Source organism: Lysinibacillus sp. NPDC097195 (assembly GCF_044762075.1).
Lineage (GTDB): Bacteria > Bacillota > Bacilli > Bacillales_A > Planococcaceae > Lysinibacillus.
The window spans coordinates 2017385-2131312 of record NZ_JBIWDP010000001.1 but is presented as its reverse complement, the minus strand read 5'-3'; the positions used below and the strand labels follow the sequence as shown (position 1 = coordinate 2131312).

The following is a 113928-nucleotide window of genomic DNA, read 5'->3' as shown; positions in this document are numbered from 1 at the left end:
GAAAATTATTAGAGTCGATTCTTAGAATTAAAGCTTTGTTGACATTTTAGTACGACTGTACTAAAATTAGTTCATGCGTACAAATAATAAATTGAATAAGCCAGAAAATCGCTCATTTATTGAAGATGCCAGACGTGCTCAAATTGTGGATTGTGCAATTGAGGTAATTGCCACAAAAGGATTTGTGAATACTTCTATATCACGGATTGCTGAGGAAGCTGGAATTAGTAAAGGAGTGATTTCGTATCATTTTTTGAGTAAGGAAGAACTAATACAGCAGGTGGTAATGGAAGTTTATCAAGCAGGTGCAATTTATATGGATTCTCATATGAAAGGAAAAGTCAAGGCAAAGGATATTTTAAAAGCCTATATCGAATCTAATTTAGCTTTTATGGGCGATAATCCGAAAAAAATTATTGCTGTGACAGAAATTCTGGCAAATGCCCGTACGAAAGAGGGAAAGCGCCTATTTGATGTGACTGCAAATGATCAATTCTTAGCCCCAATTATTCAGCTTTTGGAGCTAGGACAACAAGACGGCAGTTTTAGAGCTTTGAGTACTTTTTCTGCAAAAGTGTTAGCAACTACAATTCGCGACACAATTGACGGGGTTGGTTTTCAATTAGCATTGGATCCTAATTTGGACCTTGAGTCCTATTCAAAGGAATTAAAAATCTTATTTGATTTAGCAACCCGGAAAGAGGAGATTATATAACCTTTATTCAACAAAATAGTATAGAAAGAAGTTTTTTTATGAACAGTAATAACAAATCATCTGCTCAACCTGTTGGGCAGGTTATTAAAATACAAATTGTTTTCTTAGTGATGAGTCTATTTCTATTAATTTTAGTTACTGTCTTCCATGACAGCGTTAATGGATTTGTATGGCTCCGTTCAGGAGGACTTGCCATCTTGTCCCTTATTTTTTTAGGATTTGGATTTAAGCTAAAAGAAAAGAAGCGTTCAGCTTATGTACGTATTATGATCATCTCTATAGCAGGTGCTTTAGGAATTTTTGCATTGGCTATAGGTGGCGGGGATGTATACCCATTATGGATGCGTATAGAACAAGGAATACAAGGTATACTGCTAATCATGATAATCATTATCCTAATCCGACCGCAAAATCGAATTATTTTTTATACAGGTAGAGGGAAAAATAAGAAATGAATAACTCATTCCTTAATCCAGTTAGTAGAATTAATTTTCTACTATAAAATATTTCTGAAAAGAAATGGTTCTTAAAATAGAGATTTTTCAAATAAAGTAAGTAGTTTGGAAAATTAACCTAATAACCAGGAGGTTAAATTAGATGAATACAAAATTTGATCCAAACAACATCGTTATTAAACTTTGTATGAGTGGGATGAACAAGGAAGATGCAGGTGACGATGAAGGTGCAACCAAAATGTTTCACCAAGCATGGAACGAAGCACAAGACGACTACGAAAGGTTTATCGTAGGTTATCATTTAGCTCGTAAACAAAACAGTATTTCAGACCAATTGAAATGGATGGAAACCTCTTTACAGTGTGCAATAAATATAAATGATGATGATGTAAGGAGTGCGTATGTAACGTTATATTCATACATTGCCAAATGCTATGAGGAGATGGGTGATTCTGCTAATGCGGCAAAAAATTATGAATTGTCAAACGCTCATAACGGTGTGCCTTCTGATGAAGGACCTTTCTATCATGGAACAAAGGCAGCTTTACAGGTTGGTGATTTACTGATAGCAGGTGAAAATTCGAATTACCAACCTGGGCTTAAAATGAATCACATTTACTTCACTGCTAACGCCAATGGCGCAGGACTAGCAGCGGCATTGGCAAAAGGAGAAGGAAAAGAACATGTATATATAGTAGAACCAACAGGTGAATTTGAAGACGACCCAAATGTTACGGACAAAAAATTCCCTGGTAACTTAACACGTTCTTATCGATCATCAGAGCCTTTAAGGATTATCGGTGAAGAAACCGACTGGAGGAAACTTACAAATCCTGAACGACATAGATGGCGCAAAAATTTAGCAGAGAACAAGGGAGAAATTATTAACTGACATACAGTATTTTATTATAAAATTTATTCTAATTAATTCAACTGAATCAAGATTTCTTTTGATAGCTGGAGGTTAAGGTAAAACGATATTCAACAATCGGGCGCGATTCTGCAACAAGAATCAGCGCTTTTTTTTTCGTTAAAGGGCCAAATTGTTGAATAAGGGGTCTAGCCAGATTTATACAGATTCAGGACGGTAAGCAAAGAAATATCCCCAACGACGCTTTGGGTGCATTATTCAATAAACTTCAATGCTATAATCAGTAAAATAAAGATACAGGTTTTGGAGGTTTGAATGAAAGCTAGAAAAGATATGAGACAAAAATGTCCTAAGTGTGGTTATGAAAAATGTATAACAAAGGTTGTAGTTGATAATCCAAGGTATCCATCAGGTGTTATTATAAGATGTAAACAATGCAAATCTATATTTTCATTGGACAATGATGAATGGGTATTCTTTAAAGAATGGTATTAGAGTGTAATGACTTTTCTCTAACGGGTAGTGTTAGTACATTATTAATTTCTAAAAAAAATGCTCCAAAGAAACTTCATATCGTTAATTTTAAATTTCTTTCTTTTTTATTTGAAGTAATCTTTTTAGGCTTTACCGTTCTATTATGGATATTTTTCTTTTAATATATTTCCGTAACTAAGTTGCTTTAGTGAATATCAATGTTCAACAATCGGGCGCGATTCTGTAATAAGAATCAGCGTTCGTTTTTATTCAAGGACCATATAATGGAACACCACTTTTATAAGATCTGGATATTTAAGTTAACATATAGGTCAGATTGTGAAGAATTACACTTTAATTAACGGTGCAGGTTAGTACAATAAGGAAAAAATTACTTATATAAATCAAGGGAATATATTGTTAAAATTTGAGAAGTCAAAAATTCTAAAGATTTGCTTCATTATAATTTTTCTTAACGGAGGATTGAAGTGTGAATAAGAATTTTATGGTTAAATATTACATAATGGGAGTTTGGAGGTATTTTATAGAATCACTCATTTATGCTTTGTTTATATTTGTATTGGTTCGATACTTAATATACTGCTTAAGACGATTCAAAAACGAGATTGTCTTATCACATTCTTTGTAAAGTAATGAACAAACGAAAACAATTTTAAATAGTAATATTTAAAAATTGATGAAGAAACATCCGAGTGAAACAGCAATGAAAATTATGGCAAATACTAAACTATTCCAAAGGCCTAGCATAATAAAAGGAGACGTACTTTTATCTCCGTCTTTCTTGAGACCCATGAATGTTCGCCAGGTTATTATTATTTGCCAAATACCTATTAATAAAAAAATGAATCCAAATAAATATCCCGTATAATTACCTCCTTTATATAAAAATATCACTTTTGTAAATAATTGTCAATAAAATATAAATATAATGAAAAAACGCTTTTTATTGTAAGTCGTGAATTAAGTTTAGGTTTAGCAATAATAGTAGCACACTATTAAATTTATCCACTGTAACTTTTTTTGATGAAGACTAACAGATGTTTATTAAGCTAACGGGTACTTATCTTCAATAAGGTATTGAACAATTGGTTGCAGTACCCAGTGTAATAAGGATCAGCGCTCGTTTTCATTAAAGGGCCAGATTGCGGAATAACAATTTTTTGAAGGTTTACTAAATGACGATTGGATACTTTTTTTAACTAAAAAAGTAATTATTTTAAAATCAGGAAGAACTTTGTAGTGAATGATAACGTCGTAATATTAAGTTATAAAGGGAGGGGAAATATGGGATTTTGGTATTTCTTGATATTATTTGTAGGATTATTTTTAGTGATTAAGGGGCTACTTGGGAAAAAAAGATTAAGCTCAGTACTTATTGGATTATTATGTATTTCGTTCTCAATATTTATGTTTTCTCCAGGAAGTGATGAAATCATTTCGAAATTATTCAATTTGAATTAGAGTGTAGGTGATGTCATTCAAAGTTTACTGGGTCATGAAAAGAGTGAGACTACAAAGATATACGCTCAACTAAGCGGAAAGCTAAGACAAGATTTATACAGTAAATACTTTTAAAAAACTTTCATTCAATCAAGACACGCATGTAGTATTACAATACTTTCAAAAAGGAGGATATATAATGAAAGCAACGAAACTCGTATCATTAGCAATACCTATTCTATTATTAGTAGGTTGTGCGATAGAAAATAAAGAGTCTACTCCTAAGACTGAGCAGTTAAGCAAATCAACAATGAAAACAGTCTTATCAGAGAAACAGTATCCCGATTATATTTGTGAACAATTAGTAGAGTTTCAATACTTGAAGGATTTATTAATAGTAAACTCGTTCGAAGCTATGGAAGACAAAGACAAAGAAAAAGATATTTTAAAAACAGCAAACAAGATGGATAAGATTTTAGACAATATGGAATATGTAAAAGTTCCTGATAAATATAAAGACATTCACAAAGACATAGAAGTAGGGGTAACAGATGCAAGAAAAGCAATAAAGCTTATTAAAGACGCTAGTAAAGAGGATAAGCCGAATATGCAAGAAGCTGTACTAAAAAGTACTCCACATTTATCAGGAGTGGATGGAGATAATTGGAAAAATGCGCTTTATGAGTTAAGTAAGGAAAACAAAGATGCTTATGGTAAAGCACTTGATAAATTTATGAAAGAACATGCGGAATAATATAGTACCATACAACAAATATAAAGGAGTCATGCGTAAAATTAGTTCTTCAACTAACGAGCAGCTTTAGTTTAACATGAATTATGGTTATAATCTTCCACAATCGGGCGCTTTCCTGGAACAAGGATCGGCGCTCGTTTTCATTAAAGGGCCAGATTGTTATTAGTGATGTTATTTAGAATATTCATTAAGAGTGATGGAATACTCAATATATTTATTAAGGTTTACTACATAATTTCCTCATATTGTTCAGTAAAGAATTATCTAATATTTAGATGTCTAATATAACCATGGTCTTTTGTTAAATAAATCCCTATACTAGTAACATCTTATATACTGAGGTGGATAATATTGAATATATTCAAAACATCGAAAACAAAGGAAACTGTTTTATCAAATGGCTGGACACTAGTAGCACACGAATCTTTATCTGTATACGTTAGCATTGATAATCCAAACAAATTTTGTGTACACGATTGGGATGATGACCAAACATTAACCCTTATAACAGAGGAAGATTCATTTGAAGTACCATGCACTAGATATAATTCAAAATATAAAGTAAACCTTTCTAACCGTACTTTTACCCTTCTTTGTGAACCCGATGAAGAATAAGAATACTGATATTAAAGCATCAAATTTGATGCTCTTTTACTTCTCTAAGTAATTAAATGCTTTTCCACTACTACACAATATCTTTCAATTGTTTTGAGAAATATAATTAAGGGCCTATTGTCGAAAAACAATCTTCATAAACAGGCGCGATTCTGTACAAGGATCGGCGCTCGATTTCATTAAAGGGCCTTTTAATTGAATAAAATACCCGAATCAAATTGGATTTCGATATTGTGAAAAAAAGTACTTAAACTAACGGAGCGAGCATTTGAGTTTAATAAGGAAAAATTACATATATGGAAAAGTATTGCATTATTAAGAAGTTTGATAGGTTAAATATTCTATGGGGAATCCTTTAGAACGATGGGAAGTATCTTAATGACAAATGTTGCGATAAAACCTGAAAGAATTTCTCCCCATCCACTTAAAGTATTCTTCATTTAATAGGAATTTTTATATTGGTTTGTATTGTCATATCGAAAATGTAAAGGACAGCAAGAATGCAATCAAGTATTAAATTGATGGAGATTGAATTGTGTGAACTGAACATCTTTAAGTTTGGTGATTTTTACATACTTAATTAATTACTAATCAAATAAAAGAGGAGCGGAATTTAAATGCTAGATACAGTATACGTCCATATACGTCATACGAATTTTTGGTTTGGAGAATATGGACTTTGTGATAAAAGCTGCAATGATGAGATAACAATTTATTCCGATGCTAATAGGACCAATAAAATGGGTTATTTTGATATTATCACTCATATTAGTCTAGCTTATTTATATAACAATGAATTAGACCTTGAAGAAGATTATGAATACAAGAAGGAAATTGAAGAATTTCTCAAAGGAGATTCTCAAATAGTTTATGATTATAGATATCCGAGAGATGATGAAGGCTTATTGTATCAAGTTAATCATTTTGCACCTTTAAACAAAAACAATCATAAACCAACTTATATCTATATGTGGACTAAACTATCAGATGAGTTAGACATAAATGAAATTAAGAAATGTGTAAAAATATTAATTAAAGAATTCTTCTTCGAAGATGTCTCAAATGTTCAATTTCTTGATATTCCAACATACGATGAAACTAAAAATGCATATGATGAGATTATAGATATATTTAAAGATTAAAAGAAAAGTAAGAACAAACATATAAGAATGTGAAGAAATAAACTTAAAGTAACGGGGCTTTACATTGAGTTACTTTCTTAGTATTCAACAATTTGGCGCGATTCTGTAACAAGGATCGACGCTCGTTTTCATTACAAGGCCCTATTCGTAAATAACTGATTAGACTATATACCAAAGAGATTGTGAACAATTGTACTTAAGTTAACAAGGTAGGATAGTAGTTTTCATTATAAAAGCAAGAAAACCCACTATTTGAAGTGGGCTGAATTATTATTAAAAAGTTTCAACTATAAAGCTTAATAGACCATTCAAGGTGTTAATCGATGATTGTGGAAAATCACTTGCCTCCCGAACTTCGTTAATCCAAGGAGTTTTGCTGTTAAACGTTCTAGTCCTATAGCAAAACCTCCATGCGGTGGAACACCATAATTAAATGATGGTCATTTCACCTGTAGTTTTATATTGTTCTCTTTCAAAATTATCTTCAAGCTCTCCTGTTACCGCGTTGAACTCTAAATAAATCATATTTTTCTTATTCTGATCCCAACCAATAACATTTACAATCGGAATGTTTTTTTGAGGATCTTTACTGAAACTAAAATTATATCCTTTAGCAAAAGTGTCGCCTGGATATATATTGGTGATTTTTTCTCCCTTTTTTAATAATTCAGGCGTGTCATACTTAAATTCCTCAACACTAGCGATAAAATAATTTTTAGGCATTACTTCAAATCCAGCAGCCACATGCGCTTTTTCATCTGCCATTCCATCTCGTATAGTCACTAGATAAAAATCTGTTTTACCTGGTATTCCAAATTCAATGTTCCAATGTTTTCTTTTGCCATCCATTCCTGTAGGAGTATCATCTTTATCAACGCTGTTTCCGCTATATAACAACGCTTCTTTACTCCACTTAAGTGCCTCTTCTTGGGCAATCTCAATAGCTTCTTTTAATGTTAAGCTCATTTCATTGTCAGGGAAAAAAGCTACTTCAGCTTCGGATTCTATTTTTGAATCCTTCGTGGTATTTTGGTCTGTACTTTGTTGACAACTAACTAAAAAAACACAAATGAAGAGAAGTAAAAGATTTTTTTTCATTAATTCCTCTCTCCAAGGGAAAGTATAAAATGATTTAACTTCTTTTTAATTTTCATCAATACACCTCTTACGACTTTATCGAATTAATTGTATTTTTACCTTTTCTGAATAAAGTATGTGCTTTTCAACTAATGAGGGCTTTAGTGTAACAAGGTACGTTCCCAAATGATAGTTTGGAAATACTCAAAAAAGCCGTGAGTGCTGTTAGGTCAATGTTTCGCGGCTTTTTCTATGATTTTTATTTATACAGCTTTTTATGAAGGCATCGTAAACAATTGATACATCAATATTTACATGATTATGACGTACTGTTTAGTGTATCTAGTATAATTCTCACCGTTGTAATTTTATTAGTACCTTCGTAGGTACAAAAGTACAATTTTTTAAAACAGCAGAAATAGTGATACGTTTATATTCGAATTTTAGAAAAAACATCTTTTTTAAGATGCTTTTATTTTTTCATTATGTTTGTTATAGATGTATATTTCGATAGTACTTTCACTTACAAGTTTATTAGAAAATAACTCTGTCTCTAACGTTGTATATACTATGTTTTTTATTTCTTCTCCAATAGTTTCTTGGTTTTTTCCCTCTAATAGTGTATTTATTTCAATAGTTAACACTTGGGGGGAATCTGGAGGGGGAATATTCATATTTATTCCATTAATTTGATTTGTATGAGTCGTAGACAGTTTTTTATCTATAGCTTTAGCTATTTTATTTATTGAACTATGCCTATCTAATAGTTCATCCTCATTTATCATTTGAATAGTTTCATTTTTATTCACATTAACATTGTATGCTTCAAATTCAGTTGATTTAATCAAACTTTTCAAAATAGCCTTCATTAAAAGAGCATTTAATTAAAATAACATCTCTAAATTAAATATAGGATTTTAATATCTTGATGTGAGTTTATTTTAAGCTAACGGGGGATTTTTTATTAACAAGGAGTGAAAATTTTGACAATTTCTTTCTGAATAAAGGGAATGGGTGTTATGATTAAAATTGGTAACTGTAGTTTGGATGGAATGGAGGAAGGTGTCTCATGAAAAAAAGAATACATCATATAGCACAAATTTTATTAATGGGATTTTTCACTTTAATAGTAGTAATAGACTTCTTCCCCGAGATAGGTATAAATATTTCAATAGTGATTATGGGAGCTGTAACCTGTATTGCATTAGCTTTTATTACTCGTCAAAAAGGTGAACCGATATTTAAATCAAGCAAACAAAAACTTAATTTCTCTTTTTTTTCTGGGATATACATTTTCTCATTACTAATAATTTTAAGCTTACTTGGTGGTGTTTCTCAGGTGGGTATTGAATGGACTAATCCAATACTATGGGGCTTATATTTGATAGAAGTACTTGTTTCCTATACTAAATATAAGAGGGAATTAAAGCAAACTTGCGAAAATGGTAGTGGAACTTTCCAATAAATCTTCAATAAGCTTGTTAAGCTAATTAGATAGGAAGTAAGACCTTTTTCTACTTTGAGAAATGATTAGAATAAATATAAGATTATTGGTAATATATAGTAAATAAGAAGAGGGATTAGTGCTCTAATTCAACAACGATCTACAACAATCCGGCGCGATTCTGTAATAAGAATCAGCGCTTTTTTTATTAAAGGGCCAGATTGTTGAATAGGGGGTCTACCCGGATTTATATGGATTCACAACGGTACGCAAAGAAATATCCCCGAATGAAACTTTGGGAAGGTTATACTTCGATTAAAGACGAGGTTTAATAAAATAAAGAAACAAGATGAAACAGTTTGATAAATATTTACACCTTTATATAAAGGAGGCTGTTTATGCGATTATTATTTACTGTTCTTATAATATTCCTAATACCTTGTATATTAATTGGCTGTTCAGGAAGTCCTGGTCTGAATGAAGGGGGAGTCTTAAGTAAGGAACAAGTATTAAAACTTAATCCAAATGCAGACATCTTTGAATTTGATGGGAAAGTTTATAAAACGGGTATAGATTGGATTGAAGAGGAAAAATTAATAAAAGATAAACAAATAGGTGAAATATTAGAAGGGATGGCAAATAAATTACCAGTTAGTGCAAAGATATTTTCCCTAAAGGAAAGAAGAGATATTTTGATTGTGGAGTATAACGGGAAAGAAAAAAGGTACTTGCTTCAAGTTGGCGAATAGGGTTAAATCTCGATGGCATTTTGTAAAACAGTGTACTTAAAATGTATTTTATTGTTGGATGGTTAAAATATTACTTGAAAAAGTGCAAAATACCTCCTGAAGCAACCCATCCTAGATAAGGACGGGTTAGCTTTACTATTACTTCATCGAGTAGCTAGGTGGAGTCTTTCTCCAGCCATAAAATTGCATGACGTCTTTTGTTTTTGTAAAGCATTTCAATTCCCACCTTTCATGTTTTTAAATTAATATTGACGATTACGAAGAGTATTATCTACTTTTCTTCGGTTCTCTTCATAGATTTTTTTTACTTTTTCATTATGAAGAGCTTTCTCAAGAGAGATTTCACGTTTAGAAATAGTGATCGTGAGAGCAAAAATGTTTAATATCATTTATTATCACCTCCTTAAATTTCCAATAAAAAAAAAAAAACCGTAGAGAGACTCCCTACGGTGAAAAAAAGGCATAAAAATACCGCAGGGCACAATTCTCCCTGCGGCATGGGTATGCAAAATTATAAAAAAATTAAGCGATCCATTCCGATTTGGTCGAATGTGTGAATTTGATTTTTACTGAAGTTGTAACTAACAAAGACATTAAATTAACGATAATGATCATTTCATTCGACCTCCTTAAGAATTTTTTGTTTACTTTGTAAGTATATCCATCTTTAAGTTGTTTGTAAACATCTTTTGATAAAAATTCCTTATTGTGTAAATAGTTAAGAACAATAAAGAATTAAAAACCACTTTTATTTTTCTTTCATTTACTTTACTATCAACAAGGGCACCCTAAAAAATAGCGTTAGAGGTGCTAAAATGTACGGCATAATTAATTTTGAAGTATTTTTATTAACTGGAATTTTAATGAATTTAATCCCTGGTGCGGACACCATGTATATTGTTGGTAGAAGTATCTCACAAGGTAGACGAGCTGGTATTTATTCTGTGTTTGGTATTATAACGGGGTCCTTAGTTCATACGTTATTAGTTTCATTTGGCTTATCGCTTATACTGACAAAATCTATTGTATTATTTAATACTATAAAAATAATTGGTGTTATTTATCTTGTTTATCTAGGAATTAAAATGATACTTGATAAATCGAACATAGGTTTCGAACCATCTTCAAAAAAAATAAACTTAAGAAAAATTTATATTCAGGGACTTTTAACTAGTCTAACGAATCCAAAAGTATCTTTATTTTTTATTGCGTTTCTTCCGCAATTTATAGATGTTAAGGCATCTGGACCTATCCCTTTTTTAATTTTAGGACTTACTTTTACTGCAACTGGACTACTATGGTGTTTATTTGTTGCTTATTTCTCTTCGTACGTTACGAATAAGCTAAGAGGAAACCAAAAGTTAGGAATAATCCTAAATAGACTAACAGGAATGATATTTATTTGTATGGGGTTAAAACTGCTACAAACGAAAGCTCCCCAATAAACTTGTAAAATAGAGTAGTGCCCCCTAATGAACAGTCCTTTCTAATTTGAAAGGGCTGTTTTCTACCTAATAACGCCCCAATGCTAGTTTGGTACACTGAAAAATGAACTTCAATAATCGTGCACAATTTCTCCACTCTTTTAACTCAAAGTATTTTCTTTGAAACTTAGTTAGATTATTAATCGTAGATGTAATATTAATTAAAAGTGAGGTGGATTTTGAACTGAAAATTACACTGTGGATAATAGTGAGTATTGTAATTTTGTTTAGTCTGGTGATAGGAATTGGAATTTATATGTTTAAAAAGGAAGTTACTGAGGAAGATCCTGAATACATTTTACAGTTTATTAAGGAGAATTTAGAAAGCGAAAAAGTTTCGCTTTCAATCAATTATAATGAGCAAAAGTGGGTAGAAGTTAATCAAACTAAACTGCTACCTTTAGCAAGCACGGCTAAAATTATCATCGCAATTGAATATGCACGTCAGGCAGCAAATGGTAAAATTGATCCACAACAAGAAGTTAGTTTAGAGGAACTGAACGCCTTTTATGTTCCAAAAACGGACGGTGGAGCACATGATGCTTGGATTGCTAATCTAAACAATGGCAAAGAGGTAGGTAAAGTTCATTTAAGTGAAGTCGCAAAAGGAATGATTGCTTTTAGCTCAAATGCGAATACCGAATACTTGATGAATGTGCTAGGGCTTCAAAATATCAACAATATTCCAGAAAGCTTAGGGATTTTTAATCATGAACCATTATATCCAATAGTAAGTGCCCTTTTTATACCTAGCCAGCTAATGAATCAGCAGAACTTAACTAAACAGGAAATGCTAGAAGCAATGGAAAGTATGGATATTACTGAATATCGAAAAAGAGCAATGGATATTCACAATAAGTGGCTGAACTCCCCACCGACTGCGCAAGAAAAAAAACAATTAGTGAAAAGTTTAGACATGGATATTCAAAAGGTTTGGTCCGATCGTTTACCACGATCAACTTCAGAGGACTACGTATATATTATGAATATACTAAACAACAAAACACACTTTAACGAAGATATCTATAAATATCTTGATCCCGTAATGGAACAATTAATGGAAAATCCAAAGAATCGTGACTGGCTTGTTCATGCGGGGCAAAAGGGAGGGTCTACTAGATTTATTGTTACAACGGCTATGTATGCTACAGATAAAGAGGGGAATCAGACTGAAATAGCCTTTTTTGCGAATGATTTAACTACACTTGTACAAACAAAACTATCTCATAATATGAATGCTTTTAAGCTGAAATTTTTACAAGATGCTGAATTTCGCACATTAATAAAAAATGAATTATCTATGCCTTGAAAAAGGGAAATAGTGTGGATAGGCAAAGAAAAAATAAAAGTATGTGCATAATTTCGAGCATGGATTATACATTTTGTAGTAATTTTCCGCATTAGGTGTTTTATTGGAAAATATAGTAGATAAAGTTATTCCGCAAGCGGGCACGATTCTATATCAAAAATCAGTGCTCGTTTTCATTAAAGGGTCAATTAATTGAATAAGATACTTAAACCAGAAGCAACAATCTTTGAGAAATCAGCCTTATTCTAATTTGGTTGAAAGGCCATCTGGAATATAGAGTCCAAGCAAGACGAGGAGGACTTGAAAAAGAAAAACAAACCCGGGATTGGATTCCCGGGTTTGTTTTTACTTATTGGCAATGATGACCAATTTACCTGTATCGAGTACCTCTTCGAATTGAGCAGCTTCCGCTTTACTTAATCCGACAGAAGCTAACTTATTGCGGAGTTCATCTCCACGAGAATTCACCAAGTTCTTCATAGAAGTTAGGAACCCTTGCTCGCTAATACCAGGTTCTTCAGTCCCCAGTGCATCGTTAATATCATCTTCACGTTCTTCATAGTGAGCAAAGATGTAAATGTTGTCTCGAAGATATCCTTGCGCTTCTAATTTCTCCACTTCTTGTTTCGCCTGTACTACGTTTTCTACTGTTAATTTGACTGTCATTATTTATCCCTCCAATATATGTTCACATTTAATCTATACCACTAAACTGAATGAATAAAACATACGGAGAAAGTCACCTCCCATATGTTGTGAGGTTTTATGCTTTTAAAAAAACTACTAGGTAGTCAACACCATAATGTTTCATCATTGTCAAAAGGAAGAACCGCTTGAGGCAAATGAATGCCCACAAGCTGTAATTCATTCACTGCTGCTAACGGTTCCATGTTCAAAAATTCGTCAAGCTATTGTTGTTCCTTTTCGGTGATAGGTCCAGATTGTGGATTAACTACATACTCTTTAATTAGTAATTAATGTTAAAATATATAAAGTTATAAATGAATTGAAAATAAAGTCTGTCTTCAATGGAGGGGAACTAACTTGAAGATTATTAAAGGAATGATTACTTTAATTGTAGTAGCCATTTCATTGTACGGATTAATGACAAAGGATTTTTCATATGCTCCACTATCTTCTTTATTGCTTGGCGCTCTCTTTGCAATTATGGGAATTGAAGAATATAAAATGAAAGGAAAAAATGGTTGGGGACTGATTCTTATAATAGGATCTTTGTTAATTATTGTGATGGCTCTTTTTAGTGTTGGAGTGGCATTAACAACTAATGGAATGTTGGCTAGTATTGATGTGATTTTGATTATTACAGTAAAAGGATTAAATCAAATAGGATATTGAAAGGAGTGTATACGTGGGAAACTGGAGAATAAAACTTGTCCTGTTATTTACAATATTAAATATATTAGGGATATTCGCTATAATTCCATATTCGATAACTTTAATGGGCAATCAATCTGTACCGGGTGATATACCAACTTCATTAATAGTTATGATAAATTCAACTTTTCAAGTTTTATATATGTTTGTATTGATATTGGTTGGTTTAAGGCTTCAAAATCGTACAGGGTTAAACGCTTCACTTCTAAATGGTCTTGTTTATCCTAAAACACGAGTACATATATCAAAAAAGTGGTTAATCAATAGTGTTGTTGTAGCATTAATTGGAAGCGTTATTATAATTTTACTAGATTTATTCGTTTTTAGCGCTTTGATAGGAGTACCAAAGGTTCAACTCCCCATGCCAAATTGGTGGCAAGGTTTACTTGCTTCAATATACGGAGGAATTACAGAAGAAATAATGCTTCGATTGTTTGGCATGACGTTCATAGTATGGTTATTGGCTTGGATAACAAAAAAAGAAAAGGATAATATCCCAAATAGTTTTTACTACGTTGCAATTTTTCTGATAGCAATAATATTTGGATTAGGGCATTTGCCAGCGACAATACAAGTATTCGGAGATATATCTACAATTATTGTAATACGGGCATTGGTGCTAAATGGGCTCTTAGGCTTGTGGTTTGGTTACTTGTACTGGAGGAAGGGCTTAGAATATGCAATGATTGCACATATGTCAGCAGATATCTTTCTTCACGTTTTAATTGCTTCAATACTCTATTAAGCAATCGGGCGCTTTCCTGGAATATGGAAAGTGCTTTTTTTCATTTAAGGGCCATATTGCAGAATAACATTCTTTTAAGAAATGTTTGCAAACGACGGTTAGAGAACCTTATAATTCCAATTTATGTCTATATTGAAAATTGGATTTATCATGGAGGTATCAGTATATGTGGATATTATTGGGGCTTGCCGCAATAGTAGCAACTTTAATTAACCTTTATATTTATATAGCTGGGAAGGATTATAAGCTTGCTATGGCGTTAGGATTATCATTCACAGCATTGACTCTCTGTGCAGAACATAGCCTTGCTACTGTGATATTAAAAAAATTAATAATATTTATCACGTTTTACTTTTGAAAAGAAATTCCCAGCACTTAAATAATACTTGGTGTTATCTCGGCGGAAGGATTGAGGCTGGGCATTATAATACGAACGATGCAGTTTAGTTGAAGAAGAAGGGTTCTTTGCGATTGTGTTGAATAAGTTAATATATATAAATTGTTGAACAAAAAGGGGTGCTTTACTATAAGTCTTGGGGTACGTTTTTCTTGAACTAAAGATGGAGAAGAGTTGAATAAGCATACCTTAGAAAAAAAGCCAAACTATTTCGGTTGGAGTTGATAATAATGATAGTAATGATAAATGGTGCTTTTGGAGTTGGAAAGACTACTATATCTAATAAACTTCTTAAAGTTATTGAAAATAGTATGTTATATGACCCTGAAGAAGTAGGTTATATGTTAAGAAATGTTTTACCTGAAGAAATAAAACGATTTGAAGCAGAAACAGGAGATTTTCAAGACTTACAATTATGGAGAGAGTTAACAGTTGAGGTTGCGAAGCTGTTAATATCAAAATATAATGTCAATTTAATTGTACCTATGACTATTAGAAATCCTAAATATTTTAGCTATATTTTCAATGGGTTTAACAACATTGACGGCAATACATACCATTTCTGTTTAACAGCAAGTAAGGAGACTATATATGATAGGTTGCGGGAACGTGGAGAAGTTGAAGGAGATTGGTGTTTTAAACAAACTGATAAATGTTTAAAAGCATATAATGATTACAATTTTGGAGAGTACATAGAGACAGAGAATGTTAGTGTTAATGCGATTGTCAATACTGTAAGGGAGAAGTTAAATCTTCTTTAAAAATATATATGTTATTCAACTAACGGGTGCGATTCTGTAATAAGGATCAGCGCTCGTTTACATTAAAGGGCCAGATTGTTGAATAACAATTTTTAAAGATGTGCTACCCAACGTGGGTTTGGGGAGATTTTGTAAAATGATACAATGAAGACATTATATTAAAAGGTGGTCAGTAGAAGAGTAAACACTTAATGTCTGTATCTATTATTTTCTTAGGAATATGCATTCTTTTAGGCTCTTTCTTTATTTCGCAATTTTTAATATCAAATCCGACAATAAAACATTGGATGAACAATTTAGATATGAGTTAATCTCACTAAATGATAGCAATATTATTATTTTTGATAAGAAAAGCGGAGAGTATTGGAGAAAGTATATTGAATCTGATGAGGGACCAACTGATTGGGAAAAACTAACTTCACCCATTTCTACATCATCAAAGTAATCAATAATATAGTACCCAAACGTCGCTTTGGGAAGGTATCTTCTTCGACTAACGGTGTGGTTCCGGAAGAAGGTTTTTTTCGAATGCGTTGAATATGTTGATATATGTAAATTTCTGAACGAAAGGGTGCTTTACTTTAAGTCTGGAGGGCACTTTTTTTTAACTAACGCAGCGCGCTAGCTGACGAAACAAGTTTTTTTTACGGTTTATAGAAAGTCTTATTAAGGAGGAATTTATAGATGTCAAAACAGGAGAACGAAGAAATTTTAACAGGAGGGAATGTCTCTACTGTTTGTCTTTCAGGAGATACTGTGCGACGAGAATTAAAGCCAGATAGTCCTAAAATTCATAAGTTATTAATGCATTTGGAGAACAAAGGTTTCAGTTATGCACCAAAGTTTTTAGGTATTGATGAAAAGGGAAGAGAGATATTATCATTTATTGAAGGGGAAGCTGGTAATTATCCTGCAAAAGAATTCATGTGGTCTGATGATGTCTTATCAGAAATAGGGAAAATGCTCCGTCTTTATCATGATTCTGTGAGTGATTTTTCTTTTGACGATAGCTGGAAATCGATAGATAACACCCCACAACAATATGAGGTATTATGCCATAATGATTTTGCGATATACAACATTATTTTTAATTATGAAAGACCAGTAGGTATTATTGATTTTGATGTTGCTGGACCTGGTCCTAGACTTTGGGACATAGCCTATACTCTTTATACTTGCATCCCCTTAAGTAGATTTTATTTTACTGAAACAGGTGAGAAAGTTTATTATAATTCAGTACTGCATGCTAACCATATAAAACGAAGAGTTAGATTGTTTTTTGAATCTTACGGTGAGGGAATAAAAGACGATTATTTGGAGATGGTATTGCTACGATTAGAAGGGTTATGTAAAACCATTAAAAGAAAAGCCAGTGAAGGTGACAGTGCTTTTCAAAAGATGAAAGATGAAGGGCACGTTGAACATTATCAACAAGATATTAAATTTATTTGTGAACATAGTAAAGATTGGATTTAAGGATAGGTTTTTTACTAACTTTAGTTCAACAAAGATTTATAGAGTATGCAAAATGAACCTAATAAGCTTTCTTGAACATAAGTTTGGGCGCACTGAATGTAGAAAATCACTATAGTAGGGAATAAGGGATGTCATTAATATCGATACTAAATGCAACACAAAAAAGCTGAACGAAAAATGACAATTTTTCGTTCAGTAGTCTTACATTTCTGGACTTATTGGACAGCCACATACTAAGTAAAAAGATATTATATTAGCCTTCTTAATAATCACTTTTGTAGTTCCTTTGCTTTCTAAAATACTATTCAATTATTGATGATTTCTCTTGATCTTCGTTTAATTTTTCTGTATCTGTGGGACGAATTTTTTGCTCTACTAGACTATTAGTTAACCCTTCGTTCTGGTACTTACTTTGCAATTCAAAATATTTATCCAGTACTTTACGAGCGATAATATTATTATAATAAGTATCAGGATTTAAATTAGTTGACGCCCATGGAATTACTACAGCATAAGCTACCTCTGGCTTATCAAATGGCGCAAATCCCACATGAACCAAGTTAATAGTATTTGTATTCCAGCGATTTTCCTGTGGTCCATAGTAAACTACTTCTGCAGTACCTGTTTTACCAGCTGCTGTATATGGTGTATCGGAAAAATAAGAACGGGCCGAACCTTTTGTCCCGTAATATACACGACGGAATCCTTCTTTTACCCGATTAATTTCAGTTTGTGTATTCTCAATTTGATTAAGTATTTTCGGTTCAACCTCAGAAATTAAAGGACCTAAGGTTGCACCATTTTTTGAAGGTTTACGTATTTGTTTTAAGAATCTCGGTTGTACACGGTAACCGTTATTGGCAATCGTTGAAACATATTGTGCTAGTTGTAGCGGTGTATACGTATCAAACTGGCCAATTGTAATATCAAGTACTTTACCCGGCGAATCTGGTTTATTTATTACCCCGTTTGTTTCTCCAGGTACATCGATCCCCGTTAGTACACCTAACCCCACCTGTGCATAGCCGTTACGTAAACGCTGTAAAGTATCATCCTTTAATAACGAAGCTGTCGCCATATATGGATGGTAGGTTAATCCACCCATGCTCAAGGCCGTTTTAAACATATAAACGTTTGAGGATTGTTCTAAAGCCATTAAATCATCCATCACCATTCTACCATTAGGATTAAAAATCGACTTTTTCACCAACCCTCTTCCTAATACAATCGGTTCATCAACTTGTCTTTCTCCAACTGAAATGGCTCCTTCACGATAACCTGTTAAGACTGTTGCTCCTTTGATTGTAGATCCCATCTCATATGCAGTCGTAAATGTCCCATAAGCATAATCCGCTAGATACATCTTACCAGCCTCGTCATATTCCACCTTTTTACCAACCATCGATAAAATCTCACCCGTATGAGGATTCATCATGATATAGAAAGCACGGTCTAATAAGCTCCCAGCACCGCCAGACTTCATTTTCAATAAAGCATCCTCCACGATACGTTCTGCCTCTAGTTGTAGTTCAATATCAAGTGTTGTTACTAAATCCTTGCCAGGTTCTCCTTCATCAGTCACTAACGTTTCAATAATAGTACCTGATCTATCAGTAACGTTTTTCATTACTGACTTCTCACCTTGTAAAAGATCCTCGTATTGAGCCTCAAAAAAACTTTCTCCCACACGGTCATTTCGCGAATAGCCACGTGCTAAATAATAGTCTTTCTTACTTTTTGGTATTCCTTTACTTGGTGTTGTAGTTCTACCTAAAACACTTAAAGGTACATGGCGTACACGCTTCCAGTCTGTTGTAGTATTTACACCAGGTAGCTCCGATAATCGTTCAGAAACCAATGCAAACTCTTTATCAGTCACATTTTCACTTTTAATAATTTGTGGCGATAAAAGATAGCCAGATGTCATTTCACGATAAATCGCTAACACTTCTAAATCTTGTGGTGATAATTGTGCTAATTCTTCTTCCGAAATGCGTTCTAGCATACGACGATTATATTCTTTATCCACCTCTTTTTCGGATATGTTTTCCTTGGATAATCGGAATTTGTCCATCTCTTCAGTTTTGACTTTCTTCATTGCTTCTTCGCTATTTTTAATAATCCAAAAATCTTGTTTATCACGAAATGTCACACGGTTAATTGGCATATCAATTAACGCGGCTAACTGCTCTGCAATCGTAAGTATTTCATTATTTTTTGTTTTCGGCATTCTCGTGTATGTAATGGCATTTTCAGGTTGGTTATCAATTAAGACACGCCCATAACGATCATAAATACGTCCTCTAGGAACACTCGTATTCACTTGTATTTCCTCTTTACTTTCTACTTTACCAACGTAATAATTTCCTTTAACTATTTGTATATAACCAAGACGGAAAATAAGCAAAGTGAACACAATAAAGATTAATAGAAATAGAATATTCATTCGTAAAGGCAACATTAATTGTTGCTTCTCTTTTTCTTTTGAATTTCGTTGACTTAATACGCGTTTACTCAAGTATTTCCCACTTCCTTTATAAATGTAATAACTATTAACGGTAACATCATCCGAAACAGAATGGCTGTATTATCAAAGATTGTTGCTTCTCATTTTGCTAATTTCTGATCCTGAAAATATATTTGTTTCAGTTAACTATATGTAAGTTCGACGCAAAAAATAGGAATAAGTTCCAAAATAATACTTATTCTTTTTCAATTATTCTACGACGTTCTTGTGTTCATTAAAGGGCCATTTAATTAGATAACGCCTTTTTTTAAATTAGTTAATTTGTGTTAAAATTCAGGTTAAATTATAAGCTGATGTACAAAAACTAAGGGACACAATTTAGTGGAGGAGGGTTTATATGTATGAGTGAAATAGCTTTTAATGAGTTAGAGAAGAAAGTGAAGAGGAGGAGGACTTGTAAAATGAAAAACAAACCCGGGATTGGATTCCCGGGTTTGTTTTTACTTATTGGCAATGATGACCAATTTACCTGTATCGAGTACCTCTTCGAATTGAGCAGCTTCCGCTTTACTTAATCCGACAGAAGCTAACTTATTGCGGAGTTCATCTCCACGAGAATTCACCAAGTTCTTCATAGAAGTCAGGAACCCTTGCTCGCTAATACCAGGTTCTTCAGTCCCCAGTGCATCGTTAATATCATCTTCACGTTCTTCATAGTGAGCAAAGATGTAAATGTTGTCTCGAAGATATCCTTGCGCTTCTAATTTCTCCACTTCTTGTTTCGCCTGTACTACGTTTTCTACTGTTAATTTGACTGTCATTATTTATCCCTCCAATATATATTCACATTTAATCTATTCCACAAAATTGAATGAATAAACATCTTTTTAGTTTTTCATTATGTTCAATTGGCTTTAACAACTAATGGAATACTAATGAACAACTCGAAAACATTGTATGTTGTTATTCTATAATTGGGCACTAATCTATTTAGGGTTTTTACCATATTCAAGAATAGGGTGCAATTCTGCAACAAGAATCAGCGCTCGTTTTCGTTAAAGAGCCATATTGTGGAGAGTTATGTTATTAATAGAATTAGATTGTGAAGATTAATACTTAAATTCATAATGAAATCGTATTTTATTGGAAATAAGTTAAATTCTCATAATAAATAAAGTCACATTTACTTATTATTAATTTAGTACAATAGAACATATATGATAGATAGTAAGTTCCTAATAAAGGTGGGTTTACATGCCTAAAATTGATAATATGTTAGCAATTCTATGGATGCTTCGTTCAGATGAAAAAATTACTGCAAAACAAATTGCTGAAAAGTTAGAAATAAATATAAGGACTGTGTATCGTTATATTGACACAATTTCAACAAGTGGCGTACCTATAATCTCAGAACCAGGACATAACGGTGGATACTCTTTAATGAACAATTTTATTGAAGCTCCTCTTTTTTTTGATTTTGAGGAGCAAACTTCACTATTTCACGCTGCTGTTTTTGCAGAAGAAGCGGGATATTATGGAGGTGAGGCACTAAATAGAGCCATTTCAAAACTAAGTAAATATTCAAATCAAGAGCAGGAAACAAAGATAAACCAACATTTAACTAGTCTCGAAGTAATAAGTCGATGCAGTTCACTCTCTATTGAACCATTTTTGAAGGAGTTGGAGCAGGCCGTAGCTGACGGGAACTCAGTAAAATTTCTTTACCTTAAAAGTGCCGAAAAGCAATTAAAGTATAGAATTATCGACCCGTATAAAATTATTTACTGGAATAATAAGTGGTATGTGATAGGATTTTGTCATCTCAGAAATGGTATCCGTAGTTTTAGAGTAGATCGAATTGAAAATCTAATGCTAACCGAAAATAAGTTTAACTTGCCAGAAAATTTTTCAGCACGTGATATTTTTATAAACAATCTCCTTCCAACTATAGAAGACAAGAATAGAATTCCTTTGGTTATTCAGGGGGAAAAAAGTGTATTGGCTGATATTTGCCAACATTGGTTTTTAGGGCATTATTTACAAACACAGACTGAAAATCAAGCAGTTTTTCTTCTAGAAAAAGATATGATGCATACATATGTACCTTATTTACTTTTACCGTACAATAAATCTATTAAAGTTATCGAGCCAATAAGTCTAAAGAAAAGTATTATTGAAGCTCTAACAGAATTAATAAAATTTCATCAAGTATGATAACTTCCCTGACGTTAGCTGTCAGGGAAGTTATTTTATAATAGCTACATCAATTGTGATTGGAGTGTTATTGAATGAAAACAAAAAAAGTTTTTTTATATGTATTTAATTCAATGTCGGACTGGGAATATGGGTATTTAATAGCTGAACTAAACTCAGGAAGATATTTCAAAAAAGATTTAGCAGCTTTAAAAGTAATTACAGTAGGAGCTAATAAAGAAATTATTACTACAATGGGAGGACTTAGTATAAAACCAGATATTTCACTTGATGAATGTAATCTTGGGAGTAAAGATCTTTTAATTTTACCAGGAGGGACGACATGGAGTGAAGAAATCCATCAACCTATCTTGGAGAGAATTGGCCAAGCTTTAAAGATTGGCACTAATGTTGCTGCAATTTGTGGCGCAACTGAGGCCCTTGCGAATATGGGATACTTAGATACTAGAAAACATACTAGCAATGACTTAGAATATATTAAAATGGTCTGTCCAAATTATAAAGGCGAAAATTTTTATGAAATGAGGCCTGCTGTATCTGGTGATAATTTGATTACTGCTTCCGGACTAGCACCTCTAGAATTTGCAATGGAAGTACTCAAAAAATTAGATGTATTTTCGAGTGACACATTACATTCATGGTATAACCTAAATAAGACGCATAAACCTGAATACTTCTTCCAGTTAATGAATTCAATTAATAGCTGAGACTAATAAATCTTAGTAGTTTTTATTCGTTCAAATAATAATCATGCTTTATAGCATAAATGTTTTCCACAATAGGGCTCAATTCTTGAATTGGAATTGTGCCTTTTCAGCAATAGGTCCAGATTGTTGAATAAGGAGACCAGCCAGATTTAAGCGATTATAAAACGGTAAGCAATTCAAGTTCCCAAACGACGCTGTAGGTGCATGAAAAAGGATAAAATAATCTTATAGTAAAATACAGGTTAGGAATCGTTTTTTTTTATCCAATAGGTTGGGGTGGTGATTATCATTAAGAAGTTTGGCATGATTTCGCTTGTCTTGGCATTTTTTTTTATATCAGCTTGTTCTGGAACAGAGGCCGAACATTACTCTTCTAAAGAAGAATCCCTGAATTCTTTTATTGAAAAGGAAGATATTAAAGGGGATATTGATTTAATTTTAACAAAAAGTGGGGAAGAGTTATTAGTAGTACAGTCGAAAGAGGATGTATTTTTTGTTGCAGAACTAATCGAAAATAAAGAAGGGTATTATGCAGAGAGAATATCAGACAGTGTTGTATTAGGCATAGGAGCCAGTTGGGAATTAAATACCGTGGGTAAAAATAAGTACACTATTTATTTTGATAAGAACAAAAAAGATTTGAATTTTATATCATTATCAAATGGAGAACATAAAATGTCACTTGTAGAGGGGCATACCATTACTAAAAACTCAACGGAATTGACAAATGCTATAAAAGAGGTTGAAGTAATTAAAGATTAAAAATCATACTGTCCATCTCCTAATTTGTATTTTAAATATTGCATACTAGTGTTTTATATCCTTTATTTGACCACTTCGAACTATAAAGAGGAAAAATTGATAAAAGATAACGAATATTGTATGGCGCTTTTTCATGATATTTATATGAACTGACAATTTGGCCAGAAGATAAATTTACCCTTTGCTACTAACAAGATAATAGTTTCGATGAACCTCCGCGTAATATAAAAAAGTCATTCCCTCCACATGCGGAGAGAATGACTTGCCTTCATAAATAGCAAAGCTACTGATTATAGTTTTGCCCAACGTTCCTCTAACCAGTCCATAAATTCTGCACCTTTGTTGCCTTCATAAGCATCATAGACATCTAAACGCATACGTTTAAGTTTATCCGCAAAGTCTTCCACTATATGGTCCTTTGGCAAGCTTTTTTTAACGCGTAGGAAAATTTTGTCTGTTCCTTTAATAATATCAAAACGTGCAGGCGATGGCTTCTCTATGTCCTCGCCTAGCGCCACAAGTGCTTCATAGGCTGCTAATTGGACCTTATTAACAGTATCATGCTCCATCCGATTTCTTAATATATCTTTAATTTTGTCATGTTGATAAGCCGATAATATTTCAACTGCGGCTAAACGCTCTCGCCAGCTAGATGTATAATTGGCTTGTTTTTTTAATGTTTCATACTGCTCAGGTAATGCTGTTTCAAATTGTTTCAAATTAGTGCACCTCTTTTTTTCACTAGAGGAAAAATGAATTCTTCTTCTGCTCTTCTTATTATACGTTGTCTTGGTGAAAATAGCGAAGACGATACTTATATTAAGGGCTTTTTAATAAATCAGATGCGACTCTGTAACAAAGATTCAGCAATTCTAAATTTAAATTAGGATTCTATGTTAATCTTGGTGTTAGTTTAGGAAACAGGGTACTCAAGCTAACGGTGCAGTATAGTTAAATAATGGAGGAGGAAGGTAGGTTGGCGAATACTATTATTGAACAAGCAAAACGGGGTTTGGAAGGTTTTGCTATTGGCGGTTATCATACTAGTTGTGATTATTCTAGGTATCGAGAGCACTATTATAAATATTTTGGCGACCCCGATTTTGAAACTAGAAAATATGCGATTGCTGCATTTACTTGTATGTTGGGGGCTTGGGAAACAGGTGCTCTCTTTATATTTCAGCCCGTTAAAGAATGGGAAGAAAATAAACAACGGAGTTCGAATCCTTTAAAGCAAAAGCGTTTTTACCGCTTTAAAGATTATCTTCATGCATTTTTAGACCATCACGAACAGATAGAAAAAGAATTTCCATATATGTTTGAAGATATAATCCATTTTTTAATAAAAATTGAGCAGAATAAAGGGATCAGTTATGAAGAATGGTTTCCTGAACATAACCCTAATGTGTTTAAACGTTTAAGAGAAGAAATTTTGATTCCTAAAAAACATTTAGCGGAAAAGCATAGCCCTCACAAATACTTATTAAAAGAAATAGGTATTGAACCGTATTTTGAATCTGATAAATTTTAACCTGATATAGAAACTGATGGGATTTCAGCTTCCATAATTGCCAATTTATAAAATCAATTAAGTATAATAAAAACGTTCTGCTACAAAATAAAACGATGAATTTAATTGATTTTATTATTTCAGCTGAAAAAAATTCTTGTATAAGTTATAAAAATGATCTTTCATAGTAAACTGCGGTGTTTTTGTATTCCATCCTCTCCATCATCCTTATTTTGAAATTTTATGTTTTGAGATACGTTGTAGGGGTATATTTATAGAGAGTAACATTTAAAATTTAGGAGGAATCGAATATGTCACATGAACAACACCAAGAATTAATCCAGACTTTACACCAATGTATGGCTGCCTGCAATCATTGCTTTGACGCTTGTCTAAAGGAAGACGATGTAAAGATGATGGCCGAATGCATCAGATTAGACAGGGAATGTGCAGATATCTGTAACTTTTTAGAGCAAGCGTTAGCGCGGAATACACCATTTGCTTCAGAGCTTGCATCCGTATGTGCGACAATATGCGAGGCGTGCGGCAATGAGTGTAAGAAACATGATCATGAACATTGCCAGCAATGTGCGGAAGCTTGCTTCAAATGTGCAGAAGCTTGCAGAAAGCTAGCTGCTTAATTTCTTTTCTTGCTTGAAAAATATTATAACCAACATGATGTACTTTTTCACGAGTAGGGACGTCCAATTATTTGGCGTCTCTTTTTTTGATACAAAACAATTATTAAGGTAAATCTTGCTGAAAAGCAAATTGTAAAAGGAATTGATTTAATCGCTACCCCTTTATATTTAGAAAAAAGGATAGGTTTCTTTATGAATTAAAGAAACGATAAATTTGATATTAGGATAATAGGTGAGTGTATTAATAATCCCTTTGTATGCAATTTCATTACATAACAATTATTATTAAGCTAGGTTGTAAATTATAGTATTACAAGATAAGGAAATATTCGATTAAATATGATGGAGGGATAAAAAATGAAAAAACTAGGGACTTTATACTTTTTCTGTGGAAAAATGGGGGCAGGAAAAACGACTAAATCAAAACAAGTGGCTTTAGAGAAGCAAGCAGTATTGTTATCTGAGGATGAATGGCTTGCATCTCTTTACCCTAATCAGATTACAACATTTGAGGACTACCTTCAATTCTCAGCGCAACTCAAGCCGATGATGAAAAAGCATGTCCAAAACATATTAAGTGTTGGTACAGATGTAGTTATGGATTTTCCAGGCAATACTCAACAACAGCGTAAATGGTTTTTGGATATTGCATCAGAGGTAAATGCAAACCATCAACTAATTTTTCTTAATTTAAATAATGAGCAATGCTTACGTCAAATCGCACAAAGGTGTATTGAACAACCCGAAAGAGCAACTTTTGACACAGAAGAGACGTTTACTCATGTTACTAATTTTTTTGAAGAACCAGAAGTATCCGAGGGTTTAAATATTTTAGAGTTTAGTGGGGAAGAACAATAAGGTTTGCAACATATCCTTGAAGATTCATAAAATATGTAAATAGTGCCAGAAAAGACCGACAATAGTTACTATTAATGGTAATAGGTTTGTTCGGATTTAGATAATTACATTAAAGGCGATTGGCATGCTAGTAATTCACCCTACCTTGAAAGGTATAGAGGGTGATTTACTTTTTTTTTGAAAAAGTAAATGACAACGCAAGAATCGTTACAATAAGTGTAGCGAAACTAAACATGAGCGTTATAGACTCATAAACTGTCATTGGGACCATCTCCTTTATTTTCGTTTAAAACGAATTTTTGGAATAAAAGATGACCAATCACCCTTAATATTTCGACCTACTACATGTAAGGAATTAGTGTTTTTTAATTTGTTACGATACATTCTGCAATCTCTGGAAAATCAATAAATGGATTTCGATTGCCTTGAAGTTCATGGATAGCTAGGTTGCGATGCTTTTCATAGATAGATACTGGAAAAGATTGATGCCATTTTAACAATAAGGAGACATTCTCTAATTCTTTTTTTATTATGTTTGGATAGCGAATTAGGAAATAGAGTGTTGCTCTAGCAACGATTCCTTTGCCGTATTCTGGTTCAAATTTACTTTCTTCAGCTTTGCCGCAACCATCTTTGATTCCTAAAATGAATCGTTCAGGGATATAATCATGGAAATCGTAGTAAGGGTAGTTGCTTCGACTGCTATTGCAGGTAGGATTGCAGGCGAATAAATGATGCAAGTCTCCTCTCATCGGTTCTTTTTTATCGAACCATGATTGAGGCACTACATGTTCACAGTTAAATAGATTATCCGATAAGATGCTTATTAACCCTTTTGCCTGCATTTCGTGGAGCCGAACGTCCTCCTCTATGACAGAAAGGGGATCCATCCTTTTTCCAGAATAAAGACTTTTCAATGAACCGTTTTCCTGTAAATCAACCCAGGGGTACACATAACGGTGCGGGCTGTAGTTTAACTGATCTGTATGTGTTTTTTCAAGCAATGTGTGAAGGCTGTCTAAAAGACTAGAATTCGTGAATGAAATGCTATGATAATATTGATTTCTGACTTCCTTATCTTTCTTTTCGTCATAATAGGGTCGATTTTCCTGATAGTTTAAAAAGTCTGCCTTGGCCGTTTCCCATTCACAGTATAACAAATCTAGTTTTTCCATTATATTTTCAACGCCTGTCCAGATAATTTTTGGTTGAACACATCCGATAAGTATTCCTCTGTTGTTAAGTACAGCATGCCGTTGCCTTCGAGTTTTGGCGAGTTTCCTAAAGGAATCGTTCTTTTTATTAATTGTGCATACAGCTCAGCCTCTGTCAGTTTTCGCTCAAAGTTTCTGTTGGCATTGTCTTTTATGAGTGCAAGTGCACCAGATATATGCGGTGTTGCCATAGAAGTTCCGCTTAGTTTTGCATAAGTTCCGTTTAAATACGTTGAAAGGATTTCTTCACCAGGGGCTACTAAGTCGACTTCATTATTCGAATTTGAAAAATAAGAAGATCTGCGTTGCAGGTTAATGGAACCGACGCTGATGACTTCATTGTAGCAGGCAGGATAGGCCAATTCATTTGAAGAACTCAGTCCATCTCCCTCATTACCAGCAGCACAAACGACTAGTATTTGATGAGTGATTGCGTTTTGAATAGCTTGGTGTAACTCAGGTACATCGACAGAGCCTCCGAGGCTCATAGAGATGATATCTACCCTTTGTTCAACTGCATAGTTAATACCATTTATAATCCAGTCATATTGCCCTGATCCATTTTTATCAAGCACTTTTAAAATCAATAAACTTGCCTCAGGTGCAACACCAACTACTCCTGTGTAGTTATTGATTGCAGCAATTGTGCCAGCCACATGGGTTCCATGGCCATTATAATCGATGTATCGATCAGGTTGTCCATCATCATCATGAGTGAAATTCCGCCCGCCGATAATACGCCCACTTAAATCAGGATGGGTGATGTCGCAGCCTGTGTCCAATATCGCAACTGTGATCCCCTTCCCTTTAGAATTCTCCCAAACTTTTGGTGCTGCAATAAGTTCAATACCCTCTGGCACAACTTCGACCACTTCGACCACTTCATTCACTTGAAACGGAATTAAATGTAACTTTTGCTTCATTCGTATCCCTCCTGAAAGAAATTAGGTTTTAAGTGCATTATTGGTAACTAATAATATTCTAACAATTCTGAATATTGAATAACAGTTACAATAGATGTATTTTTATCTAAAATATCAGAATTTTAATAGTGTAAATAGTATTGGTTTCTATTAGTCAATATCGCATGATAACATCTTGAAGGTTTTGGATGTACTTAAAATAAACTGCATTAGAGAAGTTGAAGTCATGGAACAGAAGATGCTTACTAATGTAATACGTGTACATAAACTTTCTAAAGATACAATGTTAGCTGAAGGAGAAAATCTATTCTCTACGCTATTTAGCGAAGGTGAAAAGAACTATAAAAATCCAAAACAATGCGTGGGTAACGTTACAATTCGAGCAAATAAGAAAATGGTGAATTTGTATTTGGGATACAGAAATTTTGTTGAAAGACAATCGAGGGGAAAAATAGAATTTTAAATTTTCAACAAACGGGCGCGATTTTGAATAAGTAATAGCGCTCGTTTTCAATAAAGGCTTTTAAATCAAGCAACATTAAATTTGAAAAAATGGGGGAGAGTGAGAAATAGATGAAGAATATTTACTTTAATAATAAAGTGTTTTAAAATCCTATAAATACTTAAATTTACAAGGGGGCATATTATGGAACAAAACATTCCGAATCAATTGATGAATATATTTTACAATATCCTCAAGAGATTCAAGAAATATTAAAAACTATAAGAAAGGTTATAAAGGAATCAGCGCCAAATGCCGAGGAAAAAATAAGTTACAGAATGCCTACTTTTGTATTACACGGAAATTTGGTACATTTTGCTGCATACAAAAACCATATAGGCTTCTACCCAACTTCAAGCGGCATTAATAATTTTCAGCATGAATTATCGGGATATAAAACCTCTAAAGGAGCAGTTCAATTCCCACTTGGAAAACCTATCCCTTATGGAATAATTAGTAAAATAGTAAAATTTAGAGTTGCTGAAAACCAAAGTAAAGTGGAAGGTAAAATAAAAAAGAAATAATTTGTAGATGGCAAATTTCCCTTTGTTTATGAACTGTAACAAAATTTATAATAACAGGACTTTTCAACAATCGGCGCGATTCTGCAATATGGATGAGCGCTCGTTTTCATTAGAGGGTCAGATTATTGAATAACATGCTTTTGTAACGATTCTTTGGATGCTTTTTTCACCTAATATTGTAGTATAGTTAAATATAAAAGGGGGGACTGATGATGGATAACCAATATTTTGTAGGTTGGGGAACATTGGCACTGATTAATGCTGCACTTGCACAAGGAAAAAATAGAACGGGGTTAAATTGGTTCTTACTTTCACTTGTATTAGGACCATTGGCAACACTAATTTTGTTATTTGTTGAAAAGAGACAGTAATACTTCATATTAGTGCAGCAAGGATCTATAACGAATACATAATAACGGTCCCAATTGGGCGTTCCTTTTCATTAAAGGACCAGATTGTGAAGGATGAGTTCAAGAAGGTGAGCATAAAGCCATGTAGCCGAGTGTCAATAAGCAGTTTATTATATATACTTTTGTTTTTTGAAAGCGGCGTGAAGTCATTTGATTTGTAAGAAATAACACTCTTTAAGGTAACTGGCAAAGGATGACGCTTAGATGCTTGACCTGTTAATCTGCTCACATTAACTAAGATTTTAAGAAATTATAAAAGAGCCTCGCTTGCCCTTAAACTAAAGGATTGCGTAGCTCTTCCTAAGATTTTTGTAGAAAAGCTACAATTGGGCAACACTGCTTCTACAACAATTTTATTTTTCTAATACTATACAATATTGTTCTTTATAGTTTTCATTGTTCCAATTATACATTTGTAACAGATGATTAAGAGATAATTCGTTATGATTAAACCTACTATACGGGATATTTAGTTCATTATCATCATGACCAATCCATACTCGCCATAGCTCTATTATCTGTCCTTCTCTAATATTGTCTTTTAAGTAATCCAATAATTGCTTTACTTTTAATTCTGTATAGCTGAAATTTACTTCATATATAAATGGATAACCAGTATATTCACTTACATTATAGTAACAGTCTTTATTAATGACTAACTCATTTAAATCCTCTTCATCTTCAACAAATAATACTTGGGTATTCGGATCCATCTTTTCCCAAGGTACCAATTCATGCGGTTTTATTTTTAATTCAATAGCTTCTTTGACCGTTATATACTTTGCTTTGGATTCTATTTCAGGCATTTCAAAATTTGTTGCTATAAATGAACAATAGCTCATTTAAATACCTCCAAAATTTTAATTTTATAACATTCATTTGCTTTTCGTTAAGTATAACATTCCCAACCCGTCGCTTAGTAACATCATTTTACTTATCCTTTGTAAACTGATACCACCCTTGTGTAATAATCCTGCTTACAACGCTAATGGCCATATTCACGAAATAAATGTACTAAAATGGATATTTTCTATTTCACTCTCTATACCAAAGCCGCACATATTTGTTTCATTGTCATTCAACAATCCTGCCAGATTGTTGAATAAAGGACTTTATGATGAAATGTTACATAACGATGCATTGCAAGAATTTCTCCTCCAACTAATTCAATGTTCAGTTCTATGTATTTACCAAATTAGAACATAAAAAGAGGGAATTGTAATCTTGTGTCGAAAGAAAATTACAATGGCGAATAGATTTTATAGCCGGAACTTACGGAAGGGGTGACTTATTGAAAATGAAAGAATTTCAAAATAGGATGCTAATGAGAGGAATTACTTCTTAATTAAGATTTAATCCTCCTATTAGCAATGGGAGGAAAATTAAAGATGATGGATTTAGGGAATATGTTAAGAGGAGTTGCAAACAATGCATTTGCACAAAGTCTTCTTCAATTTTGGGAATATGACGAGGGAACTTTGGGACTTTGGCGTGCAAGTTCAAACTATGTTTATGCTTTTCAATGTAATCAAGTTCAATATTTTTTAAGAATTAGTTTTGAACAGGATAATTCGATTGAACAAATAAGAGCAGAATTAGAGTTTATGCAATATTTACAATCAAATGGATTTCCAACAGTAACACCAATTCAATCAAAAAATAAAAAATTAATTGAAACACTAAAAACTCCAGAAGGTACGTACTTTGCCGTTGTCTTTAATGTTGCTAACGGAATCAATTTAGATGACGATACAATTAATGAAAAACAGATGGAGGAATGGGGGAAATCACTTGCCTCACTTCATTGTTTATCAAAAACGTATGAGCCAGTATGTAATAAAAGAAAGAGTTGGCTAGATACAGTACAGTTTATGGAAAGTGTGTTTAAAAAATATCCAGGAGAAGAGTTAGCGCTAGAAGAGCTTAGTGAGATAACGAATTGGCTTCAATCATTATCGACTGACAAGGATGTATTCGGATTGATACATTATGATTTTCAATTAGATAATCTGTTTTTTGAAGAGGATAATTACCCACATTTCAATGTTATTGACTTTGATGATGCCGTTTATCACTGGTATGTGCTTGATATTGTAACAGCACTTGATGATTTTATTGGCAATGATGATCCTCAATCAAAATTATTGACTCATTCATTTTTGAATGGCTATCGTACCAAAATGATTTTAGAAAATGATGTAGTGGCGCAATTTCAGCAGTTTCAAAGATATGCAAACTTATATAAGTATGCCCGATTATTGAAAACCTTGGATTACGGAGAAATTAATGAAACTCCACTTTGGTTTGATGAGTTAAAGAAAAAGTTGGTTAGCGTCGCAGACAAATTAAGAAATAAATTTCAAAAATCATAGTAACAAGAATTTTAAATGTTCCTGAATGAAGTTTAGGAAGTTACAAATGCCCAAGAAATGCTGTGACATTTCTTGGGTTTTCATTTGAATAATATATTTAACAATCGGGCGCTTTTGTCGCATAGCAATGCACCATAATCTGGCCATTTTGCCGCATAACGATTTCACATAATATTATTTGAAGGTGAAGGGATGAGAGATATGTCATATCAAGTTTTAACAGATTCAGACGTTTTAAAGTTCACACAAATGGAGTCTATTATCAACGCAATTGAACGTGTTTTTTATGAGAAGGCAAATGGCAGCCTTGTTTCCCCTCCACGTTTTAGTCTAGAAACAGAGAATGGAAGCTTGGTTTTCACTGCGGGAGCTGCTACAGGTATTTCAAAAGTAACAGGATTTCGAGTTTACGATACCTACTCAAATGATGATCCAGGACATGAACAATTAGTTTCTGTATTCGATTCCGAAACGGGAATATTCAAAGGAATAATTATAGGTAATTCACTTGGCGCTATTCGAACAGGGGCAATTGGCGGTGTTGCTATTAAAGCCATGTCTCGTCCAGATGCGACACAGTTGGCTGTTATCGGAACAGGCGCACAAGCTCGTACCCAATTAGAAGCAGCCGTAGCAATTCGCGATATTAAGCAGATTCAGGTATATAGCCGAAATGAGCAAAGTCGAATGAAATTTGCCAGGGAGATGACTGAAAAACTTGGCATTGAGGTTTTTCCAGTGGATTCACAAAAAAAATGTGTTGAAAATGCTGATATTGTTATTTGTGCTACAAATAGCCTTTCTCCAGTACTTGAAGTAGAGTGGTTAAAGCAAGGTGTACATATCAATACCGTTGGACCGAAGTCGATAAACGGAAGTGAGATTCCTATCGAGATAGCGAGCCAAAGTTCCGTGATTACGACTGATTCTCTTGAACAGTTAAATGCTTATTCAACACCTCATTTTTTAGTTGATACGCCGTATGAAAATAATATTGTACAGCTTTCAGATGTTGTGACAGGGGAAAAGTTAGGTAGGACCTCAAACAGGGATATGACACTGTTTTGTTCTGTAGGGTTGTCTGGCACTGAAGTAGTAGTTGCAAATGAGATTATAAAATTGGCTAAAAAGTAAACTGAAATATACCGCAATCGGGCGCGATTCTGTAATAAGGGTCAGCGCTCGTTTGCATTAAAGGGCCAGATTTATGCGGATTTACAGCGGTAAGTAAAGCAAAGTCCCCAAACGACGCTTTGGTAACTTTACCCCTATCGAACAAAAGGATAATATATTAATAAATGTAATAATTTTTAATGTATAGGAGGGCTTATGAAAAAATTCAGTTTTATTTTCGATATTTTAATTTGTGTAATATTATTAACAGCCTGTAATGATAAAAAGCCAGAAATAGAAATTGGGGCAACAGTTTCTCCAGTGAGTGAAGAAGAATACAAAAAGATTAGTGCTACGAAAGATTTAAGTGAACCAAAGCAAGAAGACTTTAAATTTTTTGAGTTTAATTTCAATATGGAACATACAGATTCAGTAAAGGAAAGAAATATTGAAATGTATAAATTCGAGAATCTGCAACAAGCATTAAACGAGATAGATGGTAGCTCACGATTTTTGTATGGTAGTTGGCATACTCAAGATAATGTAAGTGAAAATTTTGCAACATACCACCAAGATTTTGTCTTTTATACAAAAGGTTTAAGCGATGATAATATTAAAAAAACGTTTAGTAATGAAAAAATTACTGTTTCTTGGACTAATTATAAAAATGAAAAAATAAAAAAAGAATATAATTTATCTGAATTAATTGAGTTTAATTTCAAAAAGAATTTATAAAGCATACAAACTAAACCTAATAAACGTTCAAATCAGACTTTGGTGACTCTACGAGAAAAGTTTTCCAAACTACGATTTAAAGGCATTTTGATATAATAGTGTGTCTAAAATATTTGTAAGGATATATTGCTTTGAAAAAATATCTAAAAGGTTATGCATTAGGAGTATTATTTGGTTTAATCTTCATTGCTTATGACAGTATGCGTCTATCCAAATTTAATATTTAGAACAACAAATAAACATAAAGGGTTGAGCATTGTGATAAGAAAAGGCTATTTCATAGACAAAGGAAAAAATCAGATTTATAACGATGAAGTATTAGTTTCAAGTAAAATTCTCTCTAATAATCCTACGTTACAGGAACTTGGACAAATGATTTTTAATGGCGTGGTAGAAGAAATATTTATCTGTAACTATCAAACAGAACAAATAAGTAAATTAGAACGATTATTGATTAATGATTTTAAGTCTGAATGGAGTACAAAATATAAAGATAATATTAGCCTTGATGATGAAGCATATTTAAATGATTTCCCTAATGGATACTGCTTTTTTGTTGAGCTTTGGGTAAGCGATAAAGAAAATCCTATTTTGGTGTTATACCACTTTCATTAAACGCCTCTAAAAGATAGATGAAAATAGATATTATTATTGTTTGGGAAGCCTTTACTAATGGCTTCCCAATATTTATATCAAAAAATCAACACTAAATTTTAACACAGCCTAATTATAAGATTGTACTTCAAGTAACGGTGACTGTACTTAAAGATGAGATTCTACAGAGATCTTATCTTTTTCTTCTTCAATGTAGTGTTGTGCTTTAGTTCATAACGATTTTCAACAATCGGGCCAGAATGTTGAATAAGAGATATAGCCAGATTTATACTGATTTACTATGGTAAGCAAAAAAATATCTCCAAACGACGCTTTGGGTGCATTTCTACGTTAACTTTAAAGAAATATCTTTTTACTATTTAAACAAAATAATGTTCTTAAATTGTATTTGGGCACGGAAAGAAACGAAAAACGTACAACAAGGTAAGCTATTGTTGTACGTTTTTCATTTCTCACCAGTCTAATTTCCCTATGCTTCTAAGTGCCATATTAATATCATTATTCATTACTTTCACAGCTTGTCTAATAGACAATTGAACTTGCTCAAATGTGCTAGCTTCTTCTTGTTCAAATGCAAAAATAATACTTCTTGAAGCACTAATTAACGCTCCGAATCCATCCGAATTAAAAGCATTTGTAATATCTTTACCTTTCCCACCTTGTGTACCATAGCCAGGTACTAAAAATAATGAGTGTGGCATTGCTTCACGGAATATTTGCTGTTCTGCTGGATAAGTCGCTCCTACAACTGCCCCAACAGAAGAATATCCACTTGTTCCGATATCACGTAATGCATAATTATGTACAAGCTTTGCAACACGTTCTGCTATTGACCCTTTATGTGTTAAAACATCTTGTAAATCTCCTGATGATGGATTACTTGTTTTTACTAAAATAAACAAACCCGTATTTTTAGAAATAGCTTGTTGTACAAATGGTTCCAAACTATCTGTTCCTAAATAAGGGTTAATAGTTAATGAATCAACTTTTTTTGGCGTTTGCCACTCATTAAATTCATCTCCAAAAAAAGAACGAGCGTATGCATTTGCAGTAGAATCAATATCCCCACGTTTCGCATCAGCAATCACTAACAAGCCTTTTTTCTGGGCATAATCAACCGTTTTCCAATATGTATCTATACCAGCAGCACCATAGATTTCATAATAGGCGAGTTGTGGTTTTACAATCGCAACCTCTGATTCAATTGCATCAATAATCAATTGATTAAATGTAAGTAGTGCAAAAGCAGCTCCTTCATCACACTTCCCCAATTTTTGTTCGGCTTCTTCTAAAATAAACTTAGGTACACGTTCGATAATAGGGTCTAAACCTATAACCGCGTGTGATTTTTTCTTTTTTATTTCTGAACAAATACGATCAGCAAAATGAACATTGCCCATAATTATCCCTCAATTCATTTGATTTACAATTCAATTATACATTATCCCTCTATAATTTTCTTTCAATTCAAAAATAAAGAATATAAAATTACAAACAAAATAAATATTATAAACGTTCTAAAATCAAAGTTAGGGTAGACACAAAAGCCAAGAAACACTTACAAAGGTATATAAAGAGAGTTTACAATAAGACTTTTCTACATTATGCAGAAAATATTGTAGAGATGTTATATGAATAAAAACCTGTATATAGAGACTTTCTAAATTTGTATTATTCTCAATCCTATATTTCAATTGCTGGTGGTTTAGGTGAAACGATCTTCAACAATGGGCGCTTTCCGGAACAAGGATCAGCGCCCGTTTGCATTAAAGGGCCAGATTGTGGAGTAACAAAAGGTACTGATTAATTCGATAAGAGACTTGCTATACAAGTTTTTATACAAATATAGAACAAGCTTAACAAGTATAAACACCGTTCCATCCAGGGTTTGCATCATCTGTATAAAATGCTGCATAGTGAGAATGAATTAACCAAATTAATCCCCAAAATGAATCATCCATTTATTTCTTTTTATTGCTTCATCAATTTTTTTCATTAAATTCTCAAGTTCTTCTGATTTATAAACGTCGTTCGCTTCACGCACAATCTTTAAAAAGTAAGCATGAGAATTCGGTGGTATCAATGTTATTCCGAAATAACAGAGATTGTTATACGGTCTATCTGTGCTATGTGCGAATGTCTGTAAGTTGTCTATTTTTTTTCCGAAATCTGTAGCACATAGGTCGTCAAGAAAGTCGCCATCTACGGTTATGCAACCATATTTTTCAGGGTCATATCTAATGTCATCTTTAATCTCTTCTATACTATCAATTATTCCAAACTCATGAACATGAGGCATATTAACAACTCCTTCGTCTTTCCTTAATACATAGCTCTATTATCTTAAATTCCAATGTCCATTTATATAAAAATTTTCATTTTTCCCAAAGCGGGATTTGGGTGCCTTTTTTTAAAAGTTTATTTGGAATCGTTATAAAACACGAATCTTCTAGCTTGTACTGTTTTACTGATTTTTTTATAGCGATGGAAAATGAAATATGCTCAATTGTTTCCTCGGTTACTTCGATATGGTATCGCTCAGGTTGTTTTAGAATATTTTTTAGTTCCTTATCTACTGGTTGTAAAAGTGTATTTACATAATTAGTGATTAACATTATGTCACTATCATTTCCTTTACGTACAATCGCTTTTGGGGTTTGAAAAAGTGCTTCAATTTCTTTTTGAGAAAGCATCGTATCTTCCTTTCCTACCAAGGATTAATTAGTCTTTTATAAGAGACATCTTCGCCACAAAGTATCAAAAGTCCTTTTAGAAGATTCCCAAACGTTCCCGAAATCTTATTTGGGAGCTTTTTATAGGGCTTAACATTGTAAATTTGCATTAGTCTAATGCAACAATCGGGCGCGATTCTGTAATAAGGATCAGCGCTCGTTTTCATTAATGGGCCATATTATGGAATAAGCTAATGGGGTGTTAAAGAAGTATAATATATAAAGTCTGGAAAAGTGGAGTTATTTTTGAATAGGAGAAAGATTAAATAATGAATGATTATTATCAAACCATACTTTTTTCATCAATAGGCTTAGTCACTACTGTTTTTTTGATTATTTTTTTTATAAAAAAACAAAGGAATCATAAGGATTTTTGGATAGCAATTATAGGTTTTTCAATTTTTGGTTTACTGTGTTTTAGTTTAGTGATGGGGTATTTATTGGATTTACCTAAATTACTAAAAGGAGATTTAAAAACTGAAAGTGGGATTTGTGAGATAGTTGACTTAGGTTCCGGTGGGCGTTTTGGGACAGACAATGGCTTACAGATAATTGTAAATAATGTAACAGTTTCTGCTTCAAGAGACGATTTTGAATGGCTTGAAGAAGGAAAAGAAAAATGTACAATAAAATACTTAAATACAACTGAACAACTTCTTGAAATTGAAATTGATTGAGATAGGTATGGCAGCTTAATTACACAAAACTAACTAATAGTGGCAGAACTTTATTCCACAATCGGGCGCATTTCTTTAAAAAGGAATGCGCTTTTAAGGGCCATTTAATTGAATAACACTTCTAAATTTAAATAGAGTTTTATGCTAATATTGGTTTGGTGTAATTCTGTAAAACAATGTTCTTAAGCTAACAGTGCAGTTTAGTTTAACAAGGTGATAAAAGATATTATTAGAACAAACATAAAATGGGGTGAAAATATGAAGTTAACATTGGCAACAAATGTTGAAATCGATACACTTCATTCAAAGTTTAAGAAGTTTAATGTTCATCTCCTTGAAGAGCCAAGTAATCTATACAATTATATCGGTATTATGGATGTATTTAATCGTGTGCTTAATGAAGAAGAGGCTAGTGAGTTGGTAAGGATAAGCCATAATATAAAGCACAGTGCTAAATTTGTTAGTACCTTTATAAATCTTTTTCATATAGGAGAAAAAGAGGTATATGTATACATTAATAAAAAGGCTATTAGAAAAGAAGAGTTGAAGTATATATTGAGCTGTTTAAATCGAAATGAAGCAAGTTTTTTTCGGAAGCTGATTTCCAATAACAAGGGAATTTATAAAATAGGTGACGTTGAAACTCTTGTCTTTTTAACGAAACTCTCAGTGAATGAACTTTATTTTGGAAATTTTTTCTTTCCTGCTCTTGAAACAGTGATAATTGGGAATTATGATTTGTCTTTTCCTGTCTATTCTAAGACAGCAGTAGGATTTAAAGCATGTAAGAAAATTATTGAAGAGCATGGCTTATTTATAAGACAGTCGATGAAGTAACCATTTTCTTTTTCAACTAACGGGCGCGATTCTGTAACAAGAATCAGCGCTCGTTTGCAATAAAGGGCCAGATTGTGGAGTAACATTTATCAATAATTTGTAAATATTTATCCATTTTTTAGTATTCCGAAAGTGTATAATGGGATTTATTTATTGGAACATTGAGCTATTTTACGAATAGGATGTGTTAAAGATGTGGGAACAAAAATCAATTGAGACACCAAGAGGGACATTTGAAGTCTTTGTGAAAGGTAAGGGAACACCTCTTTGTGTTACTCATAATTATTCGACTTTTAATGATTCAGGAGATTATTTTGCGGGATCATTTATAGAAAATCATCAAGTATTTTTAGTGAATTTAAGAGAGTGTGGTAATTCGGTAAAAGCAGAACAACCATATCAACTAGGATTATTAGAGACAGTCTTTGATTTAGAAGCTATTCGAAAAGCGTTAGATTTTGAAAAATGGGCATTTGCTGGACACTCTACTGGAGGAATACTTGGGGTAGTGTATGGAATTTATTTTTCTGAATCACTTAACTTTGAGATTATTGTTGGAGCGGCTGCTAGAGATTATTTGACATTTTCAAAAACTTGTATTTATAATAGCGAACACCCTGATTTCAATAAAATGCAAAATCTATTGAAATTAATTAAAAATAAACCTCTTTCTTTAGATGAACGTAACAAATTAAAAATTGAACGTACAAAGCTTTCTTTATATAAACCGAATAATTATAAAGATTATTTTTCATTAAATATATCCAAAGATATAGCTGTCACTAGGTTGAATTATTTTGATAGAGAACTACAGTTATTTGATGTTACTAGAAAATTGAACTTGATTTCTACCCCTACTCTAATTATTTGCGGCAAGTACGATGTTCAATGTCCTTTAGAATATTCAATAGAAATGAGTGAATTAATTCCAAATTCAACTTTAGTTATTATGAGTGAAAGTAATCACTATCCATTTTTAGAAGAAAAAGAAATTTTTTTAAAAGAATATAGAACTTTTGTTAATAAATTTAACTGATATTTGTATTCCAGTTAAAGTTTTCCGACATCTTAGAAATACTGTTAAAATGAAGATTGTTTTCTAATTAAATTCAAAATAAGACAGATTCGGCTTACATCCAGTTTAAAATAAGTAAATTTTAACCACTTTATTTTACTGATAATTCCGAAATTTGTGTTAAGGTAGTCAGCGAGGGGGTGAAAATTGTGGTAAGAAAGAAAAGGAATCTTATATTAACTTTTGTAATCAGTTTTGCTTCAGTAATTTTGGGATTACCATTACTGAATACGTTAGGAGTTCCATCGGGTGATTCGGTATTAACTGCATTATTCGGAGAAGGAAATATATGGGCTTTGGTCTTTTCTGTAATGTTAATCCTATTAGTCACTTTTGGTGTTGGTAAAGTTATAAAAAGCAGCACTTAGTTTTTAACTAACCGATGCGTAGGTGACAAAGTAAATTTGAAATAATTTTATAGGTATTCAACAATCGGGCGCTTTTCCGTAATAAGGAAAGCGTCTTTTTTTACGAGAAGGTGACATTATTATGGAGTAAAACTCTTAATGTTAGAATACAACGAGCTATACAAAAGAAGTGTCTTGAAAATGCACTGCTTTCTGAATTGAGTAGGGTACAAATGGTGTTGTAACTAAGTTTAATTTGGTAATATAAGTAAATGAAATTAAGTTGTTATTTAATTTTAGGGGGAGAGTTGATTTATAATGATTAATAACGGGAATCTACCAATTGTTTCATTGGTACTTGCTTTTCTATATATTTCAATATTCATTTTGGATAGGCTCGTATTTAAAGGGAATCTATTTCTATTTGGAAGTGGCAAAAGCTTTAATCTGATGCAACAAAATGAATGGTATCGAATCTTAACAGGAGCATTTTTTCATAAAAATATTTTGCATTTATTAGCGAATGTTTTTGGAATTTACTACGTTGGACTTATTTTAGAAGATAAAATCGGCCATTTGATTTTTTTAATCATTTATTTAATTGGTAATATCGGTACTTACATAATTTATTCAATTCTTATATCTTATACGGACGGAAATGGTGCATCACCAGGAATTTACGCATTGATAACTTGTATTATTATTTTACATTTCAAGGATTCAATTGTCTTAAATCTAAACTTTAAATCCTACCCAGTTCAATTTACAATTGGGTACTTCATTATAGGCAATTTTTTTAATTTGGGTGCATTCAGGGTACATTTGATTGGAGTTGTTATCGGTGTGATTCTTACCTTCCTATTTCTAGTTGTCGGTATATTATTATAAAAATATCATTTACATCCCTTATGCTAAATTACATTTTTATATTCCACAATCGGGCGCGATTCTGTAACAAGAATCAGCGCTCGTTTTTATTAAAGGGCCATATTGTTGATTAACAATTTTTTAATTAAATTGGTTATTAATGCTAAAATGAAGTTGTAGAACTTGAAACAATACAATTAATAGAATGAGAATTTAGTTCATAAACTTAAAAAGAAAAAGAAATAGGTGGTTAGCTTTGAAGAAAGGCAAATATGTTTTGCTTTGTTATTAATAGATGTAGTTATTATTATTTTAAACGGATATCGTTTAACCCCTTTATCTTATGGGGAGGCTTTTGTAACAAATGCGATTAGGTTTTATGTTAGAACCATTCTCAACTAAAGAAGGTATGATCTTCTGGCGTGGATGCCTATGTAATTAAGGGGGAGCAACTTGAACTTATTTAATATCATTAAAAACAAACAACAATATTGGCTCGTAGATCAAATCAGAAAAGATGATATTCCAAAGGAAGCATACTTAGAACAATTTATACAAATTCTGGAGGAATGGGACCATCTGGGGATTGGTTATTTATCTTTACTTATGGATGAAAGTTTTGAAAGCTTATTGCTTCAGAAAAAGTTTTGCAAGGTTTCTAGTATTGTTGAGTACACAAGGAAACTAGCAGATTTACCGCAAATGGATGATGAAATTGTTTGGCATTCTCTTTCGGAAGGATTACTAGATGACCGGGAATATGGGGAATTATATGACCTTTGCCGATTGGGGTCTGCTAATAAGAATATAAATCAGTCAATAGATCAAGTTATGATTTCGCTTAAAAATGAATTGGGACCAGAGTGGCGGCAGCATTGTTATTATTTTACAAAGGCTGATGCTTTAATAGGAATAAGTATTCCTCATATTGAAATGGGGACAGAAGACGAGGGAAGATTATTTTATTTTGGCGTAGTCCCCCATTTAAGAGGGCAAGGACTGGGGATAAAAATCCATAACATTAGTCTAGTATTACTCAAGAATTTCCTAGCTAACTTTTATGTTGGCAGCACTGACGTGAACAATTCCTATATGATTAAGATTTTTGAGAAAAATGGATGTGTACTCCGCGATCGGAAAGGGATTTATAAGATTGTTAAGGAAAAATCAAAAAGAGCTTGAATGGACCATGTGTATAGGTTTTTACCCTTTTTGCTTTAAATATTCCCAGTTAATAAAAAATCATTGGATTATTCAACAATGGGCGCTTTCCGGAACAAGGATCAGCGCTCGTTTGCATTAAAGGGCTAGATTGTTGAATAACATTCTTTACCGAAAGGTTCCAAACGACACTTTGGGAAGGTTATACTATAAAAAAGGAGGTTAATTCAGAATGGAATTCAAATTAGGGAACGGTTCTATTATGCTACCCCCTTTACACATAACGATTATTGCAATAATTATTATTTTCCTTTTAGTAAGGTGGAGTAAGCAGTTAGAAACAAGGCGTTTTATGATTTTCTTTTACTTTCTTATAAGTACTTACATAACTCCGATTTTTTCTCGCAATACAAAGAAGGTGTCTTTCAGCTATGGATTCCGTTGGGATTTGTAGTAGTTTTCTTATACTTGTTTCGCAGTGAAAGAAACCATCCATCTAAAATGAAAGCGTGTATTTTAGGACTTTGCGTAGCGTTATATCAGTTAGTACTTCAATATATTAAGTAGTTTTGGTATTTCACTAATGGGATTCTTTAGTGTAACAAACATTATATTTAGGACTCCTTTATTAGGGTTGTTTGTGCGAGAACTATATTGTCAATAAATAGTCTTGTAGTCTTAGAGGAGAAGTGATTTTAAATGAATAGACGAAAATTGTATTGGGTATTACTCGTTCCTAGTGTTTTAATATATATTGTAACTCTAATTTTATTGCCTGAAAGTAAAAAGAATTATTCTGTATTTATAGTTCTCTTATTTTGGATTGTTTATTATGGTGTTATTAAAATAAACGATTTGAAAAATAAAAAAAACTGACTTTTTTATGAAGAAATGTATTTATATTTAAACTAAATGTTCTGTCATTTATTATTTCGGCGAGGTGAGATTGTTATGGAAAAACACGAATATGAGTTGGTAAAACAAACGCGACAGATTTTATTAGACCAGTGTAAAGAATTAAATGAAAATGAACTTACAAAAGAGTTTGGATTTGGATTTCTAAGTATCAGAGATTCCTTAGTTCATGTAGCAGGTTGTTATCATGCTTGGCTAGGTTCGTTTGTGCTTTCTAAAACAGCTTCACCACTGTTACCAAAGGCAGCTATAAATAATATGCAAATAGGCGATATACAAGAATATTTTCAACAAGCCGATATATTTGTAGATACTGTATTTGAACAATTCGGTGAAAAATATAATGATATTATCGAAAAAGAGCTTTCATGGAAAGTAGATAGTGGTCCTGTAAGAAAAACACCACACCAATTACTAATCCATTCTATTACGCATGAATTTCATCATAAAGGGCAAATTGTAGCAATGCTACGTCTGCTTGGTTACATACCTAAAAATACAGATATATTGGGGTTGCCTGAAAAGGAATTTACTTGAGGGATTTAATACAACAAGCATTTATAAAAAATGCATTAAAATAATGTTCCCGAATCAGAGCTTGGTAACATGTAAAACAGCGACAAGTACTGTTAAATCAGTATTTGTCGCTGTTTTTATTAGAAAATAACGCTCTGCTGCGAAAAATCATTTTAAAGAAGACTGTTCGATCCACTTGTTCTGAATGGCGGTAACATATAACTGGAATCTCACTGACAAGCCCCCAAATGTAGCATTGAATTAAAGTTACGATGTAAAAAAGTTCCGATTAATAACCCAGGGTATAAGCTCAGTGGGCCACGTCCAGACGATGCCAAGTGCACGTATTTCTTGTTAGATCGCCGGTTACAAAAGGCCTTTATTCAGCTTCAAGATAGTTTGGAACGGTATAATGCTTGAAAAGCCCTTTGGTAGACCTCAAGTGAAAATAAAAAATGTACAAACGACGAAAAGAATATGAAATTAAAGGGAATTTTAGAAACTGCATAAATTTTTATGCAGTTTTTTCTTTACTTTCAAATAATTATTTTGTAAGATAAAGCCAAATCAAAAAGTGGCCAGACCACTTTTGAATTCATTCAGTAAGAGACGCCATTATCTGAAGATGGTGGAGATTGTTTCTTTATAATTAGGTATCCAAACACCTACTGAATGAAGATAAAGCCTTTGGATGCATTGTTTATAGCGCGAAAGGAAAGCGGGAACAATAATTATGCCAAGGGAATAGATTGACCAAAGAGTTAATCGTATGGATAAAAAAACCAAACATAGAAAAGTGTTTTTAAATATCGTCCAACAATTACGACAGCTTATTAAAATAGAGTAAATACAGGTTGGTGAAAAGTTACCTTCCAAACGAGACCACTTTCAGAACGTCTAAATGTCGGGCGATCCTCTGTGAGAGAGGCATTGCGAAGTATAGAGCTATTAGGTCTTATTGACACGAGAACGTTTCTAGCTTCTACAAAAGCATCAGCTCGTAGAAATATTGTCGATGTTTATTTTAGAAGACAAAAAATCAAAAAGGATGTCGAATTAACGCGACAAATTCATGAAAAGGAAGCCATTCGCGTTATAAGTTGTATAGAGACTCTGCAAGCACTACCAGTATGGGATAGTGTTTTTGTAAAGCTAGAGATAGAAAGTACGATTAATTGTCGGGATGTTTTACGAGGAATAATCATCACGTCAGGAAATCGTCTTTCACTAAAAGTCTGGTTTCATTTAGCAAATTATGCCGGTGACTGTTTAAATCGAAACTCAACAGAAGAAGAAAAATTAATTATTTAAACTAGGTTGAAATCGATGCAGATTGGCTATGAAAAAGAAGCATTAAAAGCTTACCAACAGTGGATGAATGCATAACAAGGCATTTAGACAACAAAGGGGGAGTAAAACATGGCAATACGTAGCTTATTTAATAAAAAGAAAGAGGACGGACAGGAAAAGGGATTTCCAAAAGGGCTTATGACAAAATGTCCAGAATGCCATCACATTCAGTTAACAAAGGAATTAGAAAAAAATCATAAAGTGTGTTCAAAATGCGACCATCATTTCAAAATGACTGCACAGGAGCGCGTAACCTATTTCTTAGATGAAGGTTCATTTGTTTCGATGGATGATCATTTACAAACAAGTAATCCACTTAATTTCCCTGATTATGTAGAAAAAATTTCAGTGGCTAAACAACAAACGGGATTAAGTGAAGCTGTACTGACTGGGTTAGGTACTCTTGATGGAGAAGAAATTGTTGTAGCCATTATGGATTCTCATTTCCGTATGGGCTCAATGGGCTCCGTTGTAGGAGAAAAAATCACACGTGCCGTTGAAAAAGCTATTGAATTACGTGTACCGGTTATTATCTTTACTGCTAGTGGTGGCGCACGCATGCAAGAAGGTATTCTATCATTAATGCAAATGGTAAAAACGAGTGTGGCATTAAAACGTCATAGTGAAGAAGGACTATTATTTATTTCAATCATGACACACCCTACTTACGGTGGCGTTTCAGCAAGCTTTGCTTCTGTGGGAGATATTAATATTGCAGAACCACAAGCATTGATTGGCTTTGCTGGACGCCGTGTAATCGAAGAAACATTAAGAGAAAAATTACCAAATGATTTCCAAAAATCAGAGTTTCTACTAGCGCATGGTCAGCTTGATGCAGTTTTCCATCGGAAGGTTTTACGAAAGCAAGTAGCAATGCTTGTAAAAATGCATACAAAAGGCGGTGTGCAGCATGTCTAAAAATTTAGCTTTTGAAGAACCGGTAGTACAATTACGAGAAAAAATTGATGAATTAAAAACGCTTGCTACAAAGGCAGATATAGACATGACAGGCGAAATCGAAAAGCTTGAAACACGTCTAACCCAGCTAGAACAATCTATTTATGCCAATATGAAGCCATGGGATCGTGTACAGGTTGCTAGACATCCAGAACGACCAACGACTATACAATATATAGAAGCTATGTGTGAAAACTTTATTGAGTTACATGGAGATCGCACATTTGGTGATGATGCAGCTATTCTTGGAGGAATTGCTCTCTTTGAAGGACAGCCTGTAACAATTGTTGGGCACCAGCGCGGAAAATCAACTAAAGAAAATATTCGACGGAATTTTGGTATGCCACACCCTGAAGGATATCGTAAGGCATTACGCTTAATGAAGCAGGGTGAGAAATTTAAGCGCCCAATTATTTGTTTTATTGATACGAAAGGTGCCTATCCAGGTAAGGCAGCTGAGGAACGCGGCCCAAGTGAAGCCATTGCCAGAACTCTTGCTGAAATGGCAATTCTAACAGTACCAGTCATTAGTATTGTTATTGGGGAAGGCGGAAGTGGTGGTGCAATTGCATTAGGCGTAGCTAATCGAGTCTTTATGTTAGAGAACTCAACCTATTCGGTTATCTCGCCTGAAGGGGCTGCATCGATCTTATGGCGAGATGGTAGCCTAGGGAAGCAAGCTGCAGAAGCAATGCGTATAACAGCACCTGACTTAAAAGAACTCGACGTTATTGATGGAATAATCCCTGAAATAACGGGTGGAGCGCACCGCAATGTTGCGAAGCAAGCATCTTATTTAAAAGAATGTATAAGCGTCACACTAAAAGCATTGAATTCTTTAAATGGTGAACAATTAATTGAAGATCGCTATGAGAAATTCAGAAAGATGGGACAATATACAGAAGCTTAATTTTATTTTTAGGTCTTGGGATAAAGTTCGATTATTCTTTATAAGAAAGAATAATTTGTAATATAGTTGGATAAAAATAACTTCGCATTTAAATAAAATCCATGCATTTTGAACAATTTTTTTCAAAATGCATGGGTTTCTTCTATTATAAAATCAACGTTTGCAATAAACTATTGATCAAACTTTATTCCAAACTAACAAAAAGAAGTTAAATAATACATTCAAAAATTATTTGATGTAAATATATAAACAAAATAACATTCTTTTAAGAAAGATAATCAAACGAGGGTTTGGGTAGGTTATGCTTAACAAAACTGTCATGAACTATTATTACATTAATACTTAACGCGGGAGGCGAATTATGATTTGTATGGTTTGTCACACTCCATATCATCTTCAAAATAATAGTTGGAAATTTGAAGGTTCTCCGAATAAAGCTGAAGGAAATTATATGATTCAGAGTAAAGTATTCACTCCTGAAATTTTAGAACAAATATTAGAACATGCGCTACAAAACGATTTCAATGAAATATCAGTAGATGCTTATTCGGCTGAATATGTATTGTGTGAAGGATGTCGGTTACTAAATTTAAGGCTACGTAAAGAGAGAGATAAGCTTCTAGATTTACCGAAATACCAAAATTTGATGTATTATGATTCTTTTTAAGGTACCTAATGTCAGAAAGCCCACACCTCGCTTTGAGGCTTTTTTCTTCAACCATAGGGCACGATTACAAGGATCAGCGCTCGTTTTCATTAAAGGGTCAGATTGTGGAGTAACTATCTTTTAAGAAATGTTACCAAACATCGCTTTCAGTATGTTTTGAAAAGTGGTAAAATTTTACTGAAAGTATAAATTAAAATAAAAAATACGAAAAATCATTTGGATGGAAAAATTAAAATTATTATTACTTCAATTCTTTTTGCGTATGCAAACTGTCGAGGAAAGAAAAGGATATTTAGTGCAGTAAATCTTTATACAGGAAAGGTTGCTGAAAGAAAATGAAATCAATACTTAAGATACCCATGAATCCAATAGCTAATCTGAGCGAAGAGTTGAAACAAATGACGCCTCTTTCGATTGCACTTGGACATGAAAACGATGTATTTGTCCTACTTGTGGAAGAGCAAATTCCACTAACGAATGGTTGCTTCCCTGCAACCGTTACGGAAAAAAGCTATAGATATCAAGTCATTCATCTGAAAGATGGACAGAAGAAAGTGCTGGATTTGCCGAAAGAGACATGGAATTATCATTACGTACAGCCGATTGATAACGAACATATTCTACTTGTAGGTGCACGGTCGTATTACCATGATGCACAAAATATTGAGGAAAACGCACGTGTCTATGATAAAAATGGGTGTTTCATTCGATCATTTTGTTTAGGAGATGGTATTGAGCATGTGTACGTAACAAAGAATCAAGAGATTTGGACAGGTTACTTTGATGAAGGCGTTTTTGGCAATTATGGCTGGGAGAATCCGATTGGCCGAAGCGGGCTAGTTGGCTGGAATGCGTCTGGTGTTAAGAAGGATTCGCTTGAAGAGGATAAGGAATATTTTATTTTTGAATGTTTGGCGCTGAATGGTATGGATGATGGAGGAATTTGTTTTTTCTTCAGCACAGATTCGAAGATTGGAGTACGGAAAGAGGGTCTCACATCGTATTATTCACCCGAGGATATTTATTTTCGGGCATTTGCGGTGAATGGAGAGACGATCGTTATCCACCAAGGTAGAGGAGAACGTACACTCATTGAGTTACAACGTGAAGGTAATGAATATAAGACTGTCCGTAAAATCGAGCTGATAAAGCCAGATGGTAAGCCTGTCGAACCACAATTAGTGAATAACCGTGAGAGCAAGTTGCTGTTTTTGGACGGGGATGAGCTGTATATGTATGATGCGAAATCAGGTGATTAAAAACAGCAGTGCAACTTTCTTGGCTCTTCGCATTTGGGAGCAACGGTCATGCAACGTTATACCAGAGTTGGGACATATAATTTAATAACTTTTTTGTTAACTAGTTTTCCATAATAAATTAGATAGCCAAAAAAAAATTGTCTAATAAATTATACACATATATCCTTAAAAACACTCCAAAATGAAAGCTTGGTAATATTTCAAACAGCGACAAACATGGTTAAGCTGGTTGTCGCTGTTTATTTTATAGAAAATAACACGCTGAGACGCTGAGGAAAATCATTTTAAAGAAGGCTGTTCGATCCACTTGTTTTCAATGGCGGTAACATCTAAAAAGAATTTCAATGGAATGTTGTTGCCAAGCCTCGCTTTGGGAGTGTTTTAGGTTGATAATTAAATGTTGAATTTAGCTCGCTCTAATAATGTAAATATATACAGTTATAAAATACCATATAATGTAAAATTAATCCGAAAGGAGATGGAATCTATGAAAAAAATAATTTTTTTATTTTTATTATGTCTAGCCATAGTAGGGTGTTCAAATGACAATGAGGTTGATTCAAGTAAAGACATCTTATCAAATGTTGCTGAATTTAACTTTCAACAATCATTTGATTTGAGCAAAGAACAGAGCGTTACTATGTTTGTTGAAGTTTACGAAAATGGTAAATTTATTGACGACAGAAATATTTATTTTGCAAATAATTTCAAAGGAAAAGGGAAAGCTCAATTTTCTATGTTTAGACAAGATAATTCGGCTGAGTTATTTTTAATTGGGGCAATCCAAGATAAAGAAAATGTCATATCTAAAAAAATGTTTATTGATACTATCAATTGGGGCTTAATTTTTAAAGAAAAGATAAATAATGTTATCACCGAAAAAGGGCAATATCGGATTGGAATGTATGGTTCATTGTCAGAGAAAGATTCGACGAGTTCTACTGAACCTTTGAAATTATCTGTTGAAGATAAAAAAGAATTTGTAGAGGCATATGAACGCTATCCAATTATTTATGTAGTTGTTGTAGAAGTGACTTAATAAAAATTAGATATATAACTGATGCAGTTCAATATTAAATAACGTTCCCAAACGTAAGTATGGGTAGACACAAAAGCCAAGAAACGCTGTAAAACAATCGTTACTTGGCTCTTTCTTTGGATATTGTTTACACATTCTTGCTCAACCCTACATAAATCAAGGCTAAATTAACGTGTAGTATATAGATAATAATATTCGAGGATATATTTCTGCTCATTTATTGCCTCGTTAAATTTCTAAAAATTTCTCGGCTATGAACTCTAGGTTATTTACCGTCTATTTGGACAGATTTATGATTAATAATGGAAGATAATAATTGAATTCCGCTTTCGATTTGATGTTCTGTTAATGCTCCGAATCCCAACATAATAATAGATTCTGGCTTTTGAAGGAACCAATGGGCATTTGGAGAATAAATTCGAACTCCCAATTTTTCAGCTTCCATAATTAAATCCTCCGCTTTTATATGTTTTAAATAAAGTAATACATGCAGACCTGCTTTTTCTCCTATTATTTCAACATGAGGATCTAAATAATTTTCAATTGCTTTTATTAGTACTTTATGTTTCTTTTGATATGTTGTTTTCATGCGACGTAAATGTTTTTCAAAATAACCTTCTTCCATAAAATATGCAAGTGCATCTTGAATAATCAGTGAAGCACCTTGACTATATGATTTAAGACTTTGAATACCATGTTCAACTAAATCTTCAGGTAAAATTACATAGCTGCATCTAATGGAAGGTGAAAAACTTTTTGAAAATGTGCCACAATATATCACTCGATTTTCGTTATCTAATGATTTCAGAGGAGGTATAGGCCTTCCAATATGGCGAAATTCACTATCATAATCATCTTCTATAATGTAACTTTCATTTTTTTTTGCCCACTCTAATAGTTCCAGTCTTTTTTTTATAGGTAAAACCATACCCATTGGAAACTGATGTGAAGCAGTAATATAAACAGCTTTTACTAAATTTTTTTTTAAATGATAAACGGAAATACCGTCCTCATCCAATGGAATGTCACGAATTTTGCATTGACTCTGTGTGAATGCTGCTCTAGCTTCTCCATATCCAGGATTTTCGATAGCAACCATAGTTGATGTTAAATCTAATAAGCGCGTAATGAACTGTATACTTTGCTGAGTACCTCCAAAAATAAAAACCTGATTACTCATACAATTAATTCCTCTAGAATTACGAACATAATATGATATTTGCTTTCTTAAATGTAACTCGCCTTGTTTTTCTCCATAGCTAGTCATATTATGAATATTTTCTAAAGCTCTATTTATACACTTTTTCCAAGCTTGAAGAGGAAATTTGGAGGAATCTAATGAACTATAAAAAAAATCGATTGGAATGTTGGGTGACTTGACTTCTTCGACATTCTTGATGCAGGAGCTAGAGTCTGATATGAATTTTATATTTTCAAAAGGCAAAATAAAAATGCCACTTCTTGGTTTACTTTCTACATATCCTTCAGCAAGTAACTGCTGGTAGACAGAATGTATAACCTGTTTGCTAATATTTAATTCTTGAGCAAGAAATCGAATGGAAGGTAGTTTTTCACCTGTATTTAAATGGCCTAATTGTATTTCATTTTTTATATAATTATATAACTGTACATGAAAAGGCTCATGGTTCTTACTTCGATCAAAATAAAAAAACATAAATTCTCCTTAAACTGTCCTGTGAAAAAAGTGACAAACTGTCTCTTTTCGTAGTGACAGATTTATTTTATTATATCACTATTACAATTACAAAAGACTATCACATTATGGATATAAGGAGAATATAAAATTGTCGACATATATATTACAACATGTTCCATTCGAAACTCCAGGCATTATAGAAGAAATCGAATCATATACGCTTATTAAGATATACGAAAATGGGCAATTACCTTCAATAGAAGAAGTTAGTATGCTAATTATCTTAGGGGGGCCAATGAGTGTGAGCGATTCAATTCCTTGGTTAGAAGCTGAAAAAATATTTATTAAAGAACTAATCAAAGCAGGGAAACCAATTTTAGGAATTTGTTTAGGAGCACAACTTATCGCAGAAATTTTGGGCGCAAAGGTTAATAAAAATTCGAAAGGTAAAGAAGTTGGTTTTTTTCAGGTTAAAAAAGTTACTAACGAATTTGATTTTTTGCCTAACTCACTTGATGTTTTACATTGGCATGGAGATACTTTTGAACTTCCTCATGGCAGTAAGAGGCTATATTCAACTGATGCTTGTTCAAATCAAGCCTTTATCTACAATTCAAATGTATTAGGTTTACAATTTCATTTAGAAATGACTAAAAATACGTTGTTGCAATTAGTAGAGGAAGATAAAAATTATATAGAGGGTAGTATTTATGAACAAACGGCTGAAACAATTTTAAACACTTCTATCCCATCGGAAAATAAAAAAGTATTAGCGGATATTATAAAGTATTTGAAAAATAAGTAAAAAGGAAGAAGTAAATATGGAACAAAAAGTACATCCAGATTTAATAGAAACATTTTCAGCCTTAGAAGAAATGACCCTAACAGTCGAGAACATAAAAGATATTCGAAGAAAAGGTAGAAAAAGTATAGTACCCTATCAAAATCAAAACCTAATTTTAGAAGAACGATGGATTAATGATAATGAAAAGTTAAGGATAAAAATTTATCGCCCAAAAAATCAAAAGGATACGTTGCCTGGTGTTTTATTTATACATGGAGGTGGGTATATATTTGGTTCAGTTGAAGGTAACGATGCAAAATGTGGGGATATTGTAGAGAAAGTAAATTGTGTTGTTATTTCAGTAGATTACAGGTTAGCTCCCGAACATCCATACCCTGCTGCGATTGAAGATTGCTATGTTGCATTGCAATGGTTTGTTGGAAATGCTCAACAATACAATGTTGATCCAGATAATATTGCAGTTTTAGGAGGTAGTACAGGTGGAGGATTAACAGCAGCGCTTTCTCTAATGGCAAGAGATCGAAAAGGACCTAAAATTAAATATCAAATGCCTTTATTTCCAATGATTGACGATAGTTGTCAAACAAAATCTTGTAATGAAATAATAGATAAACGTGTATGGTGCGGTGATTTTAATAGACTTGCTTGGAATCAATATTTGAGAAATAGTATTGAAGAAAAAACATCTATTTATGCTGCACCCGCTAGAGCAACAGATTATTCAAATTTGCCTCCTACATATACATCAGTTGGAGAACTTGATCCTTTTAGAGATGAAACAATACAATACGTTACAAATTTAATAAGCGCAGGTGTACCAGTAGAATTTCATCTTTACCCAGGATGTTTCCATGAGTTTGAATCAATTGTTCCAAATGCGTCTATAAGTAAATTAGCAACAGAAGAAACTTATCGTGCATTAAAAAATGCATTAAATAGTGAATGGTAATTTCCTTAATACGCGTTGATAATATTATTTAGGGTATTCGTAACAAGGGATGAAATACCCAATTTAATTATGGAGTAATACATAATTTCCTCAAAGTGGTTTGTGAAATATAATTTAAGGAAGAAGCGTTGCTGTCCTTATTAAACTAAAGGGGCCTTTACTTGAAGGTCATTTTGTTGCATAATGCAGATCCTTTTTTCTGTATTGTACTAGTTTGGTTGAAATAGAATAGATTGCAGTTATCGTAAAATAGTTTATTATAAAGAGACGATATGATTAAAGGATGTGCAAATGTATTGATTTTTGAAGATTTAGTTTACCCAGCATTTATACAACAGAATGATGGAGAAACATATGGTGTTTATTTTCCTACTCTTTTTCCTGAGAGCGGGTGGGATTTTCCTTTGTGCTGGGGAGAAACTAAACTTATTGCGATAAAAAATGCAGAAAAGGAGTTAGCTTACTCCTTGGCAGGAATCTTATATGATAATGAAGAACTTCCTAAACCAATCCCTATTCAAAGGAACAAACTTTCTCAAGGAATGGAATTGATCGATGTGAAGACGTCGTTTGAACCGTATGCCGAAGAAATACAGGAACATTTAAAACACAGACATTGGCATATTTACTATTACGCTGAAGAATATGAAGAGGAAATCGAGGCTATAGGTTATAAGAATGACCAGGGAAAGTGGGATATTCTATTTGGAGATTATTCAGAGGAGGAGGAAATTCTTTTTTTTGATTCCTCACACAGAAGAAATCCCAAGTGGCCGTTTAATATAATACTGTTTTCAGTACATACAAGGTCTGAAGCTCAAGAGAAATTTAATCAATTTGTTGAAAAAATAGTTATAAAACATCGTACTTCCAATGAGTGGTTAGAGAGGGAAAAACATCGACTGAAGTATGAAAAAGAAAATAATAAAATTATGTTCAAATCAATTAATAAATTAGTAAAAATGGGGCATATTTCTGCTATGGAAGCAGCAATATTAAAAAAAGAAGTAACAGACCCAGACTTCAGTTTATTTTAATTTACCTAGCCTTAAGCTTTATTGTTTTCCCCATTAGGAAACTAACTGGTGTTATTCATAAGTAAAAAGTAGTAATCACTATCTTGCTATTCAACAATCGGGCGCGTTTATTTTGGAACGCGTCTTTTTCTTATGAAGGGCCAGATCGTTGAGGAAACAGTTGAAACATATATAATTTATTTGAAAGGATGTACTAAGATGGATGAGAACTATTATCCTTCATTGGGACAATTTCTCTACAATCTGAGTTAATTAACAAAGCGCAAATTAGAGGAGGTTAAAATGGACAAGCAGGCTGTTTTATTTCATTCATTAGAAGGTGAAAAAATCTTCTTCAAAGAACTAAGGGTAGAGGGTGCTGAAGAGATACATCATTATGCGTCGGATCAAGAGGTTTCACGATTTATTGGCTGGAATTTGATGCGTACTTTGGAGGAAACTTCTCAGTTCGTTGAATTAATGTTAAAACGAGAGTCGGCAGGAACTCATTTATATGCCTCCATAGTTGAAAAATCAACTCAAGTGATTATTGGAACAGCTATAATTTTCAATTTTGACCAAGAAGCAAACCAAGCTGAAATTGGATATGTGTTGCATAAACAGCATTGGGGTAAGGGGTATGGCACAGAGATTGTTACATTGATGAGTGATTTTGCATTTTATTCACTTAATCTTCATAAGCTCCATGCTATAGTAGTGCATGCCAATATTGGCTCAGCACGAATACTTGAAAAGAATGGGTATAAGTTAGAAGGACGTTTAAAAGACCATTATTTTATAGAGGATAAGTATTATGATGCATTACTTTTCGGGAAAATTACTAATATGTAAACTTAATGTTCTTGTATAGATAAAATAAAGAGGTTTGTAGACAGTAAATTTAATCATATTTAGTCTCTTTATATTCCAAGATATTCACCCAATTGTAGATGACTATTACAAACAATTAGAAATTGAAGAAGAATAAAGGCTTTAACATTACTTAGACCTCTTAATATTGAGGTCTTTTATTTTGCCTTTCTTAATATCTCAACAGACGTAATTAATTTTTGTAACGCTGAAATAAGCATTTTCATTTCGTTTAGGAGGGGAAAATTAAACTTTATTGAATTATCTTATATAAAAAATAAAAATTAAAGGTGAAAAGGATGATGAAAGATAAGCGTCTCAAAAAGACAAAAAATAGAGTAGTACACGGCAAGACACCAGAAGATCGTTTTAAGGAAATCCAAGGCATGACAATAGAGGAATGGAACGAACAACAATTCGAAGCTAAAACAGGAATGACACCCGATGAATGGTACATGAATAAGGCAAAAACAACATCACCTTTTGATTTAATAAAAGAACGCTACAGTGTTGTTACTGATGATGATGTAAAGCTTATTAAGGATTTGCAAGTACTGGGATTAAAAGATGATGTTATATATGTGTTGCTTGATTACGTTGCGATTGTAAGTAAAAACGGGATAGTTCACCCGTTAGTAAAAGAAATGGGAGAGAATTGGTTTAATAAAAAAATATTTACAATAGAAAAAGCGATTTCTTACGCTCGTGACCTACAAAAAAAGTAGGTGTGATTACATTCAAAAAAAAAATTTGTTACACTCAAATGGAACTTATTTTTTAGTAAATTCCATTTGAGTGTAACAGTAGAATTTTAGTTAGTCATACTGTTTTAAAATATTATTTAACTTTTCCTTCATACATTGAGTTAATTCAGATGGGCTTTTAATAAAAGCTTCTTCACCAAAAGTAATCAAATAATGACAAAAAAAGTGAATATCGCTTTTTAAGATATTACCCTTCAAAATTCCAGTACCATCTTCTCTTTTAGACAACTCAATATTTGCCCATTTTTCGGCTTTATACATTTCCACTCCCTTGTTAGTTAGTTCCACATTTAATGGGAATGTATATTCTTCTTTAGTATTTATAAGGCTAAAACGGTTTTTTAAATAAATATTCGATAAATCTATAGGGCGATTATTTTCATCACGTTCTATGGATTGTATACGATCACATCTAAAGACGCGATAATCCTTATTTAAAAAACAATAAGATGGGCAATACCACTTTCCTCCATTTGCATAAATACCAATTGGTTGAATACTTCTATAAGTTAATTCTCCATTATTTTGATATTTTATTTTAAGCACTTTCTGTTCGATTGATGTCTCTAATAATTGCTTTAAAAACGGGACCTTATCCTGTTGGTCAACAGATACAAAATCAACTCGATTTATCATCTTATCAATGGCATCTCTTATATCTCCAGAAAGATTTAAATAAAATTTCTTTTTTATAGATTCATACTCAGTATCAAAAGGAAGGGAAATATAGTGTCTTAAAGCATGAATCGCAAAAAAAATAGAGATAGCTTCATCTTCACTAAAGGCAATTGGAGGAAGAATTCTTTCATTGAGAACTTGATAACCACCATGAGGGCCTGCTTCAGAATATAACGGGACACCCATCTCACTTAATTCTTGCAAATCTCTCAAAATGGTTCTTTTTGAAACATCAAATTCTTGCGCTAATTCCCCAACGGTAAATCTTTTCTTACGATTAACCATCATAATCATTTCATTTAATCTTTTAGCCTTTGACATGTACACCTCCAAAAAATAACAGTGACATAAGTTGTCACTATCATAATATATAATCACAAATAGATAAAGGATAAGGAAGGTGTGATGAGTCAAATTAGAATTTCCTAACAAATACTATGGAACTAATAGGGGAAATTAGTCATTACAGCTGTCTTAGAATGATCAATCGAATGGATTGGGGAGGAATTAAATATGTATGAAACGATTTTAGATTTTATTGAAGAATGGAATAGGGAAGCAATGCTAACTCAAAAAGTGTTGGATGGTTTAACGGATACGTCATTAAATCAAAAAGTTTATCCAGAAGGTCGTACTTTGGGCAGGATTGCATGGCATTTAACGACTAATATCCCGGAATATTTAGCAGATTTTGGGCTGAAGATAGATAGTTTTGAAAATAATGAGAGTGTTCCAACTTCGGTAAAAGAAATAGCTGAAACCTTCAAGAAAATAAGTTCTTATGCAGCGGAAGTTATTGAACAACAATGGACAGATGATTCTTTGAGACAAGTGCAAAATGCATTTGGAAGGGAAGAATCGAATGCTCGCATTTTAATGGGACTAATCAAGCACATTGTTCATCATCGTGGACAAGTTACTATTCTGATGCGCCAAGCAGGAATAAAACCTTTTGGGGTTTATGGACCGCCAAAAGAAGATTGGATTCATTTCGGGATGGAAAATCCACCGCTTTAATAATATTGCATTTCTTTAATAAGGTTATTTTCAACAATTGAGCGCGATTCTGTAACAAGGATTAGCGCTCGTTTTCATTAAAGGGCAAGAGTGTGGAATACGGAGCGCTGCTGATTCAACGATAGGAGGAGATTTATACAAAGGATTTTTTTGGTTTTAATGTTTAAAATTTTCATTTAGTTTTGTATGATTAAAAGAGGAATGATGGCACGAAGCAAATTAGCCAATATTTTATACCTCAGCAAGGAAAGCAGGACGGCTCGTTAAGACAGGATATTATCGCTAATTAATCGTTAGGCTGTTAATTGTATGTTTGGATAATCACTTTTAATTAAACAAATTAAAGGAGGTGGTAAAATGACGCAACTACAAGTATTTAAAACTGCTTTTATCGCATTATTAGTTATATTTGTGCTAAGTTTTACTTATATGTTCAGCCAAGTAGACGTTATTACAACTAAAGAAATCACAGAAGAGCAAATAGTAGAAGAAGACGGTCAACACTACATAGTCTTAGAAGTCGAAAGTAGAAAATTAAAAATCAGCGAAGAATTATTGCAAAGTCTTGAGTTAGATAAATATAAAGAATATAAAATTTCTTACTCTTACAACAAACTGTTTTCTAAAACAGGGAAAATTGACAGTGTAATTCCTTACGGTAAAACACCATAAAGTTGTTTCCTCGTTCAACAAACGGGCGCGATTCTATAACATGAATCAGCGCTCGTTGTCATTTTAAGCAGTAAAAACAATAAAAAACACGTATACTAGTAACAAAGGAGGGGCTTTTTATGAAAATCATTGTATTTGGCGCAACAGGTGGCGTAGGCCAATATGTGGTGAAGCAAGCATTAGAAAAGGGGTTCGAGGTAACTGCATTCGTACGTACTCCTTCAAAGATAGAATTTACACATGAGATGTTAAATATTGTTCAGGGAGATGCATTTAATAAGGAAGAAGTTACTGCAGCAATTGCAGGGCATGATGCAGTCGTATCATGTTTAGGCTCAAGTCAAGGTATGAAAAAATCCACGGAACTTGAAGAGATGACGAAAAATATTGTGGCTGGAATGCAAGCACATCATGTCAAAAGAATTGTCTACACAGCTTCTGCTGGCATTAACAAAGAAATACCTGGCATTAGCGGGAAAGTAATTATGAAAATGCTAAAAAATGCTTTGATGGATCATCGCAAAGCCGTTGATTGTATTGAAGCTCATGAATTAAATTTCACAATCGTTAGACCACTCGGATTAACGAATGATGCGTTAACAGGAAAGTACAGGGAATCAAAAACTGGCGTACCAGAAAAATCTAGAACCATTCCTCGTGCTGATGTTGCACACTTTATTATCAAAGCATTAAGCGATGAACAATACGAGAACTCATCTATCGGTATTGCCACATAAAGTGAAAGGTTCTCTATGTCCTTCAACCATGCTTTCGATACTTCTTTACAAAGTTTTTTAACTTAAAAAGAAATTACTGATTGATATGTTTTTATATAATAATACATTCTGTGCTCGTAGCAAATTACTACTTTATACATAGCAATTTTTTAAACTGTTACTTAAATTAAAGTTTGGAAAGAAACCGTAATACAAGAAATGATATTAAAACAACATTTCTTGTATTTTACTTTAAAGATTGTTTATACAGCTATTTGCACACTACTATTGAATATTTATTTTCAACTATCGAGCGCGATTCTTTAACAAAAATCGGCGCTCGATTTTTATTAAAGGACATTAATTCTAACAGTTCTTTATTTTAATCATATGTTGAGTTCTCTAGTTAACTACAGGTAGAAATATGTATGTAATATCTTTATGAAAAGTTTGAATATTTATTATTAAGATTGATAATTTGCTATATTAAAAAGGATATAAAAATTTTTAAAGAAATAGTGAAGCAATGTACATAGAATAACGTGGCCGTATTGTTCAAAAGAATCCTGAGTTTCATGGCTTTACAAAACTGTTTAGAATGTAAAACAAAATTTAAGTAAAAAATTATTCCAGTCTATTCAGTGAGTTCATGTGGTATTGCTATTTTTTGAAAATAATTCATGTTAGTAAAGGATTGGTACAAAAATGGAGGAAAAAAAGGTCACTTGGTTAGAATTATTTTATGATTTACTAATTGTAGCAGCGATTGCTACTGTAACGCATGTATTGCTTCATGTTGAAGAAGGGTACATCCATTCAGACTATCTATTAAAGTTTGTACTGATTTTTATCCCTATCTGGTGGGCTTGGGTAGGACAAACAATGTTTATTAATCGCTACGGGGAAGATTTATTTCATCACCGTATATTTTTAATTTTACAAATGTTTTTTGCACTAATCATGATTGCTAGTTTATCAGTAGATTTTGATTCGTATTATAGATCTTTTCTATTAGGTTATATTGGACTAAGGGCATTAGTTGCAATCCAATATCTTGTTGTACAACGGACAGAAGTGGGGACTCGAAAGAAAGCGGCACTCTTTTTTGGTAAGTACTTTTGGGTTGGCATTATTATTTCGTTGTGCTCCCTCTTTTTTGACTCATGGATTAGGTATCTTATATTGTATACGGGTATACTTGTGGATATTTTAATACCAATTATAGGGCGAAAGCGATTAGTAATGGTACCTACGAATACAGCTCATTTATTTGAGCGATTTGGTTTATTTACTATTATTCTGTTCGGTGAAACGCTAGTTAGTACACTTGCTGTAATCCAACCAAAACAAGGAGATTGGAATTCCATATTATTTACTATAGTATCATTTGTCTTAATTATATCAATGTGGTGGCAATACTTCGATAACTTGGAAAAGAAAGTGAATAAATCTATAAAAACGGCGGGTCAAATGATTATATATGGACATTTATTCATTTTAATGTCTTTAAGCATGATGGCAGCGTCGATAAGACTATTATTTATGCATGAGGTAAATTATTATTTTAGTTTATTTTTTGTTTTTGGAGCGGTATTAATCTATTTTTTATCAACCTCTTTTGTTTTTCATCAATACAGATATAAGAAACACCGTTTAAAAATATATCATTTAGGTTTATTTTTAGGGATTATAGTTGGATTTTTTATTCTGAATTTAATTATTACAGTACCTAATATGTTAATTATGGTAGAATTAGTTGTATTTTTTGTTATTTATGCTAAGTTAACGACCGTTTAACGAAATATGGGAGTAATTTTTTATTTTCATAAAGAGATTAGATTAATAGTTAATTAGGATGCTAAGAAAAACTTGAGGAGTGATATAAAATGGCAATAAAAGAGTATAAAGGTGAAGAAATTACAGTTTATTTCGATGGAGAAATTTGTGCACATGCTGCTGAATGTGTAAAAGGATTACCGGAAGTTTTTAATGTAAAAGCTAGACCATGGGTTTCTGTTGAGAAAGCAGACGCTAAAAAAATAGTAGAAGTAATAGATAGATGTCCAAGCCGTGCATTAACATATAAAATATAAGGTGGGAATAATGTTGCTGGAAATTAAACAAGGTAGTCAGTCATTTTATATAGGTGACGAGAAAAATAGCGAAGCGGAAGTCCATTTTGTTCGAGTAGGAGAAACGCGAATAATATTAGATCATACTCATGTAGCAGAACATTTAAGAGGTAAGAATGTAGGACAACAACTAGTAAAAGCTGCTGTTGAATATGCTCAAAAAGAAAAATTACAAGTCATACCACTTTGTCCTTTCGCTAAAGCTGAGTTTGAAAAGAACGCTGAATATCAAAAGTTATTAGGGTAACTTTAAAGTAGAGAAGTAATTTATATTACTTCTCTACTTTTTTTAATATTGCTTTTCTCCTTTAGTAGTTGGGTATAGTACCTTAATTCACCTGACCTATCTACGCAATAATTAAGGAGAAAAATTAATAAGAAGTAATACATTTAATTTATTGGGGTATTTCAAAATGTTCATCGTAAATGTTGAAGGTGCGGTAAGGAAAAATGATAAGTGGCTTATTATTGAAAGAAGCAAAAAAGAGGAACATGCTGGTGGTCTGCTTTCTCTAATTGGTGGTAAGGTAGAGCAAGAAGGTGATTCCTGGGACATTTTAGAGAGAACAGTGAAGCGAGAAATTTTTGAAGAAGTCGGAGTGCAAGTAAAAGACAGGCTAAATTATGTACAAAGCACATCGTTTGTAACAGACAAAGGTCAACAAGTAGTGGATATTGTCTTTCTTTGTGAATATGAATCAGGAGAAGCATTTTCCAAAAGTACTGATGAAGTAGAAAAGGTATTATGGTTAACTACAAGGGAAGTGTTAAGTCACCCGAATTCACCAATTTATTTAAAGAAAAGCATAACCCAAGCCGAGACTTTGATGAGAATCCAATCTTAAATAAATCCTTATTTAAAATAAGAATAGAGTTTCTAATCGAATAACAATTATCAACAATCTGGCGCGATTCTGTAATTAGAATCAGCGCTCATTTTTATGAAAGGGCTAGCTTGATGAGTAAAAAAATACTTAACAATGCTTTTCCAATGTATAAGTTCATGGGCAACTTGCTAAGGAGCTTCGTAGCTACCTTTAGAAAGTTCGTAATAGCCGGCTAGCTTATCCTTTGTAAGTGAAATCATGTCGCTCAATTCCTGTTGCTTAGCTTCCAAATCCAATAAATATTTCGAAAGTATTTCTGTCCGTTTATTTAATGTAGAAGTAAATTTAATAGGATCTTCCCCTAACTGTATTTTTTCCATTACACAACCTTCGCGTGTAAATTCTGTAATTTCCTCTAGTGATAAACCTATCTTCTTCAAATTATTTAAACACTGTATATATGAAACTTCGCTCTCGGTATATGCCCGTGCACCGCCTTTGTTGCGACTGGGTCCCTTCAGAACGCCGATTTTTTCGTAATAACGCAATGTATATGGTGTTAAACCTGTTCTTTCTGACACTTGGCTAATGGTAAGCATTAAATGCCCCCTCCTTTGTAAGACTGGAATGAGGTTATCGTACACCTTAGAGCTAGCTCTAAGTCAAGTTATACGTACTAGCACTCTTTTTAAATCTATCCTTGACTTCGAGTTGACTCTAATTTGTATACTGCATCCATAACAGTTTAGGAGGAATCGCCATAATAAAGGTATGAATCATTAAATTTACGAATTAATCAAGAAAGGATGAAATAACCGTGGAAATTACACCTGAAAATCTTACGTGGAAAGACAGCTACAAATTATATACAGGCTCTATTTTGCCTCGACCAATTGCTTTGGTATCTACTATCTCAAAAGGAGGTATTCCCAATCTTGCCCCTTTCAGTAATTTTTGCGGCGTGTGTCCTTGGCCATTTATGGTAGCTTTTGCTCCTATGATTCGACCCGAAGATGGTACGAAGAAAGATACTACTCGTAACATAGAAGAAACAGGGGAATTTGTCATCAATATTGTGACAGAGAATATTGTAACAAAAGTGAATGAAACATCCATAGAATTTTCACCAGACATAGATGAGTTTCAAGAGTCCGGCTTAACACCTATTCCCAGCTCGAAAGTGTTACCGTATCGAGTTAAAGAAAGCCCCATACAAATGGAATGTGTGTTGGAGAATATGCTAACGTTTGGGGAAGGACCAGGATCATCAAACCTCGTAATTGGTCGGGTAGTTAAAATACACATCGAAGATACACTCTACAAAGACGGAAAAATAGATGTTGCCAAACTTAAGCCGGTAGGTCGTCTCGCGGGGCCTCATTATGCGAGAATGTCGGACTTATTTACATTGAAAAGCCCCCAACGAAGCTGATAGTGGCGTAAGCTTAATGACTTTTGTTGGTTCAAGGGGATTTAGGCAATAAATATTAGGATTAAGGACCTATCGAAGACAAGCTGTTGATGGCGATTATTAATAACATTATTAAGCATTGGAAGGGGCGTTATATTCAACCATTGGGCGCGATTCTGTAATAAGGATCAGCGCTTTTTTTCAGTTAAAGGGCCATAGTATTGTAAGTAATTTACATCCCGCATACTATAAGGCCACATTAACATACCAGCGCACTTCCAAGATTACGTTCATGCATAGCAATTATCTCTTTAAAATTTTTCAGTTCATCAATAAAAAGGCCCTAATTTTTTAAGTTTAGTAGCTGTGTTCTATCAATTATTAAGGTTTTCCTAAAAGAGATTTTATGGCAACCAACCAATTTACTTTTTGAAACGGTGGAAAATTAAGACTTTACAAAGAATTCTTACTCCTGTATATTTATTTTTTATTAACGACATATTAACGACAAAGTTGCTATGTGTCTAAATCTATGAAAAGAGTGTGATTTAATGGAAAATGAACAGACTGTAAAGAAGAGGAGTTGGCTCAAAGTACCTCATACATATACCATTATTTTTGCTATTATTTTTTTAGCAGGTATTTTAAGTTATATTATTCCTGCAGGTGAGTTTGATCGTGTGGAAGATGAGGAAGGGCGAATGCTCGTTGTAGATGGAAGCTATCATCATATTGAAAGTGATCCAGTTTCGTTTTTCGAAATGTTTACAGCGATTCCAATGGGCCTTGAAAAAGGAGCTCAAATTATTTTCTACATTTTCTTAGTTAGTGGTGTATTTGGAATTATTCATAAAACAGGTGCGATAGAAGCTGGTGTCTATAAAGGCGTAAAAGCTTTAGAAGGCAGAGAAAAATTACTTATCCCTTTATCGATGATTTTATTCTCTGTTGGTGGTTTTACAATGGGGATGGCGGAAGAAACAATTATATTCGTACCTATTGGGGTGGCCATTGCACGCGCGATGGGCTTTGATGCTATAACAGGAACTGCCATGATCACACTTGGTGCTGCCAGTGGATTTTTCGGAGGAATGCTTAATCCCTTTACAGTAGGTGTAGCGCAATCATTAGCAGATGTCCCATTATTCTCAGGGATTGGCTTCCGAGCAGTAGTCTATGTTTTTGTATTAGGTTTTGCTATTTTCTATGTATCTCGTTATGCTTTTAAGGTGAAAAAGAACCCACAGGCAAGCGTTATTTATGATATTGAGCAAAAAGCTAAATCCAATGTAACAGCGATTGACATTCCTACATTAACTGGAAAGCATAAATTTGTATTTATTGTCATGGCTTGTGGGATTGGCTTTAATATTTATGGTGTCTTCAATTGGGGATGGTTCTTAACACAGCTAACTGCATCCTTTTTAATTATGGGGTTAGTTGCCGGATTAATTGGTGGTTTAAAACCCGCCACGATCTTTGATTCTTTTATTGATGGAGCTAAGGCTGTAACGTTTGGTGCTTTAATTGTAGGATTTGCCCGTGCCATAACAGTTGTTTTGGAACAGGGGAAAATTATTGATACGATTGTATATGCAGCATCCGAAACAATTGGACATTTACCACATGCTATTAGCGCAATCGGCATGTTAATTATCCAAGCAATTTTAAATTTATTTATTTCATCAGGCAGTGGACAGGCAGCAGCAACAATGCCAATAATGATTCCAATTACTGATTTATTAGGACTAGAACGACAGGTGGCTGTTTTAGCCTTTCAATATGGAGATTCCCTAACAAACTCTATTATTCCTACTTCATCTGCATTAATGGCGTACCTAGCAGTTGCAGGTATCCCATATGAAAAGTGGATTAAATTTATTTGGAAGATGATACTTGGGTGGGTAGTTATTGCTTGTCTTGCATTAATTGTTGCAGTTGCCATAGGGATTTCTTAAAACATGAAGTGATTTAACCAAAAAATATTTTAAGCAATTTTCAAGATCTGAGTCCACATTGTATTGGACTCAGGTCTTTTAGTTTGCTTTCATAGGTCTGTGATTAAAATTTTGAATACAATCATCCAATCTTTTTTTAACTTGCTCTATACCTAAGTTCAGCTGTATAAAGCCCAAAAAGCTTCCCACTTATGAGACTGTATAGAAAAGAAAGGATAAATGCATGGGAAGCAATACTGGCTTTTATGGTAGCATTCTAGTAAGAGGTGATGAATTTTGGATAAAATTAAACTTGGTGCTAATCAAGGATTTATTGAAATAAATTTAGACAAAATAACAGAATGGCAAACTCAAGGAACAGTATCCATTCAAAGTGGAAATTACTATGTAATGAATGCGGAAATTTGGATTACAATAGATGAAATTGTTTCATTATATCGACAACTTGAAGAAGCTTATCAAACATTAAAAGGTAATATTGCATTTTCTAATTTAGATGGAGCTTTGTATTTTACGCTTCAATTTAATCCATTTGGACAAATTAGTTTGCAAGGCAAATTTCAAGAATTCCCTAGTCAAGAAAATAAATTGGAATTTGAATTTATGATAGATCAAAGTCATTTACCTGCATCATTGTTAGGTATGAAAAAAGTTGTTGAACCATACATTTAGCTGAAATATTAAGAGTAATATTTATACAAAGCCATTAATAATATCGTTCCCAAATCAAAGTTTGGAGAGAGACCCAAACCCAAGAAATGCAGTTAAACAAACATTTCTTGGGTTTTCTTTAACTATGGTTTATACAGCTTTTATACAAATAGTTAAAAAGGGTTCCGATAGTACTGTGCAAGATGATGTACTGAACGATTACCATCCTTTTTTCAGGAAGTCTTTTTTAAAATTAGTAAATAGATGTAAGAGAAAATGCTTCTTATCTATTTAAAGAAATCGCTAACTTCCCAAAAAGTCAGTTGCATATATAACGCTGATATCTTTATAATTAATGATGGAATATTTGTTTATATTTGGAACCTATATTTATTTTGGACGTTTTATAGAAAAGGAACAAGGGGGGGATAATTGCAAAGTAATGCCTACATGCTGAAAAAATAAAATGGACAAAGTAGAGCTGAGTTACTACTAGTGCATCCTATGGGAGGGCAATAGCATCTAATACAGATGTATGACATTTATGAAAAGAATAAAAGAAACTTTAGCAAAGATTAATAGAATTGATATGTTCTCACCATATTTCTTTTTACCTTTTATATTAGTACTTTATTTTTTTACTAGTTTATTTGATTTTCACCGGTATGAACAATTTAAAATAACGGAGTCGATTTGGCCGGCTGTTTTTTTAGCTCTTTTTTGTTATTACATAGGTGTGTACATCATTGATAAAATGAAATGGACAATCCCATCATTTGGACTATCGTTCTTAGGGAAATATGTGATTCACTTTATTGTACTATTAACATTACTTGGATTATCTTGCTATTTAATGATGATATTTGGCGGAGGCTTAGGTATTTCTGATGAATCGAATCGTCGAAATCTTGATCCTAAGTTAAATTTCTTTAGCCAATTATTATGGTTCGGAGTTTTGTTATTACTTTCTTATAAAATGATTTTGGAAGAGAAAATGACGTGGAAAAAAGCATTCGTCTATGGTTCGATTTTCGCTACTGTAATGTTCTTATTTTTATTAATGGGCTATCGTACGCCACTAATCATTATGCTATTTACAGGCATTATTATTTTCCACTATGTTGTAAAACGTGTAAAACTGACTTGGTTCCTTACGGCATTATTCGTCATTGCTGTAGCATTCTCGATGTTTGGCTTTATACGAGTACTAACAGAAGATACAACGATTGATTTCAATAAACGGGATCAGCCAGATGTAGAATTGACAGCTGAAGAAAGAGAAAAACTCGTGACTGCAGAATATAAGGTAAACCAAACACCATTGTGGATGCGTCGATTAAATGAGGAAAGTGTAACAGGTCATATAGTGTTAAGTACTATCATAGAGTACACTCAGCAAGAAGGTTATCTAAATGGAGAAATTCACCGTGGTATCTTCAATACGATTTTACCAGGTGAGCAGATCTCGCCTCGTATGCAAGTTACAAAGGTTGTTAACTCGATAGGTGTGGAGAAAGGTAAGTATATTACACGTGAATCAAGAACTACAACGCCCACATTTATTGGTCAACTATTCCTTGATGGGGGCTATTTATTAGTAGCGATTGGCTTCTTATTGTATGGTGTATTGATTTCACTAATTTATAATAAGGTAAAACAATCTGGTATTCGCAGTTTCCACGCGGTTGCTTATGCATTTGTTATTACCGTGTTTAGTGTCACAATGCATACAGGTTTACTTGATTTGATCTTTATATTAATGTTAGGTTTTGTCATTATAGCGTCATCAGTTATTAAAAATGATAAGAAAAGACTTCAATACTAAGTGTGATTGGGCCGTCCTATTAATAGGATGGTCTTTTTTACATATATTCCTTACTGAATTTTCTGTACATGGATAGGGGGTTGTGATATTTAAAAGAAGGTTAACAGAACAAATAAAAACGGTCTCTCACAGATTTGTCTGTGGAAGACCGTCTTTATATTTATTTAGCTTATGCAGCTTTACGTAATGATTTCATAATGAAGCTTACAATGAACACTAGTATAATTGCTCCAAGGAGCGCAGGGAAGATAAAGAAATCAGAAATTTTAGGACCCCAGCTTCCAAGAAGCATTCCACCAATCCATGCACCGATAATACCTGCGATAATATTGCCGATAATTCCACCTGGGATATCTTTACCTAAAATTAGGCCTGCAAGCCAACCGATAATCCCACCAATTATTAAAAACCAAATGAAACTCATACTGTCCAACTCCTATTTTGTATTTTAAATATTTTGCTATAGTGGTTTATAACCTTTATTAAAACTTTTTAAACTATAAAGTGAAAAAAATATAATTTGTGAAAGTATGATGGCGGAAATTGTTATATATCTATTGCGTTTTTGTAGTGTTTTTTAATCAAAAAACAAAGGTAGCATTTAGGATTTAATGTAATGTTACTTTCTAATGATATGACCTCTTGAAATATAGGTTATTCGCAAATAAATACAGTAAATTAGAGGAAGTTATCAAAAATAATGAAAATATCGAGATTATAGTTTTGTATTTTTATAAGTATTAAAATAAAAAGATTAGTTTTCTTGTTATTTTTTAGGTCTTTAACATTAGTTCTTTGTCAAATACTTTTAATATATACAAGAAACTTGTAAAATGAAATGATATTTGTGTTTTAATAGATAAGAGAAGAACAGTCTTTATACTTCATGAATAAAATAGTCAAAATACATAATAGGAGTAAGAATAGATAATGAAAACACGACAGTTAAGGCTAAAGCATTTGATAATGGGTTTAGCAATGGCGGCATTTTTCCTGACAAGCATCGGTAGTATATGGAGTGGCTATCGTATGAATGTTGATTCGATAAAGGAAAATTCGCTTGAAACGAATCGCGTGTATGCACAAAAGTTGGCAACTACTGCAAGTGCATACTTGGAAGAAGCCTTTCAAATTTTAGGTTATAGTGCGGGGCATGTAGAATCTATCATGAACAATGAAGCTGCATTAGATTTAGAAACTGATCGCTTAAAGATGCAAAATAATATGTTTAACTCCGTTATCGTGACGAATGCAGATGGTCTTGTGTTGTCTGTTTCACCACCTTCTGTTGACGTCAAAGGGAAGTATTTAACTTCATCAGGGGCTCAAGAAGCATTAGCGAAAAAGACGCCCCTCGTATCTAAACCATATGAAGGTATTACAGGCAGACTAATTATTTTTATTTCTTATCCTATATTTTCAGCGAAAAACGAATATTTAGGAATGGTTGCAGGTACTATTTATTTAAAGGAAAAAAATGTTTTTAATTTACTGCTAGGAGAACATTTTTATCATGATGGCTCCTATGTTTTTGTTGTCGATGAAGATGGACGCATTATTTATCACCAAGACACAAGTCGCATTAATGATGTCGTGATAAAAAATAAGGCTGTCCAAGATGTCGTTGCTGGAAAAAATGGCGCAAAATTAGTAACGAATACAATGGGTGTCGAAATGTTGGCAGGATATAGTGCAGTGCCACTAGCTGGTTGGGGAGTCGTGTCGCAACGACCGTTAGCAGTAGCACTTGAGCCTTCATTTGATCGAGTCAAAGATGTAGCAATTAAGGCTCTCCCAATCATGCTAATGTCTATTATTATTTTACTGTGGACTGCCGCAAGAATTGCCCGTCCATTGCAGCAGTTAGCAACCTTAACAGAAGAAAGTTTAGATTCGAGAAATGTCGAAGGCTTAAAATCTGTCCGCAGTTGGTATTTTGAAGCATATTATTTAAAGAGTGCGCTTATTCGTAGCTTGTCTTTTTTACAAGGGCAAGTAACTTATTTTAAAGATCAATCGACAACGGATCCATTAACGGGTGTGACGAATCGCCGAACAATGGATGCCATGCTTGCGGAATGGCACAAAAATGACTTGATGCACTCGATTATTTTACTGGATTTGGACCATTTTAAAAGTGTCAATGATACGTATGGTCATGCAGTAGGCGATAAAGTGCTACAATTTTTAGGCCAAAATATGAAAGCAGTAGCACGTGAAAACGATATTTGTTGTCGCTATGGTGGTGAGGAATTTATTATTCTATTGCCAAATACAACAACTGAAGAAGCTATGGTAATAGCAGAAGATTTAAGACAACGCTTAGCAAACACAAATAGTCCATGTGGCCGTCCAGTCACGTTATCTGCTGGAATTGCGCAATATCCATTAATGGCAAAAACGACAGAAGCATTGATTGAAGCGGCAGATAGTGCGCTATATCTTGCGAAGCAAGAAGGTCGTAACCAAGTAAAAATCGCTGGAGAAAATAATAGAGTCCATATGTGAGAAAAGCGATGAGACAAAAAACGTCTCATCGCATAAAAAAATTAATAGCCCATACCCATATGATGGTGTTGACCCATATGGTGCTGTGGCATATGGCAGTGATTATGTGGCATACCACAAAGTGTATGATTTTCACAGCATTCATTTACTACATTCTCAGTGCATGGGAAGTAGTATTGATGATCGATAATATGTTTGTTAACTGTTGTAATGTGTGCCGGCTGAACGTGTGGTACAACTGTATGGATATAATTTGTCCGTACATATTGCTCTGGTGGTAAAAATTGTGGTGGGTCAAATTGTGTTGGCATTGTTTGCGGTGGGCAGCATTGTGGTCCCGGTCCTCTTCCATGGTAACGCTTGCGTTTAAACATGTTATTCCCTCCTGTTTTGATAAGTTGTGGTTCATAATTAACATATGAGATGTAAGACTAATTGGTCTATTTGTATGCCTACTAAGGACTAGTTAAATCTCTTAAACACCCCGAAGGTGAAGCGATGCAAGCGTGTAATCAGCGATTTATTGATGTATGGGGAAATCTACAGTAATGAAAAGGCTAGTTCTCGCCGATAAATGGTCAGAACTAGCCTTGCTTATTATTTACGATACCAATTTTTGTAAAATTTAAGCTGTAAGGCTTTCCCGAAAGCAATGCCAAACTGAATAAAACCTCTTCCTCTAGCGGTTATTATATTACCATCTTGAACGACTACATCATCCTTATAATAATTAAGGTCAAAAACATCTAATTGCTTCATGCCTTCAAGTGACAATCCAACTGTATAGTTTTTATTCTTTAATACGCCAGCCTTTGCTAAAAGATAGGGTGCGCTAGAAATGCTAGCAATCACTGCGTCTTTTGAATGTACTTTTTTAATTAAATCGAAAAGCGCTTGCTCATCAACTAAAGTCATAATATCCATACAACCAGGTAACAAAAGACTATCAATGTCTTCACTATCAATGTCACTTAGGTGTCTATCTGCTATACAAGTTAATCCGGACTCGCCCATAATCTTATGATGTTGTAAACCAACTGTCACAACGGGTTTTTTACCTTGCATTAATATCGACATTGCTACACTTAATTCATACTCGCTAAATTGCGGATATAATAATACGGCTGTTTTTTTCATTGCGATCACCTCTTAGTATGTGCTATTACTATATTACCTTATTTATTATATATATTGTATAATATGGAAAACGTTGCGAGGTAAACTTGTCACAACCGCCGATAGCACAAAGGAGATAAGTTTTGAAAAAAAAATTTACTTTGCTATGCCTAATACTATTAATATTCTATTTTTATAAGCCAACAATATTAGATACTAGAGATGCTGTTTTACAGGCAGAAATGTATTTAAATAAGCCACCGGACCATACATATATGGCACCAATAAAAGTCAATGTACGGGAACTAGCAGCGGAACAAATACAAACCCAGTTATTCAATCAAAATGGAATATTGGATCGAATGTTTAACCGAATGCAATGGGAAATTACGTTCCATTTGGATAATAGCAGCACAACGGTTGTAATTGATGCTTATAATGGCAAGTTGATTCAAATAATAGGTGCATTAAACTAGTGAAAAACTTAATTTACGTTTGAAGCAAAGGGGAACGAGATGGATAATTACTACTATGAGAATTTGCTGGATGATTTACGGGTCGGAAGAGAAATTCATTTTTTGTACATGAGCGAAAGCTACTATATTGGTCGTGGAACTGGTCAGTTTATGTTTTGGCGATTTTATGATGCAGCTAGTCAAATAATCGGGAAAGATATGGACGATTTACTTCAACAAGTCAAACTTGGTGGCTTGCCAATAAAGGAAGTATGGGAGTCCATTGTTATTAAAGAAATTTTTTAAAACACAGAAAAGGTGCTTCCTTGTTCATTGATAAGGAAGCACCTATTTTTAACTCTACTTACTTCATAATATCTTCAATCGATAAAGTAGTGTACTTTAATACATTTTTTAAATGTAACTCATTTCTAGACCACGCATCATATTTTTCATATAATAATCCAATTTGATGATTTGGTAATTCTGTTAGAGCAGAATACGAATAGCCATATTGCGGATAATCGACATCGTATTTGTGATTCCAGTTAATTGTATTAGTAGCCTTATCGATGAATCCTACCCATAGCTGGCCATTTCTTCTGCCAGATGTGGAATTTGGTGTACTTAAAATAACTGCCTCTTTACCATTGATAAGCTGAGAATATTTAATAATCGATAGTTGAGTACCATATGAAGTATTTTGGACAATATCTAAATACTTCACTTCACTCCAAGTATCTCCGTTATCCACACTTGTCATATAACCTATTTTACCCGTTGTTGTTCTTAAATACGTTTGAATAACCCCAGGTTGAATCTCTACCATTTGTGCTTCAGCCGTTGCATTAGTAAATGGCAGTGGAGCAGTTTTATGTGTCCACGTCAGCCCGTTGTCGTCACTAATAATATAGACCATTTGTTTATTTGCATAAGAAGAGAAAATAATACGATTTGAATTAGATAACACCAAACCTTGTCCAGGACTTAAGTAGGAAGCGTTTGACGTTAATCCAAGAAATGGTGGTAATAATACAGGAGCATTCCAAGTTTCTCCGCCATTATCACTTGTCGTATAACCTATATAGTTGGTAGGTGTTACTTTCAATATTGAATCTTTATAAAAAATATTCATTTTAACTTGATTGCCATTTTTGTACTCAATTAAATTGCCATTTTCAAACTTAACAGAGTACTGCTCAATCGTTAAATATTCATTGTTCTTTTTTATATTGTAGTAATTATCTACACTATATTCAGTTGCTGTATTTGTTATATCGTTATAAATGATACCGTTTTCACGAATCGAATAATTATAAGCCGATTCAGCACCAAATTTCAGTTTTAAATAGTTTTGTCCATTGATTGTTTTGTAGCCTGAATCCGTTTTTAATGCATTTTGGTTTCCAATACCTGCTGGCATAAAATCAGACATCAAAATAACTTTATTCGTCTGTTTATCTTGCACTAATGCGGAATCAATAAAGGATGCACTACCACTAATTTGAATATTTTTACCTACATCATCTCGAGGCCAATCGATTGTTTGTTCAGCATAGTCATCAAATTTTAATGCTAGTTTAGGATTAGACCAAGTGGCCCCATTGTCATCACTATAAGAGGTAGCAATATTTATTTTGCTTTTCGAATCATGTGATCCTCCGTATCGGGCATCTACACTTGCAAGAACTCTGCCATTATTTAACGTATATAATGCGGGAATTCTGAAATAATTAGCTTTTGTTGCATCGCCAGCCTTGAATATCAGATTGTCTGTAGTGGCGTTGGTTGTGTCAGTTTTCAGTTGTGCATCCGTTAAAGGTTCATTGTAGATTTTTAATGACTCTATTTCGCCATTAAACTTAAAATCTAGTGCTCCTGCGCGGTTTACACCGCCTATCACAAAGGAATTGGCGCCAGTAATGTTGTGTATTGCTTTAAACAATGAAACTTTACTTTCTACAACTTTATCACCATTTGCATACAACGCATAACTACCTTGTTGTGCATTGGATACAAATGCGACTGTGTTCGAAACTTCTCCATTTTCATCTTTGCCCCATAGAGATGCAGGTCTTGCCATCAGGTAGTTAATATTGGCATTGGCATCTCTAACTTCTATACCTAATTCACCATTATTACGGAGAAAGATATCAAAATAGTTATTTTTAAAACCAGCGTCTTTATTAGAAATACCAAACAAAGATTGCAATGCATTTTGATTGTTTGATTTAAATTTAATAATAATTGTAGCACTATCGGATGTCAGTGCTTGTTTTAATTCATTCGTCACATCTAATCCTTGGTTATTTAATACTATATTATTTTTTTCGAAAATCGGTGCACTAACAGTTTGCAGTTGATTACTTGTAACTTCGCTTTCGGCACTTGCATAAGTGGGATTCACATCGCCAAAACCTAGTCCTAAAAGCAATGTCATGGCTCCGACTACTTTGTAATTACATTTCATAATAAGCCTCCTCGTATATTAGTGTAAAAAACTCCTCGTAGACTAATTTCCTTAGTAGGACTGTCTAATAAGATGTATCGGTAATTCGTATCAATACCTCCTTACTAAATAATGGAATTTTTGAGTGAGGATCTTGCTTTATCGCTGAAATCCTTACAAAGGTGAATTATACATATATTCTAAAAATTCTCAACATTGCTTTTTTCAAAGTAAAAAAATTTTTAAGGGAAAAAAATTTGCTTATTATGGTTGAAATGCTTGAAATGCTTGAATCGAAAATAAAAATAATAGGGCTGTTTTTGGTGGATTTTTTTTTCAAAAATTTAAAATATAAAGAAAATTATTTACAACTTATTTTTAATTTGGTATATTTCATTTGAAAGCGGTATCAAATTAATAAGGAAAATGGTGGGGGGAGAAAATGACATTAGAAAATTTTAAAAGCGTTTTTTCTGCTGTGTATAACAACCTAGAAGATGTTTCAGACATAAGAGCGGACAAAGGGGTACATGGTCAATTCTAACAGCTACAAGTAGATTAATAGGTGTTGACAGCTCGACTGATGGGGTAAGGTCAGGGATTAATAACAGCACAGAGCAATCTTTAGCGGTATCAGCAATGTAAAGCTTCATTGGAAGAAATCCAGCAGGGAATTACATACCATTGAAAATTGTTCAACATAATGAAAACAAAAGAAGGGTGGTAATGAAATGAAAAAGAAATTGTTATTGCTGTTCGTCGTATTAGCTATGATGATTACGACGGCATGTAGCAATGGAGAAAAAGAAGCAACAACGAACCAAAGTTCTTCAGGAGAATTTGAAGGGGAAATTACAGTTTGGCATTCCTTCACACAAGGACCAAGACTTGAATTTATGCAAGCGGCAGCAGATACATTTATGAAGGAACATCCGAAAGTAAAAATTAAAATTGAAACTTTTGCATGGCCTGAGTTTTACACGAAATGGACAACAGGGTTGCAATCTGGACAAGTTCCAGATGTCAGCACAGCATTGCCAAACCATGTCGTAGAACTAATTGATGTGGATGCTCTTGTACCATTAAATGATGTGATTGATAACATTGGTAGAGATCGTTTTTATGAAGCGCCATTAAAAGAAGGTACAGTTGATGATAATAATTACTCGATTCCACTGTATTCTCATGCACAAGTTATGTGGTATAGAAAAGATTTATTAGAAGAAGCAGGATTAGAAGTACCAAAAACTTGGGATGAACTATTTGAAACAGCTAAAAAGTTAAATAATCCTCCGAATGTTTATGGATTATCAGTACCTATGGGGTCTGGCGACATGATGGCAACTCGTTTCTTGAATTTTTATGTTCGTTCTGCAGGTGAAACGTTAATTACGAAAGATGGCAAAGCAAACTTAACAAGTAAAGAAGCAATCGATGGTATTAACTACTGGATAAACATGTACAAAGCTACATCACCAGAAGGCTCAGTCAATTATAAAGTTTTAGATCAGGCGAATTTATACTATCAAGGAAAAACAGCATTTGACTTTAATAGTGGTTTCCAAATCGGAGGAGTTGAAACGAACTCTCCACAGTTACTTGATAAAATTGATGCTGCACCAATGCCAAAAATCAATGCAAATGATCCAGACAATGGAATTGAAACATCAAACATCCCAGTTGTCGTATGGAAAAATAGTAAGCATCCTGAAATCGCGAAAGCATTTGTAGAAAGCTTATATGAAAAAGAAGAATACATTAAATTCTTACATTCTGTACCAGCAGGTATGCTACCAGCGTTAAAAGACATTGCTGAAGATCCAGCATTCTTAGATAACCCGACAATTCAGAAATTTGATAATGCGGTTAAAGTTATTAGTGACGCTGTTGATAAAGGAACGGCAATCGGAATGGAAAATGGTCCAACTTTACAATCAGGTATTATCGTGAGTCAAGGGACTATTGAAAAAATGTTCCAAGATATCGTGCTTAAAAATGTACCTGTCGACGAAGCTGCTGAAAAGGCAGAAAAAGAATTAAATGACTTATTTAAAATGTTAGGAAAATAAGCAGAGCTCGGGCTACACAACTAACGACGCTCTCATACATTATGAGAGCGTTTGTTTTTTAACTTATTGAAAGCACCAGTTGTTCACTGCAAAGCTAGTTGAATAGTATTTGCTCTGGTAGATATTAGATTTTTAGAACTAGTGATAAAAAATGGAGCCGATTTGTTGTCGACTTTTAAGTGAACTAATTGGATCTCTACATAACAGGAAAGGAGACGAGACATGGAAAAGAAGCTGAAGCCCTTTAATTGGACGGGCATGCTGTTCGTTTTACCATCTGTATTAATAGTTATTTTACTATTAATCTATCCTATTTTTTCGAGTATTTATTTTAGTTTTACCTCGAAAAATTTAATTCGTCCATTTTACGACTTTGTATGGTTAGATAACTTTAAATTTGTACTAACCAATCCGGATTTTTATAAAGCGTTTTTCAATTCAATAAAATGGACTGTTTTATCGTTAGCTGGCCAATTATTAGTTGGTTTTACTGCTGCGTTAGCCTTAAATAGAATTCCAAAATTCACTGGCTTATATCGTACTTTATTGATTATTCCATGGGCGTTTCCAGCAATCGTCATTGCCTTTTCATGGAAATATATTTTAAATGATGTTTACGGATTTTTACCTAATTTACTTACTAAAATTGGTATCACTGATGTGAATATTAACTTTCTAGCTAATCCAGATTTAGCATTTATCGTTGTCGTATTAATTAATATTTGGTTTGGAGCACCACTATTTATGGTGAATATTTTATCTGCTTTAAAGACGGTTCCTTCAGAACAATATGAAGCAGCCCAAATGGATGGAGCATCGGCATTCCAAGTATTTTGGCACATTACACTTCGACATATTCGTGTCGTTATCGGGTTATTATTAGTGTTAAGAACGATTTGGGTCTTTAATAACTTCGATATCCTATACTTAATTACTGGAGGCGGACCTTCAGATATTACTACAACACTACCAATCTTCGCATTTAAAGCAGGTTGGGGTATGAAGCAACTGGGTGTCGCTTCTGCCATTACAGTAATATTATTGTTATTTTTACTTGCTGTTTGTTTCTTATACTTTAAATTACTTGATAAATGGGAAAGGGAGGATCGTTGATGGCAGGAAAAAACAAATTATCTACAACACTGAATTATATTTATTTAACGTTATTAGCCATCGTATCGGTCTTTCCCTTACTGTGGATTATTGTATCGTCAGTAAAGTCCTCAGGGGAAATGGCTAATAATCCTTTGTCGTTTTTTCCTGAAAAAATAACGTTTGATTATTATTTCAGAGTGTTAAATGACTTATCATTTACGACTAATATTAAAAACAGCTTATTAGTGTCCTTTTCAGCAACAATCATTACGATTGTAGTGTCTGCCTTAGGGGCATATGGTATTGTTCGTTTCTTCCCTAAAGCAGGAAAGAAAATGACAAAAATTTTAATCACAACTTATATGTTCCCGCCTATTCTTTTGGCAGTCCCATATTCAATTATTATCGTGTCAGTGGGGCTAGTAAATACATGGACGGGATTAGTTATCACATATCTTTCTTTTTCAATTCCGTATGCAATTTGGATGTTGATTGGGTTCTTCCAAACCGTACCGTTAGAAATTGAGGAAGCGGCAAAGGTAGATGGCGCAGGTATCATGCGTACCTTTCTACAAGTGGTGCTACCAATTGTAGCGCCAGGTGTGGTAGCAACTGCTATTTATACATTTATTAATACTTGGAATGAGTTTTTATTCGCCTTGCTTCTTATTAATAGTTCTGAAAAGATGCCAATATCCGTGGCTTTATATTCTTTAACAGGCTCAGAAGTTTTGGATTGGGGAGAAATGATGGCCGCATCGGTCATTGTTATTCTACCTTCTATTATCTTCTTTATGATTATCCAAAATAAGATTGCAGGCGGTTTATCAGATGGCGCAGGAAAATAATCATTGTTTACATTGAGAGGAGAAAAAATATGACTCAAATCAATTATGGAATAGTAGGGACTGGCTATTTTGGAGCTGGTCTTGCAAGAATCTTGAACACTTTAGAAGATGCAAAGATTGTAGCAGTATATGATCCAAAGAATGCAGAAGCAGTTGCTGAAGAACTAAATTGTGAGGTTGAATCAGATATCGAATCATTGTGTCAACGAGCGGATATTGATGCAATTATTGTCGCTTCACCGAACGGTGTCCATAAGCATCCGGTCTTAAGTGCTGCACAAAATAACAAACATGTATTTTGTGAAAAGCCAATTGCTTTATCTTATGAAGATTGTAATGAGATGATTGAGATCACAAAACGCAATGGTGTTACTTTTATGGCAGGTCATGTCATGAACTTTATGAACGGTGTACGTACAGCGAAGAAATTAATTAACGAAGGTGAAATTGGTGAAATTCTTTTCTGTCATGCAGAACGCAATGGCTGGGAAGAAGCACAAAAAGAAGTAAGTTGGAAAAAACAACGAGAACTTTCTGGTGGTCATTTATATCACCATATTCACGAACTAGATTTTATTCAATTTCTAATGGGACCAGCTAAACGTGTATCGATGGTTGGCGGCAACGTTGCCCACCAAGGGGAACAATTCGGTGATGAAGATGATATGTTATTAATTACGCTTGAATTTGACAATAAACGTTTTGCAACATTACAATATGGATCTGCCTTTAGATGGAGCGATCACTATGTGAAAATCCAAGGGACAAAAGGTGCTATTTTAATTGATTTGCAAGATGTCAAAGTCGTGTTAAAAACACCAGAAAAAGAAGAGAGATATTTATTGCATGAATCGAAAGAAGAAGATGAGGACCGTTCAAGAATTTATAGCGGGTTAAAATCTGACCAAGCGATTGCCTATGGTAAACCAAACCAAACACCACCAATGTGGCTACATTCGATCATGGAAAAAGAAATGAAGTATTTCCATAGCATTATGCAAGGAGCAGAAGTTGAAGAAGAATTTATTCCTTTATTAAACGGTACTGCTGCTAGAGCATCGATTGCTACGGCAGATGCGCTTACATTGTCACTAAATGAAGATCGCAAAGTTAGTGTGGAAGAGGTAACTTCAAAAGGTGTTTTTCAACAGTAATATGTGATGGCAACATAAATTGAATTGTTGGGCATTATCAGTGAGCGTACCTGTACAGGACAAGCTCATGATAATGTCCTTTTTTGATAATAGTGAGATAAGCTCTTGAAAGGATTTTAATGATAGCAGAAAAACAGTTAATATGGTAAATTGTACTAATATGTGGAGGGGGAAGGACAATGAAGGCAAGACGGACATGGAAATTTTTATTTATAGCTTATGTATGTTTGCTGCTATATTTCGTTGTCTTAAAGATAAATGGTTTCACCGAGCGAATTAAGATCATTAAGCAAAGTAGAGAAGCTGGCTTTTGGAACTATAATATTTATCCAATGAGAACGATTACACCATATTTAGAAGATATAACTTATACATATGCCTATTTGAACATTTTAGGCAATATTATTCCTTTTGTTCCATTGGGAATGTTCATACCTATAATTTACAAACGATATAGTAATTTAAAACAAGTTTTAATAATTTTCACAATTTGTATTATTGGGATTGAAACACTTCAATTTATCACTATGCTCGGTTTTTTTGATGTTGATGACATTTTACTTAATATGATAGGTTGTCTTGTTGGGTACAGTTTTTATGTCGCTTTTAGCAAGATTTACGTTAAAGGTAAGTCACTTGGTAGTAACGGCAGCTAAAAATAGCAATGGAGCATTACCAACGGGCGAACCTGAACAGGGCGAGCGAATGGTAATGCTTTTTCTAGCAGATGCCAATTCCATAGAAAAACACCTTCTACTTAGATTAGCGATTGATAGCTAAAATGACGAGAAGATGCTTTCTACTCTTTTATTGTATGACTGCCTTTTTCTTTACACGTCTCCATAAAACCAACATATATACAAATAGTACAAAAATGATTATATAGGCTGTTAACATTGAACTTTCAACATTCCCCATAAAGTTAAAGAAATTATTGAAGCCATGGAAGAGAATCGTCAAAATGATGGATTGACCATCGATAATAAGTAATGAAAGAACAAGTCCTACTAGAAGTGCATAAATAATTTGAATGATAGTATCTTCAACCGATTGTCCTCCAATCAGCTGCAGTGTATGTGTCATACCAAAAAGTATGCTGGAAATCCAAACGGCAGTAAAAGTTCCTTTAGGCAACAACATGCGTAGTAGTATGCCTCTGAAAATTGTTTCTTCAATAAATGCAACTATAAACATCTGCATTATAAACATAAGTAATAAATCGTTAAGTGATGAAAAATTTAAGCCTTTTGTGCTAACTAAAATAATACATAACACAACTACAAGCGGTGAGTATACAACTATATTTTCCTTATTGATTGAATGGAAGAAGTACTGGCGCCATTTCTTTTTGACGGCAATATAAAGAAAGAGGCCTAATGCCAAAGGAATCAACAAAGCAAATTGTAAAAAAGGACTGGACGGCTGTTGAATGGATACAAAAGCACCGTTTGCCACATAAAAAAATATAAGAAGCATTTCTAAGCCAATAATTTTAAAAATGAATTTTTTCATTTTGTGCTTCCCTTCGAGGTTAATGAAATTCTTTTCTTTATTTAATGTCCTACTAGACCGTTTTATGATGGAATTGCGGAAGCTTTTCGTAATGCACTTGAGATGACAATATAGATGACAGTAATAATGGCTAATAAGCTAGCAATGACATTAAGAGCAGAGAATTTCGATAGTAATTCAAACAAGGGGGTACACCATTCGAAAATGACCATTATGATCGGAATCAACGCAAGTATGCCAATAAAGCTGTAACCACCTAATGTCCCAAAGCGGTAAAAGACTACGTTTAAAAGCAAGCTTGAAATGAGACAGAATAGTAATAACACCGTATCCATCGTCATTGTTAGAAAGAATGAATCCGAATCGCTGAAAAATGAAATAGGGTGAATAATAATCATATTTTCATAATGTAATAGGTTAGATAAGAGGGCAATGATTTTATGTGTACATGCAATGATAAAAGCGCCAGCAAGGCTCCAAACGATAAAAAATAAACCAATATTACAAACATACTGCATACGACTTAAGCCAAGCTTTAAAAAATAAGGTAATGTTTTATTTAAAATTTTTGACCCCTTTACACAATAAAAAATATAGACAGGTATTGAAATCGTCATGGCAAAGGATACATACTGCCCAAAAAAGGTATCTATAAAAAATGAGAGTAGGATGATGGAAAATAAAATGCTCCAAAAAATAATATTACTTTTTTTATAGCTTTGAAATAATACATATAAGCTACCTTGTACGGTTTTCATTTCACCAACCTCGCTTTCTGCTGTTTACTTAAATACACTAACATGTCTTGTAAAGATACATTTTCGAGCGTAATATCATTCCCTTCAATCGCAAGACCACTGGCATATACAATCGAAGTCATCTCATGCATAAAAGTGTGCTTATAAATTACTTCTAAGCCAGTAATCGCAAGCTCAACATCCTTTGTGCTTCCTTTAACGGCAACGATACATTTTTCCCATTCCTCCATTGTTTTTTGTAGCAACAATTCACCTTCGTGCAAAATAAGAATTTCCTCGAACAATTCACTAGCTTCATCTATTAAATGTGTCGATAAAAGGAACAGCCTTGGGTTTTCTATTTGTTGCTCAATTAATAAATCATAAAATATATTTCTTGCCACAACATCTAGTCCAATATAGGGCTCATCGAAAATCGTAATAGATGCATTACTTGCAAACCCTGTAATAATACCGAGTGCAGATACCATCCCTTTCGAAAGATTGCGTACCTTGTCTTTTGGGTTAAGGGTAAACACTTCAAGTAGTTCGTTGGCAAGCTGTCTATCCCACTTTGGATAAAAATAACTATTGGTCTTTAAACATTGCGCAACTGTCATATCTTCTTGAAAATTCCCACTCTCTGCTATAAAACAAATATCTCGTAAAATAACAGGGGCGTTAAAAATATTCTCACCATTGACACAAATTTGCCCTTCTGTTGTTGACATAAGGCCTGCTAGAAGATTTAAGAATGTTGTTTTACCCGCACCATTATGGCCTAAGAAACCGATGATCTTTGGCCCCTCAACAGTAAACGATACATTTTTTAAAGCATGTTTGTGCTTATACGATTTACTTACATTTCTCACATCGATTTTCATAAGTTATCCCCTCTGTAACATATTTTGTAATTCCTCATTTGAGATACCTAAACGGATTGCTTCTTTTTTTAACGGTTCAATATGTTGTGCAAAGAAAATTTCCTTGCGTTCTGCAATTAAAATTTTCCGTGCGTCAGTGCTAACAAACATGCCTACGCCTCGTTTTTTATAAATGACACCCTTTTCCACTAATTCGTTCACACCCTTTCCTGCTGTTGCAGGATTAATTTGATATTCCTTGGCAAATTCATTTGTCGATGGAATGCGATCTTCTGACTGTAGATGCCCATCAAGAATAGCATCCTCAATCCGTTCACGAATTTGTTGGAAGATTGGTTTTTCATTGCTTAAAGAATAAATCACAATCCACCTCCTGGTTAACTGGTTAATTACTTGTGTAACTAACCATACAACGTCGTAATTAAATTGTCAATTTATTGTTGGTAAATTTTTCTGTAAATAAAAAGAGCAAATACTTTGGACCCTTACGTAAAAGGCTTGCATAAAAGGTTATATTCAAAGCTTATTAAGAATTTTTAAAGATTCAAAAAAGCCCACCTTTTCTAAAGATGAGATGTTTTCTTGCTGAATATTGATGTAAAAGGCATGTATAAGGTTATAAAGCATAATCATGTATACATGATTTTCTAAAGTTAAACATGTCTTTTTTGAGAGAGCTTTATGAACTTTGTTGAAATACTTTCTGTAATTCTATTGACAAAAAAATATTTTTTTCGTAAAATGAAAAACAATTCAAAAATATTTGTATAGAACAAAGGCTATGAAAAGAAATAGTATCAATTATTTTTACGAACAGCAAGTTACCGGTCGATGAGAGGTGCATGTAAAACAATTGAGAATTCATCTTGGAGCTGTGTACCGAAAAGATTATTCTAAGTAGGCTACACCGGTAAGCACCCGTAATCATGTGCGCGAGTATCGTCAAATGACCGTACTTCTTAAGGTAAGTAATGTGAATTGCTTATAAATTAAAGGTGGTAACACGAGTTGAATCGTCCTTTTGGTTAATCCAAAAGGGCGTTTTTTTTTATTCCTTTTTTGAACAAAGTATTTGAAAATCTAAACGTGATAGGAGTAAGACATTATGAAAGACAATCATCAAGATTCACAGCTAAAGCGCGGATTAAGTACGCGTCACATGCAGTTAATTGCACTTGGCGGATCCATTGGAGTCGGATTATTTTATGGCTCTAGTTCAACCATTCAAATGGCTGGACCATCTATATTACTAGCTTATTTAATTGGCGGATTAGTTATTTTCACCATTATGCGTGCATTAGGTGAAATGGCAGTAGAGGAACCGGTATCAGGCTCATTCAGTACGTACGCGAATAAATATTTAGGTCGCTTTGCTGGGTTCTTATCAGGTTGGACGTATTGGTTCATGTGGATAGTTGTTGGTATGGCAGAATTAACAGTAGTCGGTGTTTACATTAACTACTGGTTCCCTGATGTTCCACAATGGGTAACTGCCCTTGTAGTCCTTGTTTTAATGACATTAGTTAACTTAGCAAATGTTAAAGCATACGGAGAATTCGAGTTCTGGTTTGCAATGATTAAAGTGGTTGCGATTATCGGTATGATTATTCTAGGGTTAGCCATTATTTTATTCGGTGTTGGCAACCACGGGGAAGCAATTGGTTTCGATAATTTGTGGGCACACGGTGGCTTCATGCCAAATGGTTTCCATGGTATTTTAATGTCACTCGTATTAGTTATGTTCTCATTCGGTGGGGTTGAATTAGTTGGTATTTCAGCAGGAGAAGCAAAAAATCCTAGCAAATCAATTCCTGCAGCTGTTAACAACATCGTTTGGCGTATTTTGATTTTCTACATTGGTGCATTAGGCGTTATGATGGTTATTTATCCATGGAACGAAGTTGGTTCAGAAGGTAGCCCGTTTGTTCAAATTTTCGATTACGTTGGCATTCCTGCCGCGGCTCATATTATTAACTTTGTTGTTATTACAGCGGCAATGTCTGCATTTAATAGTGGTTTATATGGTTCCGGACGTATGCTACACAACTTATCTGTACAAAAAGATGGTCCGAAATATTTCCAAACAGTAAGCAAAAACGGTAGTCCGCAAAGAGGGATTTTATTTTCTGCCGCGGTGTTATTAATTGCGGTTGTCCTAAACTATATTGTACCTGAAAAAGTGTTCATCTATATTTCTGCTGTTGCGACTGTTGCAGTTATTACAAGCTGGATGATTATTTTATTAGCACAATTGCAATTTAGAAAAGCAAAAACGAAAGAAGAAGTAGACGCACTGAAATTCAAAATTCCGCTTTATCCACTTTCTACGTATATTGCCATTGCATTCTTATTAATGGTTATTGTGTTAATGGCGTTTATTCCAGATATGCGTGTGGCCCTATATGTCGCACCTGTTTGGTTTTTAATCTTATTTATTGGCTATAAAGTAAAGAAATAATTAAACTGTACTACTTCACTGATTTGGTAAGAGACCGAAAACCCTAGAAATGCTGTGAAACCAACATTTTTGGGGTTTTCCTTTGAATTTAGTTTATACAGAGTAGGTTAGCTGTATTGAAAGCAATTTATAAAGATAAATTTTCTTATTATGGCGTAATACTTTGTTAGCTGACAACCTCATTAGCCATTTCAGCCTAATTACCGATAGCATTTTAAATCAAAATCCTTTATTGTTAAAAGGTCGTAAAAGACACTATCAGGTATATCCTGCAAATATATGAGATGATAGGTGGAAACAAATGAATTATCAAGTTTTATTATATTACCATTACACAAAGATTGAAGATCCGGCGGCGTTTTCAGCTACGCATTTAGCAATGTGTAAAGAAATCGGTTTAAAAGGTCGTATTTTAGTAGCCAATGAGGGTATTAACGGTACAGTTTCAGGTACGATTGAGCAAACAGAGCAATACATGGCAAACATGCAAGCAGACTCATTATTTGAAGGCATTGTTTTCAAAATTGATGCGGCAGATGGCCATGCATTCAAAAAAATGCACGTACGCCCACGTCCTGAGCTAGTAAACTTAGGTTTAGAAGAAGACGTAAACCCGCATGAACTAACAGGTCGCTACCTGTCACCAGAACAATTCCTTGCTGAAATGCAAGATGACAATACTGTAGTATTAGATGTGCGTAACACATATGAATACGATGTCGGCCATTTTCGTGGCGCGATTCGACCAGATGTAGAAAACTTCCGTGATACACCGGAATGGGTACGTGCAAATCGTGAGCTATTCGAAGGAAAGAATGTTTTAACATATTGCACAGGTGGTATTCGTTGCGAGAAGTTTTCAGGTTGGATGAAACGTGAAGGCTTTGGCGAAGTCGGTCAATTACATGGCGGTGTGGCAACATACGGAAAAGATCCTGTAACGAAAGGCCAATTATGGGACGGTAAAATGTATGTATTTGATGAGCGTTTAACGGTACCAATCAACCAAGTAGAACATGTAATTATTGGTCGTGATCACTATGACGGTGAACCTTGTGAACGTTACATTAACTGTGCAAACCCTGAATGTAATAAGCAAATTATCGCGACAGAAGAAAATGAAGCAAAACATTTAGGTGGCTGTACAATCGACTGTACAAAGCATGAACGCAACCGTTACATCGTGCGCCACAATTTAACTGAAGAGCAAGTCGCTCAAACCATTGCGGCGTTACAAGCATAAGCTTATAACTTCAAAAACTATATAGGTACTAAAAGCACTCTTTGTAAGTGACCATACTGTCCAACTCAACATTGGACTTGTGTGCTCTCTTGCATTGGGTGTTTTTCTTTTGTAAGAAAAAGAAAGTCGCGATTTCAGAAGGTGAGAGGGAATAGAGTTGAAACTGTTTAACGTAAATAAACACTGGGTATTCAAAAGAATGTAACAGGATTTACTATAAATAATAATTTAGGAGATGATTTTTGATGGGAAACCCACATCTAACAGACCCGCGTAAGAAATTTCATACAGAAAAATTCCCGGATCAAGAACAGCACACTCCAGCGCTTCAAAATGAAATGAGCCCCAAACCTGACTGTGGAGAAGAATCATATAAAGGATATAATCGTCTGGAAGGGCGCAATGCCTTGATTACCGGAGGCGATTCCGGAATTGGCCGAGCTGTCGCCATTGCCTATGCACGCGAAGGCGCAAATGTGGCTATTCAATTCTTCCCGGGTGAAGAGGAAGATGCCAACGTAGTCAAAGATTTAATTGAAAAAGCAGGCAGAAAAGCATTATTGCTACCATATGACTTGCGAGAAAAAGGAGCGGCAACAGAGATTGTTACTAAAACAGTCGAGGCTTTTGGTAAATTGGACATTCTAGTATTGAATGCTGCGCAACAAATCGCACAGCCATCCTTAAGTGACTTAACAATCAAACAAGTGGAGGACACTTTCAAAATTAACATCATCAGCATGTTTGAGACAGTAAAAGCGGCAGAAAAACATCTGGCACCGGGAAGTGCGATTATCACCACTACCTCGGTTCAATCTTTCGACCCGTCCCCATCATTAATGGATTATGCTGCTACAAAAGGTGCGATCAGCAACTTTATGGTATCGTTATCTGCCTACTTTGCCATGAAGGGTGTGCGTGTCAATGGTGTTGCGCCAGGGCCAATTTGGACGCCGTTGCAGTTGGATAATGGTCAATTGGAAGGGCAAATTACTGAGTTTGGCCAAAATACTCCTCTTGGCCGTGCAGGACAACCGGTTGAGCTTGCGCCTGTGTATGTTCTCCTTGCCTCGGATGAAGGCAGCTATATCACCGGTCAGATTTATGGAGTGACAGGTGGCAAACCGATAGACTTGTAATCTAAAATAGGGGGAGAAAAGAATATTCTTCCTTAGCCGACCAGTAAATTCAATAAAAGCGTAAAGAGAAAGCAACTTGGTATGTGGTAAAACCAAGTTGTTTTCTTCTTTATTGTTTAATGCCCAATTCAATTTTTACTTCAACTTGTCTATCATTTACATATTCTAAGAAATCTTGAGCCTCAGTGAATTCCTGTTGTAACTCTAAAGGAATGGCATCATTTTCTCGAACATATGGCAGGCCAATTTTGACCATAGTCGTCTCATAGATCATGAGAGCTTGCATATATTGTTCATATTCTTCAGCGGTTAAAACTTCTTTACTGGAAGGTAGACCATTCAGTTTGTCAAAGTATGGTTGTACTTCAGACATAGCTCCTTTAATTTGCTCTAATGGTTCTGCAGGGAGTTGAGAAAAATCTATGTTACCATTTTTATCTCCGTATTCAAGTTTGATACTTGTAAATACTTTGAGTAATTCTTTAAATTGTTTAAACTCCTCTTTACCTAAATCACCTTTTGCTTGATCAAGTTTTGCGTTAAATAATAAGTAACCTTCCATTGTCACACTTGCAATATGTTTTTGGAGATTATCAAAAGAACCATATAAATCATCGGCAAGTAACGCTTGATAAGCAAAGACACCTGTTGGAATCATTAAAGTAGCAGAAATAACCGCAATAGCCATTCGTTTTTTGACAAAACGATTTAGTTTGCCACCTCTTTCAGACTTTGCTTTTTTAATGCCTACTAGACTTCTTTCGCGAACCTCTACAGGGATTTCAATTTTCGATAACTCGTGTTTAAGATGATTATGCATAGCTATCTACCTCCTTTAAATGTTGTCGAAGCTTATCTAAAGCACGGTATAGGACTGACTTTGCTGTTCCAAGTGGGATATCTAATATCTCTGAAATTTCCCTTAAAGTCCGATCATCATAATATTTTAGTAAAATGACACTTTTTTCATCCTCTTTTAAAGTTTCAATCAGCCTATTTATTGATAAAGTAAGTGCAAGATCATCATTTTCTGACCCAATAAACATTTCAAAGTTTGCATTTAACGGAATCACTTTTTTATTTTTATTGATTAAATTTAATGCACAATTAATAGTGATTTTCATAAGCCATGTCTTGAAATATTCTGGATTTTTCAATGTACTGATTTTTTTAAATGATTGATAAGCCACTTCTTGTACAAGATCTAATGCATCATCTTTATTTTTCACATAAACATATGCCATTCGGTAAATATCAGCTTCATATTGCTGAAAAAGCATGACGTATGCTTTATCATTTCCTTTTTGTGCTTTCTTTACTAAGCGTTCAATTTTCATGTTTATTCCTCCTTCCGTTTTAGTTGTACATCTATTAGACAAACTAGAAGAACATTTGGCTTTGATTTTTGTCATAAAAAAACACGATGAAGTCGATGTCAAAGTTAGACAGCTCTTTTTTTATATGAAGTAATGGTAGTTTAATTTGAGGTATTGAAAAATTTACTTTTTTAGAATTTAATTACAGTATAATATTAAAAATTTAATAGATGGTAAATAAATTGTTCCTTGAAGTATTTTGTGGAGGGATTTTACTTATTGTGAATTAATTATTGTAAAGTCGCATCGCAACATAGGATAAGAAAGAAATTACAAAAATAAACAATATATGTTAAAATGGTTATTTGTTATAGAAAGATGTCGATGGGAGTAAAATGAGGAGGAATGAGCATGCACGAATTTTTTTTGATAGAAAAAAACGAAGCACAAGATGACTATTTTTTTATTAATTTTTATAGAGAGAAAGATAACCATAAGGAGATAATTGTTGATTACACTACACTTGAGATAGATGTATTTGATTATATTTTCGATTCAATGACATGGATTCCATGTATGAATCCAGCTTTCCCAGGAAACCCAAAACAAGTAGGGATTAATCATATAGGGATAACACTTTTTGATGAACATTCAGCTGCCACTCTTATTTCTATTTTTACTGCTTGGAGAGATTTATTGAAGAATGGTCCAAGCCTAATCAAAAAACTTCTATATTATAATGATTACCCGGTTGATGGAATCGTAAGTTTTGATAGAGATAGTACAATAGCAAAATTTGAAAAAATCATTGATCTATCTACACAATTATTGGATAGCAAGCACTACATCTATCATTGTGCAATATGATAGACCTAAGTGCATTAAGTATTGGTGGAACAATTATTGTAGTCTAGAAAAAATCGCAGAAGGAGGTTTAAAAACAATGAAGAAAATGCTTTTTGGGTCAATCTTAATTTTATGTGGAACAATGGGATTGATTTCAATTATTGTATTATCAGTAAACAATCCTTGGGACTATAATGGTATTACTGGAATTTATGGTTTTTTACTTGGCTCTCAAACACTGTGGTTTTTCGTCTTATTTTGTATAATGTTTATTCTAGGTACATTTATTTCCTGTTATGAGGCTTATTTTAGCAAGGCTTAATTAGGAATCCCATTTTAAAGAGGATTTTTGGAATGATAATGAATGGTATGGTTATTTACTAATAGGATACTCTGAAAAAAGATAGGATCCTAGAATCCTATCTTTTTAAGATTAATGAGTTGCATGGGCAGCTCTTTTTTTAATAATGAGTATAATTATGGCTAAAATCATCAGAAATAGCCCTAAATACAGTAGCCCTAATCCTAATGAGTAATTTATTGCATAGTCTTTATGAAAATCTAAAAGCGCCTGACTACTTAAAGAATTAATATCTTGTATAGGATAGATCACGGTTTGTAGTATGAATCCAAGCGCTATTAAACAAAATGATAAAAAGCTTATGCTGATAAGTGTTAGCTTATTGAACAAAAAACACATATTGTCACCTCAATAAAGGAGTTGTTATATTTAAAACATTGTTTGGAAAGCTTTCCTCGTGGAGTCACTATGGATATTTTTTAAACCTTACTGTACTCTAGGCCTCTTCTTTTTTTCTAGCTTAAAATGGATTTTCCCCTTTTATAAATGGGATAAAGACTACATAAATTGAAGCGATAAAAATAAGCCAAAAGATTACTGATGTCATTCGTTGCGTAAAGAGATTATTGGCTTTAAATATAAACAAACCAAAAATTAAATTATAAAAAACAAAGAAAATATAAGCAACTCCAAACCAGTTCACCCATGTATTTCCGTAAAATGAGATTCCAAAGTGCTCGTAAATCGGTTTTAAAATATTTAAGGTGAAAAGTAAACCAATTGATAAAAATACGATGATTTCAATCAATCTAAGTACAAAATTTTTTATTTCATCCAAAAAATCACCTCATATCTATCTAACTTCTCTTAATGATACTAGACTATATTTCAGGCAGTTAGTAAAAAATATACCCTAGCGTTTTTCGATTTTTCACCGCCATATAGGATGTGTTTTTCTGCTTTTTTTAGGGGGAAATCACGAATAAAATTCTTTTATTTTTTCAGGCAAGGTTTTCCTCATAGTGAATTCAGCAGAAGCTAAGCCGATAAAAATAATACTAATTGATAAAATATTATTTAACCAACCTATTTGAATAGTATTGCTTAGTTTCGAACCACTAATAATAATCATTGCTGCAATGCTCCAAGCGAATGAAAATCCTCCAATGTATTTGGCCCATTCCTTTTTTGAAAGGTTTTTAAAAATGGCCCTACCCTTATAAAATCTTGTAATTGTTAAAAAAAGTAATATACCAATTAGTAGATATTTAATCAATACAATCACCTCTTTTAGAATTAATCCCTAATATGGTTGCGAGCGTATTCTATGTTTCTACAATTAGTATTGTAGTATTTTCTATATTTAGTAGATATTCTACCTGTAAAAATATTTTATAACAAGAAAAAATACAGTCTTTAATTGAATAAAGACTGTATTTGCAGGTTAAACTATAGAGTTGCTTGCCGTTTTATTTTTTTCTAATTAGTGTATCCCCAAGAGCTATTCCAAAGAAAACAACTAAAATCGTCAGAATTAATAGGGACCTTAAAATATAATACGCAACTTGATCGTACATTTTATTCCTCCTTTATAATACACAAAATTATTTGTCTATAGTTTGCGTCAATACAACGTATGTATGCAGTCATAAATGTTATATTTTGCGTTTTGCTAAACGGTGATTGTTGAGCAGAATATGTTATGTAATCTCAATACATATAGGCATTGTAATTTTCTTAATAGAATAAGTTTAGTTCCATACGGATAACTATTTTGATGGGGATACTGATAGTGGGATTAGCCTCATTTTTACCGTGTTCTATAAACCTTTACTCACGTATTATTGCTTGTAGAAGATGAAGAAATTTTTCATTCAGAAGACTATACAGTTATTGTTATGAAATGGGATTTATCATTTATGACTGAAGAACAAAAAAATTAACGATGAACTTTTACTGTTAACTTTTTAATATAGTGACAAAGCAGCTTTGTTGAAAATGTTATAATTAAGAAAAAGTTGGTTAATTATAAGGAGCCTTAATAAATGGAAGCAAAATATATTCATTTTAACGAGTTTGGTTGTCCCACTGAGGTCTTAAATATTGCCTATAAAACAATTGAACCTCCTAAGGGCGATGAAGTGCTTGTCCGAATGTTAGTACGACCGATCAATCCTTCTGATTTAATTCCAATTAGAGGATCCTATGCTCATCGTATAACATTACCAACTATTCCTGGTTATGAGGGAGTAGGGATAGTGGAAGATGTTGGTCCCTTAGTTTCTAAAAATCTTATTGGTAAACGAGTATTACCTTTACGAGGTGAAGGCACGTGGCAAGAGTTTGTTAAAACAGCTGCACAATATGTCGTGCCCATACCTGATTCGATTGATGATTTTACAGCAGCTCAAATGTATATTAATCCGGTTACGGCATGGGTAGTTTGTACGGAAGTGTTAACATTAAAAGCAAATGATGTTTTATTAGTAAATGCTTGTGGTTCAGCAATAGGTCATATTTTCGCGCAATTTTCGAAGATTTTAGGTTTTCGCTTAATTGCCGTGACTAGAAATAATCACTATACAGAAGAATTGTTACATCTCGGTGCTTCTGAGGTCATCGATACGTCTAACAGCAATCTACATGAAACCGTAATGGCATTAACGAATGGAATGGGTGCAGATGCGGCCATTGATTCAATTGGCGGTCCCGATGGCAATGACCTAGCTTTTAGTGTCCACCCAAATGGACAATTTTTAACGATTGGCCTGCTATCAGGAATACAAGTAAACTGGACAAGTATTGTAAATGAAGCAAAAGTGAAAGCCAATATGTTTCATTTACGGCACTGGAATAAAAGTGTCTCAACTAGTAAATGGCAAGAAACGTTCTATCATTTGATGAGGCTAATTAAAGATAAAAAATTACAGTTCATGATGGTCGATTCGCATTATGACTTATTCAATATAAAAGAGGCGATTGATGCCGTAGAATCAGATTCTACTAAAAAGAGGCACGGTAAAGTCTTTTTAACGAGTTATTAAAGATATTGCTTGAGTTAAACTGTCTAAAAACATTGAGTTGCAATGGCAGCTCTTTTTTTATGACAGAAATCGGAAAAATTTGTCGTTTCGCATTTAATTTAAAAATAATATTAGTTAGTATTTGAATTGTTAGCTAACATTGTTTTTAAGAACACGATTTTTTTAATATCTTTATTGTTATTTTTATTTGCTCGATAACTATCTTTGGATGAGGATTCGTAAACGTTTAGATATTGTTCAGGATTTAGTAAATAATATTTTACCTCTCCCAATTGATGCATTTTTATATTCTTTAACTGAACGCCTGCAAAACTTGGTAAAGTATCCATAATACCAAACTCAACTGATAAACCATCTTTAGTAAATTCATGTTCGTGTAAATCAACTAAGCGATATGCCATTGAATTCATAATTTTTACGATAGTATCCCATTGATGGATATTTAATTCGGGTGGCACTTGCCATCCTCTTTTATCACCGGGAATATGAATATCTAAGTCTTCTGCATCCCAACTCTTTCCTGTAACCATCTCCAAACCAACCGAACCCATTAACAATGGAATGATGTTAATTTCATTTAGTTTTTCTGCAATTTTAATAAATGTATTAAACTTAAAATTATCCATATAGCCCTCCGTGTCTTTTTAATAAAATTAGACGAGAATAGATTTCCATACCTCTCTTTAATTTTCTATAGGTAATGATTTTTCCAGTGCAGATTTTACAAACTTGAGGTAGACAAGAAGCTCCTCGGGCAAAAATACATCTTTACGTTTCACATATCCCACTTGCATTGAGTGATTTTCTTCTAACGGAATGGACATAATATTGGGGTGCATATAATGATCCACTATGCAACCTGTGCCTATGTTGTAACCATTTGTATTTGACAATAGGTTATTCATCGTTCCTTGATCTGTTACATAAACGAGCTTTTCAATATTGTTGACATCTACAGTTTCTTCTGCAAAATGTAACAGCATATCATCCTGCTGATAGCTTAAATAAGGATAGTTACGTAATTGCTTCAGTGAAATCGTTTGAGCATGAGCCAAAGGATGTTCTTTACGTAAAAAAACGTGCTGTTTAACTGAAGCGAGCGGTGTAAACATCAAAGCTTTAGCTAGAAAATGGCGCTCGAAAAACGGTTTATTTAATGCGCTTACAGATAAAATTCCGATGATACTTCTACTTGAATAAACATCCTCCATTACGTCTGTTGACTTCCCTTCACGAACGGATAGCTCATATTTTTGTTCTGTAAAATGCTCCATTAAATTAGCAATAGCCTCTATTGCAAAGCCATAATGTTGAGATGAAATGGAAAATTTCGTTAAGCCCGTGTTTTTCTCTTTATCAAAATGATGCTTAACAGCCTCAGTTTGTTCTAACAGCATTTTCGCATAAAACAATAATTCAGTGCCTTCTTTTGTAAAAATGACTCCTTTATTCGTTCGATCTAAAATCGTTATGCCCAGCTCTTGTTCCAAATCACGTACTGATTTACTGATACTAGGTTGTGTTACAAAAAGTGCTGAAGCGGCTTTACTAATGGAATTATGTTTGGCAATCTCTACGATGTAACGAAATTGCTGAAATGTCATGTCCTCACCATCCTACCATTCGTTTTGCTATAACTTTAGTCTATAGCAAGGGCTTAAAAAGTTCAATTTTACCTTGCAATGCAAGAGCTTTACTATAGAAAGAAAAGCACCAATTGAAAGGGAGAGAAACATGATACGGGAAGCAACACCAAAAGACTTAATGGATATGTTAGACATTTATAATGATGCCATACTTCATACGACTGCTGTCTATACGTATAAAGGCGAAACACTGGAAAATAGACTACATTGGTATGACCAAAAAAAGCAGGAAGGGTATCCGATATTAGTCTATGAATTGGAAAACAAAGTGGTAGGATACGCGACATTTGGCCCCTTTCGAGCATGGCCAGCTTATAAATATACCATTGAACATTCGATTTATGTCAATAAAAACTATCGAAAGCTGGGCATTGGAACGAAACTGTTGAAAGAATTAATCGCTATTGCAACAAAACGAGAATACATGACATTAATAGCGGGCATTGATGCTCAAAATGAAAAAAGCATCGCTATGCATAAAAACTTTGGCTTTGAATATGCAGGCACTATTAAAAAAGCGGGCTATAAATTTAATTCTTGGCTTGATTTAGCTTTTTACCAGTTGGAATTGCAAGGTCCTATGAAGCCTATTGAGGAATAGATGTTTTCGTTAGACGAAGGGGAGGGGAAATAGTGAAAAAGTATTATGGATTACTGCTATCAACTTGTTTATTATGGGCGGGGAGTTTTGTTATTAGTAAAACGCTAGTTGAACATGCGTCCCCCATGACCTTAACAACTTTGAGATGGATCATTGCAGTAATATGCCTTGTGCCCATTGTTTGGTGGAAAGAAAAAAGGATTATCCCGCCCAAAAACGCCATCCTTCCATTCGTTTTAATGGGCGTAACAGGGGTTGTGCTATTTAACCTGCTACAGTTTTTAGCATTAGCGCAAACAACCGCAACAAATGTTGGCTTAATATCAACGTTAAATATGATTTCCATTGCTATATGTTCAGCGATTTTTTTCAAAGAGAAAATAAATCTGCGACAATTGTTGGCAATGAGTGTTTCATTGTTGGGCGTTCTTCTTGTTCTAACAAAAGGCAATATAGGCTCCCTACTCGCTTTGAAATTTAATATAGGTGACTTGTGGATGCTTGCCGCTGTATGCACGTGGGGGTTTTATACGATTTGTAGTAAATGGGCGATGATGAAAACTTCAGCTCTAATGTCCACTTTATACGCTGCTATTTTTGGGCTCATCATGTTGTTACCGATAAGTGCTCCTTCTTTTAGCATTTCCCATATCAATCTTTCTTTCATCTTCGGAATTCTGTATACGGGCATATTGGCAACAGTCGTATCTATGGTGTTTTGGAATATTTGTGTGCAGCATCTAGGTTCGACAATTTCAGGTGTTTTCCTAAACTTTAATCCAATATTCACTGCTATTTTAGCCTTTTTATTACTAGGTGAAAAACTAACTTGGATGCAAGTGATAGGTAGTGTTATTGCCATTGCGGGATGTACTTTATTTTCATACTATAATAAGAACAGCCCAAAAGTTGTAGTCACGAAACAAGGTTTACCGGAGTAGAATCAACAATGATTGAGATAGGAGGGTGCATTTGGACGGCTTTGCAAGTTTACTACCAAAAAACATTTATGATATTGATAAAGTAGAAGAACTAAAAAAACTAGACAGAAATATACTAGTGTCTTTATTGCCTGAACTTCTTGTATTTATTCAGGATACAAATTGGCCTGTTGCACCTGGCGTATTGGAGATATTACGAACTTTCCCTAACGAAATTATCCCCTATGTGCTAGATATTTTGTCTTCAGACGATGACAATTGGAAGTGGTATGTTCTTCACTTTTTAGTGATTGAATTGCCAAAAGAGTCACGAGGTCAATTTCAAGAGTATTTAACGAGAGTGGCTGAAAATCCTACTGCAAATGAACTTGCGGAAGAACTGGATGAAATCGCTAAACAAATATTAGAAACTTTGTGAAGTACAATTTGCTAGGGCTCCACTAATTAGTGTCCTCTATTTTCGGCAAAGGTGCAGGATAACGGAAAAGGTTTTTCCGATTGTTAGGAGAACTTATTTAGGAGAAAGTATTTCTAGGTGAGGTGTTCGATTGAATAAGTTAAAAACAGAAACCGAACGATTAGTTATCCGATTAATAGAACAGGGAGATTATTCTACTTGGCTTACGCAATATGAAAATCGTTTCCCTTCTCAACATCAATACGATGAAGGTAAAATAGATATGAGCATTTGTACGCAAGAGTGGTTTTGTGAGTTAGTGACGAAACATCACCAAATGGCTAAGGATGATAAAGTATATGTTTTGGGCGTATTTCGAAAAGCAGATAATAGTCATCTTGGCTTTATAGACTTTTCAACCATTATGAGGGAAGACTTTCAATGGGCAAGATTTGGTTATACAATTCATAATCAATTTTGGAGAATGGGTTATGCGAAAGAGGCTGTAGAAGCAGCGCTGAAATTGGCATTTGAGAAATTAAATTATCATCGAATAGAAGCGCATATTAATGTGGATAACATAGCATCGATAAAGTTAGCTGAAAGCGTTGGGATGGTTTACGAATGCACAAGACAGGGATTTATCTACGAGAACGATACTTGGACTGATCATTTAATATACTTTATCAATGCTTCGCGGTCATGCTAGGAAAGAAATACACGATGTTGGAGGAAAAAATGAATGATACGTTTTGAAAGTGATTATGCAGAAGGTGCTCATAAGCGCATTCTGACTCGATTAATAGAAACAAATGAAGAGCAGACACCTGGATATGGGATGGATGAGCATTGTGAGAAAGCGAGATTGTATATTCAAAAAGCGTGTGAAGACGACAATGCAGATGTCCACTTCTTAGTTGGCGGTACCCAAACAAATACGACGATTATTTCTGCAATTTTGCGTCCGCATCAAGGAGCTATTGCTGCTACTACGGGGCATATTGCAGTACATGAAACAGGCGCAATTGAAGCTACAGGCCATAAAGTGCTGACTTTACCGAGTGCAGATGGAAAAATTACAGCGCAGCAAGTTAAAGATCTATATGATGCCCACTGGAATGATGTCACGCACGAACATATGGTTCAGCCAGGCTTAGTATACATATCTCATCCTAGCGAGAATGGAACGACTTACAGTAAATCCGAATTAGAGGAATTAAGCAAAGTTTGCCGACAATGTAGTTTGCCGTTGGTAATGGATGGCGCCCGCTTAGGATATGGACTCGTTGCACAGAACAGTGATCTATCGTTGGCAGATATCGCTAGACTTTGTGATGTCTTCTACATTGGTGGTACAAAAGTAGGCGCAATGTTTGGGGAAGCGGTTGTCATTATAAATGAACATCTTAAAAAGGATTTCCGTTATTTTATTAAGCAAAAAGGTGGCATGCTCGCAAAAGGCCGCTTGTTAGGAATCCAGTTTGAAACGTTGTTTGAAGATGGCCTATACTATGAAATTTCGAATCATGCAGTGGAATTGGCCATGCAAATACGAGAGGCATTTGTTGAAAAAGGCTATGCATTAAAATATGATTCTACAACAAATCAACAGTTTCCTATTTTACCGAATGATGTGTTAACTAAATTAAGTAAAAACTATTCATTTTCCTATTGGGAACAAGTCGATGCTAGCCAAAGTGTTGTAAGATTTTGTACGAGCTGGGCTACAAAAAGGGCGGATGTTGAAAAGCTGATTGAGGATATTAAAAATATATAAAAGCTGTATGACAAAAGAATCCATTTTGCTAAATGGATTCTTTTTATATCAAAATTTTTTGAACGAAATGAAATATTTTACAGTCTAATGAGGGAAGGAGGCGAAAACAATGGATATAGATATGATAAAGCGTGCAATCCGCGGTGATCATCAAGCGATACTTTCCCTTATTGAAATGGATGAAGAAATTTTATATCGCATGGCTTTTACATACATGAAAAATGAGCAAGACGCACTAGACGTGATGCAGGACCTAATTTTTAAGGCACTAAAAAAAATGCATACTGTTCAGCAGCCCGAATACGCGCGAACTTGGCTCGTACGCGTCTTAATCAATTGCTGTAAGGATCATATAGGTAAACGCCAACAAACTGTTCAACTAGAAGAATATCACTTATTTGAATGGGCCATCTACTCAGATATTGAGAAATTGTTAGAGCAACTAACCTTGTCTGAGCAACAACTTATCTATATGAAATATTTTCAGCAACTAAAAAACAAAGAAATTGCCGAACTTAATCAAATTCCTGAAGGTACTGTAAAGTCTAAGCTTCATCACATTTTAAAGAAGCTCAGACTCTTTGCTAGAGAAAAGGAGGACTGGCTATGAGTAAACAACCAATTGACGTTCCGAAGGACAAGCTGCAACAACTGCGCCTGGACGCATTGTGTAAAGTAAAGCGAGAAAAAACAACAAAAAAGCGCATCGTTTCTGTTGCTATCGTATTTTTATGTTGCTTAAGTTTATTATTTTCGATTCGTGTGTCGCCGACCATTGCAAACTATGTGGCAAAAATACCTGGCCTTGACGCTATTGTAACAGCGGTAGTAAGAGATAAAGGGATAAAGGATATTGTGGATAATCATTACTATGAAGAAATTAATGTGACACAACATAAAGAAGGCTTGGCGCTTAAATTGCAAGGGGTCATAGCAGATTATTCGGGATTTGTCCTTTATTATGATGCGGATGCGCCCTTTGAGTTATTTTTGGACAAAGTGCAATTGTTCCAAGGGGAGGATGAAATTGAATGCGGTTGTTCCTTTACTCATAATGCAAGTGATCAAACTAACATAACGTCTTCAGTCGATTTTAGTTTTTCAGAGCCTATCACCTATACTTCAAAGGATTTTAAAGCCATTTTTCACTTTAAAGATAAGGAAAAAGGCAATATTGCAATGACAATACCATTTACATTACAAAATGATATCGCCAAGGAAAAAGTGTTTACTGCGAATCGTACAGTTGATGTCGCTGGTCAGAAATTTACGGTGACACAAATTCGCCAGTCACCATTAAAAATGGCAGTCGATATTGAAGTTGATGAAGCCAATACAATGCAAATATTAGCACTAGAGGATATTGCAGTTGAAACGCTAAATGGAGAGCGGAGAGGAACACTTGTAGATCGCTCATCAATATATAAAAATAATGCCAATGGCAAATTCACGGTATATTTACAAAGTAATTATTTCAATGATCCACAGGAATTGACATTAAAGATTGGCGCTGTTCAAGCTGTGCCAAAGGGTGAGGATTTTATCGAAGTTGATTTTGCTACACAGGAAGTCATCTCAAAACCTGATTATTTAGATTGGGATATAGCTATAGAGGGACAAAGCTTAAAAACATCAGCAAAGAAATGGGATGATAGTGATCGACATATGTTCTTTACAACTGCTCAAAAGGCGGATGGCACGGAGTTAGAATATGCGGGTGGCTCTTTCTCAGATGATGATGAGTATCTATATGCAACGGAAACCTTTAAAAACTATGATGGTAAAGCCAAAATCAAAATAGACTATTTCTACAATCCTATTGGGAAAAATATTGAATTGAAAATACCATTAAAGTAAATTACAGATGTTCAAAAGGGTGGAGTTCCTTTTGAACATCTTTTTTAATAGTTAAGAGAGGGAAATTTTCTTTGAAAGAGAATGTTAACAATAATTAAAGTAAAGGAGTGGGTAGGCATGTTTCACCCAAAAGATGTTTTATCCGATCAGTTATTAGCGAATGCCAACGATCCAAGTTGGTACGTGCCCTTTTCTGAGTCTATTAAAAATCTAACTGAGGAAGAAGCTTTTTGGAAGGTAAGTGAAGAGAGCAATAGTATTGCAGAAATTGTACAGCATTTGCTCTATTGGAATAAGACGTGGCAAACAAGATATAAAGAAAATAGTGTACAGGCAGTTCAGGTGGTTGGAAGTAATGAAAGTACGTTTATTATGGCAAAAAATACAACATTTTTTGAATTACAGCAACAACTTTTAGAGGTGCTATTACATTGGCAAGAAATATTAACAGAACAACAATTAGAAAGCGAAGTTCAAGAATACTTTCATGCAAACTGGTGGCAAGTATTGGGCAATGTTACAACCCATAATGCTTATCATATCGGTCAAATTGTTTATATTCGGAAGATACAGAAGAGCTGGCATAACAGAGGAAATCATGACGGTGATTGAAACCGATAAACTAGATGAAATCGCTGATAGAAGCCTGTGAATCGCTGGTAAACTAGATAAAATCGCCGATAGAAGCTTGTGAATCGCTGGTAAACTAGATGGAATCGCCGATAGAAGCCTGTGAATCGCTGGTAAACTGGATGAAATCGCCGATAGAAGCCTGTGGATCGCTGGTAAACTAGATGACAATCCAGAAGTATTCTAGACTATATAAACTAACTCTTCAATCTAAAAAGACCGTTACAACGGTCTTTTAGATAGCAATGTTTCACTCGATATTTTCTAGATCTAAACACTTCGTTTCACAGTAATAGCCCTTGCCGCCAACATAAACCTTTTCTATTTCATTCTTGCTGTTGGTTGCTAATTTAACTAATATTTCAGAAGGCGAGTGTAAAGAATAACCTTGTTCAAATACATAGACTTCTTTTTGCAAGTGATGCTGTTCATAAAGGTAGCAAGCTAATGCACCATTTGAGGTTCCAGTCGCTGCTTCTTCATTGATGTCGTATAATGGTGCAAAATTCCTGCATATAATTCGATTGTCATCCAGAGTATAGAGATGCATCCCTACAACATTATAATACTTGCTGATTTCTTTAATTTTTTCAAAATTAGGTTGCAGTGCGTGTAATCGTGTTTCGTTTTGTAAAGGAATTAAAATATCTTTTAATCCTGTGGAGACAATTTGGATTGGATATGTACTATCTATAGCTTTAATGTCAAAGCAGTCGATGAACTCGTGTGAAGCTATAACATCATAGAATATCGGTTTGTTTTGTTCCATGAATATGATGCCATCTTTTATAGTAATAGTAAGGACACCGCTATTCGTTTCAATTGTATAGCGATCCTTGAAAAGTTTATTGTTATGCATCAGTATGGTGAAAGCGCCAATTGTGGCATGCCCACATAAATCAACTTCTTCTTTTGGTGTAAAATACTCAAGTTTATAATCAGCAATTACAGATGCTGATATAAATGCGGTTTCGGCATAGCCCAGTTGTTTGGCGATTGCCATTTTTTGAGTAGTGGTTAATGGATTCTCCATAAAAACCACTCCTGCTTTATTTCCCCCTTTAAGATTCTTGCTAAATGCACTTGCAACATAAACGGATATTTTCATATGACACCTTCCTTCTAGTAAATTGTAGCATAGAAAGTACTACCATAAAATTTTAAGACAATGCTTCTTTTTCGTCATTTTCCCAACTAATAAAGGGATTTCAATAGATTATTATATTTAAAGAGGAAATTGGAAATTTTATGATAAAATAATTATGGAGCTTGTAAAAAGGATTATAGGGGGATATATATGTTTATAACAGGAATACTTGGTATTTTTTCTTTAGTTATTTCAATCGCCATTCCAGTATTGTTGGTTCTTATCTCCATCTGGATTTATCAAATAAAAAGTAATAGCCAAATCCAAGTGGAACAAAATAAAGAAATAATCGAATTGTTAAAAAGAGGATGACATCCATAATTATTTTATAAAGATAGTCTTCTAAATTAACAAAAATCGCTCAGAAAACTTCTGTGCGATTTTTGTTTGGGTTCAGATGTTAGTGTGTGCTAAATGGAAATCGCCCTTAAAGATTCTCAAATCGCCCCGAAAGCGAAGGAAACCGCCACCAAACTATCGTGAATCGCCATTAAGACGCTACCAACGCGAACACAAAAAGTGTGCTATTGATTGCAGTCAATGGCACACTTTCTTTGTATGATTATACTTCTTCATTAAAGTAGATTTTATAAAATTTGCGATTCGTTTCCTCGTCATAACCGACTTCAATTAGCTCGTCCATTTGCTCGATATCACGGACATTCACTTGAATTTCTATTGCAGAATCACTCGCTTCTAAAAAAGCTAACTTAACATCGAATGCTTCTCTATTCCAATATTTGTTTTGAGTAAATCCGTATATGTTCTTCCAACTAGATTTGGACAAGTCGAATTGGTAGTAAGTCACGATCTCCTTTAATTACTTTACTTTGATGAATTCTTTCGTTACTCCTAGCATATCAAACACTCCTTTTTAGTTTTATTGTGTTTAGCTAACAATCTAGTGAACTGTTAGCTTGAATAACAACCAGAAGATTAAAATATTAGATATATAGAATCTAAGGTGATAGATAAGACAAGTACATTTATTTGAATTTAATGTAAAGCTGGTATCACCGAAAAAGAGAGGTTATTAAGAGTTTTTTTATGGTCGAAAGTCCAATCGATTATAAAAATTAGAGGTTGATATAATACATGAAAAATCCCCTTTATATGAACAAAGGAGGTATAAATATGGATCAATCGATACTAATAAATTTCATTAGTAATGTTGGTTTTCCAATAGTGGCATTCCTATTAGTATTTTGGAAATTTGATAAGTCATTAGCGTTATTGACTGAAGCAGTAAATAACAATACCCAAGCTGTACAGTTATTATTGCAAAAAGAAAAAAAGGAGGAGGGCGAACAAAATTGATGGGATATTAGCCTATATATTTTAATGATTCGAAAAAATATTATAAAAATGTTTGAGGTGATAGCGGTGGATGCCAGATTTGAACAAGAAGTGCTTGAACTGTTGACACCAAAAATTAAATCAGTGTTAAGACAAACAGATTGGCAAAATCGAAAGGATTTGGAGCAAGAACTGATTTTAATGGTGCTTTCAACGATAAAAAGAAAGGAATTTAAGCAACTACCTTCTTTTTTTGAACTTATGGATAAAGAAGAAAATATGTGAATGGAAATATAGAGAATTCTAAATGAAATATTATCAGTTGAGGGAATTAGGTGATGACAAGTGAGTTATAAATTTAGCCAAATTTTATTGCCAACTAGTAAATACCAAATTAAATCCCCTTACAAAATGACTCCACAATACATTACTGTCCACAACACTGCCAATGATGCTTCTGCAGCTAATGAAATTAAATACATGATGAATAACGACAAACACGTATCGTATCATGTCGTTGTTGATGATATAGAGGTTATTCAAGCAATTCCATTTAACCGAAATGCTTGGCATTGTGGTGATGGACATGGTAATGGAAATCGAAAATCAATTAGTATTGAAATTTGTTACAGTAAAAGTGGTGGAGCTCGATATACTGCTGCAGAGGAAAATGCAGTACAATATATTGCCTCCTTATTAAAACAGTATCGTTGGGGTAGAGAACGGATTAAAACCCACCAGTACTGGAGCGGTAAATACTGTCCACATCGAATTTTGAGTGAGAACCGTTGGAATAGTTTTTTGGAACGAATAGCACAGGCTACGAAATCGATAAAGGAGCAAGCAAAGATGAAAAACTCATTATCATTAACGGCAAAACAAGATTTAAAGTATTTATTAAAAGAAACACAGAAACGAGGTATTTTAAAGATTGACCACAGCGGAAAAGTAGATTCTATGACAGATGGAGAAGCTCTAGGCTTACTGATTTCAATAGTTAAGCGTACAATATAACTTTGAAAAGGCTGTGCTGAAGGTTTGAAAGATTAGCATAGCCTTTATTTATATATTCTTTTTTATGGAAACGTAACATATTAAGGTAATGGGCCTATTACAAACTTCTAAATTAAATATTATTGATAAAAATGTTTTGAAAATGATAATTTTTGTATTAAAATATAATGGAAGTTAAGTAAAAGAAGTTTTTGTAAGAGGTAGTAGCGCAACAAAATACTAATAATTGTAAGCTTTAATATAGCTAGTTTATACATATTGTAGATCAAATCGAGTGACTTTGGCCATTTTGAAAAAAAAGTGATTAAAGGTTGTGAAAAAAGATGTTGAGAAACAAAATGATTGCAGCTGTTATTACACTAATAATAGGAATATTTATTATTCCACTTTTTGTTGGCTCTTCATACAGCATTTCATATGGTATTTACGGTACTGCATTTACTGGACCTGCAATGCTTGTTGCTGTTTTGGTATCTATCCTGATTGAACATTATAGTAAAATTAAAAATATTATTGTCATGTATTTAAAGCATTTACTTTGTGCATTGGCCTATTCCTTATTATTTAGTTTGTTCACGTCAAATAAATATACTTTCAACGATAGTATTTATTTAACGGTCTCATTTAGTAGTATATATATAACAATATTTGTGATTTTTGATTACTTGCTGAAATTTTTATATAAAGGGCGTATTAAAAATTCCCATTAAAATGAATTAAAAAAGACCGTTAAAACGGTCTTTTTTCTAGTTATTTTGCCAACTATCATAGGAACGTCCAACGTTCACAAATTCGCTCCTTAAAAAAGGCCAAAGTCCTCCTATTTCTTTAGGACTATCTGGAACAGCTGAATAAATTATTTCGGGTCCCTTCTTCATTGAATAAATGTTTCGCATAAATTCATATGCTGGAAATCCATCCCTTTGTCCCGTTAATCGAACACTTCCAGTACGCGTCACTTTAATTACAAATGTATAATCAATTGCAGGTGCTCCTTTAACTAGAGGATTTTTCATAGCACATTTACAGTTAATATAAAGAATATCTTCAATAATATTGATATTATATTTTAAGCCAGATTTCGATGCTGTCTTTCTTCTTGTTATTCTCCATTTACCATTCACTTTGTCTTCTTGAATAGTTTGTTTTACTCGATTTGAACCCCTCACTCCATAATTAAATTTCGATGTATCAATAAGAAAACTTTGTGATGTTCTGTATGCTTTAGAATTCCAATCTGCATAATTCCGTGTATCACCATGGAAGCGTGAAGTTTTTGGATGGATAGGATGTTCTACATACTTAAAAGGTAAAAATGTGCGTAAGCGTAATTCTAATTTTGTCATAATATAACCTCCTAATTTTGTAATGTGTAATTGCTTACGTTTTTTAAAGGACATTTATTGAGCAAATAAACAACCCAATAATAAGAAATTAAATATTCGGTAATATGTTTGAGGTAATACTGGTAGATAGCAGATTTGAAGACTATTAAACCCCAAAAATAAATCAGTGCTAAGGCAAAAGACATGGAGCAAGAACAAATTTTATGGTGCTTTCAACGATAAAAAAAGGAATATAAACAACACTCAACTTCTTTGAACTTACAGATGAAGAGAATTAATGGAGATGGAGAAAGAATCGTATGTTTTAAAAAAATAATCAAAGTATACTCTTGGTAATTTAAGGGGAAGATAATTTTGCGAGAATTTAAGAGATGCTAAACAGAAGAAAGAAGCTGGGAAAATTCATACAGTCACGGACATACTTAAAGATGCAGATTTTAGTGCGGATAACATAAAGCTTGGAATTGGGATAATAAAAGGGAATATAGAGGATTATGAACGATTTTTATAGAAGATGAAGAACAGCAAAAATACCTCTTACACAATTTACAAAACTTACACTACCAAATAATAAACAATATTTATATGTTAAGTGATGCTGATTAATGGATGAAAATAAATTCTAATGAAGATTATTATATTTCTAACTTTAATGACGGAATTGAGATACGTATGGATAAAGATATTAGATATTGTAATACTTCAGCAGTGACCAATCCGTATTTTACACCGAACTTTATAGTGAGAGACTGAGTCATCTTCCAAATAAATTAATCGTTTTATGTATGAGTTCGGCAATGCAAAAATTGTTGGTTCTTATCTCCATATGAAATTATAAAGTGACCAAGTCCAAGTTAAACAAATTAGGGTTAATTGAGTATACAATAAATTGAAGGTTGTTAATTTATAAGATAGTGTTCGATAAAATAATAAAGTAAAAATCGCTCAGAATACTATTGAGCGATTTTTACTTTTCAAGGTTATAGTGTGTATATATTTATCTTGTGATAACAAGTAGCAGTTACTTTAACAGGTAGCTAGTGACATCAGTCGTTGCGTTGTAAAGTTCGTAATTAGTAATGTTCACTGTTACTAGTTTCGCAATATTCGAATCAGCATTTTTAAATATAACACTAAATTTTTTAACGGCTACTTTTGATGCTGTAACAACTTAATTTCTTTGCGCACATACCTCCATAAATTAATGATAAGCGATTGGTAGTAGTTTAAAGAGAACTGATTCTGAATACTTTAGATAAATTTCTAGGATAAATATATCTGCTCCACTAAACGTTGCTTGCTCTAACTGAAGTAACTTAAAAGGAAAGTTTAAGGTGATTTATCAACCATCTTGATAAAATTTTTTGCAACTTAATTAGTATTGAAATCTCTTCTTTTTGCAAATTCATACTCTTTTTTTATTTTGCGTAATGCGTGATTTTTAACCTTATTAATAGCTTGTTTTGAAACACCAAGCTCTAAAGCTAGTTCTTCTTCAGTCCATTCTTTCACAAAAATTAAGTACAGAATCTCTTTTTGCTTTGCGCTTAATGTGGAAACAATTTCGTATAGCTGTTTATCTTCAAAAATCATTTCCAGTTTACTAGGTTCAATAGGTGTATTGAATACAAAATCATAATAGTTTCGTTCATCTGCAATTAAATCAAGTAATTTTCCCCCTCCGTCTCCGTCATCGATATTTTTATCTAATATCAATTGATTTAATTTATTGTTATGACGATTTTTTTTATCAAATTTTTGAGACTCAAAAGTTAAAGTTTTTGAAAAATAACTAAGCAGCTGAATCTTTTTAACATGGATTTGAAAGATTTTTTCAATCATTTCTTTCTTGCAAATAGTAGGCTTTTCTAAATAACTTTGATAAAGCTCTTTAATTTCTGCATCATTTAAAAAGTTTTTTAGTAACCGATTTTGAATCAAAAAAACCAACTCCTTTACGCTTCATGGAATGGGGACCTATAGAAAATTAGATCTATTTCTACATGTTTTCTATTTATATAAAGGACTTTTCTTAAATCAAAATCAACTTATACATTTTATTAAATTTGTTAGGGAATTTTTGATTAATTTAGCGAGAAAAATCTTTTTTTAGTGGGAGATTAAGGGGAAATGATAATTTTAATACTTAATAAATAGAAGAACCTATATACGAATACATAAGATTTTCAAGAAAGTTAGTACAGTATTGGTTGGAATCTGATTTTAGTAAATAATTTTTTTATTAGGTTGTTAAAAATTTATAGTTAATCCCTTTATGGTGTGTTAGCAGCTAACTGAAAAATTATTTTAATGGAGGTTAAATTATGTCTTTCACAACATCCGAATACGTTAGAACGATTACAGTCTCAAAGTCTACATTAGAAAATATGATAATTGCTCAAAATAATACTGTTAGGTATTGGCGAGGTCAGCTTAATGAAGCAAATTTCAGATCTGGCATCATTACATTAGGTGCAACAGCTTTAGGCTTTGTATTTAAATCAACAGTAACAGGAGTGATTCTTGCAGTTCTTTCGGGAGCTTTAACGTCAGCCACTACATCATATAGAGAAACGGTTGCTTCGACTGCTTCATCAGGTTTAGATTACATTATTGAACTATTTTCAATAATGAAAAATAACCACATCTGTAGAAGTTCAATTACCTTATTTAGAATTCCGAAAAACAGCGACAGGTGAAGTGTCAACACTTATATCTGGGAAGGGTTCTGTTGTTAAATGGAATACCATAGGGGGAAGTATCCCAGGTTAAGGTATAATGGAAAATCGAATTGATAATAAAATTATTGTGACCTTTGGTTTTTAATAAATATTTGTTCATTACAAAAACAGCAACACCGATTAGATAATCGGTGTTGCTGTTTTAGAGTGCTAATGCATTATAACATGTAATATTGCATTAAATACTTCGTTATCAACAACTTGATATGTTTCTTCTAATTTTCCATCAATGAACAAAGAACCGTTATTTGAAAGATATAATTTAAATGCACCGCCACTACCGCTAAGTGAAACTATATAATCAATAGCTCTGAGTTCTGAGCGTTTTTGAACACGCTCTAAATCAATTGTTTTTAGAGTGGATAAAAGAGTAGTTAAACTTTCCTCGTTTAAATCCCGTATTGTTTCATTAGCAACATCAACAACAAAACCTGAATTGACTTTATTGAAATTAATCTCTGTCAATATGTCCTTAGCTAGTGATGTCGTTTTAAAAAATTTCATTGTGTAGAAAGATAAAAAAACAATGCAAACAAGTGAAAAGATGGATAAACGTAATTGCTTACTTGTCATTTTAAACCTCCTATAGACTAGTATTCTTAACATTAATTATAGCAAAGTGAAAAAATTTTTTAATAATTTCTCGCTATTTTTGATCGAATCCTATGAATCGTCCCTAAAATCAAAGAAATCGCCATAAAACCGGAGGAAATCGCCTCTAAAAACCAATGAAACGCCATTAAGAATTTGGAAGGGAGGCCCTCGACATGAACATTAACACAAAAAGTGTGCTATTGACTGCAGTCAACGGCACACTTTCTTTGTATGATTATACTTCTTCATTAAAGTAGATTTTATAAAATTTGCGATTCGTTTCCTCGTCATAACCGACTTCAATTAGCTCGTCCATTTGCTCGATATCACGGACATTCACTTGAATTTCTATTGCAGAATCTAGTTTGATTTTGCGTTTATAGCTTTTTTCAGCTTTGGCAATGGCGCTTTCAGATATTATGGTTTCATAAGGCTTGACTGAATTAACGATAATATCTTTTTGTGTTGAATCGGCTTCGTCAAAAACGGTTTCAATATAGTCGTTGACTTGGAATTCTTCTTCGCTGCGGAAATAATCGAGCGTTTTATTTAAAAGGCCCAACTTTTCAGTATTTGAAAAACTATCTTCTTTTAAAATATATTTTTTACATTCTGTTAATGCTAAGTTGGTTTTATGATAATGTTCGTCAGCTACTTTAATTTTCAAAAAACGTTCTTGCCAGTACACGACATCTTCTTTCTTTTTCGTTTTCATAAAGACAACGGGCGCTTCGTCAGCCCCCATATCGATGATAACGGCCATATTATTGATTTTCTTCACATTAATGCCGTCAATTCCATTGACAATTACTTTATTTTGTTCATTTTTTACATCTAAAAACATTTCTTTTTCTTCAATTTTAACAATAGCGATTACTTTTTTGGCCTCTGTTGCCATAAAACAATTGTCAAATAAGCCAATAAACAACTCGCCATCTTTAATATTGGGATGCCCAGAAGCACTATGTAAGTGTGTGGCAATATGCTTGGACTGTTCGAGAAAACTTGCTTCCTCATCAAAAATAGCTTTGACATACGTATACACTTCATTTAATCCAATATTCGTTTCATGGAAAAACTCATATTGTTGTTCAAAGTCGAGTTTGTTAAATGCTAATTGTGTAAATGCTGCTTCCAACATAACTTCTGGTTGCGACAATGCTTCCTCACCGAAAACTAATGAATCACTTACATAATGCACGACATACTGTGCTAATTTACTTTCACTTACTTCTAACATAATTTTCCACCCTTAATATAATTGTCTCGATAATTTACCTTAGCACAACCCGTGCAATAATGACATGGATTTTATATGTTGGGAGACCAGGAGTTGGGGCGGTGTAGACTTACTTACTACCAGCAACTTCATCGTATGCGACATTCCTAGAAGGAACAGTTCGCATTGACTGCAATATAGGTGTCAAACACTTGCGGCATTTATTACATTATTTGTGACGTTCAATGAAAATTTGCGGAGGCAACTTTTTTAATAATTTTCCTCTGTTTTCAATTGAAAGTAATGAAAAATTCTGATAAATTAATAAAAAAATATTTGAAAGGAGATTAAGAGGTTGAAAATTTAAAAAGTGCCTCGTACATATTTCAATGCTTTTATTTTAGTTGTCTTACTTGGAAACTGTAGTAGCTAACTATTCTAAAAAAGGTGTGATACCGTTGAATAGCAAATCTAAAAAAACACTCTTATTGTCGGTGCTAATAGTTGTGATAATTGCTGTATCGTACTATTTTATCGGACAAGCAAAACCACAACCTGAGGTTACAAGTGAATTAATTGAGATATTGCCAAACGGTGAAATGAAGGCAAGGATTATGGAGGAAATCGATGTTGAAACCATGCAATGGCTACGACAAAAAGAAGCGGATTTACAATTACTTATAGCACAACAAACAGGATTAAAGGGTGAAGATATTCTAGTTTCGACAACTTCCGGAGGAGATTCAAATAATCCAGAAATTACATGTTCCGTTATGCTCAACACTGCGTCAACATTTGATGACCAAATTATTCAAAATGTAGTAGACGGGATTATCGATATGTTCAAACAAGATAAGATGCGTGCAACGATTAGTAAAGAGAATATCGTCATTGCGAATAATAATAGTGAAGTACTTCATTAAAAATTATTGTGATATGCTCTCAATATATTAATTGTTTAATGAGTCTACAGCTGTGAGCATATTATGCATTAGTGGGTTTTTTTAATATTCAATGTAGTTGAACTAGATTAGTTGAAAAAACAAGAGCGATAATCTATCACTCTTGTTTTTTAATTTATTAATAGATTAATTTATAAGCTTTCTCAAAAAAACTATCAAAATTTCGTAGATTATCATTAATACCTATATCAGCGTATTCAGTGTGACTAGCAACTACTTTTGAAACAGCTATAGCAATTTTTCCAGCAAGCGAAGTACCGAGAATTATTCGAACAATTTTGTTATTAATTACTCTATCTAATACTTCTGGAGTAGCATGAATCCAAATTTCCCAAGCCATAGCTTCTGCTGAAACCGGAAAGCGTTCTCGGAATGTATTTAGGTAAATTTTACGAGCTTCTACTGCGATATTGTAACATTCCTTTAATGAACTTGCACATTGCACTGCTGTATTACCATGAATTAAAGATACTGCGATTGCTCGTTGGTATTTCACATTAATTTGAGCATTTTGAATGGATCCTACATTCACATTATCATTGATGTAATAACCATTTGCTTTGTAATCAAAATTACCATTATCTTCAGGGAATAGGGCCATATTTATCTCTCCTTTTTATAGTTTTGAAAGCAGTTTTTCCTAGGAATTTGTTTGATGCTTTCAATATTAAAAGGGACACTTTTGACCATTTATCAACCTTTAATATTAATTTTATTTCGGAAATTGTAGGTTTTATAAACTATATAAATAATTGAATTTAATAGTAACAAAATAATAGACTGTATTGTTATTGTAATAAGAACAAATAAGACATCGGCAAATAATACAATTTCACCGGGTGGCAATTCCTGAGTAGAGGTTGATAGCACTGTAATAAACGTAATGATTATTGAACAAAAGAAAGCTGTGTAAGCAGAAAGTACATGTTGAAAAAATAGAAGTTTATATTTACTAAACCAAAAGATAATATTGATAAGGACTAAGCTAAATGGGAAAAGTAAAAATTGATAAATAAACATATTTATGGATTCTTCTAGAAGTGTCCAATAAAGAATTTGGGCTAAAGATGAAACCACTATATTTGTAAATGCTACAATAAACGAGCTTTTATTTTTATCCATTGCTTCACCTCATTAATCTTTTTCACTATTTTATAAATATGGATTATTGTTTGTAAATGGAAAAGTAGAGGCAAACGATAGTAAATGACAAAGTAAGAGGGTGAATTTCTCTTCACTTTAGATAGACGTCAATAATTGCCTTTTGAAGCATCCTAAATGGGGTGCTTTTTTCTTTTCTAGATAGGAACACTTGACGAAAAAAATAGAATAGCCTATTTTTAAATTGATAACGATTCTCATTAGACAATGAGAATCGAGGAGGATATCAAGCAAAGGTAGGGGCAAAATCGTATGACAGATAAACATCTTTTTACTTATACGTTTTCACCACTTTCTGGCGCCATGCTTCAACTATATTTATTGTCTATGTTATTTTTTACAGCATCTTCAATTTTGACGATTATTTTTCCACTGGAAGCTGAGAAAAATGGTATCTCTGAAGGTGAAATTGGCTTTATCATGGGCATGACAATGTTTGTATCAATGGTTTTAAGACCGTGGGCTGGGCAGATGGTTGCAAAATATAGTGTGAAAAAAATGATGCAATGGCTGTTAATAGGACATGCTGGAACACTTATGATTTATGTTTTATTGGGAATCGATAGCATTTATGTTGTACGTGTATTGCAAGGAGTCGTCATCGCCTTTTTTTCAATGTCGATGCAATTGGGTATAAACGATATGTTAAAAAATGAGGACCGTGGACAAGGGATGTCCATGTATTCACTTTCTTCAGTCATGCCTTCTCTATATGGTCCTGTATTAGCTGTAGGGCTTTGGCAGCAAACAGATTCTACATATTTTATTGCTTGTCTTGTAGTATTAGCTATATTGCCATTACTTTTATTTATACGTACACCTTTACCACAAAACCAAAAAGTAAGCGTTACTTTTTCAATGAGCGAGTTATTAGGTGCTGTAAAAGAAACATTACGCCATCAAGGTTTAATAATTGCTTCTATTACGATGATAGTCGGTGCCACAATCATTGGGGCCATATCGACATTTTTACCGCTATATATGTTGAAGTACAATCTTGGCAATATTGCATTCTATTTATTTATCCAAGCACTTGTCGTTGTTGGAAGTCGTTTTATTTTGCGCAAGAGAATCCCATCTGACGGACATTGGCATCCGAAATTTATTGTTCTGGTACTGTTGTCGTCAATTATTGGCACGACGATGCTTGCATATGGGGTGCAGCTTGGATCTTCCATTTATTTTTCTGCAATTTTTAATGGAATTGCATTTGCTATGTTATATCCAACCATTATGACCTACATATCGTTTGTCATTCCAGAAGACAAAAAACATTT

At 33.6% G+C, this 113928-nt stretch carries 127 protein-coding genes, 3 pseudogenes and 1 other annotated feature (1 of these 131 running past the window's edge); of the genes and pseudogenes, 90 read left to right on the top strand and 40 right to left on the bottom strand.

Annotated features, from left to right (window positions below; translation table 11 throughout):
- The first annotated feature begins 73 nt into the window (after nt 1-73).
- From ACIQXI_RS11125 to ACIQXI_RS11090, 8 genes and pseudogenes are all read left to right on the top strand, one after another.
- Complete coding sequence (locus tag ACIQXI_RS11125) at nt 74-715, top strand: TetR/AcrR family transcriptional regulator (RefSeq protein ID WP_402924568.1); 642 nt, start codon at nt 74-76, stop codon at nt 713-715.
- A 38-nt stretch (nt 716-753) separates the two neighbouring features.
- Complete coding sequence (locus tag ACIQXI_RS11120) at nt 754-1170, top strand: hypothetical protein (protein WP_402924565.1); 417 nt, start codon at nt 754-756, stop codon at nt 1168-1170.
- A gap of 142 nt (nt 1171-1312) precedes the next feature.
- Entirely contained in the window at nt 1313-2062 is a 750-nt protein-coding gene (arr, locus tag ACIQXI_RS11115) for an NAD(+)--rifampin ADP-ribosyltransferase (protein WP_402924562.1), read from the top strand.
- Between the two features lie 294 nt (nt 2063-2356).
- Nucleotides 2357-2536: a hypothetical protein gene (locus ACIQXI_RS11110; protein ID WP_402924559.1), complete on the top strand. Its 180-nt coding sequence runs from the start codon at nt 2357-2359 to the stop codon at nt 2534-2536.
- A 1470-nt stretch (nt 2537-4006) separates the two neighbouring features.
- Nucleotides 4007-4111: pseudogene (locus tag ACIQXI_RS11105) on the top strand (integrase); the annotation flags it as partial.
- A gap of 64 nt (nt 4112-4175) precedes the next feature.
- On the top strand, nt 4176-4730 hold the full coding sequence (locus ACIQXI_RS11100; RefSeq protein WP_402924557.1) for a hypothetical protein: 555 nt from the start codon (nt 4176-4178) through the stop codon (nt 4728-4730).
- 351 nt (nt 4731-5081) lie between these two features.
- Nucleotides 5082-5345: a hypothetical protein gene (locus ACIQXI_RS11095; protein WP_402924555.1), complete on the top strand. Its 264-nt coding sequence runs from the start codon at nt 5082-5084 to the stop codon at nt 5343-5345.
- Nucleotides 5346-5962: 617 nt separating this feature from the next.
- A complete protein-coding gene (locus ACIQXI_RS11090; protein ID WP_402924553.1) occupies nt 5963-6487 on the top strand; it encodes a hypothetical protein in 525 nt (174 codons plus the stop codon).
- Between the two features lie 273 nt (nt 6488-6760).
- On the opposite strand, the pseudogene ACIQXI_RS11085 reads toward ACIQXI_RS11090, so the two are convergent.
- The 3 genes and pseudogenes from ACIQXI_RS11085 to ACIQXI_RS11075 form a co-directional block, all read right to left on the bottom strand.
- Nucleotides 6761-6924, bottom strand: a pseudogene (locus ACIQXI_RS11085) (amino acid--tRNA ligase-related protein); the annotation flags it as partial.
- Nucleotides 6917-7585, bottom strand: a complete 669-nt coding sequence (locus ACIQXI_RS11080; RefSeq protein WP_402924551.1) for a hypothetical protein — start codon at nt 7583-7585, stop codon at nt 6917-6919. The pseudogene ACIQXI_RS11085 and the gene ACIQXI_RS11080, both read right to left, overlap by 8 nt.
- Nucleotides 7586-8025: 440 nt before the next feature.
- Nucleotides 8026-8421: a hypothetical protein gene (locus ACIQXI_RS11075; protein WP_402924548.1), complete on the bottom strand. Its 396-nt coding sequence runs from the start codon at nt 8419-8421 to the stop codon at nt 8026-8028.
- A gap of 212 nt (nt 8422-8633) precedes the next feature.
- Between ACIQXI_RS11075 and ACIQXI_RS11070 the strand changes: the two genes are divergently transcribed.
- Both ACIQXI_RS11070 and ACIQXI_RS11065 read left to right on the top strand, forming a co-directional pair.
- The gene (locus ACIQXI_RS11070; RefSeq protein WP_402924545.1) at nt 8634-9029 is read left to right on the top strand and encodes a hypothetical protein; all 396 of its coding nucleotides are present in this window, start codon (nt 8634-8636) and stop codon (nt 9027-9029) included.
- A gap of 377 nt (nt 9030-9406) precedes the next feature.
- The gene (locus ACIQXI_RS11065; protein ID WP_402924543.1) at nt 9407-9757 is read left to right on the top strand and encodes a hypothetical protein; all 351 of its coding nucleotides are present in this window, start codon (nt 9407-9409) and stop codon (nt 9755-9757) included.
- Between the two features lie 242 nt (nt 9758-9999).
- Here the strand turns inward: ACIQXI_RS11065 and ACIQXI_RS11060 are convergent, their stop codons facing one another.
- Nucleotides 10000-10146, bottom strand: a complete 147-nt coding sequence (locus ACIQXI_RS11060) for a YrzI family small protein (RefSeq protein WP_402924540.1) — start codon at nt 10144-10146, stop codon at nt 10000-10002.
- Between the two features lie 426 nt (nt 10147-10572).
- Here ACIQXI_RS11060 and ACIQXI_RS11055 point away from each other — a divergent pair, with 426 nt between their 5' ends.
- Both ACIQXI_RS11055 and ACIQXI_RS11050 read left to right on the top strand, forming a co-directional pair.
- Complete coding sequence (locus ACIQXI_RS11055; protein WP_402924538.1) at nt 10573-11202, top strand: LysE family translocator; 630 nt, start codon at nt 10573-10575, stop codon at nt 11200-11202.
- A gap of 295 nt (nt 11203-11497) precedes the next feature.
- A complete protein-coding gene (locus ACIQXI_RS11050) occupies nt 11498-12550 on the top strand; it encodes a serine hydrolase (RefSeq protein WP_402924536.1) in 1053 nt (350 codons plus the stop codon).
- A 345-nt stretch (nt 12551-12895) separates the two neighbouring features.
- On the opposite strand, the gene ACIQXI_RS11045 is transcribed toward ACIQXI_RS11050, so the two are convergent.
- Nucleotides 12896-13216: a YflT domain-containing protein gene (locus tag ACIQXI_RS11045; RefSeq protein ID WP_402924523.1), complete on the bottom strand. Its 321-nt coding sequence runs from the start codon at nt 13214-13216 to the stop codon at nt 12896-12898.
- 378 nt (nt 13217-13594) lie between these two features.
- On the opposite strand from ACIQXI_RS11045, the gene ACIQXI_RS11040 reads away from it, so the two are divergent.
- The 5 genes from ACIQXI_RS11040 (at nt 13595) to ACIQXI_RS11020 (ending at nt 17324) form a co-directional block, all read left to right on the top strand.
- Nucleotides 13595-13906 carry a hypothetical protein gene (locus tag ACIQXI_RS11040; protein ID WP_402924534.1) on the top strand — a complete coding sequence of 104 codons (312 nt, stop codon included), beginning with the start codon at nt 13595-13597 and terminating at the stop codon, nt 13904-13906.
- Between the two features lie 13 nt (nt 13907-13919).
- Nucleotides 13920-14690, top strand: coding sequence for a CPBP family intramembrane glutamic endopeptidase (locus ACIQXI_RS11035; RefSeq protein ID WP_402924531.1), 771 nt, complete (start codon nt 13920-13922; stop codon nt 14688-14690).
- 166 nt (nt 14691-14856) lie between these two features.
- Nucleotides 14857-15048: a hypothetical protein gene (locus ACIQXI_RS11030; RefSeq protein ID WP_402925784.1), complete on the top strand. Its 192-nt coding sequence runs from the start codon at nt 14857-14859 to the stop codon at nt 15046-15048.
- Between the two features lie 269 nt (nt 15049-15317).
- Nucleotides 15318-15848 carry an AAA family ATPase gene (locus ACIQXI_RS11025; RefSeq protein WP_402924529.1) on the top strand — a complete coding sequence of 177 codons (531 nt, stop codon included), beginning with the start codon at nt 15318-15320 and terminating at the stop codon, nt 15846-15848.
- Nucleotides 15849-16532: 684 nt separating this feature from the next.
- Nucleotides 16533-17324: a phosphotransferase gene (locus ACIQXI_RS11020; RefSeq protein WP_402924526.1), complete on the top strand. Its 792-nt coding sequence runs from the start codon at nt 16533-16535 to the stop codon at nt 17322-17324.
- A 301-nt stretch (nt 17325-17625) separates the two neighbouring features.
- Here the strand turns inward: ACIQXI_RS11020 and ACIQXI_RS11015 are convergent, their stop codons facing one another.
- Together ACIQXI_RS11015 and ACIQXI_RS11010 are read right to left on the bottom strand one after the other, a co-directional pair.
- Nucleotides 17626-19785, bottom strand: coding sequence for a peptidoglycan D,D-transpeptidase FtsI family protein (locus tag ACIQXI_RS11015; RefSeq protein ID WP_402925745.1), 2160 nt, complete (start codon nt 19783-19785; stop codon nt 17626-17628).
- A gap of 506 nt (nt 19786-20291) precedes the next feature.
- Nucleotides 20292-20612 (bottom strand): YflT domain-containing protein, encoded by a 321-nt coding sequence (locus tag ACIQXI_RS11010; RefSeq protein ID WP_402924523.1) that lies wholly within the window; start codon nt 20610-20612, stop codon nt 20292-20294.
- 433 nt (nt 20613-21045) lie between these two features.
- Between ACIQXI_RS11010 and ACIQXI_RS11005 the strand changes: the two genes are divergently transcribed.
- From ACIQXI_RS11005 to ACIQXI_RS10995, 3 genes are all read left to right on the top strand, one after another.
- Nucleotides 21046-22005, top strand: a complete 960-nt coding sequence (locus tag ACIQXI_RS11005; protein ID WP_402924521.1) for a helix-turn-helix transcriptional regulator — start codon at nt 21046-21048, stop codon at nt 22003-22005.
- A gap of 74 nt (nt 22006-22079) precedes the next feature.
- On the top strand, nt 22080-22712 hold the full coding sequence (locus ACIQXI_RS11000) for a type 1 glutamine amidotransferase family protein (RefSeq protein WP_402924518.1): 633 nt from the start codon (nt 22080-22082) through the stop codon (nt 22710-22712).
- A 279-nt stretch (nt 22713-22991) separates the two neighbouring features.
- Complete coding sequence (locus ACIQXI_RS10995; protein ID WP_402924516.1) at nt 22992-23474, top strand: hypothetical protein; 483 nt, start codon at nt 22992-22994, stop codon at nt 23472-23474.
- A gap of 290 nt (nt 23475-23764) precedes the next feature.
- On the opposite strand, the gene ACIQXI_RS10990 is transcribed toward ACIQXI_RS10995, so the two are convergent.
- On the bottom strand, nt 23765-24193 hold the full coding sequence (locus ACIQXI_RS10990) for a HEAT repeat domain-containing protein (RefSeq protein ID WP_402924513.1): 429 nt from the start codon (nt 24191-24193) through the stop codon (nt 23765-23767).
- Between the two features lie 257 nt (nt 24194-24450).
- On the opposite strand from ACIQXI_RS10990, the gene ACIQXI_RS10985 reads away from it, so the two are divergent.
- The 3 genes from ACIQXI_RS10985 to ACIQXI_RS10975 all read left to right on the top strand — a co-directional run bounded on the left by ACIQXI_RS10985 (nt 24451) and on the right by ACIQXI_RS10975 (nt 26483).
- Nucleotides 24451-25005: a hypothetical protein gene (locus ACIQXI_RS10985; protein ID WP_402924511.1), complete on the top strand. Its 555-nt coding sequence runs from the start codon at nt 24451-24453 to the stop codon at nt 25003-25005.
- A gap of 290 nt (nt 25006-25295) precedes the next feature.
- Nucleotides 25296-25625 carry a four-helix bundle copper-binding protein gene (locus ACIQXI_RS10980; RefSeq protein WP_402924508.1) on the top strand — a complete coding sequence of 110 codons (330 nt, stop codon included), beginning with the start codon at nt 25296-25298 and terminating at the stop codon, nt 25623-25625.
- Nucleotides 25626-25982: 357 nt separating this feature from the next.
- Nucleotides 25983-26483, top strand: coding sequence for a P-loop nucleotide/nucleoside kinase family protein (locus ACIQXI_RS10975; RefSeq protein ID WP_402924506.1), 501 nt, complete (start codon nt 25983-25985; stop codon nt 26481-26483).
- A 166-nt stretch (nt 26484-26649) separates the two neighbouring features.
- Here ACIQXI_RS10975 and ACIQXI_RS10970 read toward each other — a convergent pair whose 3' ends face one another.
- The 3 genes from ACIQXI_RS10970 to ACIQXI_RS10960 all read right to left on the bottom strand — a co-directional run bounded on the left by ACIQXI_RS10970 (nt 26650) and on the right by ACIQXI_RS10960 (nt 28620).
- On the bottom strand, nt 26650-26745 hold the full coding sequence (locus tag ACIQXI_RS10970) for a putative holin-like toxin (RefSeq protein ID WP_219818977.1): 96 nt from the start codon (nt 26743-26745) through the stop codon (nt 26650-26652).
- Nucleotides 26746-26848: 103 nt separating this feature from the next.
- Entirely contained in the window at nt 26849-27658 is an 810-nt protein-coding gene (locus ACIQXI_RS10965) for an endonuclease I family protein (RefSeq protein WP_402924503.1), read from the bottom strand.
- The gene (locus ACIQXI_RS10960; RefSeq protein ID WP_402924501.1) at nt 27658-28620 is read right to left on the bottom strand and encodes a S8 family peptidase; all 963 of its coding nucleotides are present in this window, start codon (nt 28618-28620) and stop codon (nt 27658-27660) included. Before ACIQXI_RS10960 ends, ACIQXI_RS10965 begins: the two co-directional genes overlap by 1 nt.
- Before the next feature lie 226 nt (nt 28621-28846).
- Between ACIQXI_RS10960 and ACIQXI_RS10955 the strand changes: the two genes are divergently transcribed.
- The 3 genes from ACIQXI_RS10955 to ACIQXI_RS10945 all read left to right on the top strand — a co-directional run bounded on the left by ACIQXI_RS10955 (nt 28847) and on the right by ACIQXI_RS10945 (nt 30017).
- On the top strand, nt 28847-29083 hold the full coding sequence (locus ACIQXI_RS10955) for a hypothetical protein (RefSeq protein ID WP_402924498.1): 237 nt from the start codon (nt 28847-28849) through the stop codon (nt 29081-29083).
- 164 nt (nt 29084-29247) lie between these two features.
- Nucleotides 29248-29646, top strand: a complete 399-nt coding sequence (locus ACIQXI_RS10950) for an iron chaperone (protein ID WP_402925742.1) — start codon at nt 29248-29250, stop codon at nt 29644-29646.
- Between the two features lie 212 nt (nt 29647-29858).
- Nucleotides 29859-30017, top strand: a complete 159-nt coding sequence (locus ACIQXI_RS10945; protein WP_167395904.1) for a hypothetical protein — start codon at nt 29859-29861, stop codon at nt 30015-30017.
- Between the two features lie 392 nt (nt 30018-30409).
- Here ACIQXI_RS10945 and ACIQXI_RS10940 read toward each other — a convergent pair whose 3' ends face one another.
- On the bottom strand, nt 30410-30898 hold the full coding sequence (locus tag ACIQXI_RS10940) for a magnesium transporter (protein WP_402924495.1): 489 nt from the start codon (nt 30896-30898) through the stop codon (nt 30410-30412).
- A gap of 546 nt (nt 30899-31444) precedes the next feature.
- Here ACIQXI_RS10940 and ACIQXI_RS10935 point away from each other — a divergent pair.
- The 4 genes from ACIQXI_RS10935 to ACIQXI_RS10920 all read left to right on the top strand — a co-directional run bounded on the left by ACIQXI_RS10935 (nt 31445) and on the right by ACIQXI_RS10920 (nt 34891).
- Nucleotides 31445-32428 carry a phosphotransferase enzyme family protein gene (locus ACIQXI_RS10935; RefSeq protein WP_402924493.1) on the top strand — a complete coding sequence of 328 codons (984 nt, stop codon included), beginning with the start codon at nt 31445-31447 and terminating at the stop codon, nt 32426-32428.
- Nucleotides 32429-32629: 201 nt separating this feature from the next.
- Complete coding sequence (locus ACIQXI_RS10930; RefSeq protein WP_402924491.1) at nt 32630-33562, top strand: ornithine cyclodeaminase family protein; 933 nt, start codon at nt 32630-32632, stop codon at nt 33560-33562.
- A gap of 195 nt (nt 33563-33757) precedes the next feature.
- Nucleotides 33758-34276, top strand: coding sequence for a hypothetical protein (locus ACIQXI_RS10925; RefSeq protein WP_402924488.1), 519 nt, complete (start codon nt 33758-33760; stop codon nt 34274-34276).
- Between the two features lie 258 nt (nt 34277-34534).
- Nucleotides 34535-34891 carry a hypothetical protein gene (locus tag ACIQXI_RS10920; RefSeq protein WP_402924486.1) on the top strand — a complete coding sequence of 119 codons (357 nt, stop codon included), beginning with the start codon at nt 34535-34537 and terminating at the stop codon, nt 34889-34891.
- Nucleotides 34892-35343: 452 nt separating this feature from the next.
- Here ACIQXI_RS10920 and pyrF read toward each other — a convergent pair whose 3' ends face one another.
- Complete coding sequence (gene pyrF, locus ACIQXI_RS10915) at nt 35344-36291, bottom strand: orotidine-5'-phosphate decarboxylase (protein WP_402924484.1); 948 nt, start codon at nt 36289-36291, stop codon at nt 35344-35346.
- 266 nt (nt 36292-36557) lie between these two features.
- Between pyrF and ACIQXI_RS10910 the strand changes: the two genes are divergently transcribed.
- Nucleotides 36558-36698 (top strand): hypothetical protein, encoded by a 141-nt coding sequence (locus ACIQXI_RS10910; protein WP_402924482.1) that lies wholly within the window; start codon nt 36558-36560, stop codon nt 36696-36698.
- A gap of 129 nt (nt 36699-36827) precedes the next feature.
- On the opposite strand, the gene ACIQXI_RS10905 is transcribed toward ACIQXI_RS10910, so the two are convergent.
- On the bottom strand, nt 36828-37190 hold the full coding sequence (locus tag ACIQXI_RS10905) for a hypothetical protein (protein ID WP_402924479.1): 363 nt from the start codon (nt 37188-37190) through the stop codon (nt 36828-36830).
- A gap of 76 nt (nt 37191-37266) precedes the next feature.
- Nucleotides 37267-37584, bottom strand: coding sequence for a hypothetical protein (locus ACIQXI_RS10900; protein WP_402924477.1), 318 nt, complete (start codon nt 37582-37584; stop codon nt 37267-37269).
- 308 nt (nt 37585-37892) lie between these two features.
- On the opposite strand from ACIQXI_RS10900, the gene ACIQXI_RS10895 reads away from it, so the two are divergent.
- The 13 genes and pseudogenes from ACIQXI_RS10895 (at nt 37893) to ACIQXI_RS10835 (ending at nt 50200) form a co-directional block, all read left to right on the top strand.
- A complete protein-coding gene (locus ACIQXI_RS10895) occupies nt 37893-38300 on the top strand; it encodes a hypothetical protein (protein WP_402924475.1) in 408 nt (135 codons plus the stop codon).
- 258 nt (nt 38301-38558) lie between these two features.
- A complete protein-coding gene (locus ACIQXI_RS10890; protein ID WP_402924473.1) occupies nt 38559-39137 on the top strand; it encodes a hypothetical protein in 579 nt (192 codons plus the stop codon).
- Between the two features lie 193 nt (nt 39138-39330).
- A complete protein-coding gene (locus tag ACIQXI_RS10885; protein WP_402924470.1) occupies nt 39331-40173 on the top strand; it encodes an alpha/beta fold hydrolase in 843 nt (280 codons plus the stop codon).
- A gap of 188 nt (nt 40174-40361) precedes the next feature.
- Entirely contained in the window at nt 40362-40580 is a 219-nt protein-coding gene (locus ACIQXI_RS10880) for a hypothetical protein (protein WP_402924467.1), read from the top strand.
- 297 nt (nt 40581-40877) lie between these two features.
- Nucleotides 40878-41447 carry a rhomboid family intramembrane serine protease gene (locus tag ACIQXI_RS10875; protein WP_402924465.1) on the top strand — a complete coding sequence of 190 codons (570 nt, stop codon included), beginning with the start codon at nt 40878-40880 and terminating at the stop codon, nt 41445-41447.
- Nucleotides 41448-41879: 432 nt separating this feature from the next.
- A complete protein-coding gene (locus ACIQXI_RS10870) occupies nt 41880-42608 on the top strand; it encodes a hypothetical protein (RefSeq protein ID WP_402924463.1) in 729 nt (242 codons plus the stop codon).
- Nucleotides 42609-43538: 930 nt separating this feature from the next.
- Entirely contained in the window at nt 43539-44039 is a 501-nt protein-coding gene (locus tag ACIQXI_RS10865; protein ID WP_402924461.1) for a DinB family protein, read from the top strand.
- A gap of 826 nt (nt 44040-44865) precedes the next feature.
- A pseudogene (locus tag ACIQXI_RS10860) lies at nt 44866-45404 on the top strand (FadR/GntR family transcriptional regulator).
- Between the two features lie 33 nt (nt 45405-45437).
- A complete protein-coding gene (gene accD / locus ACIQXI_RS10855; protein ID WP_402924459.1) occupies nt 45438-46286 on the top strand; it encodes an acetyl-CoA carboxylase, carboxyltransferase subunit beta in 849 nt (282 codons plus the stop codon).
- Nucleotides 46279-47235: an acetyl-CoA carboxylase carboxyltransferase subunit alpha gene (locus tag ACIQXI_RS10850; protein WP_402924457.1), complete on the top strand. Its 957-nt coding sequence runs from the start codon at nt 46279-46281 to the stop codon at nt 47233-47235. The genes accD and ACIQXI_RS10850 overlap by 8 nt, the downstream gene beginning before the upstream one ends.
- 361 nt (nt 47236-47596) lie before the next feature.
- Complete coding sequence (locus ACIQXI_RS10845; protein ID WP_402924454.1) at nt 47597-47902, top strand: hypothetical protein; 306 nt, start codon at nt 47597-47599, stop codon at nt 47900-47902.
- A gap of 335 nt (nt 47903-48237) precedes the next feature.
- Complete coding sequence (locus tag ACIQXI_RS10840) at nt 48238-49161, top strand: hypothetical protein (RefSeq protein ID WP_402924451.1); 924 nt, start codon at nt 48238-48240, stop codon at nt 49159-49161.
- Between the two features lie 487 nt (nt 49162-49648).
- The gene (locus tag ACIQXI_RS10835) at nt 49649-50200 is read left to right on the top strand and encodes a hypothetical protein (RefSeq protein WP_402924448.1); all 552 of its coding nucleotides are present in this window, start codon (nt 49649-49651) and stop codon (nt 50198-50200) included.
- Nucleotides 50201-50465: 265 nt separating this feature from the next.
- Here the strand turns inward: ACIQXI_RS10835 and pdxR are convergent, their stop codons facing one another.
- Nucleotides 50466-51875 carry a MocR-like pyridoxine biosynthesis transcription factor PdxR gene (gene pdxR, locus ACIQXI_RS10830; RefSeq protein WP_402924444.1) on the bottom strand — a complete coding sequence of 470 codons (1410 nt, stop codon included), beginning with the start codon at nt 51873-51875 and terminating at the stop codon, nt 50466-50468.
- A 130-nt stretch (nt 51876-52005) separates the two neighbouring features.
- Between pdxR and ACIQXI_RS10825 the strand changes: the two genes are divergently transcribed.
- The 5 genes from ACIQXI_RS10825 (at nt 52006) to ACIQXI_RS10805 (ending at nt 56222) form a co-directional block, all read left to right on the top strand.
- Nucleotides 52006-52662: a type 1 glutamine amidotransferase gene (locus ACIQXI_RS10825; RefSeq protein WP_402924441.1), complete on the top strand. Its 657-nt coding sequence runs from the start codon at nt 52006-52008 to the stop codon at nt 52660-52662.
- Nucleotides 52663-52678: 16 nt separating this feature from the next.
- Complete coding sequence (locus tag ACIQXI_RS10820) at nt 52679-53611, top strand: alpha/beta hydrolase (protein ID WP_402924440.1); 933 nt, start codon at nt 52679-52681, stop codon at nt 53609-53611.
- A gap of 296 nt (nt 53612-53907) precedes the next feature.
- Complete coding sequence (locus ACIQXI_RS10815) at nt 53908-54648, top strand: type II toxin-antitoxin system HicB family antitoxin (RefSeq protein ID WP_402924438.1); 741 nt, start codon at nt 53908-53910, stop codon at nt 54646-54648.
- A gap of 282 nt (nt 54649-54930) precedes the next feature.
- A complete protein-coding gene (locus ACIQXI_RS10810; RefSeq protein WP_402924435.1) occupies nt 54931-55479 on the top strand; it encodes a GNAT family N-acetyltransferase in 549 nt (182 codons plus the stop codon).
- Between the two features lie 320 nt (nt 55480-55799).
- Nucleotides 55800-56222 carry a DnaD domain protein gene (locus ACIQXI_RS10805; protein ID WP_402924433.1) on the top strand — a complete coding sequence of 141 codons (423 nt, stop codon included), beginning with the start codon at nt 55800-55802 and terminating at the stop codon, nt 56220-56222.
- A gap of 90 nt (nt 56223-56312) precedes the next feature.
- On the opposite strand, the gene ACIQXI_RS10800 is transcribed toward ACIQXI_RS10805, so the two are convergent.
- Nucleotides 56313-57260: a helix-turn-helix transcriptional regulator gene (locus ACIQXI_RS10800; RefSeq protein WP_402924430.1), complete on the bottom strand. Its 948-nt coding sequence runs from the start codon at nt 57258-57260 to the stop codon at nt 56313-56315.
- Between the two features lie 192 nt (nt 57261-57452).
- On the opposite strand from ACIQXI_RS10800, the gene ACIQXI_RS10795 reads away from it, so the two are divergent.
- The 7 genes from ACIQXI_RS10795 (at nt 57453) to ACIQXI_RS10765 (ending at nt 62321) form a co-directional block, all read left to right on the top strand.
- A complete protein-coding gene (locus tag ACIQXI_RS10795; protein ID WP_402924428.1) occupies nt 57453-57956 on the top strand; it encodes a DinB family protein in 504 nt (167 codons plus the stop codon).
- A gap of 357 nt (nt 57957-58313) precedes the next feature.
- A complete protein-coding gene (locus tag ACIQXI_RS10790; protein ID WP_402924427.1) occupies nt 58314-58628 on the top strand; it encodes a hypothetical protein in 315 nt (104 codons plus the stop codon).
- A 119-nt stretch (nt 58629-58747) separates the two neighbouring features.
- On the top strand, nt 58748-59365 hold the full coding sequence (locus tag ACIQXI_RS10785) for an NAD(P)-dependent oxidoreductase (RefSeq protein ID WP_402924425.1): 618 nt from the start codon (nt 58748-58750) through the stop codon (nt 59363-59365).
- Between the two features lie 684 nt (nt 59366-60049).
- Complete coding sequence (locus ACIQXI_RS10780) at nt 60050-61141, top strand: low temperature requirement protein A (protein ID WP_402924424.1); 1092 nt, start codon at nt 60050-60052, stop codon at nt 61139-61141.
- An 89-nt stretch (nt 61142-61230) separates the two neighbouring features.
- A complete protein-coding gene (locus ACIQXI_RS10775) occupies nt 61231-61437 on the top strand; it encodes a (4Fe-4S)-binding protein (RefSeq protein WP_402924422.1) in 207 nt (68 codons plus the stop codon).
- A gap of 13 nt (nt 61438-61450) precedes the next feature.
- Nucleotides 61451-61723: a GNAT family N-acetyltransferase gene (locus ACIQXI_RS10770; RefSeq protein ID WP_402924420.1), complete on the top strand. Its 273-nt coding sequence runs from the start codon at nt 61451-61453 to the stop codon at nt 61721-61723.
- A gap of 166 nt (nt 61724-61889) precedes the next feature.
- Nucleotides 61890-62321, top strand: a complete 432-nt coding sequence (locus ACIQXI_RS10765; protein WP_402924418.1) for an NUDIX hydrolase — start codon at nt 61890-61892, stop codon at nt 62319-62321.
- Between the two features lie 170 nt (nt 62322-62491).
- On the opposite strand, the gene ACIQXI_RS10760 is transcribed toward ACIQXI_RS10765, so the two are convergent.
- Nucleotides 62492-62902 carry a MerR family transcriptional regulator gene (locus ACIQXI_RS10760; protein WP_402924416.1) on the bottom strand — a complete coding sequence of 137 codons (411 nt, stop codon included), beginning with the start codon at nt 62900-62902 and terminating at the stop codon, nt 62492-62494.
- A 218-nt stretch (nt 62903-63120) separates the two neighbouring features.
- Between ACIQXI_RS10760 and ACIQXI_RS10755 the strand changes: the two genes are divergently transcribed.
- The 4 genes from ACIQXI_RS10755 (at nt 63121) to ACIQXI_RS10740 (ending at nt 68148) form a co-directional block, all read left to right on the top strand.
- Entirely contained in the window at nt 63121-63735 is a 615-nt protein-coding gene (locus ACIQXI_RS10755; protein ID WP_402924413.1) for a flavin reductase family protein, read from the top strand.
- 530 nt (nt 63736-64265) lie between these two features.
- Entirely contained in the window at nt 64266-65672 is a 1407-nt protein-coding gene (locus ACIQXI_RS10750; protein WP_402924410.1) for a YfcC family protein, read from the top strand.
- Nucleotides 65673-65948: 276 nt separating this feature from the next.
- Entirely contained in the window at nt 65949-66344 is a 396-nt protein-coding gene (locus tag ACIQXI_RS10745) for a WapI family immunity protein (RefSeq protein WP_402924407.1), read from the top strand.
- Nucleotides 66345-66867: 523 nt separating this feature from the next.
- Nucleotides 66868-68148 carry an oligosaccharide repeat unit polymerase gene (locus ACIQXI_RS10740; protein ID WP_402924404.1) on the top strand — a complete coding sequence of 427 codons (1281 nt, stop codon included), beginning with the start codon at nt 66868-66870 and terminating at the stop codon, nt 68146-68148.
- 169 nt (nt 68149-68317) lie between these two features.
- Here ACIQXI_RS10740 and ACIQXI_RS10735 read toward each other — a convergent pair whose 3' ends face one another.
- Nucleotides 68318-68572: a GlsB/YeaQ/YmgE family stress response membrane protein gene (locus tag ACIQXI_RS10735; RefSeq protein ID WP_402924403.1), complete on the bottom strand. Its 255-nt coding sequence runs from the start codon at nt 68570-68572 to the stop codon at nt 68318-68320.
- Nucleotides 68573-69078: 506 nt separating this feature from the next.
- Here ACIQXI_RS10735 and ACIQXI_RS10730 point away from each other — a divergent pair.
- Complete coding sequence (locus tag ACIQXI_RS10730; protein WP_402924402.1) at nt 69079-70656, top strand: sensor domain-containing diguanylate cyclase; 1578 nt, start codon at nt 69079-69081, stop codon at nt 70654-70656.
- A gap of 41 nt (nt 70657-70697) precedes the next feature.
- Here ACIQXI_RS10730 and ACIQXI_RS10725 read toward each other — a convergent pair whose 3' ends face one another.
- Together ACIQXI_RS10725 and ACIQXI_RS10720 are read right to left on the bottom strand one after the other, a co-directional pair.
- Nucleotides 70698-71030 (bottom strand): CotD family spore coat protein, encoded by a 333-nt coding sequence (locus tag ACIQXI_RS10725; RefSeq protein ID WP_402924399.1) that lies wholly within the window; start codon nt 71028-71030, stop codon nt 70698-70700.
- Between the two features lie 223 nt (nt 71031-71253).
- Nucleotides 71254-71793 carry a DJ-1/PfpI family protein gene (locus ACIQXI_RS10720; protein WP_402924397.1) on the bottom strand — a complete coding sequence of 180 codons (540 nt, stop codon included), beginning with the start codon at nt 71791-71793 and terminating at the stop codon, nt 71254-71256.
- A 122-nt stretch (nt 71794-71915) separates the two neighbouring features.
- Between ACIQXI_RS10720 and ACIQXI_RS10715 the strand changes: the two genes are divergently transcribed.
- Nucleotides 71916-72248, top strand: a complete 333-nt coding sequence (locus tag ACIQXI_RS10715) for a hypothetical protein (RefSeq protein WP_402924395.1) — start codon at nt 71916-71918, stop codon at nt 72246-72248.
- 39 nt (nt 72249-72287) lie between these two features.
- The gene (locus ACIQXI_RS10710; protein WP_402924393.1) at nt 72288-72533 is read left to right on the top strand and encodes a hypothetical protein; all 246 of its coding nucleotides are present in this window, start codon (nt 72288-72290) and stop codon (nt 72531-72533) included.
- Nucleotides 72534-72591: 58 nt separating this feature from the next.
- On the opposite strand, the gene ACIQXI_RS10705 is transcribed toward ACIQXI_RS10710, so the two are convergent.
- Nucleotides 72592-74697, bottom strand: coding sequence for a sialidase domain-containing protein (locus ACIQXI_RS10705; protein ID WP_402924390.1), 2106 nt, complete (start codon nt 74695-74697; stop codon nt 72592-72594).
- A gap of 710 nt (nt 74698-75407) precedes the next feature.
- Between ACIQXI_RS10705 and ACIQXI_RS10700 the strand changes: the two genes are divergently transcribed.
- The 5 genes from ACIQXI_RS10700 to ACIQXI_RS10680 all read left to right on the top strand — a co-directional run bounded on the left by ACIQXI_RS10700 (nt 75408) and on the right by ACIQXI_RS10680 (nt 80498).
- Entirely contained in the window at nt 75408-76745 is a 1338-nt protein-coding gene (locus ACIQXI_RS10700; protein WP_402924387.1) for an ABC transporter substrate-binding protein, read from the top strand.
- Nucleotides 76746-76967: 222 nt separating this feature from the next.
- Nucleotides 76968-77858, top strand: a complete 891-nt coding sequence (locus ACIQXI_RS10695; RefSeq protein WP_402924384.1) for a carbohydrate ABC transporter permease — start codon at nt 76968-76970, stop codon at nt 77856-77858.
- The gene (locus ACIQXI_RS10690; RefSeq protein ID WP_402924382.1) at nt 77858-78688 is read left to right on the top strand and encodes a carbohydrate ABC transporter permease; all 831 of its coding nucleotides are present in this window, start codon (nt 77858-77860) and stop codon (nt 78686-78688) included. The genes ACIQXI_RS10695 and ACIQXI_RS10690 overlap by 1 nt, the downstream gene beginning before the upstream one ends.
- A gap of 29 nt (nt 78689-78717) precedes the next feature.
- Complete coding sequence (locus ACIQXI_RS10685; RefSeq protein ID WP_402924380.1) at nt 78718-79842, top strand: Gfo/Idh/MocA family protein; 1125 nt, start codon at nt 78718-78720, stop codon at nt 79840-79842.
- 179 nt (nt 79843-80021) lie between these two features.
- Nucleotides 80022-80498 (top strand): VanZ family protein, encoded by a 477-nt coding sequence (locus ACIQXI_RS10680; protein WP_402924377.1) that lies wholly within the window; start codon nt 80022-80024, stop codon nt 80496-80498.
- 151 nt (nt 80499-80649) lie between these two features.
- Here the strand turns inward: ACIQXI_RS10680 and ACIQXI_RS10675 are convergent, their stop codons facing one another.
- The 4 genes from ACIQXI_RS10675 to ACIQXI_RS10660 all read right to left on the bottom strand — a co-directional run bounded on the left by ACIQXI_RS10675 (nt 80650) and on the right by ACIQXI_RS10660 (nt 83338).
- Nucleotides 80650-81354, bottom strand: a complete 705-nt coding sequence (locus tag ACIQXI_RS10675) for a CPBP family intramembrane glutamic endopeptidase (RefSeq protein ID WP_402924375.1) — start codon at nt 81352-81354, stop codon at nt 80650-80652.
- A 62-nt stretch (nt 81355-81416) separates the two neighbouring features.
- On the bottom strand, nt 81417-82112 hold the full coding sequence (locus tag ACIQXI_RS10670) for a hypothetical protein (RefSeq protein WP_402924372.1): 696 nt from the start codon (nt 82110-82112) through the stop codon (nt 81417-81419).
- The gene (locus tag ACIQXI_RS10665) at nt 82109-82975 is read right to left on the bottom strand and encodes an ABC transporter ATP-binding protein (protein WP_402924371.1); all 867 of its coding nucleotides are present in this window, start codon (nt 82973-82975) and stop codon (nt 82109-82111) included. The genes ACIQXI_RS10670 and ACIQXI_RS10665 overlap by 4 nt, the downstream gene beginning before the upstream one ends.
- A 3-nt stretch (nt 82976-82978) precedes the next feature.
- Nucleotides 82979-83338, bottom strand: a complete 360-nt coding sequence (locus tag ACIQXI_RS10660) for a GntR family transcriptional regulator (RefSeq protein WP_402924369.1) — start codon at nt 83336-83338, stop codon at nt 82979-82981.
- Between the two features lie 409 nt (nt 83339-83747).
- Nucleotides 83748-83999: a binding site (T-box leader), on the top strand.
- Between the two features lie 81 nt (nt 84000-84080).
- Between ACIQXI_RS10660 and ACIQXI_RS10655 the strand changes: the two genes are divergently transcribed.
- From ACIQXI_RS10655 to ACIQXI_RS10645, 3 genes are all read left to right on the top strand, one after another.
- Nucleotides 84081-85433, top strand: coding sequence for an amino acid permease (locus ACIQXI_RS10655; protein ID WP_402924367.1), 1353 nt, complete (start codon nt 84081-84083; stop codon nt 85431-85433).
- A 301-nt stretch (nt 85434-85734) separates the two neighbouring features.
- The gene (gene trhO, locus ACIQXI_RS10650) at nt 85735-86676 is read left to right on the top strand and encodes an oxygen-dependent tRNA uridine(34) hydroxylase TrhO (protein ID WP_402924364.1); all 942 of its coding nucleotides are present in this window, start codon (nt 85735-85737) and stop codon (nt 86674-86676) included.
- Nucleotides 86677-86921: 245 nt separating this feature from the next.
- Complete coding sequence (locus ACIQXI_RS10645; protein WP_402924361.1) at nt 86922-87815, top strand: SDR family oxidoreductase; 894 nt, start codon at nt 86922-86924, stop codon at nt 87813-87815.
- Nucleotides 87816-87924: 109 nt separating this feature from the next.
- Here the strand turns inward: ACIQXI_RS10645 and ACIQXI_RS10640 are convergent, their stop codons facing one another.
- Both ACIQXI_RS10640 and ACIQXI_RS10635 read right to left on the bottom strand, forming a co-directional pair.
- Nucleotides 87925-88635, bottom strand: coding sequence for a DUF3600 domain-containing protein (locus tag ACIQXI_RS10640; RefSeq protein WP_402924359.1), 711 nt, complete (start codon nt 88633-88635; stop codon nt 87925-87927).
- Entirely contained in the window at nt 88628-89152 is a 525-nt protein-coding gene (locus ACIQXI_RS10635; RefSeq protein WP_402924357.1) for a sigma-70 family RNA polymerase sigma factor, read from the bottom strand. The genes ACIQXI_RS10640 and ACIQXI_RS10635 overlap by 8 nt, the downstream gene beginning before the upstream one ends.
- Before the next feature lie 390 nt (nt 89153-89542).
- On the opposite strand from ACIQXI_RS10635, the gene ACIQXI_RS10630 reads away from it, so the two are divergent.
- Both ACIQXI_RS10630 and ACIQXI_RS10625 read left to right on the top strand, forming a co-directional pair.
- Nucleotides 89543-89998 (top strand): hypothetical protein, encoded by a 456-nt coding sequence (locus ACIQXI_RS10630; RefSeq protein ID WP_402924355.1) that lies wholly within the window; start codon nt 89543-89545, stop codon nt 89996-89998.
- Nucleotides 89999-90074: 76 nt separating this feature from the next.
- Nucleotides 90075-90299 carry a hypothetical protein gene (locus ACIQXI_RS10625; RefSeq protein ID WP_402924352.1) on the top strand — a complete coding sequence of 75 codons (225 nt, stop codon included), beginning with the start codon at nt 90075-90077 and terminating at the stop codon, nt 90297-90299.
- A 499-nt stretch (nt 90300-90798) separates the two neighbouring features.
- Here ACIQXI_RS10625 and ACIQXI_RS10620 read toward each other — a convergent pair whose 3' ends face one another.
- Both ACIQXI_RS10620 and ACIQXI_RS10615 read right to left on the bottom strand, forming a co-directional pair.
- A complete protein-coding gene (locus ACIQXI_RS10620) occupies nt 90799-91116 on the bottom strand; it encodes a hypothetical protein (RefSeq protein WP_402924350.1) in 318 nt (105 codons plus the stop codon).
- 138 nt (nt 91117-91254) lie between these two features.
- Nucleotides 91255-91563, bottom strand: a complete 309-nt coding sequence (locus ACIQXI_RS10615; RefSeq protein ID WP_402924347.1) for a hypothetical protein — start codon at nt 91561-91563, stop codon at nt 91255-91257.
- A gap of 760 nt (nt 91564-92323) precedes the next feature.
- Between ACIQXI_RS10615 and ACIQXI_RS10610 the strand changes: the two genes are divergently transcribed.
- A complete protein-coding gene (locus ACIQXI_RS10610) occupies nt 92324-93322 on the top strand; it encodes a zinc-dependent alcohol dehydrogenase family protein (RefSeq protein WP_402924345.1) in 999 nt (332 codons plus the stop codon).
- A gap of 110 nt (nt 93323-93432) precedes the next feature.
- On the opposite strand, the gene ACIQXI_RS10605 is transcribed toward ACIQXI_RS10610, so the two are convergent.
- Together ACIQXI_RS10605 and ACIQXI_RS10600 are read right to left on the bottom strand one after the other, a co-directional pair.
- A complete protein-coding gene (locus ACIQXI_RS10605; RefSeq protein ID WP_402924343.1) occupies nt 93433-93948 on the bottom strand; it encodes a phosphoribosylanthranilate isomerase in 516 nt (171 codons plus the stop codon).
- Between the two features lie 57 nt (nt 93949-94005).
- Nucleotides 94006-94926 (bottom strand): LysR family transcriptional regulator, encoded by a 921-nt coding sequence (locus tag ACIQXI_RS10600; RefSeq protein ID WP_402924340.1) that lies wholly within the window; start codon nt 94924-94926, stop codon nt 94006-94008.
- A gap of 130 nt (nt 94927-95056) precedes the next feature.
- On the opposite strand from ACIQXI_RS10600, the gene ACIQXI_RS10595 reads away from it, so the two are divergent.
- From ACIQXI_RS10595 to ACIQXI_RS10560, 8 genes are all read left to right on the top strand, one after another.
- A complete protein-coding gene (locus ACIQXI_RS10595) occupies nt 95057-95569 on the top strand; it encodes a GNAT family N-acetyltransferase (RefSeq protein ID WP_402924338.1) in 513 nt (170 codons plus the stop codon).
- Nucleotides 95570-95598: 29 nt separating this feature from the next.
- Nucleotides 95599-96510 (top strand): DMT family transporter, encoded by a 912-nt coding sequence (locus ACIQXI_RS10590; RefSeq protein WP_402925740.1) that lies wholly within the window; start codon nt 95599-95601, stop codon nt 96508-96510.
- A 31-nt stretch (nt 96511-96541) separates the two neighbouring features.
- Nucleotides 96542-96928, top strand: coding sequence for a DUF5071 domain-containing protein (locus ACIQXI_RS10585; RefSeq protein ID WP_402924335.1), 387 nt, complete (start codon nt 96542-96544; stop codon nt 96926-96928).
- A 130-nt stretch (nt 96929-97058) separates the two neighbouring features.
- Complete coding sequence (locus ACIQXI_RS10580; protein WP_402924333.1) at nt 97059-97616, top strand: GNAT family N-acetyltransferase; 558 nt, start codon at nt 97059-97061, stop codon at nt 97614-97616.
- 33 nt (nt 97617-97649) lie between these two features.
- A complete protein-coding gene (locus ACIQXI_RS10575; RefSeq protein ID WP_402924331.1) occupies nt 97650-98684 on the top strand; it encodes a threonine aldolase family protein in 1035 nt (344 codons plus the stop codon).
- A 109-nt stretch (nt 98685-98793) separates the two neighbouring features.
- A complete protein-coding gene (locus ACIQXI_RS10570) occupies nt 98794-99294 on the top strand; it encodes a sigma-70 family RNA polymerase sigma factor (protein WP_402924329.1) in 501 nt (166 codons plus the stop codon).
- Complete coding sequence (locus ACIQXI_RS10565; protein WP_402924327.1) at nt 99291-100541, top strand: DUF4179 domain-containing protein; 1251 nt, start codon at nt 99291-99293, stop codon at nt 100539-100541. Before ACIQXI_RS10570 ends, ACIQXI_RS10565 begins: the two co-directional genes overlap by 4 nt.
- Nucleotides 100542-100658: 117 nt before the next feature.
- On the top strand, nt 100659-101153 hold the full coding sequence (locus ACIQXI_RS10560) for a DinB family protein (protein WP_402924325.1): 495 nt from the start codon (nt 100659-100661) through the stop codon (nt 101151-101153).
- A gap of 268 nt (nt 101154-101421) precedes the next feature.
- On the opposite strand, the gene ACIQXI_RS10555 is transcribed toward ACIQXI_RS10560, so the two are convergent.
- A complete protein-coding gene (locus ACIQXI_RS10555) occupies nt 101422-102279 on the bottom strand; it encodes a PhzF family phenazine biosynthesis protein (RefSeq protein ID WP_402924322.1) in 858 nt (285 codons plus the stop codon).
- Nucleotides 102280-102468: 189 nt separating this feature from the next.
- Here ACIQXI_RS10555 and ACIQXI_RS10550 point away from each other — a divergent pair, with 189 nt between their 5' ends.
- Nucleotides 102469-102630, top strand: coding sequence for a hypothetical protein (locus ACIQXI_RS10550; protein ID WP_402924320.1), 162 nt, complete (start codon nt 102469-102471; stop codon nt 102628-102630).
- 250 nt (nt 102631-102880) lie between these two features.
- Here the strand turns inward: ACIQXI_RS10550 and ACIQXI_RS10545 are convergent, their stop codons facing one another.
- The gene (locus ACIQXI_RS10545) at nt 102881-103126 is read right to left on the bottom strand and encodes a hypothetical protein (RefSeq protein ID WP_402924318.1); all 246 of its coding nucleotides are present in this window, start codon (nt 103124-103126) and stop codon (nt 102881-102883) included.
- Nucleotides 103127-103452: 326 nt separating this feature from the next.
- Between ACIQXI_RS10545 and ACIQXI_RS10540 the strand changes: the two genes are divergently transcribed.
- The 4 genes from ACIQXI_RS10540 (at nt 103453) to ACIQXI_RS10525 (ending at nt 105338) form a co-directional block, all read left to right on the top strand.
- The gene (locus ACIQXI_RS10540; protein ID WP_402924316.1) at nt 103453-103635 is read left to right on the top strand and encodes a hypothetical protein; all 183 of its coding nucleotides are present in this window, start codon (nt 103453-103455) and stop codon (nt 103633-103635) included.
- A 66-nt stretch (nt 103636-103701) separates the two neighbouring features.
- Entirely contained in the window at nt 103702-103899 is a 198-nt protein-coding gene (locus tag ACIQXI_RS10535; RefSeq protein WP_402924314.1) for a hypothetical protein, read from the top strand.
- A gap of 60 nt (nt 103900-103959) precedes the next feature.
- The gene (locus ACIQXI_RS10530) at nt 103960-104628 is read left to right on the top strand and encodes a peptidoglycan recognition protein family protein (protein ID WP_402924311.1); all 669 of its coding nucleotides are present in this window, start codon (nt 103960-103962) and stop codon (nt 104626-104628) included.
- A 323-nt stretch (nt 104629-104951) separates the two neighbouring features.
- Complete coding sequence (locus ACIQXI_RS10525) at nt 104952-105338, top strand: hypothetical protein (RefSeq protein ID WP_402924309.1); 387 nt, start codon at nt 104952-104954, stop codon at nt 105336-105338.
- A gap of 36 nt (nt 105339-105374) precedes the next feature.
- On the opposite strand, the gene ACIQXI_RS10520 is transcribed toward ACIQXI_RS10525, so the two are convergent.
- A complete protein-coding gene (locus ACIQXI_RS10520; protein ID WP_402924307.1) occupies nt 105375-105974 on the bottom strand; it encodes a DUF3238 domain-containing protein in 600 nt (199 codons plus the stop codon).
- 1371 nt (nt 105975-107345) lie between these two features.
- Entirely contained in the window at nt 107346-107915 is a 570-nt protein-coding gene (locus ACIQXI_RS10515) for a sigma factor-like helix-turn-helix DNA-binding protein (protein WP_402924305.1), read from the bottom strand.
- A gap of 383 nt (nt 107916-108298) precedes the next feature.
- Here ACIQXI_RS10515 and ACIQXI_RS10510 point away from each other — a divergent pair, with 383 nt between their 5' ends.
- The gene (locus ACIQXI_RS10510) at nt 108299-108673 is read left to right on the top strand and encodes a hypothetical protein (protein WP_402924303.1); all 375 of its coding nucleotides are present in this window, start codon (nt 108299-108301) and stop codon (nt 108671-108673) included.
- 192 nt (nt 108674-108865) lie between these two features.
- Here ACIQXI_RS10510 and ACIQXI_RS10505 read toward each other — a convergent pair whose 3' ends face one another.
- The gene (locus ACIQXI_RS10505; RefSeq protein WP_402924301.1) at nt 108866-109288 is read right to left on the bottom strand and encodes a hypothetical protein; all 423 of its coding nucleotides are present in this window, start codon (nt 109286-109288) and stop codon (nt 108866-108868) included.
- 256 nt (nt 109289-109544) lie between these two features.
- On the bottom strand, nt 109545-110549 hold the full coding sequence (locus tag ACIQXI_RS10500) for a nucleoid-associated protein (RefSeq protein WP_402924300.1): 1005 nt from the start codon (nt 110547-110549) through the stop codon (nt 109545-109547).
- Nucleotides 110550-110986: 437 nt separating this feature from the next.
- Between ACIQXI_RS10500 and ACIQXI_RS10495 the strand changes: the two genes are divergently transcribed.
- Nucleotides 110987-111451, top strand: a complete 465-nt coding sequence (locus ACIQXI_RS10495) for a hypothetical protein (protein ID WP_402924298.1) — start codon at nt 110987-110989, stop codon at nt 111449-111451.
- A gap of 157 nt (nt 111452-111608) precedes the next feature.
- Here the strand turns inward: ACIQXI_RS10495 and ACIQXI_RS10490 are convergent, their stop codons facing one another.
- Nucleotides 111609-112091, bottom strand: coding sequence for a hypothetical protein (locus ACIQXI_RS10490; protein WP_402924296.1), 483 nt, complete (start codon nt 112089-112091; stop codon nt 111609-111611).
- Nucleotides 112092-112183: 92 nt separating this feature from the next.
- Nucleotides 112184-112612 (bottom strand): hypothetical protein, encoded by a 429-nt coding sequence (locus ACIQXI_RS10485; RefSeq protein WP_402924295.1) that lies wholly within the window; start codon nt 112610-112612, stop codon nt 112184-112186.
- A 291-nt stretch (nt 112613-112903) separates the two neighbouring features.
- Here ACIQXI_RS10485 and cntE point away from each other — a divergent pair, with 291 nt between their 5' ends.
- Nucleotides 112904-113928, top strand: the 5' portion of a protein-coding gene (gene cntE, locus ACIQXI_RS10480) for a staphylopine family metallophore export MFS transporter CntE (protein ID WP_402924293.1). Its footprint extends 166 nt past the window's final position; 1025 of the gene's 1191 nt are visible here — the first part of the coding sequence; its start codon is at nt 112904-112906; the stop codon falls past the right edge of the window.

What these genes read in the sequence shown, in the direction of transcription:
- ACIQXI_RS11125 (WP_402924568.1), top strand. Translation starts at nt 74, where the DNA reads ATGCGTACAAATAATAAATTGAATAAGCCAGAAAATCGCTCATTTATT.
- ACIQXI_RS11120 (WP_402924565.1), top strand. Translation starts at nt 754, where the DNA reads ATGAACAGTAATAACAAATCATCTGCTCAACCTGTTGGGCAGGTTATT.
- arr (WP_402924562.1), top strand. Translation starts at nt 1,313, where the DNA reads ATGAATACAAAATTTGATCCAAACAACATCGTTATTAAACTTTGTATG.
- ACIQXI_RS11110 (WP_402924559.1), top strand. Translation starts at nt 2,357, where the DNA reads ATGAAAGCTAGAAAAGATATGAGACAAAAATGTCCTAAGTGTGGTTAT.
- ACIQXI_RS11100 (WP_402924557.1), top strand. Translation starts at nt 4,176, where the DNA reads ATGAAAGCAACGAAACTCGTATCATTAGCAATACCTATTCTATTATTA.
- ACIQXI_RS11090 (WP_402924553.1), top strand. Translation starts at nt 5,963, where the DNA reads ATGCTAGATACAGTATACGTCCATATACGTCATACGAATTTTTGGTTT.
- ACIQXI_RS11080 (WP_402924551.1), bottom strand. Translation starts at nt 7,585, where the DNA reads ATGAAAAAAAATCTTTTACTTCTCTTCATTTGTGTTTTTTTAGTTAGT.
- ACIQXI_RS11070 (WP_402924545.1), top strand. Translation starts at nt 8,634, where the DNA reads ATGAAAAAAAGAATACATCATATAGCACAAATTTTATTAATGGGATTT.
- ACIQXI_RS11065 (WP_402924543.1), top strand. Translation starts at nt 9,407, where the DNA reads ATGCGATTATTATTTACTGTTCTTATAATATTCCTAATACCTTGTATA.
- ACIQXI_RS11060 (WP_402924540.1), bottom strand. Translation starts at nt 10,146, where the DNA reads ATGATATTAAACATTTTTGCTCTCACGATCACTATTTCTAAACGTGAA.
- ACIQXI_RS11055 (WP_402924538.1), top strand. Translation starts at nt 10,573, where the DNA reads ATGTACGGCATAATTAATTTTGAAGTATTTTTATTAACTGGAATTTTA.
- ACIQXI_RS11050 (WP_402924536.1), top strand. Translation starts at nt 11,498, where the DNA reads ATGTTTAAAAAGGAAGTTACTGAGGAAGATCCTGAATACATTTTACAG.
- ACIQXI_RS11045 (WP_402924523.1), bottom strand. Translation starts at nt 13,216, where the DNA reads ATGACAGTCAAATTAACAGTAGAAAACGTAGTACAGGCGAAACAAGAA.
- ACIQXI_RS11030 (WP_402925784.1), top strand. Translation starts at nt 14,857, where the DNA reads ATGTGGATATTATTGGGGCTTGCCGCAATAGTAGCAACTTTAATTAAC.
- ACIQXI_RS11025 (WP_402924529.1), top strand. Translation starts at nt 15,318, where the DNA reads ATGATAGTAATGATAAATGGTGCTTTTGGAGTTGGAAAGACTACTATA.
- ACIQXI_RS11020 (WP_402924526.1), top strand. Translation starts at nt 16,533, where the DNA reads ATGTCAAAACAGGAGAACGAAGAAATTTTAACAGGAGGGAATGTCTCT.
- ACIQXI_RS11015 (WP_402925745.1), bottom strand. Translation starts at nt 19,785, where the DNA reads ATGTTGCCTTTACGAATGAATATTCTATTTCTATTAATCTTTATTGTG.
- ACIQXI_RS11010 (WP_402924523.1), bottom strand. Translation starts at nt 20,612, where the DNA reads ATGACAGTCAAATTAACAGTAGAAAACGTAGTACAGGCGAAACAAGAA.
- ACIQXI_RS11005 (WP_402924521.1), top strand. Translation starts at nt 21,046, where the DNA reads ATGCCTAAAATTGATAATATGTTAGCAATTCTATGGATGCTTCGTTCA.
- ACIQXI_RS11000 (WP_402924518.1), top strand. Translation starts at nt 22,080, where the DNA reads ATGAAAACAAAAAAAGTTTTTTTATATGTATTTAATTCAATGTCGGAC.
- ACIQXI_RS10980 (WP_402924508.1), top strand. Translation starts at nt 25,296, where the DNA reads ATGTCACATGAACAACACCAAGAATTAATCCAGACTTTACACCAATGT.
- ACIQXI_RS10975 (WP_402924506.1), top strand. Translation starts at nt 25,983, where the DNA reads ATGAAAAAACTAGGGACTTTATACTTTTTCTGTGGAAAAATGGGGGCA.
- ACIQXI_RS10970 (WP_219818977.1), bottom strand. Translation starts at nt 26,745, where the DNA reads ATGACAGTTTATGAGTCTATAACGCTCATGTTTAGTTTCGCTACACTT.
- ACIQXI_RS10965 (WP_402924503.1), bottom strand. Translation starts at nt 27,658, where the DNA reads ATGGAAAAACTAGATTTGTTATACTGTGAATGGGAAACGGCCAAGGCA.
- ACIQXI_RS10960 (WP_402924501.1), bottom strand. Translation starts at nt 28,620, where the DNA reads ATGAAGCAAAAGTTACATTTAATTCCGTTTCAAGTGAATGAAGTGGTC.
- ACIQXI_RS10955 (WP_402924498.1), top strand. Translation starts at nt 28,847, where the DNA reads ATGGAACAGAAGATGCTTACTAATGTAATACGTGTACATAAACTTTCT.
- ACIQXI_RS10945 (WP_167395904.1), top strand. Translation starts at nt 29,859, where the DNA reads ATGGATAACCAATATTTTGTAGGTTGGGGAACATTGGCACTGATTAAT.
- ACIQXI_RS10940 (WP_402924495.1), bottom strand. Translation starts at nt 30,898, where the DNA reads ATGAGCTATTGTTCATTTATAGCAACAAATTTTGAAATGCCTGAAATA.
- ACIQXI_RS10935 (WP_402924493.1), top strand. Translation starts at nt 31,445, where the DNA reads ATGATGGATTTAGGGAATATGTTAAGAGGAGTTGCAAACAATGCATTT.
- ACIQXI_RS10930 (WP_402924491.1), top strand. Translation starts at nt 32,630, where the DNA reads ATGTCATATCAAGTTTTAACAGATTCAGACGTTTTAAAGTTCACACAA.
- ACIQXI_RS10925 (WP_402924488.1), top strand. Translation starts at nt 33,758, where the DNA reads ATGAAAAAATTCAGTTTTATTTTCGATATTTTAATTTGTGTAATATTA.
- pyrF (WP_402924484.1), bottom strand. Translation starts at nt 36,291, where the DNA reads ATGGGCAATGTTCATTTTGCTGATCGTATTTGTTCAGAAATAAAAAAG.
- ACIQXI_RS10905 (WP_402924479.1), bottom strand. Translation starts at nt 37,190, where the DNA reads ATGCCTCATGTTCATGAGTTTGGAATAATTGATAGTATAGAAGAGATT.
- ACIQXI_RS10900 (WP_402924477.1), bottom strand. Translation starts at nt 37,584, where the DNA reads ATGCTTTCTCAAAAAGAAATTGAAGCACTTTTTCAAACCCCAAAAGCG.
- ACIQXI_RS10895 (WP_402924475.1), top strand. Translation starts at nt 37,893, where the DNA reads ATGAATGATTATTATCAAACCATACTTTTTTCATCAATAGGCTTAGTC.
- ACIQXI_RS10890 (WP_402924473.1), top strand. Translation starts at nt 38,559, where the DNA reads ATGAAGTTAACATTGGCAACAAATGTTGAAATCGATACACTTCATTCA.
- ACIQXI_RS10885 (WP_402924470.1), top strand. Translation starts at nt 39,331, where the DNA reads ATGTGGGAACAAAAATCAATTGAGACACCAAGAGGGACATTTGAAGTC.
- ACIQXI_RS10875 (WP_402924465.1), top strand. Translation starts at nt 40,878, where the DNA reads ATGATTAATAACGGGAATCTACCAATTGTTTCATTGGTACTTGCTTTT.
- ACIQXI_RS10865 (WP_402924461.1), top strand. Translation starts at nt 43,539, where the DNA reads ATGGAAAAACACGAATATGAGTTGGTAAAACAAACGCGACAGATTTTA.
- accD (WP_402924459.1), top strand. Translation starts at nt 45,438, where the DNA reads ATGGCAATACGTAGCTTATTTAATAAAAAGAAAGAGGACGGACAGGAA.
- ACIQXI_RS10850 (WP_402924457.1), top strand. Translation starts at nt 46,279, where the DNA reads ATGTCTAAAAATTTAGCTTTTGAAGAACCGGTAGTACAATTACGAGAA.
- ACIQXI_RS10845 (WP_402924454.1), top strand. Translation starts at nt 47,597, where the DNA reads ATGATTTGTATGGTTTGTCACACTCCATATCATCTTCAAAATAATAGT.
- ACIQXI_RS10840 (WP_402924451.1), top strand. Translation starts at nt 48,238, where the DNA reads ATGAAATCAATACTTAAGATACCCATGAATCCAATAGCTAATCTGAGC.
- ACIQXI_RS10835 (WP_402924448.1), top strand. Translation starts at nt 49,649, where the DNA reads ATGAAAAAAATAATTTTTTTATTTTTATTATGTCTAGCCATAGTAGGG.
- pdxR (WP_402924444.1), bottom strand. Translation starts at nt 51,875, where the DNA reads ATGTTTTTTTATTTTGATCGAAGTAAGAACCATGAGCCTTTTCATGTA.
- ACIQXI_RS10820 (WP_402924440.1), top strand. Translation starts at nt 52,679, where the DNA reads ATGGAACAAAAAGTACATCCAGATTTAATAGAAACATTTTCAGCCTTA.
- ACIQXI_RS10810 (WP_402924435.1), top strand. Translation starts at nt 54,931, where the DNA reads ATGGACAAGCAGGCTGTTTTATTTCATTCATTAGAAGGTGAAAAAATC.
- ACIQXI_RS10805 (WP_402924433.1), top strand. Translation starts at nt 55,800, where the DNA reads ATGAAAGATAAGCGTCTCAAAAAGACAAAAAATAGAGTAGTACACGGC.
- ACIQXI_RS10800 (WP_402924430.1), bottom strand. Translation starts at nt 57,260, where the DNA reads ATGTCAAAGGCTAAAAGATTAAATGAAATGATTATGATGGTTAATCGT.
- ACIQXI_RS10795 (WP_402924428.1), top strand. Translation starts at nt 57,453, where the DNA reads ATGTATGAAACGATTTTAGATTTTATTGAAGAATGGAATAGGGAAGCA.
- ACIQXI_RS10790 (WP_402924427.1), top strand. Translation starts at nt 58,314, where the DNA reads ATGACGCAACTACAAGTATTTAAAACTGCTTTTATCGCATTATTAGTT.
- ACIQXI_RS10785 (WP_402924425.1), top strand. Translation starts at nt 58,748, where the DNA reads ATGAAAATCATTGTATTTGGCGCAACAGGTGGCGTAGGCCAATATGTG.
- ACIQXI_RS10780 (WP_402924424.1), top strand. Translation starts at nt 60,050, where the DNA reads ATGGAGGAAAAAAAGGTCACTTGGTTAGAATTATTTTATGATTTACTA.
- ACIQXI_RS10775 (WP_402924422.1), top strand. Translation starts at nt 61,231, where the DNA reads ATGGCAATAAAAGAGTATAAAGGTGAAGAAATTACAGTTTATTTCGAT.
- ACIQXI_RS10765 (WP_402924418.1), top strand. Translation starts at nt 61,890, where the DNA reads ATGTTCATCGTAAATGTTGAAGGTGCGGTAAGGAAAAATGATAAGTGG.
- ACIQXI_RS10760 (WP_402924416.1), bottom strand. Translation starts at nt 62,902, where the DNA reads ATGCTTACCATTAGCCAAGTGTCAGAAAGAACAGGTTTAACACCATAT.
- ACIQXI_RS10750 (WP_402924410.1), top strand. Translation starts at nt 64,266, where the DNA reads ATGGAAAATGAACAGACTGTAAAGAAGAGGAGTTGGCTCAAAGTACCT.
- ACIQXI_RS10740 (WP_402924404.1), top strand. Translation starts at nt 66,868, where the DNA reads ATGAAAAGAATAAAAGAAACTTTAGCAAAGATTAATAGAATTGATATG.
- ACIQXI_RS10735 (WP_402924403.1), bottom strand. Translation starts at nt 68,572, where the DNA reads ATGAGTTTCATTTGGTTTTTAATAATTGGTGGGATTATCGGTTGGCTT.
- ACIQXI_RS10730 (WP_402924402.1), top strand. Translation starts at nt 69,079, where the DNA reads ATGAAAACACGACAGTTAAGGCTAAAGCATTTGATAATGGGTTTAGCA.
- ACIQXI_RS10725 (WP_402924399.1), bottom strand. Translation starts at nt 71,030, where the DNA reads ATGTTTAAACGCAAGCGTTACCATGGAAGAGGACCGGGACCACAATGC.
- ACIQXI_RS10720 (WP_402924397.1), bottom strand. Translation starts at nt 71,793, where the DNA reads ATGAAAAAAACAGCCGTATTATTATATCCGCAATTTAGCGAGTATGAA.
- ACIQXI_RS10710 (WP_402924393.1), top strand. Translation starts at nt 72,288, where the DNA reads ATGGATAATTACTACTATGAGAATTTGCTGGATGATTTACGGGTCGGA.
- ACIQXI_RS10705 (WP_402924390.1), bottom strand. Translation starts at nt 74,697, where the DNA reads ATGAAATGTAATTACAAAGTAGTCGGAGCCATGACATTGCTTTTAGGA.
- ACIQXI_RS10700 (WP_402924387.1), top strand. Translation starts at nt 75,408, where the DNA reads ATGAAAAAGAAATTGTTATTGCTGTTCGTCGTATTAGCTATGATGATT.
- ACIQXI_RS10695 (WP_402924384.1), top strand. Translation starts at nt 76,968, where the DNA reads ATGGAAAAGAAGCTGAAGCCCTTTAATTGGACGGGCATGCTGTTCGTT.
- ACIQXI_RS10690 (WP_402924382.1), top strand. Translation starts at nt 77,858, where the DNA reads ATGGCAGGAAAAAACAAATTATCTACAACACTGAATTATATTTATTTA.
- ACIQXI_RS10685 (WP_402924380.1), top strand. Translation starts at nt 78,718, where the DNA reads ATGACTCAAATCAATTATGGAATAGTAGGGACTGGCTATTTTGGAGCT.
- ACIQXI_RS10680 (WP_402924377.1), top strand. Translation starts at nt 80,022, where the DNA reads ATGAAGGCAAGACGGACATGGAAATTTTTATTTATAGCTTATGTATGT.
- ACIQXI_RS10675 (WP_402924375.1), bottom strand. Translation starts at nt 81,354, where the DNA reads ATGAAAAAATTCATTTTTAAAATTATTGGCTTAGAAATGCTTCTTATA.
- ACIQXI_RS10670 (WP_402924372.1), bottom strand. Translation starts at nt 82,112, where the DNA reads ATGAAAACCGTACAAGGTAGCTTATATGTATTATTTCAAAGCTATAAA.
- ACIQXI_RS10665 (WP_402924371.1), bottom strand. Translation starts at nt 82,975, where the DNA reads ATGAAAATCGATGTGAGAAATGTAAGTAAATCGTATAAGCACAAACAT.
- ACIQXI_RS10655 (WP_402924367.1), top strand. Translation starts at nt 84,081, where the DNA reads ATGAAAGACAATCATCAAGATTCACAGCTAAAGCGCGGATTAAGTACG.
- trhO (WP_402924364.1), top strand. Translation starts at nt 85,735, where the DNA reads ATGAATTATCAAGTTTTATTATATTACCATTACACAAAGATTGAAGAT.
- ACIQXI_RS10645 (WP_402924361.1), top strand. Translation starts at nt 86,922, where the DNA reads ATGGGAAACCCACATCTAACAGACCCGCGTAAGAAATTTCATACAGAA.
- ACIQXI_RS10640 (WP_402924359.1), bottom strand. Translation starts at nt 88,635, where the DNA reads ATGCATAATCATCTTAAACACGAGTTATCGAAAATTGAAATCCCTGTA.
- ACIQXI_RS10635 (WP_402924357.1), bottom strand. Translation starts at nt 89,152, where the DNA reads ATGAAAATTGAACGCTTAGTAAAGAAAGCACAAAAAGGAAATGATAAA.
- ACIQXI_RS10630 (WP_402924355.1), top strand. Translation starts at nt 89,543, where the DNA reads ATGCACGAATTTTTTTTGATAGAAAAAAACGAAGCACAAGATGACTAT.
- ACIQXI_RS10625 (WP_402924352.1), top strand. Translation starts at nt 90,075, where the DNA reads ATGAAGAAAATGCTTTTTGGGTCAATCTTAATTTTATGTGGAACAATG.
- ACIQXI_RS10610 (WP_402924345.1), top strand. Translation starts at nt 92,324, where the DNA reads ATGGAAGCAAAATATATTCATTTTAACGAGTTTGGTTGTCCCACTGAG.
- ACIQXI_RS10605 (WP_402924343.1), bottom strand. Translation starts at nt 93,948, where the DNA reads ATGGATAATTTTAAGTTTAATACATTTATTAAAATTGCAGAAAAACTA.
- ACIQXI_RS10600 (WP_402924340.1), bottom strand. Translation starts at nt 94,926, where the DNA reads ATGACATTTCAGCAATTTCGTTACATCGTAGAGATTGCCAAACATAAT.
- ACIQXI_RS10595 (WP_402924338.1), top strand. Translation starts at nt 95,057, where the DNA reads ATGATACGGGAAGCAACACCAAAAGACTTAATGGATATGTTAGACATT.
- ACIQXI_RS10575 (WP_402924331.1), top strand. Translation starts at nt 97,650, where the DNA reads ATGATACGTTTTGAAAGTGATTATGCAGAAGGTGCTCATAAGCGCATT.
- ACIQXI_RS10570 (WP_402924329.1), top strand. Translation starts at nt 98,794, where the DNA reads ATGGATATAGATATGATAAAGCGTGCAATCCGCGGTGATCATCAAGCG.
- ACIQXI_RS10565 (WP_402924327.1), top strand. Translation starts at nt 99,291, where the DNA reads ATGAGTAAACAACCAATTGACGTTCCGAAGGACAAGCTGCAACAACTG.
- ACIQXI_RS10560 (WP_402924325.1), top strand. Translation starts at nt 100,659, where the DNA reads ATGTTTCACCCAAAAGATGTTTTATCCGATCAGTTATTAGCGAATGCC.
- ACIQXI_RS10555 (WP_402924322.1), bottom strand. Translation starts at nt 102,279, where the DNA reads ATGAAAATATCCGTTTATGTTGCAAGTGCATTTAGCAAGAATCTTAAA.
- ACIQXI_RS10550 (WP_402924320.1), top strand. Translation starts at nt 102,469, where the DNA reads ATGTTTATAACAGGAATACTTGGTATTTTTTCTTTAGTTATTTCAATC.
- ACIQXI_RS10540 (WP_402924316.1), top strand. Translation starts at nt 103,453, where the DNA reads ATGGATCAATCGATACTAATAAATTTCATTAGTAATGTTGGTTTTCCA.
- ACIQXI_RS10525 (WP_402924309.1), top strand. Translation starts at nt 104,952, where the DNA reads ATGTTGAGAAACAAAATGATTGCAGCTGTTATTACACTAATAATAGGA.
- ACIQXI_RS10520 (WP_402924307.1), bottom strand. Translation starts at nt 105,974, where the DNA reads ATGACAAAATTAGAATTACGCTTACGCACATTTTTACCTTTTAAGTAT.
- ACIQXI_RS10510 (WP_402924303.1), top strand. Translation starts at nt 108,299, where the DNA reads ATGTCTTTCACAACATCCGAATACGTTAGAACGATTACAGTCTCAAAG.
- ACIQXI_RS10505 (WP_402924301.1), bottom strand. Translation starts at nt 109,288, where the DNA reads ATGACAAGTAAGCAATTACGTTTATCCATCTTTTCACTTGTTTGCATT.
- ACIQXI_RS10500 (WP_402924300.1), bottom strand. Translation starts at nt 110,549, where the DNA reads ATGTTAGAAGTAAGTGAAAGTAAATTAGCACAGTATGTCGTGCATTAT.
- ACIQXI_RS10490 (WP_402924296.1), bottom strand. Translation starts at nt 112,091, where the DNA reads ATGGCCCTATTCCCTGAAGATAATGGTAATTTTGATTACAAAGCAAAT.
- ACIQXI_RS10485 (WP_402924295.1), bottom strand. Translation starts at nt 112,612, where the DNA reads ATGGATAAAAATAAAAGCTCGTTTATTGTAGCATTTACAAATATAGTG.